83 protein-coding genes and 5 pseudogenes (1 of these 88 running past the window's edge) are annotated in these 115,343 nt (G+C 65.1%); 43 read left to right on the forward strand and 45 right to left on the reverse strand.

Annotation, left to right across the window (positions count from 1 at the left end; translation table 11 throughout):
- Nucleotides 1-227 precede the first annotated feature (227 nt).
- The 8 genes from casB to J2848_RS25960 all read left to right on the forward strand — a co-directional run bounded on the left by casB (nt 228) and on the right by J2848_RS25960 (nt 10,908).
- On the forward strand, nt 228-821 hold the full coding sequence (gene casB / locus J2848_RS25925) for a type I-E CRISPR-associated protein Cse2/CasB (protein WP_149233716.1): 594 nt from the start codon (nt 228-230) through the stop codon (nt 819-821).
- A gap of 42 nt (nt 822-863) precedes the next feature.
- Entirely contained in the window at nt 864-1,901 is a 1,038-nt protein-coding gene (gene cas7e, locus J2848_RS25930) for a type I-E CRISPR-associated protein Cas7/Cse4/CasC (protein ID WP_149233717.1), read from the forward strand.
- Between the two features lie 7 nt (nt 1,902-1,908).
- Nucleotides 1,909-2,808 (forward strand): type I-E CRISPR-associated protein Cas5/CasD, encoded by a 900-nt coding sequence (locus J2848_RS25935; protein ID WP_149233718.1) that lies wholly within the window; start codon nt 1,909-1,911, stop codon nt 2,806-2,808.
- Between the two features lie 2 nt (nt 2,809-2,810).
- A complete protein-coding gene (gene cas6e / locus J2848_RS25940; protein ID WP_149233719.1) occupies nt 2,811-3,479 on the forward strand; it encodes a type I-E CRISPR-associated protein Cas6/Cse3/CasE in 669 nt (222 codons plus the stop codon).
- Nucleotides 3,476-4,396 (forward strand): type I-E CRISPR-associated endonuclease Cas1e, encoded by a 921-nt coding sequence (gene cas1e / locus J2848_RS25945; protein WP_149233720.1) that lies wholly within the window; start codon nt 3,476-3,478, stop codon nt 4,394-4,396. The genes cas6e and cas1e overlap by 4 nt, the downstream gene beginning before the upstream one ends.
- Nucleotides 4,377-4,664, forward strand: a complete 288-nt coding sequence (gene cas2e / locus J2848_RS25950) for a type I-E CRISPR-associated endoribonuclease Cas2e (protein WP_149233721.1) — start codon at nt 4,377-4,379, stop codon at nt 4,662-4,664. The genes cas1e and cas2e overlap by 20 nt, the downstream gene beginning before the upstream one ends.
- 3,266 nt (nt 4,665-7,930) lie before the next feature.
- Nucleotides 7,931-9,091 carry a hypothetical protein gene (locus tag J2848_RS25955; protein WP_149233722.1) on the forward strand — a complete coding sequence of 387 codons (1,161 nt, stop codon included), beginning with the start codon at nt 7,931-7,933 and terminating at the stop codon, nt 9,089-9,091.
- Nucleotides 9,092-9,588: 497 nt separating this feature from the next.
- Nucleotides 9,589-10,908, forward strand: coding sequence for a glycoside hydrolase family 108 protein (locus tag J2848_RS25960; RefSeq protein WP_149233723.1), 1,320 nt, complete (start codon nt 9,589-9,591; stop codon nt 10,906-10,908).
- Between the two features lie 345 nt (nt 10,909-11,253).
- Here J2848_RS25960 and J2848_RS25970 read toward each other — a convergent pair whose 3' ends face one another.
- The 3 genes from J2848_RS25970 to J2848_RS25980 form a co-directional block, all read right to left on the reverse strand.
- On the reverse strand, nt 11,254-12,117 hold the full coding sequence (locus tag J2848_RS25970) for a hypothetical protein (RefSeq protein ID WP_149233724.1): 864 nt from the start codon (nt 12,115-12,117) through the stop codon (nt 11,254-11,256).
- A gap of 20 nt (nt 12,118-12,137) precedes the next feature.
- Entirely contained in the window at nt 12,138-13,319 is a 1,182-nt protein-coding gene (locus J2848_RS25975; RefSeq protein WP_149233725.1) for a hypothetical protein, read from the reverse strand.
- Nucleotides 13,320-13,602: 283 nt separating this feature from the next.
- Nucleotides 13,603-14,496, reverse strand: a complete 894-nt coding sequence (locus tag J2848_RS25980; protein ID WP_149233726.1) for a hypothetical protein — start codon at nt 14,494-14,496, stop codon at nt 13,603-13,605.
- Between the two features lie 149 nt (nt 14,497-14,645).
- On the opposite strand from J2848_RS25980, the gene J2848_RS25985 reads away from it, so the two are divergent.
- Nucleotides 14,646-15,506, forward strand: coding sequence for an MORN repeat-containing protein (locus J2848_RS25985; protein WP_149233727.1), 861 nt, complete (start codon nt 14,646-14,648; stop codon nt 15,504-15,506).
- A 570-nt stretch (nt 15,507-16,076) separates the two neighbouring features.
- Here the strand turns inward: J2848_RS25985 and J2848_RS25990 are convergent.
- The 4 genes from J2848_RS25990 to J2848_RS26005 form a co-directional block, all read right to left on the reverse strand.
- On the reverse strand, nt 16,077-17,075 hold the full coding sequence (locus J2848_RS25990; RefSeq protein ID WP_170307173.1) for a lipase family alpha/beta hydrolase: 999 nt from the start codon (nt 17,073-17,075) through the stop codon (nt 16,077-16,079).
- Between the two features lie 4 nt (nt 17,076-17,079).
- Entirely contained in the window at nt 17,080-18,441 is a 1,362-nt protein-coding gene (locus J2848_RS25995) for a hypothetical protein (protein WP_149233729.1), read from the reverse strand.
- A 680-nt stretch (nt 18,442-19,121) separates the two neighbouring features.
- Nucleotides 19,122-19,478: a hypothetical protein gene (locus J2848_RS26000; protein WP_149233730.1), complete on the reverse strand. Its 357-nt coding sequence runs from the start codon at nt 19,476-19,478 to the stop codon at nt 19,122-19,124.
- Between the two features lie 54 nt (nt 19,479-19,532).
- Nucleotides 19,533-20,243 carry an IS6 family transposase gene (locus J2848_RS26005; RefSeq protein WP_149233731.1) on the reverse strand — a complete coding sequence of 237 codons (711 nt, stop codon included), beginning with the start codon at nt 20,241-20,243 and terminating at the stop codon, nt 19,533-19,535.
- A 42-nt stretch (nt 20,244-20,285) separates the two neighbouring features.
- Here J2848_RS26005 and J2848_RS26010 point away from each other — a divergent pair.
- A pseudogene (locus J2848_RS26010) lies at nt 20,286-20,900 on the forward strand (transposase); the annotation flags it as partial.
- Nucleotides 20,901-21,536: 636 nt separating this feature from the next.
- Nucleotides 21,537-22,017: pseudogene (locus J2848_RS26015) on the forward strand (IS5 family transposase); the annotation flags it as partial.
- 290 nt (nt 22,018-22,307) lie between these two features.
- On the opposite strand, the gene J2848_RS26020 reads toward J2848_RS26015, so the two are convergent.
- Nucleotides 22,308-24,689: a hypothetical protein gene (locus J2848_RS26020; protein WP_170307174.1), complete on the reverse strand. Its 2,382-nt coding sequence runs from the start codon at nt 24,687-24,689 to the stop codon at nt 22,308-22,310.
- Nucleotides 24,690-24,734: 45 nt separating this feature from the next.
- Nucleotides 24,735-25,607 (reverse strand): MotA/TolQ/ExbB proton channel family protein, encoded by an 873-nt coding sequence (locus J2848_RS26025; RefSeq protein ID WP_170307175.1) that lies wholly within the window; start codon nt 25,605-25,607, stop codon nt 24,735-24,737.
- A gap of 292 nt (nt 25,608-25,899) precedes the next feature.
- Between J2848_RS26025 and J2848_RS26030 the strand changes: the two genes are divergently transcribed.
- Nucleotides 25,900-30,084, forward strand: a complete 4,185-nt coding sequence (locus J2848_RS26030; protein ID WP_149233735.1) for a HEAT repeat domain-containing protein — start codon at nt 25,900-25,902, stop codon at nt 30,082-30,084.
- Nucleotides 30,081-32,813, forward strand: a complete 2,733-nt coding sequence (locus J2848_RS26035) for an SEL1-like repeat protein (RefSeq protein ID WP_149233736.1) — start codon at nt 30,081-30,083, stop codon at nt 32,811-32,813. Before J2848_RS26030 ends, J2848_RS26035 begins: the two co-directional genes overlap by 4 nt.
- 44 nt (nt 32,814-32,857) lie before the next feature.
- Here the strand turns inward: J2848_RS26035 and J2848_RS26040 are convergent, their stop codons facing one another.
- Nucleotides 32,858-33,859, reverse strand: a complete 1,002-nt coding sequence (locus J2848_RS26040; protein ID WP_149233737.1) for a hypothetical protein — start codon at nt 33,857-33,859, stop codon at nt 32,858-32,860.
- 278 nt (nt 33,860-34,137) lie between these two features.
- On the opposite strand from J2848_RS26040, the pseudogene J2848_RS26045 reads away from it, so the two are divergent.
- Nucleotides 34,138-35,160, forward strand: a pseudogene (locus J2848_RS26045) (IS5 family transposase).
- A gap of 375 nt (nt 35,161-35,535) precedes the next feature.
- Here the strand turns inward: J2848_RS26045 and J2848_RS26050 are convergent.
- The 4 genes from J2848_RS26050 to J2848_RS26065 form a co-directional block, all read right to left on the reverse strand.
- Complete coding sequence (locus J2848_RS26050) at nt 35,536-36,942, reverse strand: tyrosine-type recombinase/integrase (protein ID WP_149233738.1); 1,407 nt, start codon at nt 36,940-36,942, stop codon at nt 35,536-35,538.
- A complete protein-coding gene (locus J2848_RS26055; RefSeq protein ID WP_170307176.1) occupies nt 36,939-39,113 on the reverse strand; it encodes a KAP family P-loop NTPase fold protein in 2,175 nt (724 codons plus the stop codon). The genes J2848_RS26050 and J2848_RS26055 overlap by 4 nt, the downstream gene beginning before the upstream one ends.
- A gap of 200 nt (nt 39,114-39,313) precedes the next feature.
- Entirely contained in the window at nt 39,314-41,434 is a 2,121-nt protein-coding gene (locus J2848_RS26060) for a KAP family P-loop NTPase fold protein (protein ID WP_170307177.1), read from the reverse strand.
- A gap of 237 nt (nt 41,435-41,671) precedes the next feature.
- A complete protein-coding gene (locus J2848_RS26065) occupies nt 41,672-41,893 on the reverse strand; it encodes a hypothetical protein (protein WP_211103263.1) in 222 nt (73 codons plus the stop codon).
- Between the two features lie 338 nt (nt 41,894-42,231).
- Between J2848_RS26065 and J2848_RS26070 the strand changes: the two genes are divergently transcribed.
- Both J2848_RS26070 and J2848_RS26075 read left to right on the forward strand, forming a co-directional pair.
- Nucleotides 42,232-42,888: a hypothetical protein gene (locus J2848_RS26070; protein ID WP_149233742.1), complete on the forward strand. Its 657-nt coding sequence runs from the start codon at nt 42,232-42,234 to the stop codon at nt 42,886-42,888.
- A 406-nt stretch (nt 42,889-43,294) separates the two neighbouring features.
- The gene (locus J2848_RS26075; RefSeq protein ID WP_170307178.1) at nt 43,295-43,615 is read left to right on the forward strand and encodes an MbcA/ParS/Xre antitoxin family protein; all 321 of its coding nucleotides are present in this window, start codon (nt 43,295-43,297) and stop codon (nt 43,613-43,615) included.
- A gap of 500 nt (nt 43,616-44,115) precedes the next feature.
- Here the strand turns inward: J2848_RS26075 and J2848_RS26080 are convergent, their stop codons facing one another.
- Both J2848_RS26080 and J2848_RS26085 read right to left on the reverse strand, forming a co-directional pair.
- Nucleotides 44,116-44,373, reverse strand: coding sequence for a CFI-box-CTERM domain-containing protein (locus tag J2848_RS26080; protein ID WP_149233744.1), 258 nt, complete (start codon nt 44,371-44,373; stop codon nt 44,116-44,118).
- 30 nt (nt 44,374-44,403) lie between these two features.
- Nucleotides 44,404-44,814, reverse strand: a complete 411-nt coding sequence (locus J2848_RS26085; RefSeq protein ID WP_149233745.1) for a cold-shock protein — start codon at nt 44,812-44,814, stop codon at nt 44,404-44,406.
- Between the two features lie 99 nt (nt 44,815-44,913).
- Here J2848_RS26085 and J2848_RS35985 point away from each other — a divergent pair, with 99 nt between their 5' ends.
- Nucleotides 44,914-45,174 carry a helix-turn-helix domain-containing protein gene (locus tag J2848_RS35985; protein WP_149233746.1) on the forward strand — a complete coding sequence of 87 codons (261 nt, stop codon included), beginning with the start codon at nt 44,914-44,916 and terminating at the stop codon, nt 45,172-45,174.
- 208 nt (nt 45,175-45,382) lie between these two features.
- On the opposite strand, the gene J2848_RS36180 is transcribed toward J2848_RS35985, so the two are convergent.
- The 6 genes and pseudogenes from J2848_RS36180 to J2848_RS26115 all read right to left on the reverse strand — a co-directional run.
- The gene (locus J2848_RS36180; RefSeq protein WP_149233747.1) at nt 45,383-46,180 is read right to left on the reverse strand and encodes a TniQ family protein; all 798 of its coding nucleotides are present in this window, start codon (nt 46,178-46,180) and stop codon (nt 45,383-45,385) included.
- Complete coding sequence (locus tag J2848_RS26095) at nt 46,177-47,349, reverse strand: TniB family NTP-binding protein (RefSeq protein WP_149233748.1); 1,173 nt, start codon at nt 47,347-47,349, stop codon at nt 46,177-46,179. The genes J2848_RS36180 and J2848_RS26095 overlap by 4 nt, the downstream gene beginning before the upstream one ends.
- Complete coding sequence (locus J2848_RS26100) at nt 47,328-49,523, reverse strand: TnsB C-terminal domain-containing protein (RefSeq protein WP_149233749.1); 2,196 nt, start codon at nt 49,521-49,523, stop codon at nt 47,328-47,330. The genes J2848_RS26095 and J2848_RS26100 overlap by 22 nt, the downstream gene beginning before the upstream one ends.
- Entirely contained in the window at nt 49,520-50,194 is a 675-nt protein-coding gene (locus J2848_RS26105) for a hypothetical protein (RefSeq protein ID WP_149233750.1), read from the reverse strand. The genes J2848_RS26100 and J2848_RS26105 overlap by 4 nt, the downstream gene beginning before the upstream one ends.
- A gap of 441 nt (nt 50,195-50,635) precedes the next feature.
- A complete protein-coding gene (gene cas7c / locus J2848_RS26110; RefSeq protein WP_149233751.1) occupies nt 50,636-51,661 on the reverse strand; it encodes a type I-C CRISPR-associated protein Cas7/Csd2 in 1,026 nt (341 codons plus the stop codon).
- A 4-nt stretch (nt 51,662-51,665) separates the two neighbouring features.
- Nucleotides 51,666-52,085: pseudogene (locus J2848_RS26115) on the reverse strand (type I-C CRISPR-associated protein Cas8c/Csd1); the annotation flags it as partial.
- Nucleotides 52,086-52,393: 308 nt separating this feature from the next.
- Here J2848_RS26115 and J2848_RS26120 point away from each other — a divergent pair.
- Both J2848_RS26120 and J2848_RS26125 read left to right on the forward strand, forming a co-directional pair.
- Nucleotides 52,394-53,293, forward strand: coding sequence for a LysR family transcriptional regulator (locus J2848_RS26120; RefSeq protein ID WP_149233753.1), 900 nt, complete (start codon nt 52,394-52,396; stop codon nt 53,291-53,293).
- 397 nt (nt 53,294-53,690) lie between these two features.
- Entirely contained in the window at nt 53,691-58,520 is a 4,830-nt protein-coding gene (locus J2848_RS26125; RefSeq protein ID WP_149233754.1) for an NAD-glutamate dehydrogenase, read from the forward strand.
- A gap of 233 nt (nt 58,521-58,753) precedes the next feature.
- Here J2848_RS26125 and J2848_RS26130 read toward each other — a convergent pair whose 3' ends face one another.
- The 4 genes from J2848_RS26130 to J2848_RS26145 form a co-directional block, all read right to left on the reverse strand.
- Entirely contained in the window at nt 58,754-59,779 is a 1,026-nt protein-coding gene (locus tag J2848_RS26130) for a hypothetical protein (RefSeq protein ID WP_149233755.1), read from the reverse strand.
- Nucleotides 59,776-60,909, reverse strand: a complete 1,134-nt coding sequence (locus tag J2848_RS26135) for a glycosyltransferase family 9 protein (RefSeq protein WP_149233756.1) — start codon at nt 60,907-60,909, stop codon at nt 59,776-59,778. The genes J2848_RS26130 and J2848_RS26135 overlap by 4 nt, the downstream gene beginning before the upstream one ends.
- Nucleotides 60,906-63,536 (reverse strand): O-linked N-acetylglucosamine transferase family protein, encoded by a 2,631-nt coding sequence (locus J2848_RS26140; RefSeq protein WP_246194147.1) that lies wholly within the window; start codon nt 63,534-63,536, stop codon nt 60,906-60,908. Before J2848_RS26140 ends, J2848_RS26135 begins: the two co-directional genes overlap by 4 nt.
- A 557-nt stretch (nt 63,537-64,093) precedes the next feature.
- Nucleotides 64,094-64,897 carry a MarR family transcriptional regulator gene (locus tag J2848_RS26145; protein WP_149233758.1) on the reverse strand — a complete coding sequence of 268 codons (804 nt, stop codon included), beginning with the start codon at nt 64,895-64,897 and terminating at the stop codon, nt 64,094-64,096.
- A 1,088-nt stretch (nt 64,898-65,985) separates the two neighbouring features.
- Between J2848_RS26145 and J2848_RS26150 the strand changes: the two genes are divergently transcribed.
- From J2848_RS26150 to J2848_RS26165, 4 genes are all read left to right on the forward strand, one after another.
- Nucleotides 65,986-66,933, forward strand: a complete 948-nt coding sequence (locus tag J2848_RS26150) for a replication initiator protein A (protein ID WP_149233759.1) — start codon at nt 65,986-65,988, stop codon at nt 66,931-66,933.
- A gap of 104 nt (nt 66,934-67,037) precedes the next feature.
- Nucleotides 67,038-68,060, forward strand: a complete 1,023-nt coding sequence (locus tag J2848_RS26155) for an AAA family ATPase (protein WP_149233760.1) — start codon at nt 67,038-67,040, stop codon at nt 68,058-68,060.
- Nucleotides 68,050-68,904, forward strand: coding sequence for a ParB/RepB/Spo0J family partition protein (locus tag J2848_RS26160; protein WP_149233761.1), 855 nt, complete (start codon nt 68,050-68,052; stop codon nt 68,902-68,904). The genes J2848_RS26155 and J2848_RS26160 overlap by 11 nt, the downstream gene beginning before the upstream one ends.
- Nucleotides 68,905-69,306: 402 nt before the next feature.
- Nucleotides 69,307-70,851, forward strand: coding sequence for an ABC transporter substrate-binding protein (locus J2848_RS26165; RefSeq protein WP_149233762.1), 1,545 nt, complete (start codon nt 69,307-69,309; stop codon nt 70,849-70,851).
- A gap of 99 nt (nt 70,852-70,950) precedes the next feature.
- On the opposite strand, the gene J2848_RS26170 is transcribed toward J2848_RS26165, so the two are convergent.
- Nucleotides 70,951-71,619: a UCP032817 domain-containing protein gene (locus J2848_RS26170; RefSeq protein WP_246194149.1), complete on the reverse strand. Its 669-nt coding sequence runs from the start codon at nt 71,617-71,619 to the stop codon at nt 70,951-70,953.
- Nucleotides 71,620-71,776: 157 nt separating this feature from the next.
- Nucleotides 71,777-73,735, reverse strand: coding sequence for a hybrid sensor histidine kinase/response regulator (locus tag J2848_RS26175; protein ID WP_149233763.1), 1,959 nt, complete (start codon nt 73,733-73,735; stop codon nt 71,777-71,779).
- A gap of 272 nt (nt 73,736-74,007) precedes the next feature.
- On the opposite strand from J2848_RS26175, the gene J2848_RS26180 reads away from it, so the two are divergent.
- Both J2848_RS26180 and J2848_RS26185 read left to right on the forward strand, forming a co-directional pair.
- Nucleotides 74,008-76,851: a hybrid sensor histidine kinase/response regulator gene (locus J2848_RS26180; RefSeq protein ID WP_246194151.1), complete on the forward strand. Its 2,844-nt coding sequence runs from the start codon at nt 74,008-74,010 to the stop codon at nt 76,849-76,851.
- 87 nt (nt 76,852-76,938) lie between these two features.
- Nucleotides 76,939-78,288, forward strand: coding sequence for an AlbA family DNA-binding domain-containing protein (locus J2848_RS26185; protein WP_149233765.1), 1,350 nt, complete (start codon nt 76,939-76,941; stop codon nt 78,286-78,288).
- An 85-nt stretch (nt 78,289-78,373) separates the two neighbouring features.
- On the opposite strand, the gene J2848_RS26190 is transcribed toward J2848_RS26185, so the two are convergent.
- Nucleotides 78,374-79,159, reverse strand: coding sequence for a hypothetical protein (locus J2848_RS26190; RefSeq protein WP_149233766.1), 786 nt, complete (start codon nt 79,157-79,159; stop codon nt 78,374-78,376).
- A 395-nt stretch (nt 79,160-79,554) separates the two neighbouring features.
- Between J2848_RS26190 and J2848_RS26195 the strand changes: the two genes are divergently transcribed.
- The 10 genes from J2848_RS26195 to J2848_RS26240 all read left to right on the forward strand — a co-directional run bounded on the left by J2848_RS26195 (nt 79,555) and on the right by J2848_RS26240 (nt 90,490).
- Nucleotides 79,555-80,265, forward strand: coding sequence for a hypothetical protein (locus tag J2848_RS26195; protein WP_149233767.1), 711 nt, complete (start codon nt 79,555-79,557; stop codon nt 80,263-80,265).
- A gap of 185 nt (nt 80,266-80,450) precedes the next feature.
- Complete coding sequence (locus J2848_RS26200; RefSeq protein WP_149233768.1) at nt 80,451-81,356, forward strand: SMP-30/gluconolactonase/LRE family protein; 906 nt, start codon at nt 80,451-80,453, stop codon at nt 81,354-81,356.
- A gap of 16 nt (nt 81,357-81,372) precedes the next feature.
- Nucleotides 81,373-82,323 (forward strand): LysR family transcriptional regulator, encoded by a 951-nt coding sequence (locus J2848_RS26205; RefSeq protein WP_149233769.1) that lies wholly within the window; start codon nt 81,373-81,375, stop codon nt 82,321-82,323.
- Nucleotides 82,324-82,505: 182 nt separating this feature from the next.
- The gene (locus tag J2848_RS26210) at nt 82,506-83,048 is read left to right on the forward strand and encodes a formate dehydrogenase subunit gamma (protein WP_149233770.1); all 543 of its coding nucleotides are present in this window, start codon (nt 82,506-82,508) and stop codon (nt 83,046-83,048) included.
- Complete coding sequence (locus J2848_RS26215; RefSeq protein ID WP_149233771.1) at nt 83,045-84,625, forward strand: formate dehydrogenase beta subunit; 1,581 nt, start codon at nt 83,045-83,047, stop codon at nt 84,623-84,625. Before J2848_RS26210 ends, J2848_RS26215 begins: the two co-directional genes overlap by 4 nt.
- 24 nt (nt 84,626-84,649) lie before the next feature.
- A complete protein-coding gene (gene fdhF, locus J2848_RS26220) occupies nt 84,650-87,505 on the forward strand; it encodes a formate dehydrogenase subunit alpha (RefSeq protein ID WP_149233772.1) in 2,856 nt (951 codons plus the stop codon).
- Nucleotides 87,506-87,525: 20 nt separating this feature from the next.
- Nucleotides 87,526-88,353 carry a formate dehydrogenase accessory sulfurtransferase FdhD gene (gene fdhD / locus J2848_RS26225; RefSeq protein WP_149233773.1) on the forward strand — a complete coding sequence of 276 codons (828 nt, stop codon included), beginning with the start codon at nt 87,526-87,528 and terminating at the stop codon, nt 88,351-88,353.
- Between the two features lie 24 nt (nt 88,354-88,377).
- Nucleotides 88,378-88,605: a formate dehydrogenase subunit delta gene (locus J2848_RS26230; RefSeq protein ID WP_109446480.1), complete on the forward strand. Its 228-nt coding sequence runs from the start codon at nt 88,378-88,380 to the stop codon at nt 88,603-88,605.
- 83 nt (nt 88,606-88,688) lie between these two features.
- Nucleotides 88,689-89,438, forward strand: coding sequence for an HAD-IA family hydrolase (locus J2848_RS26235; protein WP_149233774.1), 750 nt, complete (start codon nt 88,689-88,691; stop codon nt 89,436-89,438).
- Nucleotides 89,439-89,677: 239 nt separating this feature from the next.
- On the forward strand, nt 89,678-90,490 hold the full coding sequence (locus J2848_RS26240) for a tetratricopeptide repeat protein (protein WP_149233775.1): 813 nt from the start codon (nt 89,678-89,680) through the stop codon (nt 90,488-90,490).
- 13 nt (nt 90,491-90,503) lie between these two features.
- Here the strand turns inward: J2848_RS26240 and J2848_RS26245 are convergent, their stop codons facing one another.
- Both J2848_RS26245 and J2848_RS26250 read right to left on the reverse strand, forming a co-directional pair.
- The gene (locus J2848_RS26245; protein ID WP_246194155.1) at nt 90,504-91,346 is read right to left on the reverse strand and encodes a hypothetical protein; all 843 of its coding nucleotides are present in this window, start codon (nt 91,344-91,346) and stop codon (nt 90,504-90,506) included.
- Nucleotides 91,343-92,131, reverse strand: a complete 789-nt coding sequence (locus J2848_RS26250) for a cyclase family protein (RefSeq protein ID WP_149233776.1) — start codon at nt 92,129-92,131, stop codon at nt 91,343-91,345. The genes J2848_RS26245 and J2848_RS26250 overlap by 4 nt, the downstream gene beginning before the upstream one ends.
- Nucleotides 92,132-92,262: 131 nt before the next feature.
- Between J2848_RS26250 and J2848_RS26255 the strand changes: the two genes are divergently transcribed.
- Complete coding sequence (locus tag J2848_RS26255) at nt 92,263-93,177, forward strand: LysR family transcriptional regulator (protein ID WP_149233777.1); 915 nt, start codon at nt 92,263-92,265, stop codon at nt 93,175-93,177.
- 30 nt (nt 93,178-93,207) lie between these two features.
- Here J2848_RS26255 and J2848_RS26260 read toward each other — a convergent pair whose 3' ends face one another.
- From J2848_RS26260 to J2848_RS26320, 13 genes are all read right to left on the reverse strand, one after another.
- Complete coding sequence (locus J2848_RS26260; protein ID WP_149233778.1) at nt 93,208-93,726, reverse strand: cupin domain-containing protein; 519 nt, start codon at nt 93,724-93,726, stop codon at nt 93,208-93,210.
- 14 nt (nt 93,727-93,740) lie between these two features.
- Nucleotides 93,741-94,898 (reverse strand): alpha/beta hydrolase family protein, encoded by a 1,158-nt coding sequence (locus tag J2848_RS26265; RefSeq protein ID WP_149233779.1) that lies wholly within the window; start codon nt 94,896-94,898, stop codon nt 93,741-93,743.
- 37 nt (nt 94,899-94,935) lie between these two features.
- Nucleotides 94,936-95,892: an NAD-dependent epimerase/dehydratase family protein gene (locus tag J2848_RS26270; RefSeq protein WP_149233780.1), complete on the reverse strand. Its 957-nt coding sequence runs from the start codon at nt 95,890-95,892 to the stop codon at nt 94,936-94,938.
- Nucleotides 95,889-96,893: a fumarylacetoacetate hydrolase family protein gene (locus tag J2848_RS26275; protein WP_149233781.1), complete on the reverse strand. Its 1,005-nt coding sequence runs from the start codon at nt 96,891-96,893 to the stop codon at nt 95,889-95,891. The genes J2848_RS26270 and J2848_RS26275 overlap by 4 nt, the downstream gene beginning before the upstream one ends.
- Nucleotides 96,894-96,927: 34 nt before the next feature.
- A complete protein-coding gene (locus J2848_RS26280) occupies nt 96,928-98,049 on the reverse strand; it encodes an FAD-dependent oxidoreductase (protein ID WP_149233782.1) in 1,122 nt (373 codons plus the stop codon).
- A gap of 88 nt (nt 98,050-98,137) precedes the next feature.
- Nucleotides 98,138-99,109 carry a VOC family protein gene (locus J2848_RS26285; RefSeq protein ID WP_149233783.1) on the reverse strand — a complete coding sequence of 324 codons (972 nt, stop codon included), beginning with the start codon at nt 99,107-99,109 and terminating at the stop codon, nt 98,138-98,140.
- Between the two features lie 239 nt (nt 99,110-99,348).
- Complete coding sequence (locus J2848_RS26290; RefSeq protein ID WP_149233784.1) at nt 99,349-99,669, reverse strand: NIPSNAP family protein; 321 nt, start codon at nt 99,667-99,669, stop codon at nt 99,349-99,351.
- 26 nt (nt 99,670-99,695) lie between these two features.
- Nucleotides 99,696-100,490: an SDR family NAD(P)-dependent oxidoreductase gene (locus J2848_RS26295; RefSeq protein WP_149233785.1), complete on the reverse strand. Its 795-nt coding sequence runs from the start codon at nt 100,488-100,490 to the stop codon at nt 99,696-99,698.
- A 20-nt stretch (nt 100,491-100,510) separates the two neighbouring features.
- Nucleotides 100,511-101,353, reverse strand: a complete 843-nt coding sequence (locus J2848_RS26300; protein WP_170307179.1) for a SphA family protein — start codon at nt 101,351-101,353, stop codon at nt 100,511-100,513.
- 255 nt (nt 101,354-101,608) lie between these two features.
- On the reverse strand, nt 101,609-102,796 hold the full coding sequence (locus J2848_RS26305; RefSeq protein ID WP_149233787.1) for an MFS transporter: 1,188 nt from the start codon (nt 102,794-102,796) through the stop codon (nt 101,609-101,611).
- A 366-nt stretch (nt 102,797-103,162) separates the two neighbouring features.
- Complete coding sequence (locus J2848_RS26310) at nt 103,163-104,836, reverse strand: FAD-binding oxidoreductase (protein WP_149233788.1); 1,674 nt, start codon at nt 104,834-104,836, stop codon at nt 103,163-103,165.
- 17 nt (nt 104,837-104,853) lie between these two features.
- Entirely contained in the window at nt 104,854-106,167 is a 1,314-nt protein-coding gene (locus J2848_RS26315) for a (Fe-S)-binding protein (RefSeq protein WP_149233789.1), read from the reverse strand.
- Nucleotides 106,168-106,327: 160 nt separating this feature from the next.
- Nucleotides 106,328-107,803 carry an FAD-binding oxidoreductase gene (locus J2848_RS26320; protein WP_170307180.1) on the reverse strand — a complete coding sequence of 492 codons (1,476 nt, stop codon included), beginning with the start codon at nt 107,801-107,803 and terminating at the stop codon, nt 106,328-106,330.
- A gap of 128 nt (nt 107,804-107,931) precedes the next feature.
- On the opposite strand from J2848_RS26320, the gene J2848_RS26325 reads away from it, so the two are divergent.
- Entirely contained in the window at nt 107,932-108,870 is a 939-nt protein-coding gene (locus J2848_RS26325; protein WP_170307181.1) for an AraC family transcriptional regulator, read from the forward strand.
- Between the two features lie 101 nt (nt 108,871-108,971).
- On the opposite strand, the gene J2848_RS26330 is transcribed toward J2848_RS26325, so the two are convergent.
- Complete coding sequence (locus J2848_RS26330; RefSeq protein ID WP_170307182.1) at nt 108,972-109,892, reverse strand: LysR family transcriptional regulator; 921 nt, start codon at nt 109,890-109,892, stop codon at nt 108,972-108,974.
- Between the two features lie 153 nt (nt 109,893-110,045).
- Between J2848_RS26330 and J2848_RS26335 the strand changes: the two genes are divergently transcribed.
- From J2848_RS26335 to J2848_RS26360, 6 genes and pseudogenes are all read left to right on the forward strand, one after another.
- Nucleotides 110,046-111,122 (forward strand): amidohydrolase family protein, encoded by a 1,077-nt coding sequence (locus tag J2848_RS26335; RefSeq protein WP_246194156.1) that lies wholly within the window; start codon nt 110,046-110,048, stop codon nt 111,120-111,122.
- 112 nt (nt 111,123-111,234) lie between these two features.
- Nucleotides 111,235-112,350 carry an FAD-dependent monooxygenase gene (locus J2848_RS26340; protein WP_149233793.1) on the forward strand — a complete coding sequence of 372 codons (1,116 nt, stop codon included), beginning with the start codon at nt 111,235-111,237 and terminating at the stop codon, nt 112,348-112,350.
- Nucleotides 112,351-112,380: 30 nt separating this feature from the next.
- On the forward strand, nt 112,381-113,379 hold the full coding sequence (locus J2848_RS26345; RefSeq protein WP_149233794.1) for a VOC family protein: 999 nt from the start codon (nt 112,381-112,383) through the stop codon (nt 113,377-113,379).
- A gap of 110 nt (nt 113,380-113,489) precedes the next feature.
- Entirely contained in the window at nt 113,490-113,888 is a 399-nt protein-coding gene (locus J2848_RS26350; RefSeq protein WP_149233795.1) for a nuclear transport factor 2 family protein, read from the forward strand.
- 74 nt (nt 113,889-113,962) lie between these two features.
- Nucleotides 113,963-114,931, forward strand: a complete 969-nt coding sequence (locus J2848_RS26355) for a fumarylacetoacetate hydrolase family protein (protein ID WP_211103265.1) — start codon at nt 113,963-113,965, stop codon at nt 114,929-114,931.
- A 114-nt stretch (nt 114,932-115,045) separates the two neighbouring features.
- Nucleotides 115,046-115,343, forward strand: a pseudogene (locus J2848_RS26360) (transposase); its annotated part runs 56 nt beyond the window's last position; the annotation flags it as partial.

Below are 115,343 nucleotides of genomic sequence, written 5' to 3' on the forward strand. Positions count from 1 at the left end.
GGCATCGAGCACCCGCTCCAGGAGGCGTTCCTCGGCCCCCCCCCGGCCAGCAGCCGTCCGCGAAACTCGGTCAGGACGCTGTGATCGAAGCCGGCCCTGCTGGGGGCTGTTTACGGCGCTCCGGTGCGCCGTGCCTTCGGTCTGCCGGTCGAGGAAAAAAACGCCAAGGGAGCCGGGAAGAAGGCTGGTGCCGCTGGCAAGAAAAGCAAGAGCAAGGAGTAAGTGTCATGAACCTGCCATGGGACGACCAGTTCAATACCGGGGTGCTGCTCTGGCACCAGTGGCTGACCGGCAAGGCTCCGAAGATGCCGGAGGGCACGGAGTCGCCGCCGAAACCGGGTCTGCCAAAGGACAATGGCGCATGGCCTGCAATGGCCCGCTGCCGCACGGTGGCGGACGCTCTGCTGGCGCCTCCCTTCGCCCAATTCGTGCGCTATCTCCTACCGAACGAAGATCAGCGGAAAGCCTATGTGACAAGCGAGCGGAACCTCGCCGCTCTTGCTCGGGCGGCGATTGCCGTCGGCCAACTGGAAACTGCCGATCTCACCAGATCCTTCGCCGTCCAGATGGGGTCGGAGAAGGACAGTGGAAGCGGTCGGCCGCTGGTGTCCCGTGCTGTCGCGCACGGCCTGCTCAGCACTGCCAATCCGGACGAGGCGCTGTATCACGTCATCCAGGTCGTCGGCATCTTCGGCAAACAAGGCGGCAATGCCGTCGATCTCGCCCGCGCCATGATGACTTGGCCTTCTGCGCGCAGCGACTGGGCATACCGCTACAACGACGCGGTCCTCAGCCTGTCCAAGCCCTCCGCCGTCAAGTAATGGCCTCATCGACTCGCCAGCGAAATATCGGGAACGACAATCATGAACATCATCCAGATCAGCGCCATCACCCCCGTCGGCCCGGGCTGCGTCGTCCGTGACGATGCCGGGCGTCCTAAGTCGGCGGTCGTCAACAACGTCCAGCGCCTGCGCATTCCGAGCCAATCGCGCAAACGCGCTCTGCGCACGTCGACCGCCTTCTTCGAAGCCCTGGATGGCCAGATCGGCATCCGCACCCAGCGCGTCGGCGATCTGCTGATCAAGCGCCTGAAGGGCGAGTTCGGCGAGGAGCGGGCGACGGACGCGGTGATGAACATCGTCAGCGTGTTTGGCAAGGCAAAGTCCGACAAGGCCCAGACCGAGCAGTTGGCTTTCATCGCTCCGGAGGAACTGGACGCCGCCGAAGCTCTGGCGCGCCGCGTGCTGGGCGGCGAAAAAGTTGAGGACAAGGACTACGACGCCCTGATCCGCAACACCGTCCGCGCCGTCGACATCGCCCTGTTCGGCCGCATGTTCGCCGACCGTGGTGAGGCCCGCATCACCGCCGCCGTCTCGATGGCGCATTCCATCTCGGTTGGCCGGGCACCGACAGAAAACGACTTCTACGTCGCGATCGACGATAAAAAGCCGCCCGAAGAGGATGTCGGCGCCGGCTTCATGGGCCATCAGGGCTTCACGGCCGGTGTAGTGCTGGAATGGTCTGCCATCAACGTCGACCAACTGCTAAAGAACCTGGGCGGCGACGTCGATCTCGCCAAGCGTGCGGTCAGCGCCTACATCCGCGGCCTCGCCACCACCTTCCCCAGCGGCAAGGTCTCTTCCTTCGGCACTCATGCCCGACCGACCTGGATGATGGCCGAGATGGGCAACGCCGCTCCACGCAACTTGGTCGCCGCCATCTACAATCCGATCGATGAGGGCGACCAGATCGCCATCGCGGTGGAGCGCGTGACCAAGGTGGCCAAACAGTTCGACAAGATCTACGGCGAGAACCTGCAGCGCGTCTCCTTCAATGTGCTGACCGGCGAGGGGTCTCTGGACGAGGTGGTGTCGGTGGCCAGCACCTTCGTGGCCGGCTGAGGCGAGAATGAAGACGCTCTGCTTCCGGGCGTACGGTGCGCTCGCCGCCTGCGGTACGCAGAAGGCCGGCACCGTCAATCGTCCGACCGCCCGCCACTTTGGCCGCGGCGCTATTCTGGGCGTGATCGATGCCGCCCTTGGCATCGGTCGTGACGACGAGGACAACCGGCGGCGCATCGCTGCCGGTCTCCTGACCGCCGTCGCCGCCGAAGGGCCGCGACGGGTGCGCAATGAGTTCCGCACCGTGCAGACGGTCGAAGCCTCGAATCTGCCGCCCTTCGCTTCGCGCGGGGACGCCTTCAACACAGATGCCTTCAATCCGGTGATGAAGGAGGAAAACGGCAAGCGCCATGTCCGCTGGACGGCAAAGGAGGGTATCAACCCGAAGAAGCCGGGTTGGAAGCGCTTCCACACGATGGTGACCTATCGTGAGCATATCGAGGACGGCATCTGGCGCATCTTCCTGACCGTGCGGCCGGGATGGGAGGTCGATCTCGATACCATCGCCAAGGCACTGCGACGTCCAGCCTTCGAACTCTACCTCGGCCGGCGCGACATGCCACTCGGACTGCCACCCGATCCCAAGGTCGTTGACGGCGGCCTGCTGGAGGCGATCGATGCCTATCCGACGGTGCCGGACTTCGACTGCGGTGTTTTGAAGGCGTTCTCCCGCAGTCTGCGCCGGCGCCTCAACGGCGACGTGGACTTGGCCTGGGATCAGGGCTTTCCCGGCGCACCGGAAGCGGAAGAAACTCGCCTTGTCCAGGACGATCCGACCTCGCGTGTCTACTGGCGCTTCGGCATACGGCCAGAGATGCGCGCGACCATCAGTCGCCCTGCGCCGGCGGCGAAAGCTGCCAAAGTCGCGCGTGGCCAGTCCATCATCGATCAGTTCTGGAAGGACTGAGCATGAGCAGCATTCTGTTCTCCAAGGTCGAACTGCAGCCGGCCGCAGACGGCTCTTCCGGTGCTCTTGTGGCTTACTTGGCGCGCACGGCCCAGAGCCTGGGCCAAGTTCACCACTTGGTGTGGAGCCTGTTCGGTGACCGCGACAGCGACCGGCAGTTCCTCTACCGCATGACCGGTGCCGGTGTGCGCCAGCCCATCCTGCTCTATTCAGCCGAGCCGCCGAAGGATAATACCGGCCTGTGGAAGGTGGAGACCAAGAGCATGACCTTGCCGGAGGCCGCCGGCGAGCGGGTTGCCTGGTCGATCCGGGTCAACCCAGTGGTGTCGCGCGACGGAAAGAAGCATGACGTCGTGACCGACGCCCGTAGGTCGGCGCCGAAGCATGAACGCTGGGACGACACGGCCCGGCGTGTCATGCCCGGCTGGCTGGCGCCGCGGTTGGAGAAAATGGGGCTTCAGGTCTTGGAAGGCGACATCGTCGTCGAGGGATCGGCCAAGCACGAGTTCCCGCATGACCGCGGCGGCCGGCCGGTGACGGTCCGCACCGTCGATCTCTCGGGTACAGCCACGGTCACCGACCCGGCAGCGCTCGCGTCCGGCATCCTCAACGGCATCGGCAGCGCCAAGGTCTACGGCTGTGGCCTGCTGCTGCTGCGGAGGATCGCGTGACGCCTGGATTACCGCCTCCACGTCCGATCCCGATCAAGGACCGGTCCTCCTTCGTGTGGATCGGCCGTGGCCGGGTCGATGTGGAGGATGGTGCTTTTGTCGTCGTCGACGAACAGGGCGTGCGAATGCAGATCCCGTTCGGCGTATTGGCCGTGCTGTTCCTGGAGCCAGGAGCGGTGGTCACCCACGAGGCGGTAAAGTTGGCCGCTCGTGTCGGATGCCTGCTGGCCTGGATCGGTGAAGGTGGTGTTCGGCTCTACGCCGCCGGCCAACCTGGAGGGGCTAGATCGGAGCGCCTGCTTCATCAGGCCCGTCTGGCATTGGACGACGGGCTCCGTTTGAAGGTTGTGCGCAAGATGTACGCGTTGCGCTTCGGCGAGGAACCTCCGGAACGACGGAGCCTGGATCAACTCCGCGGTATTGAAGCCGCTCGTGTCAAGCGGATATATGAGTTGTTCGCCGAACAGCATAAGGTTCGTTGGAAGGGGCGCCGCTATGACCCAAAGTCTTTTGCCTCAGGCGACGTCCCCAACATCTGCCTGAGCGCTGCCAATGCCTGCCTTTACGGAGTGTGCGAGGCTGCGATCCTAGCCGCGGGCTATGCCCCGGCGATCGGGTTTCTGCATACCGGCAAGCCTCAGTCTTTCGTTTACGACATCGCCGACATCGTGAAGTTCGAGACCGTCGTGCCGGCGGCGTTTCGGGTTGCGGCTCTGAACCCGGCCAACCCTGAGCGGGAGATGCGTTTAGCTTGCCGCGATCTTTTCCTGAAATCGCGCCTGCTGAAGCGGATCGTGCCGTTGATCGAAGACGTGTTGACCATCGACGGGGTCCTGCCGCCGTCAGCGCCCCCGGAAGCGTTGCCCGTGGCAATAGACGACAGGGAGCAGAGCGGCGATGCTGGTCATCGTTCTTGAGGCAGCACCGCCCCGTCTTCGTGGGAGACTAGCTCTGTGGCTGCTGGAGGTTCGCGCCGGCGTCTACGTCGGTAGAGCTTCCCAGCGGTTGCGTGACCGGCTGTGGGACGAGATCCTGGTCAACATCGAGGATGGCAATGCGGTCCTGATCGAAGCCAACTCCAGTCTGGAAGGCGGCTTCACCTTCCGCACTGCCGGCAAGTCCAGGCGCTTGCCGGTCGATAGTGACGGCTTTCCATTGGTTGCCTTCCACCCCGAAGATGGGTGACAAGGGCAGGGTGCTTGGACATGGTGAAGACTGCATCAAATGCGAGAAGAAGTCGGTAGGCTTCCCGCAGAACGTTTCAGTGTTTTATTCCAATGGCTTTCAGCCATACCTTCCCCGCGCATGCGGGGCTGAACCGTTGGGCAGCCACACCACCGGCTTTGAAAAGCCCCCTACCCCGCGCATGCGGGGCTGAACCGCTTGGCGGCCGGGTCTGGAAGGCCGGTGTTGGCCCATCCCCGCGCATGCGGGGCTGAACCGACGACGGCGCAACTCGAGGAAATCGCGCACTCCCCTTCCCCGCGCATGCGGGAGTGAGCCGTTCCGCGCGTCGGCCAACGAAGAGCCCTACGACCCTTCCCCGCACTCGCTGGGGTGAACCGAACGGGGAGGTTTCGAAAGACGCCAGATCCTGCCCTTCCTCACTCGCGGGGGGTGAAGCGATCACGCAGTTGAAGTTGCCCATCTGGTCGATCTCTTCCTGGCACGCGCGGAGGTGAACCGGCCCAGTGCTCGTGCTGCGGTCCGGAGGCCTGCCATTCCCCGTGCATCCGGGGGTAAACCGACCGCCTAGTGGACGAAGGACCGGGCTACCGAGCCCTTCCCTGCGCATGCAGGGGTGAACCGTCCCACCCGGGAAACCTGGGCTTACTGTCGCACCCTTCCCCGCATATGCGGAGGTGAACCATTGAGAATGTAGCGGCAGGCGTCGCTGCTAGCCCCTTACTCATGCAGGCGAGGGTCAACCGATGAGCAAGCCGACAGCCGCGGCATACAAGGCATCTTTCCCCGCGTGCGCGGGGGTGAACCGACGCGCGGGCGCTCAAGCCGCACCTCGTCCATCCCCTCGCACGCAAGGGTATACCGTAGACCTCGCGGGCCGACGGGATGATCGCAAGCCCTACCCAGCCCGTGCGGGGGTGAACCGGTGCGGTAGCCGGGGCCAGGGTCGCGACCCTCCCCTTCCCCACGCATGCGGGGGTGAGCCGATGCAGAATGAGGAGCACGCGACCATCGGCGGCCCTTCCCTGCGTATGCGGGGCTGAACCGCAGTATTGAAAGGAATGAAAGAAACGCGACAACTCTTCCCCGCGCAGGTAGGGGTGAACCGATCACCTCCAAGGCCAAGGTAATGGGCATCAACCCTTCCCCGCACATCGGGAGTGAACCGGCCTACCGGGTCAGCGCCAGATAGTCCGGGCCCCATTTCCTGCGCATGCGGGGGTGAACCGCTGGTCAGCGTGGCGTGGTCGAACCAGACGCCCCTTCCCCGCACATGCGGGGCTGAACCGATGATGGAGGAGGCCTCCAACGCCTGGATGTGCCTTTCCCCGCGCGTCCGGAGGTGAACCGTGGCCGCTCTCCAGGGGGAAGACGTTCGGGGTCCCTTCCCCGCGCAGGCGGGGCTGAACCGTAGTATTGGATCGCGTCTTCCTGTGATCCGAACCCTTCCCCGCGCAGGCGGGGGTGAGCCGATGTGCATGTCCGACGAAAGCAGACAACGGGTCCCTTTCACGCACTGGCGGGGGTGAACCGGTGATGGGCTTTGATGGGGCGGCCGACAACATCCCTTCCCTGCCTATGCGGGGCTGAACCAGACTCGCACCACGCCATGGCCGTAGTGAGCGCCCCTTCCTCGCGGATGCGGGGGTGAACCGCTGGGCACCACCAATCGGATCGGCAACAACGCCCCATCCCCGCGCAGGCAGGGGTGAACCGGCTGATACCGCAACGTCGCGCGGACGCCTGCGCCCTTCCCCGCACATGCGGGGGTGAACCGTAGCCGGCGACCGGCGACACCGGGCGGACCGGCCCTTCCCCGCGCAAGCGGGAGTGAACCGCTGGACTTCGCCGTCGACATCGGCGTCATCAATCCTTCCCCGCATGCGCGGGGGTGAACCGCTGGACGGCGCCTTTCTCACCCGCACCGAGGCCCCTTCCCCGCGCATGCGGGGGTAAACCGAGCCAGAACCGGTCCCATGCGGTGATGGCCCACCCTTCCCCGCGCAGGCGGGGCTGAACCGTATTTCGGGCCGTCGCCTTCTATGAGCCGGCCCCCTTCCCCGCGCTTGCGGGGCTGAACCAACGCTCGCATGACATTCGGCCTGATCGCGTTCCTTTTCCCTGCCCGTGTGGGGGTGAACCGCTTTATCAGGCTCTCGGGGCAATACGTCGGCCCCCTTTCCCCGCCCATGCGGGGCTGACCCGCGCCCCACCCATCCGGCCAGGCTGCCGGAGACCCCTTCCCCGTGCAGATGGGAGGTAAGTCGTCCTCAGTCTTGCCCTCCATCAGATCGGCATCCTTTCTCTATATACGCGGGGTGAACCGGCGTGCATCAGGCAGGCAAGTGTGAGTGCGCCCGCCTTCCCCGCACATGCGAGGGTATAAACTGCTGTAGGCCACGCCGCGGCAGTACGCAGCGATCCCTTCCCTCCGCATGTGGGGCTGAACCGAAGGAGGTCGGGGAGTTCGCCACCGCCATGCACCCTTCCCCGCGCATGCGGAGGTGAACCGCGGCCAGACCGGATCTTGGTCGGTGAGGTATGCCTTTCCCCGCACGCGCGGGGGTGAACCGCAGTGATCGACGACGGCACGCAGATTGTCCGGCCCTTCCCGTGCATGCAGGGCTGAACCGTTGCCGCCGAAGGTTTGGATCACATCCGCAAGCCCTTCCTCGCCCATGCGGGGGTGAACCGATGTGCTGGCCCAGCAGATAGGTGAGGTCCGACCCTTCCCCGCAAAAACTGGGGTTAACCGTCGTTCGCGGCGTCGGCAGATGCACTTTCCCCACCCATGCCAAGCTCATCAAGCAGATGCTGATACTCATTGCGAAGCACTTTTGAAGGAGGCTTCTACCCGCATGGACCATCGCCCATTGCAAGGCAGGTATCAAATAGACAGATATGCGCCAATTCCGGGCAGTCATATGCATGCTACCCTTGGCGCATGAGGTAGTGAACCACAGAAGCTTCCTTTTATAATATTATCGATATATGATTATCCACTGTTTATGTCTGCTTCCCAATGTGCGCAGCCGTTGGCTGTGCAGATTTCAGAGGGGCCGTAATGGAGTGGTTCCAACGCTCCCAGGCTGTTAAAAAACAAAGGTAGATTGAGAGATTCCGTTCCGTGCCATTTCAACAGAATTAAATTTCGCTTTCCTAAGTACAACATTGCTTTGACCTATATCCTCGAGGATCCAAGATAAAATCAAAAAGGAAGCAACAATACCTATCCAGATTGGGACTTATCTACACAGGAGGAGGAAATGAACTGGGATAAGGCCGGTTGCATTTTGATGGCAGGTGTAGGGGGAACACTCCCAACACTTGCGAGGTTAGCTGGCTACTATTCTCAAAGCACTGCCGGACCCGCACCAGGTGCTGATATTTACATCGCGCTCGGATTATATTTCTTGCTTGGATCGATTGTCTGCATTGGGCTCCAGCAATTCAGTCTTAGAGAGGCAATGACTGTTGGAGTGAGTGCACCTGCAATCATTACAGGATTCATCAACGGCCAGAATCAGCCAATTGCTAAAAAGGATGACAGTTTTACTCCACCAAAAGAAATTGTTGTGCCGGCTAAAAGCAATCCAAACAGTACTGGTTGGTTAGAATTTTTTGCACCTTCAGCCTATGCTGCACAGACGTCACTCGAGCGCGCTGTGACCGAGACGCCTACCGCAAGCCCAACCGGCGTTCGATCTGTTATCTTTAAGATTCGGCAAGATGTGGGGCTTCCCCCAGTTTCGATTAGCTTGGGAGCTGCGAATTCCGGCGATAGTCAGTATAAGGTGAATGGCGCCATGCGTTTCCAAGGCATCGCGCGCCTAGATACCAACGCGATATCGCAACAATTCCTTCCATCAATGTTTGACCGTATTGTTGTCAGTGCGGGTGAGCGAACCAGCAATATCCTTGCCCTGCCTCGCGATACCGAAATAAGTAAGGTATGCGTATTTGTAGATCTACTTCCAGGCAACGATTTTACATGGGGACTGGGGGCACCTAGGCAGGGACGGATCCAAGACGCAATCTTAACCCTTGAGCCCATAGGCGAAGATCCCTGCCGTCTAAATGATCTGATTGAAGGCATTGATGGGAACGAGGCAGACGCGCGGAAGCGAGCGGTAGCGACGATTATTAGCGATTATAAAGACAGACCAGAGGTTGTAGAGCGCGCACTGCTTCTACTCAAACCTGAGCGTTTTGACCGCTTATCAGGGAACGGCAGAGTGAACCTTTATTACCTTCTGAGCCAACTTAGCGATACAGCATGGACAAAGGAGTTAATCCAAAAAGCTAGGGATGGACTTGCCTCTGTGGAAGACAGGGCCAAAAACGGGCCTGTTGCGATTGGTCCTCAGGCAGCACAAGGCATGGAAAACTTGAGAAAGCGTCTTGACATTATTGCTTCCTCAAAGTGACCATTTTCGATCCGATGATCAGCGGTTGGCAGCTTGCCTGAACGCATTCAGCGCAGGCGGACCAAGGGCTGACGGATGCCGCCGAAAACAGTCTGCGTCACCCGGCCCGGCCCCTTCGGCAATCCGTTCCCAGGCGATGTCGATCCGGCTGCCGCCGTTGATCGCTTTAGCCGCTGGTTGACTGGGGGATGTCTGGGCGGGGTTCGGAGACCACGCCACTCGAATCCATATCAACGGCTTCCATGATTGGAACGAGAGCCTCCGCCGGCTGCCGGAGCAACGCGCATAGAATCTCGCCTGCCTTACACAGCGCCACCTCCAGCACTTCTACGTCAGGGAAGAAAAGATTATCTGAAGAAGCACCAAAATGATGCCAGATACATACAGCAGTATTCGCAAGATTATCCTCCACTTTTCTCTTACGCTAATTTACAAGCACCAAGCAATGTAATATATATCGAGAACATTCTGAGCCTTCTAAAAAGGGGGACGCGTATATGGACTGGAAGGATGTAATAGAGAAAATTGCCCCGACACTTGCCACAGGACTTTTCGGCCCGCTTGGTGGCATCGTGGCCAGCATTGCCGCCAACATACTGTTACCAGCTGGGAGTCCGGAACAACAGAATGTGACCCCACAGATCATCATCGATCGAATATCGAAGATGACCGATCCTGCCGATTTCCAAAAACTCCGGCAGGTTGAGATCGACCTGCAAAAATTCGAAGCCGATAACAAGTTTCACTTTGCAGAGCTTGAGCAGAAGGGAATTCAGAACGCCCGCGAGGCGCATCTCGCCGCACTTGCTTCCGGCAACAAGACCGCCGACCAATTGAGCTGGGTGATCATTATCAGCTTCCTGCTGATCGCCTTCGTGGTTCTCGTCGGTTGTGGCATCGTCCTCAAGTACGGTTTGAGCATCACGAGTGAGAACGGGCAGATGTGGGTGGCGGTGTCGGGATTGGTTGGCGCCATCGTCGGCTATTTCTCGGCGAACGCACAGCAGGTCGTGAGCTTCTACTTCGGATCGTCCTCGGGTTCGGCGGCAAAGTCCGACCAGCTCGCCGCGGCGGCGCAGAACGCCGTCGCCGCCATCGGCCGCAGTGGTACCGCCGGACCGGCGGCACCGCCGACGGCCGTGCGCGTGCAGAACGCCGATGGTGTGACGACGACAGTAGGGACCGGGCAACCGGCAGCCGACGAAGTGGCGATGGGCGCAGCGCCCGCGGCAGCCACGCCACGGTCCAGCACCAGCGCTGCGGCCGTTCCGGTCAATGTCCGTTGGGACGCCTGCGTCAGCTATGTGCTTGAGCGGGAAGGCGGCTATTCGAACGATCCCGACGACCCGGGAGGCCCCACCAACCTCGGCATTACGCAGCGCGACCTTGCTGCGTGGCGGCGAACCGACGTCACACCCGAAGAAGTGAAGGCTCTCGGCCGAGACGAGGCGAAGTCTATCTATCGTGCCAAGTATTGGAACGTCGCGCGGTGCGACGCACTGCCCGCTGGCGTCGACTTGTCCGTGTTCGACGCCGCTGTCATGAGCGGCCCAGCCCAAGGCGTGCGTTTCCTGCAGCGGGCCGCCGGCCTACCCGAGCCGGACGTAGATGGCGTTGTTGGCCCCCAGACCCTAGGTGCCGTGGCCCGGACGCCGAGCGACAAGCTCATCGACAGAATTGCCGAGCAGCGCGCGGCCTTCTACACGGCCATCGTCGACAAGCGGCCGGCTTCAGCGAAGTTCATCAAGGGCTGGCTTGGCCGCACCGAGGCCACACGCGACCGGGCAAGGAGCATGCTCCGCCTCTACAGCTCCTAATGGCGCTCTCGAACGGCAAAGGGACCAATATCGAGCCGGGGTTTAAGGCGGGCCACGGCGCTGGTTGGTTGAGCAGGCCTGCGGATGGATAACCCGCTGGAGACGTCTGGTTCGAGACTATGAAGCCAGGATCGACGTCTCCGGCGGCATGATACCGGTCGCCATGGCGAGCCTGCTACTTCGACGAGTTTGCTTTCGAAGCGGTTGTCAAACAGACTCTAAGAACAGACACGACAGCGGGCAGTGCGCGTATTCGACGTGAGCATCCGACCAGTCGGAGCGCTAATTCTTGTATTATGCGCTAACTCGTCGGCAAAAATCCCTGGAATAGCTAGTAAAGGTCCTCTATTTAGTCAGCGTCGATGGAGAACGTCTGCTTGAAAGATGTGCGTTTTTCCTATGCGCAGATTTTTTGGCGCCAATATGTCGAAGAAATTCGGGTGAGACCGACTTAATTGTATGGGTGGTTTCCCCGTTTAGCCGGACCGCAACAATTAACTCCCTCGTACGGCGCCCTCGCATCGCTTCGTAAATCGCAGTTGCTCTCTTAGGGAGCAATCTGAATGCTTCAACTTTATATCCATCAACAACTCCTTCGGTCCGCTTTATAATCCACTGATTACCCACCTCATCAACGAAGGTATCGTAATCATGATCTCGACGCATACGAACACTAAAGCATAATTGCTTTGCCATGCGCCACGCATCATTTTTATTGGGCGTGAATTTTGCCTTAACATTCTTCGCCAGGGACGCCTTTACAAGATCTTTACGGATAATTGCCAGGGGTTGCCCACTCTCAATCCGGACCCCAGAATAATGGCCGATGTTAAAAGTTCTGGTACCGTGTTCCTCATCCGGTCGCATTCGAACTGTGGCCTTAAATTTGGCGTAACGCGAGCCGATAGCTCGCATTCGCTCAGAGGCGGTCTGAGTATCTGGGGTGTGCTGAGCAGACTCTGGTGAGGCGGTCACAGTCGCTTCAGGCATCGTGGCTTGAAAGGTAGTCACAATCCCTCGAATGCGCCGGACTGCTGCCAGAGCAGCCGGAAGACCATCAGCGACCTCCTGATACAAGTCGACGGTGCTCTTTGCCTCGGCCTCGGTCATGCTGTCGAAAGATTCCTCCGCGAGCGCCCGCTGGCGCTTGCCCAGCGGCAGGCGGTCGATGATCTCTCGAAGGCTGATCTTGCGATCGGCATCACGCATGATTTGCTCCCTCTCTCCGCTCACCCTACACCCCCAGCCCGTAAGACATCAATCGCGCCAAGGAGATCATCGATAAGCGTCCCTACGTCCCTTGAGAACGATTCGGTGGGCGTTTTGTGCCGGCTTGGGTCGGCACCCGCTTTCCAGGTTGCCAGCGCGTCCGTGAACACATCAGCGAGTGCGGCGACATCTGCCGCTGGGTGATCTGTCACCCTCGCGATCAAATCCTGCCGCTGGTGGATTGCTTCCAGCACAAAAGCCGACGATGTGCTGCCAAGATCGGTTAGTCGATCCTGATGCTCGTGCAGCATCAGAAAAATGGACAGTGATAGCGCACGTTTCAACGCTTTGACTGGCTTTTCATAACGGTACTTTCCGATTTCAGATCGAAGGAAGGCCACATAGGCTCGAATGCTGCTCGGTCGTGCAAGCAACCTCGGCATCCAGGGCATATCCGCACTGCTGCCCGGTATCATCTCCTGAAAGGGGAAGCTAAACTCTGCCGCGTAATCGTCTGGCGTGGAATCTGGCACCCAGAGCATCACGTTGGTAGCCTCGACAGGACCGATGGTGGCCTTCATCGCCAGAACGTCGATTTTCCCGGTTCCACCCTTTGTACATGGTCCGAGCAGTGCGTCGAGCTTTTCCGGCGCGATCACATCCGTCCATGGGCGATCCAAGCGACCGGCGCTGCCGAGTTTGATGGTGACGCACACAGGAGGAGCGCCCGTCCTAGTCGCGATCTCCGTCAGGCGGACAAGTGATGGGTCGTGCTCCGACAACGGAATGTACTCACAAAAATCGAGATCGCCCGCATAGTGGGGATTGCCCAGCAGGACGATGCTGCCACTGAGGCAGAGCGCAGACCCTGCTCCGACGCGCAGGTCCGCAGCGATTGCCCGGATGTCGTCGAGCAGTTCTCCAGAGGGCAGATCACCGATCAGGTGGAACGGGACCGCCATGGTACCGCCACCAACGGTCGAGATCAGAAAGCCGGGATGCTGGTCATCCACACTCCAGCGGTGCTCGGATGTCCCGCGTGATGCTCTGGCCGCCAAGCGGAACAACCTGGAAAGTAGACCAGTGATGGTCGGGTCGGCGTCCATAGCCTTAGCCTGCTCTGCGTCGGCCCCGGCAATCAACAGAATAAGCTCCTGTAGATCGCGCAACGGCATCCCTGTCTGATCCGAGGTGCTGTCCATTGGTCCTGTTGCCCGAACTCATCGAGGTTGGTGGCCGCTGGCCGCAAAGGTAACTCCCGGAGACTCTACCGCAACCGGGTGCTCCAATAGAATGCTGCCGTGCGGTACCATCGTGAGGTGATATGGTGGACGGCCCTTCCACCTTCTGGGATCGGTGGCAAGCTAATGCCGTCGAAGAGCCCGTGCGTAGAATTAAGGGGACCAATCCGGGCGGGTATAAATCGGTGCCCAACTGCAGGACCCGGAGAGGGCTGATCGGCCGGTCCGATTACAGAAGGTGCTCTCAGGGCAGCGGCAGACGGTCGATCAGGGCCTGCGCCTGCCGGACCACGGTCTGAAAGGTGGACTCCGTTACGGACCGCTGCGCGAAGCAGCGGCGGTAGGCCCTGTCGCCCTCCGCCTCCAGCCCGGTCGCCTTCTTAAAGAGCGTCTCGCGCCTCGCCTCGTCCTGGTTCGAGGCGGAAAAGACCTTCCAAGCGCGCCGAGCGGCCTCCTCGTGCTGCTTCCACACCGCATCGCAGGCCGGGATGGGTGCGATGGGCGCGGCGACGGGCTCGACCGCGACGAACACCCTGCCACCCTGGAGCACCGACAGGACGATCCGGTCCGGCACCCCCGGCCCGATGTCCTGCCGGGCGGCCGCCAGCATGGCGACGGCGAACCCCGCCCCTGGGGCTTTGACCGGCACGCTGGCGAAGCGGGCGACCGAGGCCTCGGTACTGATCGCCTGGGTGTAGAAATCCTCCTCCCCGAAGGCCGCCCTGGGGTCCTGCGGCATGCGGCCAAGCCCCGGCCACCAGTCACGATGCTCCTTCAGCCAACTCCGCAGCAGCTCCTCTGTGGTGGCGACGACGACCCGCTGGTTGTCCGCTTCGCCGTAAGCGATGCCGTCCAGCATGCCGAAGCCCAACTCCTTCAGCAGAGTCTGCAGGTTGATCCGGCCATCGGCGGGAAAGCCCCGGACGGTGACCGGCCCTACCATCGCCTTGAGCATCCCTTCCAGCTCGCGGCGGGCGTCCGCCTCCTTCCGGCTCACGCTGTCGACATCACCGGCCTCCGCCTCGCGGTTGAGGGCGGCGATGTGTCGGTCGCGCGCGGCCAGATACACATCGAGGGGCGCCGCCGCCTGCGCCGTCCCGACCGTCCACAGCAAAAAAGCGACCGCAAACGCTTTCATCTCCAAACTCCGCCGCACCGGAAGCGAGTGTAGCGCGGCCGTCGCCGGCCGATCGAGTACAGATTGAGAGCTTGACCACAGAGGGGGATGGAAGGGTGCGGCTACCCTATCCCCTCGTCACGGTTCGAGTGCGTCTGGAGTACCTGTTCATGCATGTCCGGCCAGTGATCTTCGGCTTCGCCATCTTGCTGGGGGCGATGGCGCCGAACCCGGCTCTCGCCATGGAAAGGCAGGCGTCGGACCTGACCGGCGGCTGCCGCGTCCGGGACCAGGATCCCGGCACCCGGAAACGCTTCCGCTGGGCGGGCAAGTGCCAGGACGGCTTTGCGCAGGGCAGCGGCGTGCTGGAATGGACGATCAACGGCCGGCTGGCAGGTTGGGCGGAGGGGACCCTGGTGGCTGGTCAGCTGGAAGGCGAAGCCCATATCGAATGGGAGGATGGACGGTCTTTCACCGGCACCTACCGGCACGGCCTCGCCTCCGGCCGCGGGACCCTGACCTTTCCGGGCGGCCATCGCTACGTCGGCTCCTTCGAGGGCGGGCGGCCGACCGGGGAGGGGGAGTTCATCTCCTCCGCGGGAACGCGCTACGCCGCCCGGCTCGACGAGGATGGCGAGGTGCAGCCCGGCGTGATGCTCGGACTGGGAGAGGCGGCTCCGGCGCTATCCGCCGGATGGCCGCTTCCGCCCGAACCCGGGAAAGACCCGTCCCCGGCCAAGCCTGGGCCGCGCCACAAGGCGCCAAGACCCGGCCGATCCTCCGAGAGGTCCCTTGTGAAGCCTGCTGAGAAGCCCATGCCCCGAACCGCGGAGCCGGGCTTGCCGCCACAGGCACCGGACGCCGTCCAATCCGCCGAAAGGCCTCCCGTCGCGGCAGCCCCACCGCCGGAGAGCCTGGAGGAGTGGCTGTGCCCCCCCCCGCCGGTGCCCCGGTCCGCGACGGATTTACGCCCTGCCGGAGCGGCGAGAACGGATTGGTCCGGCCGCTGTTGTGGCAGCTGTCTTAGGTAGTGTCTGGCGGACAGAGCCTGCAGAGTGACTGGCGGATCATGCCGAGCTTGATCCGGGCCAGGAGGTCGAGCGCAAGCTTGTCGGAACTTCCATGGCGCCCGAGGCTCCTTTCTGCGACAACCAGATTTGGACCGATTTTACCCGTTTTGACCTGAGATCAGGTAAAAACGCTCCTTTTCTGGACGAGCGCTTACGCGCCAAGTCAGGTCATTCGCAGTGCTCGCGGCAAAGAAGCTGGTCGGGCATTTTTTGTTGTGACGCGCGTCAAGGATCGCACGGACTCGACCTCCTGGCCATCTGGCAGAGCGCCGCGTGGCGACCGAACAGAGCCCGGAAGGCAGCCAGTCTCCCGCTCCATCGCCGGCCATAAGAAGATCGCCGATTCGGCTTTCGAGCACAACGGAAGGGTCGTTTCCACACGCTGCGTCCCGAAGTCGCCAGACGCGCTCCTCTCGGCTTGCCAAACGGCCTTCCGGCAGAACCCGACTACCTCACCGGTCAGCGCCGCCAGTCCGTAAAGGAGGTGAAGGCCCGAGTTCGCCAAAGCTGTCAACAGCCAATTGCAAGCATCTATCGAGTGAGCTGGATTTCGACCGGCGTGCGGAGGGTGAACGGATCGCGGGCAAGACACCCAAGGCTTAACGGTTTCCCTGAGATCAACCCGAGGCGGGCCGCGATAATGGTTCTCACAAGATCAATGATCGCGGGATTATGTTGCACTCTGTGATGACTCACCTCATCGCACTCGGGAATTCTTATGTGGGCATAGGTGTGGGTTCCAGCATCGCGGGGACAGGCATAGCTGTCCCATTTCTCGGTCATGCGGTCCAACGCTGTGAGGTTATTGCTCGCCTCCTCCACAATACCGTCGTGAGCTCGGCTCAAATGCAGCCAGCGTCCCTCTCCCAACAGGCTGGTCAGGGTAAGAGTTACTCCCGTGATACCGTCGGTACGGCTCCAGGCGGACCGATCCTTGTGATAGTAGCGGCCGGGAATGGAGACATAGTCGACATGGGCCGCGTTGCCCCACAAAGCTCGGTACTGATGGAATAGATCGGCCGCATGAGCCAGCTGCATGATCCCTGCCTTGCGGGGGAACACGGCCGCCGCAATCGGGCCGGTCCCATGAAGTAGCTGGGCCAACAGGGACACTTGGCTCACCCGGATGGCGCCGCCATTGGGCGTGCCTAGGAGAAAAAGAAGGCGCACGCATTCCAGCCGGGTCGCGAGAATGGCGCATCGCGCCACCAAGCCACCCATGCTGTGGGTCACCAGCACCACCTCATCATCCGCATGAAACGTCTCGCTCAGGGCCTTGGCCAGCCGCTCCCCGTTCGTCCATAGCGAGTCAAAATAGTCGTAATCGCAAATGTAGTGGCTGACGCCCGCTAGTTCCGGGGCGGCGACCAAACGCGCGTGCATGGTACCGAAAGCGTTGCCATGATCTGAGAAGATGCCGTGCAAATAGACGATTGCCCGTCGGGGGCCGGCATTGCCGAGCGGAGTCGCCGCATCGGCGGCTTCAGCGACGGTGGGTTCGGTCCATGGCGTGAAGTTGAAGTCGGGCATATCGTCAGCCATTCCCAAGGTGAACCAAAATGATCCGGGCGCTAAGAGATGCGGACCTTGCCAGGGCAGCGAGCGCTCCGTAGCAGTTCAACCGCAATGACAGACCGGCGCCCGGCTGTGCGGATCTGCGTTCTGCCACGCAAGCCGGCGCAATTACCACCGGCTCCGAGAGCTGTTCCCCTTCAAGCAACAATAGTGCGCTAAGGTCCTCCACTTGGCACGCAGCAGGCACCGGCCTAGCGGTCCCAGTCGGCCACAGATGCAGATGTATGAACTCATCGGCGTCCGACACCAGCCTAGCCACAGTCGACATGGGATCAACCATTGATCCCGGCCAACCGGTCACCGCGCCGCCAGGTGCGACAGGAAGCGGTGGCGAAACAAGCGCGATTTGCAGACCCGCCGCTAGTGGGGGCAGGTTGGGCGGTGGCACATTCGTCCACAGGGCGCCAGAAAGCACTAAGGGCAGACGCCGGCTGTCCCCGCCCAGCACCGGGCTGATGCAGAACGCAGAAGGCTCGGCCCAGGGGTCGTGGCTAGGGCTGAACTCATCGGTAAGAAAGGAATGCAGCGGGTCAGGTAGTTGGACCGGATTGCCCGGTCCGGTGACGGCGGTCAGGTAAGCGCGCAGTCCGGAAGCCGTCGCCACTTGGTGAAATTCTCTTGGTGTCCGGTGCCAAGCGATAGCCGCCAACACCAACCGAACTAGGCGATCACGCAAAGGAGCGTGCTCCTCCAAGCGCCGCCGCTGGATCCAATCGCTCCGCGCATCCGCAAACACGGCCTGCACCGCCGCCCAGCCAGACTGCGCACGAAGGGTGTCCAGATTGTCGGAAATCCCAGCTTCGGCCAGAGTCTGGAGAAAGAGCAAGGCGGAGAACACCTCCAGGTCCCGCCCCGCGCGGAACAGCGGGGATTGCAGGTACAAGGGTGTGCGGACATACCGAAAGTGGCGCTTACGGAGGTCTTCGAGTCCACCAGCGGGATCCGCAACAGATCCGAGAGGATCGTCCCCTATGCTCAACAGCCGGGCTGGGATGAGATTGCCCTGAGCCCAGTCTGCCTGCGCCGCTGCCTCGTCCTCCTTAGACCAGAGTTCCCACCGCACGCATTCGGCGCCGGGAACGCTGCCCTGGATGGCCTCCATAATCTGCCGTGTTTGTTTGGGTTGGCCGGAGTGAACGAGGTCGACGTCAGACAGAAAAGGCGTGAGCGAGAACAGGTCCGCCGGTCTGCCCCAAGCTGCGTTGTCCATCTGCATGACCAAGCGGGTGGCAACCCCGCCGCGGAGCCGGAAGCGCACCCCATGCGCCCGGCCAATCGCGGCGAGCGGTTGAAGCTGTGCGATGTCGTAGATCGTCGGCATGAGCTGGTCTCCGTTTCCTGGACAGGTTTACGGCTGGGATAAGCTCGGTTTAGTCTTGTGTTATGCCGTCAATCTGATCCGTTCTCGCTTGCAATCATTAACCGTAGCACATCTTGCCGCAGGCTGCTCGGGTCGCGCGAAAGTGTTGCCATGGGATTCGCGCAAACGCTAAGGATCGTCGTGGTGCGCTGCCCCTCGGTATCGTTCCACTGATAGATCCAACCTCGGAGAGCCGCGACTCCTGCACCGCCTCAGCCGCGGCAGACCTCCTAGGCTTTCAACTCAGCAAGGCGCTGCAAGACGGCTTCTTCCCGGACGCCCTCCGCTCGAGCATCAGTCCAGGCGTCCCCGCAGGCGCCGCACGTGGTGACAGGGACCTGCACATCGACGGTCGCCATTAGGACGCCCCCAGGTCCATAGGGGAAACGGACCGCCTGTGTTTCTACGCTGTGGACGAGGTTTGGGCTCCCGCACTTCGGGGAGAGCTTGTCGAGGGGTTCCCCGAAGTCCGTGTTCAACATCACTTTCTGTTTTTCCTTTACGGGTATCGAGCGCAGGCGGTCTCGGCGACGGCCCCGCCGGCCCATTATCGCCGGCCAAGCGAACTACTCCAAGCTCATGGAGAGGCTGTCGGCTTATTTCAGGCGGCAATGCCCTCCTATTGTGGATGATGTGCCTGGTCACTTCCCGCTCGTGTCCAGTTCCGCCAGCAAGTTGCGACCGGGCTGCGTGATTGTAACGAAATTATCCGGATCGTCTTCGAGCAACCCTTGATATTGGAATGCGCTGCCGCACTGCTTTTTGATGGCGACCAGCCCGCGCGAGCGCAGGCGATATATGGTGGCGACCACCTCCTCACCGGGAATGCCAGGTACAGTCACGGCGATCACCCGCGGCATATCGTTTCCTAGGGTGCGAAGCACGAGGATCTCACCTAGCGTGATGTCCTCGCCGATGCCGACAGCTACACGCTCCACCCCGCGCGCATCGGGCAGTTTCTGCGTCTTGAGGTACCCACCGAATTCCGGTGTTGTCAACTTGACCAACCAAGGGCGCAATTAGGACGAGCAGCCCCGCTGCTGGGTCGTTGGTCAGCTGACCTGGGCGAGGCCGGTCACCTCGCGCCAAGCGGCGAGGGCGCAATTGCGGGCGGTGCGGTACTCGGAAGCAGAGATCAGGTGGCGGCGCAGTTGGAAGTGAGTGTGGATCCGGCTGTGGATGGAGAGAAACCGCTGGGCCTGCCGGGAGGATTTGAACCGCTTCATCTGCTGCTCGCGCTGCCGGGTCGGCTGATGCGAGACTTCGCAGCGATTATTCAGGTATCGGCACTGCCTGTGTTCGCTGCCGAGCTTCATCTCCCTCTTCGCTGCCGCGTAGGATTTCAGCTTGTCGGTCACCAAGACACGCGGGGCATAGCGCAGCTCCTTCAGCAGCTTGCGGAAGAAACGCTTGGCCGCCTTCGTGTTGCGCCGGCTCTGGACCAGGATGTCCAGCACCACCCCGTTCTGGTCGATAGCGCGCCACAGGTAGTGCTGTTTGCCGCGGATGCGGATGAAAACCTCGTCCAGGAACCACTTGTCGCCCGGCTTGGGCCCGCGCCGCTTGAGGGTGTTGGCGAAGTCGCGCCCGAACCGGAGCCCCCATTCCCGGATGGTCTCATAACTGACCTCGATGCCGCGCGCCGCCAGCATCAGCTCGACTTCGCGCAGGCTCAGGCTGAAGCAGTGGTACCGCCACACCGCTTCGCTGATGATCTCGGCCGGAAAGCGGAAACCGCGATAGGGATTGGACGTCGTGCTCATGCTGGCCAACCTGCCATGCCAGAGCGGCCAACGCCAACCTGACAACGCCCCCAGGAGGGCTTCGGGCTTTATCCCGAGCGGCTCGCCGCCGACAGCGCCTACGGCTCGGCCGAGATGCTGGGCTGGCTGGTTCATGAGCGCGGGATCGAGCCGCACATCCCGGTCTTCGACAAATCCGAACGCCGCGACGGGACCTTCGAACGGGCCGATTTCACCTACGATCACGAGGCCGACGCCTATGTCTGCCCCACCGGCAAGGAGCTTCGACCGCGGCAGAAGACCTATCGGACGCCGCGCCCGCTTGCCGACACGGACGGTATGATTCGCTACCGCGCCAGCACGCTGGACTGCGCGCCCTGTCCGCTCAAGCCGCGCTGCTGTCCGAACACGCCGGCGCGCAAGGTTCCGCGCTCCATTCACGAAGGGGCCCGCGATCTGGCGCGCGCCATCGCCGCCACCGACGCCTACGCCACCTCGCGGCGCGAGCGGAAGAAGGTCGAGATGCTGTTCGCCCACCTCAAACGCATCCTGAGGCTGGATCGCCTGCGATTGAGGGGGCCGAACGGGGCGCGCGACGAATTCCACCTCGCGGCCGCCGCCCAGAACCTCCGCAAGCTCGCCAAGCTCATCCCGATGCCGGAACCCAAGCCGGCATGAGAGGAATTCCCCCGCTGACCCTTCGCCGGCACCCGACTTTTTCAACGATATCGACCCGAAGCGGACGTTCCAAGGCGAACGGTCGGAGCCGCTTTCGTTATAATCAGTGGGGGCGCGAACGCGCAGCCACGCTCAAGCTCGCGCCGCATTCTCGGATCCCTGACAATTTGCCCACTTTCGTGTAATGACCCCCTAACGTGATTTTTCGCCCATTCTACATCGTGACCCCAAGAGGCGATCTGACAGCCCGAGCGCAAGGATGCCCTGCCAACCCAAACCAGGATCCTCTCGAACTTGAGGTCGTTCCTCAAGTGGACTGGTCGCGGGTGGGGCACATTTCTATCTAGAGATGGTCGATCTGGATGTTAGACGTGATCCCTTTTGTCCGATCGTGGGTCGACGCGAGCGTGGCGACGCGCGTTGTCGCTTTCTCCTGATAATTTTCATTGAAAGATTTGAGCGTCAAATATCCCTGATCGCATAGCGCAAGAGGGACCGAGCCCTCTGCTAAAACCAATAAAAACAGCCGACTAGCTTCCAGGAAAGGTTTGAATTGCAAACTTCGTCGATCAAGGTTCACTAGGCCGTGTCGGCAAAGGGGTAGCGGGTTGAAGGAACGTTCCCCATTTGTGCTGGATGGGACGTTACGATCTGACTGATGCACAATGGGAGCGGCTGGAGCCGCACCTTCCTCCCGAAAAACCTCGCACTGGACGGTCGAACCACTCTCACCGGCGGATGATCAACGGCATGCTGTGGATCGCCCGCAGCGGAGCGCCATGGCGGGATTTGCCGGAGCGCTATGGGACGTTCGGCACGGTGTCGAGCCGGTTCTACCGCTGGCGCCGCGCCGGCCTCTGGCAGCGCATCCTGGAAGCCTTGCAGGCCCGTGCCGACCGCCAGGGCCGGGTGGACTGGAGCCTGCACTTCGTGGACAGCACCGTGGTCCGCGCTCATCAGCACGCGGCTGGCGCCCGGAAGGCCAGCGGCAAAAAAGGGGATCGACGGTGAGGCGCTGGGCCGCTCGCGCGGTGGCTTCTCGACCAAGCTCCACATCCGCGCCGAAGGTCTCGGCAAGCCGGTAACCTTCACTTTGACTGACGAAAGTCGGAGGAAGGGGGGCGGCGAGGTGTGCCATGGGGCACCTGTGGTGTTGTCGGACGTTGACCAGCCAACAACCTTTTGCAGGCGGTATTGCGACGTCCGCGCATGACAGGACAAGCGTCCCAAAATGCGCAAAGTCGAAGATCACTTTCGTGTAGTGACCCCTAAAGGGAGGTGGAGACGCTGCCTACCACAGCGATCCCATTCGTGCAACAGCCCGTCAAACTCTCGAACTCAGCGAGACCCTTCTATACCTGCATGGCTCCGACACCGCTACCTTCCGACGAATTATGCGTCAACGTCCTACCAGAGGTGAGATATCCAATACCAGAAGGCACGGCCCATGTACTCGCGCGGCGAACGGATCGTCACCTTGAGCGCAACCTCATCGATCATGATGTTGCCGTCTCTATCCCGAAGGCGGACCCGGAAGGTGAACGTTCCAGCCTTTTTCGGTTCGCCGCCGATGTTCCAGTAGGCGAGGCTGTCGTCGGGCGGCGCCTTCTTGAGGCCGTCCGGCAGGGCTCCGCCGACGACCTCCGCAAAACCGGGCATCTGGCCCAGAGTGTATTGCTTGTGCACTGCGCCACTGGGCAGCACGCAGAATTGTCCGCTCTCATGACATTGTGCGTAACCGCTGAAGTAAGCCTCGATATCGCGCCATGTCTTCAGCTCCCTCAACACGCCCGCAGTGCCGCGCGCAAGCGTTTCAGGGAGGATCATCACCTTGACCTCCTTGCTGTCCACGCGGTTGGTGTCGTCTGAAACGAACACGGTGAGAACATGCTCGCCGGGCGCCTCGGGCAGCCCCTCGAGCTCTCCCTCGCTGTTGATCGTTAGCCAGCTGGCGGCGCTGCGGTGAGCGAGGTCCCAGCGCAAGGTGCCGATGCCGCCGGTGGCGAACAGCTTTTCCCGGAACGCTGTGCCGGCCCGCTGAACAAAGGTGTCGGGCGATTTGATCTCCAGCGGTTCGGGCACCAGGAGCGGAATCCGCGTCGGCGCGCTCGGGTGGCCCTGGGAGTCCCGCGCCTGCACCTCGATGTCGAATGCGGCCGGCGCCGTGGGCGAGCCCTCAAGGGTGAGAATGCCGCCGTTCCGGACCTCCTTCAGCCAGTCGATGCTTTGCGGAATCCTCACGTCGTAGGCATAGGGCGGGTTGCCGCCGTACGCGGCCACGGACAGGCGTAGGGCGCCGCCCGTGCCGAAGTCGCCGGACGTGGAGGAGACGAGGCGGACCTCCGGAGGGACCACGCGGATCGTGAAATATTGAGTGTCCTCGTCCTCGTCCTCGCTCCTGGCGGTGACCCGGACGTTCGTCGTTCCCGGACGCAGGAGCCGGGGGTCGTCCTGGGGAAGGATCCGGTTGTCGACGCTCGTGAGACCGAGCGAATCGCCGGTGAACTCAACGGTCCACCCGATCTTGCCGCGCCCGCCGACCGCCGAGAAGACGATGTCTCGAAGGCCCTCGCCGATGATGAAAGGGGTATCGGCAATCGACTCGGGCTTTGTGGTGATCTTGACGGTTTCCCGATCCGGGCGTCCGGCTGAAATAAGGCTGAACGAGATCGACCGCCCGTCCGTCCGTCCACTGCGCCGGTCCTGGACGGCGATGGTGACGCGATAGTCCTCCTTATCCACTTTGCCCAGCACCTTGGGGCTGACATTGCCGCGGAGGACACCCGTCACCCCGTTGAAGACGATGCCCGGAGGCAGCTTCCCGTCCATGTGCCAGATCAGTGGCGCCTCCCCGCTGGCAGCGGATAGCGCGACCTCGTAATCAAGGCCGGCTACGATGTCCGGCAGCCGCTCGGTGATCACGGTGGGCGCCGCGTAGGGAACGGGGCGATCCTGGACCTGCACTTCGAACTGGGCCTGGGACAATCCTTGGTGATCCGTGACAAAGACCGTGAGGTGGAGCACACCCCTGTACCGCGGCCACCAACTCAGCTGCCCGTTCTCCTTGTCCATATCGAGGTCCGGGACGTCCGAGAAGGTTCCCGTCGCTTGGGCCAGCAGCGCCCCCTTGGCCTCCCAACGACGGCCTTTCACCGGGGCGATGTCGCCGAACTGGTATTCGAACCGCTCTCCCACATAGGCGGTCGGCAGCCGCTTGCCCTGGACCGTCGGCGCCGCGACGGTCAGAGGCGGCCACAGCTTGAGTGCCAGCGTCTGGCGGACGTGGATCCGGTTTCGCGGGGGCGGAGCGTCGGGAGCCGCCACGCCGATGCCAGCGCCGGATTCCGTCAATGTCTCGGTGCCGTCCAGGCTTTCGACTTCCACGTCGAAGCAGTAGTGGAGCGGCATTTCCAATCGGCCGCCGCCGGCGTCGAGCCTGAGTTGGGGCGTTCCCTCCAAATGCCCGTCAGCGCGCAACGCCAGTCCGGGGGGAAGGCCGGTGCGCGGCTTTCCCTCAGCGCATTTCGTCCGGTCGCGGGGATCGTCGACAAGTGTCCAACGGTAGCTGCCAGTGCCGCCCTGGGCGGCGAGGGGGAAGGAAACGGGCTGACCCAGGTGTATTGGCGGAAGATTGGCTGTTACGATCCTGAGCGGATAGTGGAGGATCAGTTCCTCCTGATCGCCGCGCTCAAACATGGTGAGCATGACGAAAAGCAGCGCGCCCAATGCGCACGCGAACATGTCGACAAATGACATGGTCACGCCGGAGGATCCGTGACTCAGCCGCATCGCCTGTTGTCCTCTGCTGTCCAGTCGGAGAATGCGGCTCTGCCGTCAACCCTGCTCCGGAGCTCCCGGATCGTTCTTCAGAACGCTGCGCGCAACGACCTCATGAAGAAGCCAGTTCTCCAGCAGCGCAAAGAGGCGGCCGGCCTTGTGTTCGACCAGCCCGTTGCCGAGTGTGACGAGGATGGTCGCCGACAGCGCCACAAAAGTCGCGTCGAAGGCGATGCCCAGTTGCCGGGTCGTCGGCGAGAGAAGAGTGAAGCCGGAACGCTCCGTGAAGGAGGCGATGCCGCTCGATATGCCCGACACGGTTCCCAAGAACCCGACCGACGGAATCACCCAAAATATGGTGCGCGGCCAGACCATCTGATGCTCCGCATGGTCCTTGAGACGCTGCATGAACTTTTCGATCTGTACGGTCACGTAGCCGTAATCGCCGGTCGAACGCAGGATGCCGACCAACTCATGCACCCTCATCCACAAGGTCTTGGTGGTAGCGTCCTGCGCCATCAGGGATTCGCGCGCAGCGATCGTTTCGACGGCACGGAGGAACACCGGATTTGACGCCGAGGCGCTCCGGCCGCCGACGGAGGGAGCGGCGGCGGGCTGCCGCGCGTCGCGTTCCAGTTCCCAGACATCCTCGGGAAAGGCCCGGAGCGTACGGGCGAACGATTCATGCTGCCGGTTGAGGCTGCCTAGGGCTGACAGTGACTGCCTGGTCGCAATGCCGAGCAGCAAAAGGCTCGCCAGATTAAACCACGGCCCTTCCATGTGGATGGACCAAGGAAGACCGAACCAGCGCTCGACCGAACGAAAGCTGATGGCCGCCCAAAGGATCGCAAGGGAGCCGAACAGCGCCACATCCAAGACGGTCCAGGCGATCCTGCCGAAGGCGCGGCGCAGACGATCGAGAACAGACATGCGGGTCACCTCCCTGGCGGGCCAGACGTACATGGGACTTCGCAGCGCCGTCGGCCCTCATCGCCGTTGGCGGACGAGAGACGTTGCCACGTCCGCATGACATCGGTACGATTTATAAATGATTTATGCAATCGATAATAAGATGCTCTGTTAAAGGCGACGCGAAAAATTGTATTATATATCATTTCTTCCTTGCTTCACGTGCAGCTGAGAGTGCCCGCCATAGGTGATCGCTCTTCCGCACGTCGAGCAGGGGGCATGCCGGCCCAAGCCGCCTGACGAGGAGGTCTCCATGGCATATCCGTTTCGCTTCGGGCGGCGCCGATCCAGTGCGTCCTTTACCCTGCGGGCGGCACTGGCGCTTGCGGTGATGGTGTACGCCGCCGTTCTGGCGGGACGAGGCGCGCGCGCTCAGGACGTCCCGGACGATTTCCAGACGCTGGAGACGCAGGACGCGGATGCGCGCCTCCTTTTTCTCGAACGGATGGAGCGGGCGGGGCAGCGGACTGAAAAGGCGGTCCCCACGCTGATCCGGTTGCTGATCGGGGAAATGAAGCCGGACGACCATCGTGTACGACGTCGGGCTGCCGACGAACTGATCGCCATCGGTGCTCCGGCCGTTCCGCCGCTGGTCGAACAGCTCGCGAAGAGCCAGGACAGCTATATCGTCCATGTGCTTGGCCAGATCCGGCCGGCGCCCGTCAAGGACATGCAGGTTCTGCTCCAGAACGGCGCCCACGACGTGCGGAGACGCGCTGCGAATGTCCTGACCGAGATCGGTGCGGACGCACAGGAAGCCGCGGCCCAACTGTCGCGCATCATCCGAGACGCCCAGATTCCGGTGGACGTGCGGACGGCATCGTTGTCCGCGCTCGCGCGCATGGGATCCGGGGCCAAAGGCGCTGCCGGGCATGTGGCGCTGCTGCTCGCCGACGATCCCAATGAGGAGATTCGCGTCTTTGCGGCGAACGCCCTGCGCACCATGGGAATCAATGTCAACAACGAATTGAGGGCGCTCCTTCGCGCGCTTGAGGATCCCAGCCCGCGTGTACGCGAGACGGTGTGCGGCACCTTGGAAAGCCTCGGTCTCAATGCCTGGACTGCCATCCCGGCCTTGAGCCGGCTGACTTTGGGTGATCCAGAGGCGTCTGTCCGGCGGGCTGCCGCCAGGGCCGTGGCAGGCATCGACGTGGTGACGGGGGCCGAAGCCCTGGCGGCGGCGATCAGGGAACCGAACCGCGACGCACGGCAGGAAGTCCTCTCGCGCATCAATCAAGCGAGCCATCGATCCAGGTTCCATTGGCCCCCCATTCTGATGGACGCCATCCTAGAGCAGGTGCGGGACGTGGACGCCACCGTGCGGGAAACGGCCATCAGGAACGTCGCCAATTTTCCCACCTCCCAGCGTTCGGTCGATGCACTGCTGGCGGCACTGGGGGATGAGAACCCGACGGTCCGTCTGGCGGCATCCGAAGGGTTGCTCGCCGCCTCGATCAAGACCGACCGGATCGTTGCAGCGCTGCTTGCCGCCGCTCGCGACCGCAACGAATCCGTACGCGCCGCCGCACTGAAGTCCCTCGCCAACACCGGACGCGCCGACCCCCGCACGGAAGCCGCCCTGGCCGCCGCCGTTCGGGACGACCCAAGCGACACCGTGCGGCAGGCAGCCCTCGAAGGCCTGAGCCAGATCCTGAGGTCGGTGCAATCCGCGGGGACGGCGGACCGGCCGCTCGGCGTGATCGTCGATGTCCTTAGGAACCCCAACGAGAGCGAAACGGTTCGCATCGCGGCCGCACAGGCGCTGAATTCCAGTTCCGTGTCTGTCGCTCAGGCGGTCCCGGCGCTGATCGAGGCGGCGAACGCCCGTTCCGGCGTGTCGACGAGGCTGGTCAGCACCGTGCTGAAAGCGTTGCAGACTCGCGCGCGCTCGGACGACCGAATCCCGCCGGTGGCATCCGGTCTGATTAAGCATCCAGATCCCGAAGTGGCCGAGGCGGCCATCGGCGTCATGCAATCGGTGCCAGAGAGCGCCCTCAGACGAGAGTTGCCGAACATCGCCGCAGCACTGACGGCGTCCAATCCGCGCGTCCGCGATGCCGCGGCGCGGGTCTTGGCCGGAAAGTCGGCGGGGTTCCTCGAGGATTTTCACACCCTGAGCGCGGCCCTCACCGACATCGCGCGCGATCCCCAGCCGGAGGTCCGCCGGGTGGCGTTCCGGATCCTTGCGTCCAAGCCCCCGTCCGCATCCAACGCCGACCTTCTGGCGGGTGCTTTGGCCGATCCGGAACCCCAACTTCAAGACAGCCTCAGGAATTGGCTTTCGGCGTGGCTGGCCACCCCACCGCCGCTTTCGGCCGAAGCGGCGGAAGCGCTCTCCCGCCGGCTCTCCGACGCCTCGCCCGACGTGCGGCTTGCCGCTGCAATCATCCTGGCCGCGCAGGGGACGCTCGGCGCCGCCTCCTACGAGGTCCTGAACGCCGCCATCGGCCGTGGGACACAGGAGTATGCCGCCTTGGCCGTCAAGGCCGCGGCGACCGCGGCGGCCAATGGCGTCGGGGAGGGGCTTGGCCTGCTGATCGAGGGGCTCAAAAGTGAGGAGCCCAAACTCCGGACCGAGGCCATCGCCGCCCTGCGGCGGCACCTGCCCAAATATCGGCAGCTGTACCAGATCACGATCCCGGCCACTCTGGTCTTTGACGCGCTCCGCAACGTCGACCCGCAGGAGGCGAAACGCCTGCGGGGCGAACTCCTCCAACGCGGGCAGCATGGCAGGGCGCTGGAGCACCAGATCAAGCTCCTGCTTCAGACGGGAGATCCGGCGGCGCGACGCGAGATGCTGGAGATCTATTTTCAGCAGCAGCCCAATCCGGCCTCCGTCGCCGCCGATCTTTTCACCGTGTTGCGGGACGATCAGGAGGATGTCCGGCTTATCGTGCTCCAGCGCCTCAGGGGGCTGGCCATTGACGAGACCCGGATGGAGGAGATCGCGGTGCAGGCCATGGGCGACAGTTCGCCCAAGGTGCGGCAGCAGGCGGCGCAGGTGCTGGGGCAGCTGCGCTGGGGAAGCGGAAGGACTCTGGAAGCCCTTGCCAGGGGTCTGGCGGATGAGAACCCCCAAGTGGTCAAGGCCGCTGCTTCCGCCATTGGGAGGCTATCCCCGGCATTGAACCGGGTCGAACGGCCCCTCTTGGCCGCGTGGGCGAAGAGACACGACGACGCTGCGGCGGCACTCTATCAGACGTTCGTCACGATTGGCGCCGGGGCGGACCTCCTTTTGAACATCGGGCATGACGGGCTCGGTGCGGGCAATGCGGAACTGCGTAGCGCCATCATCGGCCAACTCCAGCACCTTCCGCAGCTCCCCGACGCCTTGCTGCCCGACTTGGTCAAGGCGCTCGACGATCCATCACCAGACATCCGGGCCTCCGCTGCCGCGGCGGTTGGGCGATTCGGCGTACGGGCACAAGGCGCCCGCCCGAGTCTGGAACGACTGTTGGCCGATCCGGTCCCGGCGGTTCAGACAGCCGCCATCGGCGCCGTCGCCGCCGTCACGGCCGAGAGCGGGACGGCCGTCCGCTTCCTGTTGCCGTTCCTCGAAGCGAAGGAGGGGCGTCTGCGGATGGCCGCTCTGACCGCCCTGCTGCCGCACGCCGCCGCCGTCCCCGATGCCGAGCGCAGGCTCGTCCCGCTGCTGCAGACGTTCGCCGATCCGGCTTGGCTTCCCGCGGCGCGGCTGGCGCTGCGCGCCGGCATAGACCCGTCGATGGTGGGCGATGCCGCGGTTCACGCGTTGCGCCAGGGCACCGCCACCGTCCGAAACAGCGCCATGGCGGTGCTGGGGGAAATGGGTGGCGTGCCTTCGGAGGCCGTGGACGCCTTGCGGGAGCTGCTGGCCCACAATTCCGTCGATCAGCGGCGGCGGGCCCTCGCCACCCTGGAACTGATCGCCGCCCGCGCCGCGTCGGCCGGCGACGCGTCCCTGGCGGATCGGCTCGAATCCGCGCTCGCCGAGGTGGGCCGGGTTCCCGTGCCCGGCGGCGGTCAAATGTTCGATGACCCCGGCGCCTTGCGGGCGCTCGTCGACGCCCTGCGCCGGTCCGACTGGCGCAACGCTCTGGCCGACCAGATAAGGGTCGAGGTCGAGCGGCACTTCTGGATCGTCGCCGGAGTCCTGCTCTACTTGGCCATGCTGGCAGTCTGCGTGTTTCTGGCCCTGCTCTACCCGCGCGCCTATGTCTGGCTGGGCTCCGCGGGCCGTGCGCTGCGCGATGTCCGCATCCGCTTCGGCCGGGACGGCCGGGAACTGCGCATCCCGATCCGCAGCATGGCGGGCCTCGGCTTCTTCGACTGGCACGACCGGACGGCGCGCGCCTGGACCATCCGCTATTATCGGTCGATCCAGTTCCACCAACCAGCGAAGGAATGGCTCTGGGTCATCGATCTCCCGATCCACCGTCGGCGGGATGAGGGCACATGAACCGTCCGGCCCCGCTCGCGCCGAACGCGCCGCGTTCCCGCCCCTCGTGGGCGCGGGCGGCGTTCGGCCTGCTGGTCGCGGCCGTCCTCGCGCCCGCGGCTGTTCTGCTGTTCGCAGGGTGGCCGGAGCCGCCGCTGATGGATTTCATGGAGAGCCCCGACGACGAGTTCCCCGCGCCGTTCCCCGCAGATGCCGTGACCGCCGCCGGACCGCCTGGGATGGACGAGTGCGACCGGCTGGCGGCGCCGCCCGGCACCGAATGGGGCGGCGGCGTCGTGCTGGAGCGCATCGACGCACCCGCCGCCATGGCCGCGTGCGAGGGCGCGGTTCGGCGTCACCCGGAGACCATGCGGTTCAAGGCGTGGCTGGGACGGGCCTATGTGCGGACGGAGCGGTTCGGCGACGCCGCCGGCGCACTCCATGAGGCCGCCGACAGGGGCGTCCTCGACGCGAAGTACGAGCTTGGGAGGCTGGCCGAAGCCGGCCGCATGGAGGGCAAGGACGAAACCGTCGCCGCCTTGCTCTACGAGGAGGCGGCCGACAGCGGATATCCGCCGGCAGAGGTGGCGCTGGCCCGCCTTTATGAGACCGGGCGCGGGAGACCCTATGATCCCGCCGCCGCGTTGCGGTTGTACCGAAGTGCGGCAATCAAGGGACACCCGGTCGGACAGTTCAGGTTGGGCGCGTATCTTGCGGACGAGGCGCGGACCAGCACCGATTTCCTCCGGGCCGGGCGCTTGTTCGTGGCCGCCGAGAAGGCCGGGAACCCGGACGGCACCTTCGGCTTGGCCATCATGCGATGGCAGGGCCACGACGGCGCCGAACCGGATCGGAAACAGGCGCTTGCGCTGCTGCACAAGGCGGCCGACGCTGGAAGTGCTCGCGCCCATGATATGTTGGGCGCCATTCTGATTGACGACGAAGGCGCGCCGAGGGATCCCGAAGGGGCAGCCGAACAGTATCGCAAGGCCGCCGAGCTGGGGTATCCTCCTGCCCAGCGAAAGCTGGCGGTGATGTTGCAAAGAGGTCTTGGCGTGCCGCAGGACCACCGGGCCGCGGCCGAATGGTACCGAAAGGCGGCTGACCACTACGATCTCTCCGCGCAGCTTGCGCTCGCCGAAATGTACGGACGCGGCCAGGGGGTCGAGAAGAACCCGGAAAAGGCGTTTCTCTGGTGTGAAAGGGCGGCCAATGCCGGCCTGGTCGACGCGTGGTATTACCTGGGCGAGATGCACAGGCTGGGCATCGGCACGCCGGTCGACAAGGAACAGGGCATCGATTGGCTGCGCCGCGCCGCAGCCAGGAAGCACAGCCGCGCGCAGGCCATGCTCGGGGTCCTTTATGCGAATGGTGACGGCGTCGAGCAGGACGACGAGGAGGCGCTCGCCTGGTTCCAAAAGGCCGCCATGCAGGACGATGTTGTCGGGCAACGCAATCTGGGCATGCTCCTCGAATTGGGCAGGGGCACTGCCCAGGACCTGGAGGAGGCGCTCCACTGGTACCGCAAGGGGGCGGAGCAAGGTGAAGCGCTGACCCAGTTCTTTCTCGGCCGCCTTCTGATGAGGTACGCGGCAGTCCGGGACGTGCCGGAGGGACGCCGCTGGATCGAAAGGGCGGCAGAGCACGGCGAACCGGAAGCGCAGTACCTCCTGTCCAAGCTGCATTACGCAGGGATAGGCGTCGAACGCGACCATCAGCAGATGGTCGCCTGGTTGGTTAGGGCCGCGGAGAAGGACCACCCGGAGGCGCAGCTTGCGCTGGCCGATGCTCTGTCGATGGGAGACGGCGTGGAACGGGACGACGCGGCGGCCAGGCGCTGGCACCGGAGGGCTGCGGAAGGAGGCTACGCGCAAGCGCAACTGTCGCTGGGACTCCTCCTTCTGTTCGGAGAAGGCGGCAATCGTGACCCGGTTGAGGCCGTGTCATGGCTTGAGCGCGCCGCGTTGCAGGACGACCGCCAGGCTCAGTGGATACTCGGCATGCTGTTCGCCGAGGGCCGTCATGTCGAACGCGATGACGCGCAGGCGATCAGGTGGTATTCGATGGCAGCCGACCAAGCCGATGACCGGGCCCGCCACGCCCTGGGAAACATGTACCGCACGGGGCGGGGAGTGGCGCCCGACATGGACCGCGCCCTGGCGCTGTACACCGAAGCGGCGAATCAGCTGTATCCCCCTTCGCTGAACGCGATCGGCATCGCCCTTGCGACCGGCGATGGAATCCCGATGAATCGTCGTTTGGCCTTGTGGTACTTCGAGGCGGCCGCAGACGGGGGGTTCGCGCCTGCGCACGCCAACATGGGGATCATGCATCTCTACGGCTATGCCGGCGCCCGCGACAGCCGCTTGGCGCTTCAGCACTTCCAGAAGGCGGCCGACGAGTGGGATATGGTCGCGCAGAGAACCCTCGGGCAGCTCTACCTGACGGGAGAAGGAAAGGCACGGAATGTCCGGGCCGCTGTTGAATTGCTCTCAAAGGCCGCCAGACAGGGCGATGCACGGTCCCTTTACCTGCTCGGCTTGGTCGAAGAACACGGGCTATTGGGGGCCAGGAACGATGCCGCGGCGGCGGGTTGGTACCGGGCCGCCGCCGACGCGGGGGACGGCGCGGCCACTCAGCGGCTCCAAGCGCTCGAGGATCCGGCACGGCGCGTGCCATCACGCCGCACGGCGCGGACGCTCCCCCCCGGTCTTGTGATCGGGCACCCGCTCCCGTTCCGTTATGATTAAGGTGGCCCGAAGGCGTTGAACGCCGGCAGGTCCTGCGCATCCCGTCATCGGTGCAGCTTCAGCACCTCGCAGGTCGTTTTGGTCATCCTCAACGCGATGGAGATCGCGATGGCAAAGTACGACAGCAGTTTCAGCGAGGACGGGACGGTGAAGGACGGCTGCTCCGCGAGACGTTGCCGCTCCCTTGCCTTCTCCGCGATCTTGCCCATGCCGTCGATGTCGATGGCCTGGGCAAGCGTCTGGTTGCCGCGGACCGGCTTGAACCGATGGGGCAACGTGGTCACGAAGCTGTAGCGCCCTCCGGCACGCCTGACTTCGGCCAGCGTCTCCGCCTGCTCCAACTCCCGCATGATGCTGGCGACCTCGTCGCAGTCGGCCTGTGTGGGCCGGTTCGCGAAGCCACTCTCCGGCGGACGCCCCGTGTTCCAGGCTGTCTCGCAGTTCGCCTTGCGCCAGGGAATGACCTCATCCTCGGTAAAGCGCAGATAGAGCCGCCGCAGCTCATAGGCCGTGTCGCGCTCGATGGCCGCGATGTCCTTGTCGAGCAACGCCTGCTGCTCCTGGAACAAGGCTCCCGACGTTTCGACGATCGCGAGCAAGCTGCCGGCGGCCATCAGGACAGACACATAGTCGGTCATCTTCACGGCGGCAGCGGTCGTCCGGTCCCGCAAGGCAAAGGCGCCAGCATGGAAATAGGCGAAGCTCAGAAGGAATGTCACCGCTGCGAACGGCAGTGCATACGCCGGGCCCTGTCGCGGAGCCAAGTGGAACAGCAGCGATACCGACGCGACGTAGCACGGGAAGGCCGCAAGAACGATGGTGGTGAGTGTCGGGCGTGCACATCCGCCGCGCGACAGGAACATGCCTGCTCCCTGCAGGACGATCAGGTTTGTCAGCATCGACAGCGCGACCAGGACGAACACTCCCCGCACGGACGCCGAAGTGCCGCTCTGAAGTCCGATCAACGTTGCAAGGATGATCGTGCCCCCGGCCAGGATCCCACAGGCCGTGCGCAGCGATGTTTTTCTTACACCAGCGAAATTCATAAGCGATTCTCGATGCGGTACGCGCATTTGTTGACCGGATACCCGGCGGGCCCCCTCCGACCACGCGACAGGGGCGATCTCGCTCCCATGGAACTGCGCTCCGCCAGCACCCATTGCGGCCAATTAAAAACGTCGGCGGCTTGAGATTCAACCCAGTCGCATGCCCCGCGTCGATGCAAAACGCCGGCGCCGACCAAGCCGGCTAGACGCCTCGAAAAACTGTGGCGTGTTCGGCGTTCTGGTGATTCCCTTGTTTTTGAAAGCGGGGGGGCGGAAGTATGGCCGGTCAAGCAGGGCTGTTCGATCTTCAGGATCGCTATGCAGAGTTGAGCAAGAGCGGCAATCCGCTGGAGCGTCTTTTGTCGGTGGTGGACTTCGAGGTTTTCCGTCCGACGCTGGACGCGGTGATGATGTTCAAGATCATGGTACTCCAGGCGCTGTACGGTCTGTCGGACGAGCAGGCGGAGTATCAGGTACGCGACCGGCTGTCGTTCATGCGGTTCCTCGGGCTGGGATTGGGCGACCGTGTTCCGGACCGCACGACGATCTGGCTGTTCCGCGAGGCGCTGGTGACGGCGGGGGCGATGGAGGGGCTGTTCGCCCGCTTCGACGCGGAGCTGAAGGAGCGCGGCTACTTCGCGCTGGGCGGCCAGATCGTCGACGCCTCCATCGTGGAAGCGCCCAGGCAGCGGCTGACCCGGGAGGAGAAGCAGCAAATTCGTGACGGTGAAGACCCGCCCTGGCCACCGGCCAAGGCGCGCCAGAAGGACACGTAGGCACGCCGGACGGTGAAGCGGGGGCGGGTCAAGGCGAAGCCGGGACCGGCGCTCGACGGTTCCGAGGCGCGCATGGTGGAGGGGCTTCTGATCCCGGCGTTCGGCTACAAGTCGCACATCAACATCGACCGCCGGTTCCGCCTGATCCGGCGTTTTGCCGCTACCGACGCCGCGCGGCCCGACGGTGCGCAGTTGCCGGGCCTGCTCAACCCGGACGCCTTAGACAGCCGGGTGTGGGCGGACAGCGCCTATCGCTCGAAAGCCAATGAAGCGGCCATCGCAGCGGCGGGCCGCCGCAGCATGGTGCATTTCCGCAAGCCGAAGGGACGGCCGATGCCGGAGCCGCACCAGCGCGCCAACCGCGCCCGTTCGATGGTGCGATCCGCCGTCGAGCATGTGTTCGCCGACCAGAAGCAGCGCATGGCGCTGTTCATCCACACCATCGGCCTGGGGCGCGCCACGGTGAAGATCGGCATCGCCAACCTCGCCTACAATTTCCGACGCCTGGTCTGGCTCGAGGGGTAAACTGCGCCCGTATAGCGCCAAAATCGCCGCATACTTCCACCTTTTTGCACAAAACTGGGGCTTCTATCCTGAAAATTGCCGGATTTCCGCCGGTCAAACCCCCTTTCATCGCCTTAACCTGCCAGAAAAACCGGTTTATCGAGGCACTCGATTGGGCTTCGACGTATGCTCGTTATGAAACATGCCGTCGTCAAGTGAGTGAAGTTGAGGGTGCCGCCCGAATCGACACCGGCTTCTGATCAAGACCGGACGACGTCTTGGGGCACTCGTCCTGGAATTCAAGGATGCACAAGAGAAAGCAGCGGACAAAGTATCCGTCCGGACTCTATTCCCCGTAATAGAGCCGACCCGGCAGGCTCCATCTTGGATGGGCAATCAGGTGTCAGCCAATCCTCGCGCTCTGCGGACCCGTGCCACCGCTCCCCTTGTTGCCCGTAAGCGCTCGGTGTAGCGGGCCGGCATCGCTGGCGACGTCCACCGCCCTGCCTGCATGAGCCCCGGCAGGTCGACGCCGGCGGCCAGCAGGTCCTGCGCGGCGCCGACCCGCAGGCTGTGGCCGCTGAAACCGACGGCGCACGGGTTGGCCTCGCCGGTGCGCCGCTCCACCACGCGGCGCACCGCCGCCGGGCTCATCCGTTCGCCGGCGCCGCTGCGCGACAGGTGGCAGAACAGGAAAGCCCCGTCCCGGGTGTGCGGCCTCTCCCCGTCCGCGTCGGCCGGCCACCGCGGCGCCACCGCCCGCCAAGCGGCGAGCGCCGCCACCGCCTCGGCCGACAGCCAGGCCTCGGCGCCCTGCCCCTCCTGGTCGGTCTTGGACCGGCGGATCCGGATGGTCGCCTCGCCCGGATGCGCATCCGGGTTCAAGGCAGGATCGACCGGGCGCAAGTCGGCCCAGCGCAGCGCCACCAGCTCGTCGGCACGGGCCAGGGTGTCGCGGCCGACCAGCAGCAGCGCCCGGTCGCGCAGGTCGATCGGGCGGAGTGGCTTGCGCCGGTCCGGCTGCTCCGGATCGAGGTCGTCGAGGATCGGCGCCAGCACGGCGTCGGTCAGCGCCGCCGCCTGCCGCCGTTCGGAGCCCACCGCGCGCGCGTGCCCGCGCCGTTCCAGCGTCACGCTCCAGTGCCGGCAGGGGTCGGTGTGCCCGGCGGCGCGGTGGATCAGGCTGATCGAGGCGAGGTAGCGCGCCACGGTCGCCGGCTTGCGGGAGCCGCCGAACTCCCGGATGTAGCGTCCGACGGTCGCCGGCTCGGCCGGCAGCCAGGACAGCCCCCGCTGCCGGCACCATCCGGCGAACAGCCGGACATCGGCCTCGGTGGCGCGCAGGGTTGCCTTGGCATAGCCGCGCTGGGCAACCTCCATGAACGTGCGCAATGCGGCCATGGCGGCGTCGGTCAGGTCGGGCTCGAGCACCAGCACCGCCACGGCCGACCCGGCGCACGGGTTGGCAAAGCCGCCGGCAGCGTGCCACCAAGCGAGCGAGCTACGGTAGCGCCGCAGGGTCGCGGGCGACCGGCCGTCGGCCGCCGCGGCTGCCAGAAAGGCCGTGACCGTCTCCCGGCTGGCCGGCATTGCTTGGCGCTTGGTCTGGCCGCACCAAGTCACGAACAGTCGGCCGTCGCCAAGCAACGCGCGGCGGGTCGACGGCGCCATCGCGCGTTCGGCGAAGGCCGTACGCAGGCGCTCTACGTCTACAACGGATAACGTCGGGACGAATGCAAAAGGTATGGCTAACCCCGCCAGGGGCGTAGCCGATCCCGTACATTGGTCACTTATGCTGTTCATGATCCTGCCGTTGCAGAGGAACGCTGGTGCTGCTCGACCGCGCGATGCGCCTTCTCCATAGCGGTTTTCACCACTGGATCGTTGAAGAGGGTGTCTTCTGCATACCTGAATTCCGCCAAGCGGCGACACAGAACGCTGGTATCAAGCATTCCATCAAGCCCCTCTAGGGAAGGCTCAGGCACATCGGTCCAGAGTTGTACGAAAGACAGGAAGGCGATTTGGTCGGCGGCAACCGATTGTGATAGCGATGCGCAGCACCCCTCGTTCCAAGCGCCCATCCGGATGCCGAAGATAATGGGTATCAATGTGCGAAGCGATTGCAGCAGCGTTCCGCCAGTCTGGGCGGACTGAATCGCGGTGCGAAATTTGTCCCGGAGTCGCTCGATGTCCTCACGTCGCGTTCGTGGCCAGCTTCCGAACGCACGCCCGAACATGCCTACTTTCGCGTGAAAGGTATCGAACCCGTGATCCTCACTTTCCATTTCCAGGAAGCGAGCCACAAGTTCGAATTTGCCGTCGGAAAGCATCCTCTCGACAGCGGTGACGACAGCTGGAGCCAAAGACGGCTTCAACTGGATGGAGCGGTGGACAAAACGGTGAAACGTATGAGCCTGATCCTCCAATTGGTGGAGCGGCACCCGATGCTCTGGTGAGATTGGAGCCAATCCGAAGAACAGCAAGATCGTCCCGACCGGATCGGGATCGTCGAAGTCGGGATATGCGTGCAAGAGCCCATGCAGAAACTGACCGATAGTGCCGTCATCGATGCGGCGCTGTACGTCTCGTTGCTTTCTCTCAGCGTCTAACCCCACAAATGTTCCAAAATCTTCGTGCGCGATCACCCCCGGCACGAGCCCCAGGCGTAGCACGGTGTTCAACCCTTCCAAGGTGCGCAGCATTCTGCTTGGAGGGGGCTCATCCGCAGCCTCCTTTTCGGCAAAGCACGGGAAGAGAAAGGCTAAGAGCTTGGCCTCCGGCGCGTCCGATGTGAGGTTGAAATCCTTCAGACGCTCCTCAGACGTCCGTTCATTCCCTCCCGCGAAGCGGTACCAGTTGGGAGTGAGGAAATCGATGGTGAAGGCTTCCGGCCGGCGCTGGATCGCATCGACCACCCGGGGCATTTTGGCCAAAAGCACGCTGTAGCCAAGCAGATCGACCCAGTCGATCTCGCGTCTCAGCATCCCAACCAGAACGGCAAACATCCCAGTGGCCCGCCGCAGATCGCGCGGCGTCGGGAGCACACTAGGCACGAGCACGTGACGGAGGGTCACGAAGCGTGTGTCCGCGCTCCATTGCGCCGGCAGCACGCCCAGGTCAGCAAGGCGCTGGAGTGCCTCGTCAAGTAGCTTACCAATCTCCTCGGACAGGCTGCTGGGAACGCGAACCTCCAACTGGACGATCTTCTCCAGATAGGCGGCGCCCCGGTCCACGTTTTTGTCGCCGAGCGCCTCGACGACACGAACACGATCATAGGCCAGAAGGTAGGAGATGCCAGGAAAGTCGGCGACAGCGCGGACCAACTGCGCCACCGTGCGTACTTCGGCGTCCTCGACCCGATCCAACTCGTCGATCAGGACGATGATCGGCACCGGGACGCCGGCAAGGCATTTCCTCACAGTCTCGCGCTGGGCGTCCAGAGTCGTCACCCGCCCCGTCAGGGCGGCGATGAACTGGAAAAGACCCGACATAAAAGTTCCGCCAAGGGGCACGTTGCCGAACAGAAGCCATCCGACCCCCGCCGATAGATCCTTGCCGTACACGGCGAGCCGGTTGGCTAGTTCCAGCAAAGTCGCTTTGATTTCCGGATGGGCTGTCCCAACCTTGCGGATTTCCGCGTTCAGCTCTTTTATGAAACGGCTGACCAGATCGTCGCGCCCACTCACCAGCCAGGGGTCGAAGCGCACCACCACAGGCGCGGGTCGGTTCTCCCGCTTTGCCGCAGCCCCGCATTCCTCGGCCAGCAGGTTGAGGATCGACGACTTGCCGCTACCCCAAGGCCCGTTCAGCCCGATAACCACGCCGCTGGCTCGGCCGGTCGGCGTCACCAGGGCGCGGGCGAGGCGAGCGACGAACTCACTGCGGCCGAGCCGGTCCTCGGTGGCGGTGGCGATCGGCCGGTCGGGGTGCTGCTCCGGGACCATCATCTCCGGTGTGCTTTGACGGTCGCTCATAGGAAAGGCCATCCTTGCGATGTGACCTGGAGTTGGTCTGTGCGCGCCATATCACGACTTGGTAGCTGTTGCCGCGCAGCGCCCGCCGAGTGGACGGCGCCATTGCCCGGGCGGCAAGAGTTGGGCACAGGCGCGTGACATCCTCATCCGGCAGCGCTGGAAACGGTGGACGGAATGGCGATTTGGCCAACGTCCCAACCTTACGCCGAAAGAGCGATCATCGCTTGGGCGCGCGCGGCCACCGCAGCACGACCGCTCCACCCAGCGCTCTGCGGCGTGAGGCCGTCAAGCCCCCGCCGAAAGGCCGCCGGGTCGAGATACCGGTTCAACCCCTCCTCGTCGATTGTTCCACAGCTGTAAAAGATCAAAGTCATGGACAGCAGCACAGCCTCATCGTTTTCAACGCGGCGGCTCAAACTTGCATGCGCCTCGCTGGTCCAATTCCCGCTAGTCACGGCGAGCATCAGGGGAAAGGGAGAGGTCAGCACAGCGTCGATTGGGCCATCTCGGAGCGCCTCCGCGACCCTGCCGCTCAAGTCCGTTGTCAGCTCCCGCACCACCTCTTCGGGCATACACCAACGCGCCCGCCGCTGAGGCCCAGGGTAGAAGCCGCGCCCCTGAGCCTCCGGAAGAAGGAAAGCGGCCGCCGCGTCGTATTGCCCAGCCGTGATGAGACCCTGCAAAGCGTTGGCAATCGTCGAAGCCGCCGATCCGCTTTGTCGGGCGATGAACGTCGCGTACCGTTCAAACCATACGCTCAACAGAATGGCTTGGTTTGGCTCGTGCGCAAACACGCGCTGGGGAAGACGTCCCAGAGCAATTAGAAGCGCCTCGGGATCGTGGGCCGACACTTCTGGGAAGATCGAACACAGGCGATCATAGAAGATTATGAGACGCCCTTCCGTTTGAAGCGTCTTCAGCCGCTCCGCCATGGTGTTTCGATCCGCTTCGAGGATCGTCACGATCTCCTTGCGGGTCACCCCGCCGGGGACAAGGTCCAGGCGTAGCGCCGTCATCAAGGCCCGATAGAAGCGCACGCCGTCGGGCGGGACCCGCGCCTCCCAGGGCGCCAGATTTACCTTGCGAAGAGCGGGGAAAAGGATTTCGAGCAAATGGGCAATGGGGCCGTCGGAGGTCACGTCCAATGCCTTCAGGCGATCGTCCGACGTCGGTTGGCCCTCCTTCCCAAAGAACCGGCCCCAATCGAAGTTGACCGTAGCGTCGGGTGGTGGATCGTTGGTGACGAGATCCGGCCGCAGACTGATCCGCTCAATCACCTCGGGCGCCTTTGTCTGCAAGGTCGCGTAGCCGAGCAGATCAATCCAATCAACTTCATCCACCGTCATTGACCGTAGGACAGCGTAGCATCCGCACACCCGTCGAACATCGCGCGGCGTCGTCAGGAGCTGAGTCTGCATAACGCCCAACATGCGAACAAAGCGGGCGTCCTGGCGCCAACCCTGTGGCAGTGCGGCGACCTCAGCGAGGCGCTCGAACTCCGAGAGGAAGAGGTCTTGCCCCTCCCGTGCCAAGGTTACGGGAATCCGAACCTCCAGCTGGACGATCTTCTCCAGATAGGCGGCGCCGCGCTCCTTGTCCTTGCCACCCAGCGCCTCGACCACGCGGGATCGGTCGTAAGCCAGCAGGTAGGAGATCCCCGGGAAGTCGGCGACGGCACGGACCAGCTGCGCGACGGCACGGACCTCCGCGTCCTCGACGCGGTCGAGCTCGTCGACCAGCACGACGATCGGGACGGCGACGCCACCGAGCATCTCGGTCAGCTCGCGTTTCTGCTTGGAGAGGGAGACGTCACGCTGGGTCAGCCGCTCCCCTGCCTTGAACCCCGCTGCAGCCGCCTTGCCATAGCCCGGCAGGGCCAAGTCGAAGACCGGACCGAGTTCCTTGGCGTAGCCGAACAGCTTGTTGGCGAGATCCAGAAGGGCATCGCCGTTGCGCCCGGCTTTGGTGCCGACCTCTTTGATGGTGGCGAGCAGCTCGGCGAAGAACTGGCTGATGACGTCATCACGCCCGCTGACCAGCCAAGGGTCGAAGCGCACCACCACCGGTGCGGGCCGGCCATCCCGCTGGGCCGCGGCCTTAAGTTCCTCGGCCAGCAGGTTGAGGATCGACGACTTGCCGCTGCCCCACGGCCCGGTCAGCCCGACGACGACGCCGCTGGCCCGGCCGTCGCGGACCATGGCGCGGGCGAGGCGGCGGACGAAGCTGTCGCGCCCGAGCGTGTCCTGACCGGCGGTGGCGATCGGCCGGTCGGGTCGATGCTCGGGAAGCAGCGCGTCCACGGTATCTTGACGGTCGCTCATCGCGGGCGCATCCTTGCGGCGTGGGGGAGGACCGCCCACCGGTCTGCGCCGGCGCGACGGGTGGACCAAGTACGGTTCCAGTGAAGGCCCCGCCCCGCCGGGAGGGAGGGGAAACGGCCAAGTTCGGGTGCCAGGATGGCGCCTTTTTTTTATGTCCGTCAATGATAACGCCCTGATAACTGTCATTATCGAGTAGTTATCGTTCCGAGGATTTCCGAGTTTGCGATGTCGATGCAGCTACCTACATTCACTGCAATCGACTGAGCTCTCATGGAACTTTCGGTGCCGAGGATGATGATCCTCTCTCTCCTCCCTGCCCTGCTCGCCGCCGAACGCGCGCTCGGCCGCCTCGATCAGGCGCTCGCCGAGCCGGCGCGGCGCCGGCGCCTCGCCGCCGATGCCGCCCGCCGCTCGGCCGTTGCCGTGATCCGCCTCGACGGCCACCGCCTCGACGCCCATGACTTCCAGCGCGCCTTGGCCGCCCCGGAGCATGCCCGGGGCGAGGCCGCCCGCGCCGCCTTGCTGGTGCCGCTGTTCGCCCAGTTGCCGGCCAGCCTGACCACCACTTTGCCGCCGGAGTGTGGAACCGTCCAGCCTAAGGTGCTTCCATCCGCAGAGGAGGCCCCGACCGATGTCGTGGCCGCGGTACGCGCCTCGATCGCTGCCCTGGAGGCGGTCGACCTCGGAGACGGCAAAGACCTGGAGAACGTGGAACGCAACGAGGCCGATGCCGTATCGCCGCCGCTGACGCCCTGGACCCACCCCTGGCTGGACGAACTGCACCGGCGCTGGAGGCGGTGGCCGAGGCTCTGGATGCCGCGCCCGGCCTGCTCGGTGCGGCAGCGGCAATCCGGACCCTGGCGCTGCGCCCTGACCCAGGAGCGCCGGACCGCCGCGGTCCGGACGAGGATGCCGAGAGCGCCGCCTTGCGGGCTGCGGTTGCGGCGGAGCGGCCGCCGACCTCCTGGTGGAGCGTGGTGGTCTGGCTCGCCGCCCCCGAGCTGATCCGCAGTGCCTGTCACCTGTACCATGCTTGGCCACCATTGACGGCGGCCCTCGCCCGCGACGTCACCGGCTATCGGCTTGCCCTGGCCGGGACCGAGAGCGCCTGGACGCGCTGGGTCCTCGACAGCATTCCCGATCTGGTGGCGCACGAACTGGAGCGGTTGCACCACCTCGATCTGCTGCAAGAGCACTGGGAGGCGCGGCTGGCCGCCACGCCGCGGCGCAGCAGTTCGCGCCTGCCCGACGTGCTGGACTGGCTGTACGACCGACCGGCCTTCACCATCAGCCGGGTGGCGGGCGAGCTGAAGGGGCGCTGCGGCCTATCGCTGCGTGGGGTGCATCTGCTGGTGGAGCAACTCGCCAAGGCGGGCGTGGTGCGCGACATCGCCGACCGCGGCGGCGAGCGGGTCTGGGCCTGCGACCTCAGCTTCCTCCCGCCCGGCCGCTGAGCCATGGCGCCGTCGCACTTCATAAGAGCCATCTAAGCCCACTTCACTGTCGGAAACGAACCGAGCGTGTCGAGATGCTGTCTGCTATCCTCTGCTTGCGCTGGTCACACTGCCACCAGCTACCTATGGCATTCCCGGCGATTGGGGTAATGCGGGACTAAACCAGAAGCTAACACTTTAGCCATCCTGCGGATCTAAAAGCCCAACAGTGACCACAACCGGTACTTCGAGAATGACAAGAAATCGGGAAGAGCAAGATCCCTTTACATCTTTCCTGGACCAAGCGGCCGCAGGTACCAAGGGTCAGACTCCCGCGGAACCTGGTGCGCTTGGTGGCGACCTGGAAGTAGGCTATCTGGTTGCCATCCCTGATGACCTGCTATGGGCTGTGGAGAGTGGCTTCCGTATGGAGGCGATCAATGCCCTTCACGCGTCGGGCCTACGCCCGTCGGAAACCGAAAGGTTCATTGCTCCACTGCGTGTCCTACATAGCCGGCATCTGGAGGAACGCCTGTCGCGCGGGGAGTCTGATGCTGTTCTGCGAGTTGCGCGCATTCTCATCCAGGCGGAGATAACGCTCGGCGCGCGTGAGCGCGCATTGGCTTGGTTGCGGCGGTCCAACCGAAACTTCGGCGATGCTGCACCAATGACCCTTCTCGCCACTGAAGCAGGCGGTCGGCGAGTCGAAGACCTGCTGTTGCGGGCCGACCTCGGCCAGATGGCCTGAGGAATGGTCATGCCAGCCGACGCCTGGACTCAGGAATGGAGCTGGCTGCCCAGCGCTTTCCACCGAACACGGATTGGAAAGCCGATCCAGCTACTTGCCCTTTGAGCGCTCTGTTTCTGCCTAAAGAACCAAACCTGACAGTTCATCAAGCATCATGAGAGTATGCTGCCCTCCAATGAATGACATTCCATACTCAGCCATAGTTTCTCCTAATGCGCTGAACATTATCGTGTGTGGAGTCTGGTTGTTGTTTTCGTCGTTTTCGATAAGGCACTTAAGGCGATGTTTTGTTTTCCGGACCTGCTGACGGTATTCATCATAATTCAGTTTTGTCACTTCGTAACCCATCGGTTGGAAAGAGGGAGGGCTCCAGCGCGCAGATACAGGGGCTGATGAGCCATGAACCGGGCAGAGTGGTACCGTCCCACTACAGCTACGACTGGAGTCCGGGGATCCTGATCTGCGGCACAACCCCAAGCACTGCCATTCAATTGGCGATATCAGGATGGGTGCTTTTCCATGAACATCCCGTCGATAAGCCGGTCGAGAGCGTGGCGGACGTGCGTTGCCAATCTCGGGTTCTGCGTAAGTGCCGCCGCAATTGGCGGCGATACTCGGTAATACAACTGGATGAATGCACGTCCGGGGGCACTCCGCATGAGGCGATGGTCGCGCACATAGCGCAGTGCTTCGACCTCTGGCGCGGCGGGGCTGCCGTAAACCGCACTGGCTATGAAGCAACCCCAGCGGAAATCCATGTGCTGATTTCCACAGAAGGGGCAAATGGATCATTCTGGTTCGCCACGGTGGAAGATCACTCGAGGCACCATCGCCTTTCCGCAGCTCTGGCAGCAAACCCGCCCCGGCCCTGGTTCCTTCGCGACGCGCGCGACCACTTCAACACCGACCGCACGGGGTCCCTTGCGAGATGATTCATGGTCGAACTCGACAAAATCTCCATTGGACGGCAAGTCAACGCCACGGATGTCACGCACTGCGAAGTAGCGGTCGACATCGTCGTCACCGACAATGAACCCGTAACCTTTATCACGAGAAAACCATTTAACTCTGCCTTCCAGCCGCGTGGCACTCCGTTCTTGGTTAGGCATTGCTTTCTTTCGAGTCACAGCTAATCGCATACCTTGGACAGCTTTCCACCACGAGGCCATCATGGCGATGCGGCTGAGAGACCGCAGCATCGAAATCGTCTTTCATCATGAAAGTGGCAGCCGGGCAGAACAACGGACTTAAGGTATATCTTATGGCGATCTGCTCGGCAACGCCGTGCATTCCTGCGGATGGACGATATCGCCACCCAGTTCGGCGCCATTCTGCGGAGATTGCGGACGGCTCAAGGCCTGTCGCAGGAGGAACTTGCGTTCCGTGCGGGAATGAGCGTGCCTTATCTCAGCGATCTGGAGCGGGGACGTTCCAGTCCGTCCCTGGCCATGGTGGTCGACTTGGCCCGCGGTCTGGCAACTCATCCATCCCTAATGCTAGCCGATCTGATCATTGCGGATATCGGAAAACCACCGAGACGCAAAAGGCCGAAGGATTAGGACTCAAAATTGGCGCAACGACCGGATGGATGGTGGCGGAAATATCGAAATCGATCTGCAAATACTCACGCTTTGTGATTCTCACGGTCTTCAGAATCCTTCCAATAAGAGCTTACTTATGCTACCCTTCTCACATAATTTTTTTGATAATTAACTCGATTTGCCATTATATTTACATATCTTTGGAGCAATCATATTGATTAAAGGATCATGGCTGCGCCTCCCGAAACCCAATTGACGCTATCTTTGCTTGTAACGCTGGTTGATTGAAGCGCCTATTGAAACGTATCTCCCTGGCTCCGAACATGACAGCCTGCCCGATCTGCAACATTGCGCGAGCGGCGTCGTGTAAAGGCATGCGATCGAACAGCGGATGCGTTGAGGTTCCGCCCCCTTTAAGCCGCCCTATCAAGTAGCGATCTGCCGTAAGATCGGCATCGTCGAGTGATGGGGTGGTCGATCCGGCAAGATCGTGGCCACACTTGCAATACCGTGGCGAGGCCGGAAGGCGCGAAGGACAGTTGCCGCAGTTGGGGCAAACGTGAAGGAGTAACACGCCATGACATGGACAACTTACCACGCCAGCCAAGTCCCACCAGACACGTCGATGGGGACGACAAGCGATTGGTCCATCCCGCGTCTCAAGGTCGGCCCACAGACAATGCGGGCACACACGTCCAGCACCACTAATGGCCAAGTGATTTGCCGTGATACTGACCCGCTCTGAACCAATCCGGAGGACCCCTTTTCGATCGGTGATCATCGTAGCGGTAACGAGTGCTGTTTCGGCTACTTTGGTCAGCAATGCGAGTTCAGTCACTCGACGACCACACTCAAGGTCATGTACGAAGTCAGCAATGCCAAAGCTCATTTCCGCGACAAAGGCTCGGCTGGTGGAATAGCCATGACGGACAGCCAGACGCCCAAGAAGCCCGTAGGCCGGCTCGAACTGAGCCGGCCTTACCCGCAGGGGTAAGGGCTGAAGGTGAGGGGATGGCCTTTTCATGAGCGGGTGAATGGCGTATAGGGGTCACGCCCCGTCGCCTTGAGCTTGGTGACGCGCGAGCCGTCCGCACCAACACGGACAGAAGCAAGGAGCGCGTCACGGTCAGCCTGGAGCTTGTTCCATAGACCCTTCAACTGTGAATCATCGCAAAGGAATGGATTGTCGATGCCTCGACCAGCCGAGGCCTTTTCAATCAAATCAGCGTCATCAAGGAGGGCGTCAAAGTCCAGGATCTGTTCAGGCGCATAGCTCCGATGCCAGCTGTCATGGATCTCAGCCATCAGCCCCTTATCGATAGAGCGGAGATTCTCAGCCTTCACACGGGATAAGGCTTCACTGAGGTAATTCGATACAATGCCAATCTCACCACCTGTGGCGACATAAATGCGTCGGGCAAAATCATGCTTTGTCAAGCCGGAGGGCTCCGGTAGATAGAGCAACTTTTCAAAGTTACTAAGAATGAGCAGAAAATTACGGCGTCCAGTGCGCGTTCCCCAATGATAGGGGGTGAGAATAACCGAAGGTTGCAAGCGGCGATGGAGCTGCTGATAGCGGGTAATCTGAAGAAGAGTTGGTGATCCTGCAATGACGACCTGACGCTTTGTCCGATTGAGTAATGACTTGATAAACTCGGCTACATCCTCAGTTTGCTCAGGATTTGTGCCGCTTACCAAATGATGCCCCTCATCGATGAAGATCATTTCGGTATGCATTTGGTCCGCATAGAACTCAATCTTCGTAATGATATCGCTGGTGTTCCAGTGGTCAGACGCCCTATAGCCGAACGCACCCAGCAGTGTAGCAACGAGCGCACGCTGAGTGGTTCCTTTAGCGGCTTCGACATAGATGATGCGGCGTTCGTCGGCGTCCTGCAGAGCCGCGTCCGAGACGATCGCGGTGCCGCTGATCGTGTTCCCCAAACTGCGATCCGGACACCCGCTGCGGTAGTCTTCCAAAGCGGTCGTCTTTCCAGCTCCCGTTCCGCCGACAATCAGCAAAGCCCGGGCTTTTAATGACCTGCTCTCTGCTGGTTGAAAGCGACTGTGCAATCGAGCAATGGCAGCCTTCGCTTCACTGAGACTGGGATGGGGCATCACCGTCGTTTCCAAGGAAACGATGGGATCGATCTCTTTGAGGTGGACAGCATTCATCGCATGTTCTTGAACCATAACTCGCTAATCCTTTCAACCTCATCCTCCAAATCGGAGTGGATGGATGATGGAGAGGGCGGCGTCGGAAGTGATGGAAGCGGAACAGGGACTGGAGCGGCTGGCATTTCAGTTTGAACAGAGGCACTAACGGGCGATGGGAGTACTGCTGTTGCCAGCGAGAAAGGCTTATGGTTGGCTGTCAGTGAACCACCGGCCAGAGGTGTGAAGGTCTCACCATTTGAATCGTAGCGGGCTGCCCGTGCTGCCGTCTTGGTGCGAGTCTCGTGTTCGAACCGGATGCGAACGCTCTCCTCTGCCATAGCTTTTGCCTTTCTCAGATGCTCAACCGTGATTGGCATGCCTGCGGCAAGGTTGCGCTTGGCCATCAACTTATGAACACGATGCTGGTACTTGCTGACATGACGGGAAATATCTTGATCTGTACACGGCAACACGTGCCACTGGCCAGTTTCGTCATCAAGGATCGCAATTTCTCCGAAATCGTACGGGTCTATCCGCAACGTCCACTTCTTATCTAATCTTCCACGTCGTGCCCTAAGATCTTCTAATACCTTCTTATCTGCATAGAGAAGACCTTCGTAGTGAACGCCGACGTTTTGAATGGAACGAGTGATTAGCTCACCAGTCATGCGTATAATTTGGTCGAAGCTGGGAACAGGCCGGACTGGGTAGAGCGTGGTTAGCTGGAGCCATTTCTCAAGAGGTGCAACGCCAAGCGCAGGATGTTCCGTGATGTGATAATCATCCACAATCCATTTCAACAATATTCTGCTGATCTCGAACAGAGAACGGCGAGCTCGTTCCACTGGGTTATAGAAATCCTTCGTGCGAGAGAGAACAGTACCCTCCTGGTGACTGAAGACTTGGACCCCAATCGAGCCGAACAGCCGCTCGACTGCCCCTTTGAGCCAAGGTGACTTGACCGGCAGATTGACAACACCGAAATCCAGCATCGCTTCGCTCAGACGCAGACTGTCGGAGCGCAGCTCCCGGCCATTATCGGTGAAAATCCATTCGGGGATCCCGTGGCACGGCCAGTCATGCTCAAGCCCCTCAATCCCGGACAGGTCCTTTTTCCAAAAAGCGTGAGCCAACGCGCGCTGCAGGGATGCGTAAGAGGGAACCTCAAAACTCAGGTGAACGCCCAGGATGACGCGGGTGACACGATCGAGAAGCGCTGTCAGCCACGGTCTGCCAAGGGGACGGCCGGTGATTGGGTGCGTTACGATCAAATCGATCAGGCAATGATCGAGCTCGACCTCCTCCAATGGTCGTTGCGGAAGCTCGGTGCGCTCAAAGATCCCAAACTTCTTGTAGGCTGCGCGTCGCCCATACCGCCTTTGGTACTCTTCGTAATCGGTATAGCTGCGCTCAATGAACAAGCGGAACGTTCGATAGCTAGCCGGATGCAGTTGGACCGCCCTACAGGCGTCCTCATATTTTCGATAAGCATAGGTCTTCCGCTTGCGTGGCATGCTGAGGTAGTGCTTTTCGACGGCCTCTTTCATCAGCACATAATGGTCAGCTGCGCCGGGAACATGCGGAATCCCCGGCCGACGTTTACCACGGCGATGTTGCTGAGAGATCAACATACGGATGTCGCGGCCGTTTTGGTTCCACCGCTGGTACCATCTCCGAAGGGTCAGCGGGTGCGGCTTACGAACGGGAGACGAAGCGTCCAGTTCGACGCTGCCCCAGGTTGATTTTCGACGGCGCCCGCGGGCCTCGCCAGCGCGCTTGGCCATAAGCTCGCGATCTTCTGCCGTCCATCTGTCGCGATAAGCGGAATAAACGGCCTCAGCCGCAGCTTTGAAGGCGTCCAGCCATGTCGAGTGTGAGGAGCGGAGGGTTTCCGCCATCGTCACATAGACCAGACGACGTTGAGCCTCTTGCCGGATTTCTTCTGGCCAGTACTCCCAGGTCTTATCGAGAACCTCGGTAAGACTTTTCGGCAGGCCTGCGAGATTGCAGGGATAAAGTATTAGCCGACGGGTGCCATAGGCATCATCAAGCTCGTCATCCGACCACGTCCGTGGGTCACAACCATCCTGCGGCTTGAGCAGGTAACCGCCACGTTTGCGTTCAACCACCAGCCAGAGGACCGTCCCGCCAGTTCCATCACGAATAGTCAGGCTATCTCCCGGTTGGAACCTAAGCGGTACGGCGCTCATGCGGTCCTCACAGGATGCAGTTCGGTATCCGGTCCGATAGCGGCATTAAGGTCGAGCTTAAGCTCGCCAATAGCAACGAGGCCAAGCAATGCGCCAACGAATTCCGGATTCGGGCCGAGTGCGGTCTGCAGACTGCCAAGGCTGACCGGGCGGTCGGCCACAAGCCGAGTTCGGACGACAGAAAGATTGGTCGGCGTTAGAAAAGCCACGGCAGCCCTGATACGGCTACAATTTGCCAGCCGTGGCTGTTTGCGGATGTCCGTTTCGGTCCAGATCTCGAAGCTGCTTCCCCGCGCCGCGCAGGCATCGGTGATCCGCAACCGGCGTCCCTTTAGGCTGGGATCGGCGTCGAATTTCCGCTGGGACATGGCTTCGCGATAGACGACCCGACCGTTCCGACTGATCACCTGAAAATCGGGCGTATAGCGTTGCTCTCGTCCATTATCCACCCAAACCAAAGTTTCGGGTTTGAGGGCGAAGGCACTGACCTCCTGGTCAATGTCTTGAAGCACCATTAGATCGCGTTCGAGCAAGCTCTCGAATGGCAATTGGACTCCACACTTGATTGACTGATACCAACCAGAACACGAGCGGTAGGAGAGTCGAATAGAGGCTTGAGTGCGAACTTTCGCAACTTCCCAGCGGAATACGATCTCGTCCATCGATTTCATGGCTTAAAGCCCTCAATTGGATGGGAGATTAAACTGTCGGCGCTTTCCGTGTGATAGGATCGGAATGTGCATTTGCACCACGCCCAGTTTGACCAGGGGCATCGAAAACAGAGGGATCCCAGCATGACGTTTTCAAGGCGCCCCCTGTACGCAACTTGAACGATGCGGTGATGAGGCCCGCCTCAAAGATATGCAGATTTCAATCCGCGCACCCACAGAGGGTGCAATTGCTTGGCCATAACTCCTTGTTCCAACAACTGTATTCGTACCGAATCTGCGAACCATCTAATGAGGAGTCGGCGGCTGGGAATCAAATCGCTTCACGACATCCCTTACCACACAGATGTTCAGCGCTTTCGACCAGTTACGAACCTTCCGATATTCGGCTGTACGCTTCAGGTTCGCGCGGAACAAGGACAAGCGGCCAAACCACCTTCTTCGTCAAAGCCGGACGATCGTTTCTACACCGGCCGGCATGTGGGTGAGATCGAGGTCAATCTCGTAATCCTCGAACCTGCGGGCCGGCGGTAGAGTATCCAGTTCGGAGCTGGCAAGGTCATACGTCGCCCCCTGTACCCGGCGCCGAACCGTGACACGCCGAAATAGGCTGGCAGGAGATGCATTGCCGAGGGCGCTATCGTGACGGAAGACGATCAACCGCCGGCTGGCCATTTCCCCACGCGCAGCCGAGTGGTCATGGTCGAACATCCGCTCCAACGCCGCCCACAGCAGTTCGAGGTCACTCTCATCGAAACTGATGCCCTCTGCTTGTTTGGCCGAGATATAGCCATGGACACGATAAAGGGCATAAGGCACTCGGTACTTGCGTCCCATTGTCCGGTTTTCAATGCGCTCGTCGTCAGAAGCCGCCTCTCCTTCCTGCAGCGGCATGAGACTATCCAAGTTGGTCCTTAGGTCCTGACCGGGCCGCTTTGCTCTCCGCGTCTTCCGGTTCCGCTCTTCCGGTTCTGCGGTGGCTGCCATGCGGGTGATCGTGATCTCTTGCGGCAGGATCGGCTCGACCGATTCGGCGAAGCCCAGCTGTACCGGGCCGAGAACCTGACCGCAGTTCACCCCAAAGCCCATCACCGCGCCAAAGGTGCGCACGTCGAAGAAATGATCGCACATAAACCGACGCAGAGCTGCCGCCTCATCATCATCCCGCGGCGACAGCCGGGCGGCCGTTGCCACCGCTGCTTCGCCAGGACGTACCGCCCGATAGGCGTCACGGTGCGTCCGATTGAGAATGGCACCATCGCGCAGGTAGATGCCGAAGCGAGGATCATCGCCATGAAACAGGGTGACGTAATTGCGGATTTTACGCTTCAGACAGACATCGGTCACCAGCCCATGACCGGTTTCCGGATCGAGGCGAGGCTGGTTGCCAAGGTCGGGGTCGCCGTTGGGGTTGCCGTTCTTCACCTCGAAAAACAGGACGCACTCGTAGCGGTTTGAGACAGCAGGCATGGGCTCATTCCTCCGGTTGGGCAACCGTATCGGCAACCTCTGAATCAGGTTTGCGAGCGTGGCGTTGGTGGTAATAGCCGACAGCGAAGCGGCCCTGTGCCATCGGCTGCAGTTGGCGCGGAAGATTCATGTCCAGATCGCGCATGATCTCGTCGATCTCCCGCTCGAACCAGACAGCGAGGCCACGGGTCACGCGCTCCCTGTGCAGCACCTTCAAATGATGGGGGGTGGTGCGCAGCAGCAGAGGAAAGACGCTGGCCGGCGTGGCCGAGGCCGCACCGTAATAGCGATCACGGACGCTGGCGTTGAGCCGCCCCAAGGCGGCGCACTGGACATTCTCAAGAATAGCGAACAGCCGTCCGAGCCGGTAGGCCTGGTCGAACTCCGTACGATCAAGGCTCACTGGCACCTCCGTGGTCGGATCAGTGTGTGGATTGGCGCTGCCACGCCGGTGCCTGTGGGCAACTTCATTTTTTCAAATACAATACGCTTCACCCACGCGATCGTTAGAGCATAGGTGAGCCAAGGTTCGGGCAACCAGAGGCCACACGCCAGACGAGGATGGCAGCAGGGTTTGTACAAGATGACTATGTTAGAGGCTTTTATTCCACGTCGCTCTGTCGGCTCCGGCAGCCATTTTCAAACACGGTTGTGGCGAACTATTTTATGGTTCCAGCGAGTGCGTTATATGGGTGCTCTCGTAAGGTTTTATGGTTCCATCCAGAAAAGACCATGCGCTTCGACCTGACCGACCTGCGGCTGTTCCTGCACATCGTGGAAACCGGCAGCATTACCGCCGGAGCGGAGCGCAGCGCCATGGCGCTCGCATCGGCCAGCGCGCGGGTGCGGGGGATGGAGGATGCGCTGGGCGTCCCGCTGCTGGAGCGCTTCCGCCGCGGCGTCCGCCCCACCCCGGCCGGCCGCGCCGTGGTGCATCACGCCCGCCTCGTCCTCCACCAGCTGGAGCGGATGCGCGGCGAGCTGGCGGAATATGCCAAGGGGCTGAAGGGCCATGTCCGGCTGCTGTCCAACACCGCGGCGATCAACGAATTCCTGCCCGATGCGCTCGCCGGCTTCCTGGCCGACAACCCCAGCATCGACATCGACCTGGAGGAGCGGCCGAGCCATGCCATCGTCGAGGCGGTGGCCGCCGGGCTGGCCGACCTGGGCGTGGTCGCCGACATGGTCGACCTCGGCGGGCTGGAAACGCGGCCCTTCCGCAGCGACCGGCTGGTCGCCGTCCTGCCGCTGTCCCACCGGCTGGCCGGCCGCGACCAAATATCATTCGCCGATCTGCTGGACGAACCCTTCGTCGGCCTCAGCGCCGGCAGCGCCTTGCAGGACTATCTCAACGGCCACGCCACCCGCGCCGGGCGCAGCCTGTCCTACCGCGTGCGGGTGCGCGGGCCGGTGGCGCTGTGCCGGCTGGTCGAGCGTGGGGTCGGCGTCGGCATCGTGCCGGAAACGGCGGCACTGCGGGCACTCGACAGCGGAGCCCTGCGCGTCATGCCGCTGAGCGACCCGTGGGCGCCCCGTCTGCTGGTGCTGTGCGCCCGCAATTTTGCCGATCTTTCCGCCCACGCCCGCCGGCTGGTCGATAGCTTGTCCGAAAACGCCCCGGCACCGCTCTGAAACGCCATTCGGTCAGCATAGCTTACCTTTTTCCGCCGCGCTTTTCCTGATTTTCCGCCGGCTTGGCGGCACTGCGGTCCTCCCGCCGAATCGAGTCGGCCTGCCCCCGCTCCACCCCTTCGATCGACCACCGCCAACCACCACCGGGTGCGGCGGATGGGCGCTGTGCGCCTTTGCCGCGGCATCGGCGATGGAGCGGCCATGGAGCAAATGTGAATGCGCTATGGATAAATTCGGCGGACATGTCACTGGATTGTCCGAATCTTTGGAGAAATACCCCCAAAGGGGCGCAAATCGCCGCTTGGTCAGAAATCCTGCCGTTTATTTGCCGTCGAAAAGTCACCGGGGGGGTGGTACTACCAATCCAAAGAAAACCCGAGAGGAGACATCAACCATCATGCGTACGGCGACGAAGGATCTGGCAGGCGACTTGCGGCAACAGCTGGCCGAGCTGGTGCGCAGCCGGGTTCCGAACGCGCGGGCGGAGCGCTTCGTGAAGCGCTTCTATGCCAACGTGCCCCCCGACGACCTGCTGCGCGGTACGCCGGAACAGCTTTACGGTGCCGCCCTTGCCATGTGGCAGTGGGGTCAGCAGCGCGAGGCTGGAAAGCCCAAGGTGCGCGTCTACGCGCCGCGGCTGGATGAGCATGGCTGGCAGGCCGAACGCTCGGTGGTGGAGATCGTCAATGACGACATGCCCTTCCTGGTCGATTCCGTCACGGCGGAGCTGAACCGGCAGGGCGTCACCGTCCACCTCATCATCCATCCCGTCACCCGCGTCGTCCGCGACGCCGAGGGGCGCATCGTCGAGCTGCTGGAACCGGGTGAAGAGAAGGACGGCGCCCACGACGAATCCTTCATGCACTGCTCGATCGACCCGCTGTCGGACCCGGCCGCCCAGGCCCGTCTGCGCGAGGGCATCGAGCATGTGCTGGCCGACGTCCGCGCCGCGGTGGAGGACTGGACGCCGATGCGCGAGCGCGTGCGTGCCGCCCGCACCGACATCGCCCACGCCCCCGATGCCGAGGAGTCCAAGGAGGCCGCCGACTTCCTGACCTGGGTCGACGACGGCAACATGACCCTGCTGGGCAGCCGCCTCTACACCGCCACCATCGGCGGCGCCGGCCAGGAGCCCTGGCTGGAACTGGTCGAGGGCAGCGGCCTCGGCGTGCTGCGCGACCCGGAAATCACCGTCTTCGACGAGCACGGCCATGCCGCCGTCCTGCCGGAGGAAATCCGCGCCTTCCTGCACCAGCCGCGGGCCCTTCTGGTGACCAAGGGCACCCGGCAGGCCACCGTGCACCGCTCGGTCCCGCTCGACGCCATCCTGGTCAAGCGCTTCGACGAGCAGGGCAAGGTGGTCGGCGTCACGCTGGCGGTCGGCCTGTTCACCTCCGTCGCCTACAACCGCAGCCCGCGCGAGATCCCGTTCCTGCGCCGCAAGGTTGCCCGCGTCATGGGCCGCGCCGGCTTCGACCCGTCGGGCCATGACGGCAAGGCGCTGCTGAACATCCTGGAGACCTATCCGCGCGACGAGCTGTTCCAGACCCCGTCGGACGAGCTGTTCGAGACGGCGGTCGGCATCCTCTATCTGCAGGAACGCCAGCGCCTCGCCCTGTTCGTCCGCCGCGACCCGTTCGAGCGCTTCGTCTCCGCCCTGGTCTTCGTGCCGCGCGACCGCTACGACACAGCACTGCGCCGCAAGATCCAGTCGGTGCTGGAATCCGCCTTCCACGGCACCTGCACCTCCTACTTCACCCAGCTGTCGGACAGCGCGCTCGCCCGCCTGCACCTGATGGTGAAGACGGAACCGGGCAAGCTTCCCCCCGTCGACATCAGCGAGATCGAGGCGCGGCTGGTCCAGGTCTCCCGCAGCTGGGCCGACCGCATCCGCGACGCGCTGGTCGAGGCGCTGGGCGAGGAGGCCGGCAACGCCCGCCTGCGCCGCTACGCCGACGCCTTCCCGGCCGGCTACCGCGAGACCTTCACGGCGGAAGCCGCCGTCCACGACATCGACCGCATCGAACGGGTGCTGGCCGAACAGCGGCTGGGCATCGTGCTGTTCCACCCGCTGGAGGCCGACAGCGACGAGCTGCACGTCAAGATCTACCACCAGGGCCGGCCGGTGCCGCTGTCCGACGTGCTGCCGATGCTGGAGCACATGGACCTGAAGGTGATCACCGAACAGCCCTACGAGGTCCGCCCCGCCGGCGGACTGCCGTCGGTCTGGATCCACGACTTCGCCGCCCGCACCCAGAACGGTCTGCCGGTCGACTGCGTCAAGGTCAAGCAGACCTTCCAGGACGCCTTCGCCGACATCTGGGACGGCCGGATGGAGGATGACGGCTTCAACCGTCTGGTGCTGCGCGCCGGTCTGGCCGGCCGCGAGGTCACGGTGCTGCGCGCCTATGCCAAGTACCTGAAGCAGGCCCGCTTCGCCTACGCCCAGGACACCATCGAGACGACGCTGGCCGCCCATCCGCAGACGGCGCGCCTGCTGTCCCGCCTCTTCGCCGCCCGCTTCGACCCGAAGGCCCAGGCGGATGAGGCGCCGATCCTGGAGCAGATCGAGGACGCGCTGGACGCCGTCACCAACCTGGACGACGACCGCATCCTGCGCCGCTTCGTCAACCTGATCCGCGCCACCCTGCGCACCAACGCCTACCAGACCGGCCCGAACGGCACGCCGAAGCCGCATCTGTCCTTCAAGCTCGACAGCGGCTCGATCGAGGAACTGCCGCTGCCGCGTCCGTGGGTGGAGGTCTTCGTCTACAGCCCGCGCATGGAAGGCGTCCATCTGCGCGGCGGCAAGGTGGCGCGCGGCGGCATCCGCTGGTCCGACCGCCGCGAGGATTTCCGCACCGAGATCCTCGGCCTGATGAAGGCGCAGATGGTGAAGAACACCGTCATCGTGCCCGTGGGCTCCAAGGGCGGCTTCGTCGTCAAGCGTCCCCCGCCCGTGAGCGCCGGCCGCGAGGCGGCGCTCGCCGAAGGCATCGAGTGCTACAAGACGCTGATGCGCGGCCTCTTGGACATCACCGATAACCTCGCCGCCGACGGCTCGGTGATTCCGGCCAAGGATGTCGTGCGTCACGACGCCGACGACCCCTATCTGGTGGTCGCCGCCGACAAGGGCACGGCCACCTTCTCCGACATCGCCAACGGCGTGTCGATCGATCACGGCTTCTGGCTGGGCGACGCCTTCGCCTCCGGCGGTTCGGCCGGCTACGACCACAAGGTGATGGGCATCACCGCCCGCGGCGCCTGGGAATCGGTGAAGCGCCATTTCCGCGAGATGGGCACCGACATCCAGACCACCGACTTCACCGTGGTCGGCGTCGGCGACATGTCGGGCGACGTGTTCGGCAATGGCATGCTGCTGTCGAAGCACATCCGCCTGCTGGCCGCCTTCGACCACCGCCACATCTTCCTCGACCCCGATCCCGACCCCGCGACCAGCTGGGAGGAGCGCAACCGGCTGTTCGCCCTGCCCCGCTCCTCCTGGGCCGACTATGACCGCTCCAGGCTGTCCACCGGCGCCATGATCGTCGAGCGCAGCGCCAAGACGGTGGAGCTGACGGCGGAGGTCCGCGCCCGCTTCGGCATCGAACAGGCCCACCTCTCCCCGGTCGAGCTGATGCGCCGCCTGCTGACGGCCGAGGTCGACCTGCTGTGGTTCGGCGGCATCGGCACCTACATCAAGGCGGCGACCGAAACCAACGCCGAGGCCGGTGACAAGGCCAACGACGCGCTGCGCATCGACGGCGGCCAGATCCGCGCCAAGGTGATCGGCGAGGGCGCCAACCTGGGCGTCACCCAGCGCGGCCGCATCGAAGCCGCCCAGAAGGGCCGCGACGGCAAGGGCGTGCGCCTGAACACCGACGCCATCGACAATTCGGCCGGCGTCGACACCTCCGACCATGAGGTGAACATCAAGATCCTGCTGGGCGACGTCATGGCGCGCGGCGACATGACGCTGAAGCAGCGCGACACCCTGCTGTCCGCCATGACCGACGAGGTGGCGGGGCTGGTGCTGGCCGACAATTACCGCCAGACCCAGGCCCTGACCATCGCCGAGGCGCAAGGGGCAGCATTGCTGGAGGCCCAGCTGCGCTTCATGCGCAACCTGGAGCGCAACGGCCGGCTGAACCGCGCCATCGAGTATCTGCCGACCGACGAGGAGCTGGCCCAGCGCATGGCCGAGCGCCGCGGCCTGACCCGGCCGGAGCTGGCGGTGCTGCTGGCCTATGCCAAGATCACGCTGTACGACGACCTGCTGGCCTCGGAACTGCCGGACGATCCGGCGACGGTTGACGACCTGCTGCGCTATTTCCCGCAACCGCTGCGCGAGGGCCAGCGCGAGGCGATCTTCCGCCACCGCCTGCGCCGCGAGATCATCGCCACCGCCGTCACCAACAGCCTGGTCAACCGCGTCGGCCCCACCTTCGTCCGCGACATGGTGGAAAAGACCGGCCTCGGCCCGGCGGATGTCGCCCGCGCCTATGCCATCGCCCGCGACGTGTTCCAGCTGCGCCCGCTGTGGGACGCCATCGACGCCCTCGACACGGTCGTTCCGGCGGCCTTGCAGACGGCGCTGATGCTGGAGACCATCCAGCTGCTGGACCGCGCGGTGGCGTGGTTCCTGGCCCACAGCCCGCACCCGCTGGATCTCGGCCGCGAATCCGCCGCCTTCCGTCCGGGGGTGGAGGCGTTGGCCGCCGGACTGGACCGCTTCCTCGACCCCGAGGAATCCTCGCGCCTCGCCACCCGCATCGCCGATGCGATGGCCCAGGGCGTGCCGGAGGATCTGGCCCGCCGCATCGCCGCCTTGCCGGTTCTGGCCGCCGCCCCCGATCTGGTGCGGATCGCCGAGCGCACCGGCCGGGCGGTGGAAGGCGTCGCCTCGGTCTATTTCGGGCTCGGCCGCCGCTTCGGCCTGGAATGGCTGCGCGATCGCGCCAGCGGCGCCAAGGTCGACAACCACTGGCAGCGTCAGGCGGTCGCCGCGATCATCGACGACCTGTTCGCCCACCAGAGCGCCTTGACCGTGCGCGTGCTGGAAAGCGAAGGCGACGAGGCTGCGGCGGTCGATGGCTGGATCGCCAGCCGCAGTCTGGTGGTGGAGCGGGTCGAACAGCTTCTGGCCGAACTGCGCGCCCAGCCGGCGGTCGACCTCGCCATGCTGGCTGTCGCAAATCGGCAGCTGCGCGGCCTGATCGCCGGGTAATCGGGGACTGATGGTGTCACAGGAATAGGAGACGCTCGGTTCGGACGGCTTGGCTGCACTGTCCTGCGCAGCCGGGCCTCCGGAGTGCCGGTGCCTTTACAGGCACGTTCGGGCATCGGCTTTCAGTCTCCTCGCCTCGGGCGGATCCACGGACCTCGTGGATCCGCCCATTTTCTTCTCACCGGCTTTCCAACTCGAAAGCAACTTCCGCGATCTATCGCCGCACAGCCGGCTCAACCGTCGATACGGCCGGCATGGTCGCTGTCCAGCAGTGCCTCCACATGATCGCAGAGGGGACCGAGCAGCGCCGGCCAGTCATTGTCGGTGCGCTCCAGAAACGCCCTGCGCACGCGGTCGCGTTCGGCGGCCACACCGGTCGGTCCCAGCTCATGGAAGATGTGGCGCAGGCTGGCCCGGTTCGCCTCCTGCGCCGCCGGGTCGTAGGACCAGCCGAAGCGCGGGTTCCCCGCCCCGTCCCACCAGTCGTCATGGCCGTAGATGGCGAAGCCCGACAGCAGATACTCGATCATATTGATCGGCCCGGTCTCCGAGTAGGAGGTGTTGCCGACGATCAGGAAATTCTGGCGCAGGAAGGCCATCAGGTCGGTGCGGTCCTTCGGCACATGGGCGGCGACGCTGAAGTCGCTGTTCTCCTGCAAGCCGATGTCGCGCAGGGCTTGGATCAGCTCCGCCGAGTTCTTCCGCGCGCCGGCATGGTAGACCAGCATCCGCACCTTCGGCGGCAGCGGAACGCCGCTGGCGAGGCGGGAGAATTCCACCTTGTCGATCGGGTGCGGATGGACCGACAGGTGCCGGACCAGCGACGCCATATGGTCGTAACAGGCCGCCACCTGCGGATCGCGGGAGGCGACGCGACGGATGGCGACGTCGTTGCTCAGCACCAGTGCCGCATAGTGGCCGCGCATCCACTCTCCCGTCTCGCGCACGGAATCCACCGGCGCGTTCAGGCCGAAGCGGCGGAAGGCGGCGAAGCGCCACTTGTCGACGTCGAAGTTGGAGTTCTCGATCAGGACCGAGCGTTTCCAGTCCTTCAGCGCCGGATGCGGCAGGAAGGACACCAGAACGTCGCGTCCCGCCGGTTCCAGCGGTGCGTTCCAGGGGGAGAAGCGCACCCGCACACCGAAGCGGCCTTGCAGCGCCTCGACCACATGGCGGCTGAGCTGGGCATGCCAATGCAGCGTCTTCGGATAGGCATCCGGCGGCTGCGGGAAGCTGACATGGATGATGGGGCCGGTCATCCCTGCCCTCCCGTGTTGGCGGCCCCCAGGGCCAGGATGCGCCGGGCGGCGTCGGCCGGATCGATGGCGGCGATGCAATGGGCGTCGGCCGCCATGCAGGATTTGGTGCAGGGCGGACTCGCCGCGGCCGGACGCAGGACCAGCGCCCGCTCCTCCCGGCCGCCGGTCCAGGGCCGGAAACGCTCCGGCGCATGGAAATGGTTGGGATCGCCGCCCAGGGGATGGCAGGAGAACACCGCCACCGGCACCCCGGCCGCCGCGGCCAGATGGGCAGGGGCGGAATCCATGGTGATCGCCAGCGCCGCCTCCGCCATCACCGCGGCGGCGACCCGCAACGGGGTGGCGCCGGTCAGGTCGATGGCCCGTCCCGGCAACGCCGCCGCCAGCAGATTGGCCGCCGGCCGCTCCGCCATGGTGCCCAGCACGGCGACCCGCGCGTCGAGCGTGCCGGCGACGGCCGAGACCGCCGCGGCCAGCCGGCCGGCGGGATATTCGCGGCGCGGGCTGGCCGCCCCCGGCGCCACCACGATCAGCGGCCGGCCGTCACGGCCCCCGAGAAGCCGGCGCGCTTCCTCCCGGTCCTCCGCCGTCAGCGTCAGTTCCAGCGGCCCCAGATCCGGGGCGGCGCCGAGCGCCTCCAGCAGCGCGGCATTCTGCTCCACCTCGTGCCGCCCCGGCGGCGGATCCAGCGCCAGCCCATAGGCGCGGTCGAAGCCCTGGTTGCCCTCCACCTTCCACGGCGTAACCCGCTCGGAAAAGCCGGCGACCAGCTTTGCCCGGCTGTTGGCGGCGAGTGTCGTCGCGCCATGCCGGTCGAAGTCGTAGCGCGGCACCAGCGCCAGATCGAAGCCGGCGCGGTAGCATTCGGCGAACAGCTTCAGCCCGCCGGGGGTGATGCCGCGGAAATCGATGCCGCCGCCCTCCTTGGGCCGCGGCGCCACCACCCCGTCGACCCAGCGGCAGGTCAGCGCCAGATCCGCCACCGCCTCGCGCACCGCCAGCAGGATGCGCGCCTGCGGGGCGGCGGCGCGCAAGGCCCGCAGGAAGGGGGTGGCCATCACGAAGTCGCCGGCCTCGTCCAGCTTGACGACCAGGATGCTGCGGACGGTCGCCAGATCACAGACGCTCATGCCCGCCCCTCCCCTTCCGCCACATCAAAGGCAACCGGCGGCAGCCCGGCGCACCGGCGGCGCCATGCGGTGCGATAGCCGGCCTCCACCGCGCGGGCATAGGCGGCCTCGTCCATCAGCGCCGACCGCCGCATCCGCTCCCGCAAGCCGTTGCGTTGCGCGTCGAGGAACGCACGGTCGGTCGCCAGCCGGATGCCCTGCGCCAGATAGGCGTCATCGTCGCCCGTCACCAGCTCCGCCATCCCGACGGCGGGGAGCAGGGTCGCCCCCCAATGGCCGATCTTGGTCGGCCCGGTCTGGTTCAGCACCGGCACGCCCATCCACAGCGCGTCGCAGATCGTCGTCCCGCCATTGGCGAAGACGGGGTCCAGCGCCACGTCGATGGTGACGTAATCCTGATAGGGATCCGGGGTGATGCCGCGCAGCTCCAGCCGCTCCGCCCCGATGCCGTGCCGGGCGAAGGCGGCCAGCAGGCGCCGGTCGGCACCGCCGCCGCTGCCCAGTCCCCGCCATTTCAGCACCAGCTTCGCCGTCGGCACCGCCGCCAGCAGCCGCGCCCACAGGGCGATGGTGGCGGCGTTCACCTTGGTGATGTTGTTGAAGGACCCGAAGGTGATGTGGCCGTTGCGCTCCACCGGCGGCAGCGAAGCCGGCATGAAGGCGGAGTCTGCAGGGCGGTAGCACAGCACGCAGCCCGGCAGCCGGATCAGCTTCTCCACATGCAGCGCGTCCGCCCCCGGCGGCGCCAGACGCGGATCGGCGATCTGGTAATCGACGGCGCCGAGACCGGTCGTGTTGGGATAGAGCGGCAGGCTGACCTGCACCGGTGCCGGGCGGCGCGCCATCAGCGGCATGCGGTTGCGCGACATGTGGCCGCCGGCATCGACCAGGATGTCGATGCGGTCCTCCCGGATCCGGCGGTCGAGGTCCTCGTCCGACAGGGCCGCCACGTCACGCCAGCGGTCGGCCGCCGCCTGGAAGCGGTCGGTGGTGGCGTCACGGCTGCGGTCGTTGTGATAGCAGGTGACCTCCACCGCCCCGCGGTCGTGCCCCTCGATCAGCGGCAGCAGGAAATGGTAGCCCGGCCCCGGATAGCGCTGGAAATCCGGCGACAGATAGCCGACGCGCAAACGCCGTTCCGGATCGCGGCTCTCCACCGTATGCGGAGCGGCCGGGACCGCCGGCAGATGGCGTTCGAAGGCGCGATGCTCGCGGAAGACCTCCACCGGATCGGCGCGGTCGTCGAAGCACAGGCAGAACAGCATGTTGGAGCGGATCGCCGCATCCTCCGGCGCCCGGTCGAGCGCGGTGCGGAAGGCCGCCACCGCCTGCCCGTGCAGCCCCAGCGCCATCCAGGCGACCCCCAGATTGGAGCTGGCGAGCGCCATCTGTCCCGGATCGCCGAGCCGCCTTGCGCGCTCCAGCGGCGGGATCGCCTCCTCCGCCGCGTTGGCGTCCAGCCGTAGCGTGCCGATGTTGACCCAGGCCGCCGCATCGCCGGGCATCAGCGCCAGCGCCCGCCGGTGCCAGGACAGCGCCGCCTCCGGCTGCAAGGCCAGTTGGAAGGCGGATCCGGCATTGCCGGCCAGCGCCGCGTCGCCGGGGGCGACCCGCAGCGCGCGCAGGCTCCACCGCGTCGCCCCCTCCACCCCCAGCGTCGCCCGCGCCAGTCCCAATCCCGACAGCGCCAGTCCCGAGGCCGGCGCCAGCGCCAGCGCGTGGCGGTAAGCCCGCTCCGCCAGGGCCGTCCGCCGGCCATAGAGCCGCCCGGCCAGCGCCAGCACCAGCTCTTCCGCCAGCGGCTCCAGCCTGACCAGCCGCGCCAGCCAGACCGGATCCTGCGTCGTCCCGCTCTCCAGGCTGCCCAGCGTCCGCAGCGCCGCCGGATGGCCGGGAACCAGCATCAGCAGCCGGCAGGCCGCCCCTCTCCCACCGCCCAGCTGCATATATTGCTCCAGCGGCTCCACCATCTGCGGCGCCAGCTCGGCCAGCGCGCGGAAGGCCGCCGCCGCCGCCTCCATCCGGCCGGCATCGCGCAGCGCCGCCCCCCGGTTGAAGGCCGCCAGCACCCGCTGCGGCTCCAGCCTCGAAGCCCGCCCGTACCAGTCTGCGGCCGGCAGGAAGCGCCCGCCATCGTACAGCGCGTCGCCCAGGCTCCCGGCGCTCTCTGCATCCGCAGGCTCCAGCGCCATCGCGCGCTGAAGCGCCTGCGCCGCCGGCCCCTGCTGTCCCGCCCGCGTCAGCACCGCCGCCAGCAGCCGCGGCAGCGACGGGTCGAGCGGCGCCAGACGGGCGGCGGCCTGGAAGGCCGTCGCCGCCTCCGGCCAGCGCTCCGCCGCCTCCATCAGCCGGCCCAGGTTGGCATGGAAGAGCGGCTGCTTCGGGTCGGCCTTCACCGCCTGCCGGATCCGCTCGATCCCGTCGGCCAGCGCGCCGGTCTGCGCCTTGATCAGGCCGGACAGGTGCAGCGCGTCCGCCTGCTTCGGCAGCCGCTTCAGCACCTGTTCGTAGAGCGTCGCCGCCTCGGCAAGCTGCCCGTTCTGATGATGGGTGACGGCCCGGGTCAGCAGCGCCTGTGCGTCGGCGGTGCCCGCCGGGCGATGCGTCGGGCGATGGTTCGGTTTCATCCGCGTTCGGCACTCTCTGGTGGTCCGGCGGATAATGCTGGTCGGCCGGTCCCCCGACAAGCAACAGTTCAAGCGCCAGTTCGGGCAACAGCCGGCGCTGCCGTTCGGCCAGGGCCGCTTCCCGGGCCCGCGCGCGGCGGCGCTGGTCCTCGGTGCGGGCGCGCAGCCGCTGTTCCTGGCGCAGCCGGGTGGCCAGCCGCCGCAGATCGTCGGCGACGCGGCTTTCCACCGCCGGCGGCAGGGCGCCCAGCGCCTCGCGGAAGTCGCCCAGCGTCGGAAAGCGGCTCCAGCCGCTGCGAAAAGCCGCCCACACCGCCTCGAAGGCAGCCATCCAGCGGTCGGCCGGCCATGCCGCCATCGCCCGCACGTCGGCCTCCAGCAGATCGGCGTCCGGCAGTTCCAGCGCGAAGCGGTCGGCCAGCTTCTCCAGCCCGATCAGCACATTCTCGATGCCGACCGGCGGCGTCAGCGTGCCGATCGCCTGCTCCACCCGCTCGGCCAGCGCGCCGATCTCGTCGGGCGTCAGGTCCTGCGTCTCGAACCGCAGATCCGCGACCTCAAGCCTGGCCAGCGAGGCGAAGGCGCAGGGCAGCGAGGGTTTCACGGTTGCGGCCGGCGGCATCGGGTGCGGCCCGCAGGGAACCGGAGCGGAGATCGGGGCGGCGGTCATGGCGGAACTCCCGGCGGAACTGGGGGGCGGAAGACTGGATGGACGGCTGGGCAGCCGGTGCGGCCGGCTGTTCGGTAGGCTGTTCGGCCGGGGCCACCAGCTCCCGGGCGATCCAGCGGCGCCAGGCGGCCCCCGGATCCGGCGGGCGGTAGCCGTTGCGGTGGTGGGCCCTGCGGCACCAGGACACGAACTTCGCCGTCACCCGGCCGGCGTCGACCTCCGGCCGCACCAAAGCCGCCCAGGCCAGATCGGCGGCATCCGGCTGCCAGTCCGCCGGCAACGCCTCATCCCGGCCAGCCATCCCCCCGTCCGAGGGGGAGGAGGATTCAGGATTCCGAGAATCCAAGGAAAAGCCGGCCGGCGAACCGCTGCTGTCAGCCGGCTGACAGGAGATGCCGGCGGTGAAACCCTCCATCCCCGCCAGCTGATAGGCGAACCCGCGCAGGCCCCGCCGCGGCTTGGCGCAGACCAGCGCCGCCGATTCCGGCAGGGTCTTCTCTTGCAGCCCCTTCAGCACGGCGTTGAACCAGGCACGGCTTTGCCCAAGCTCCTCGGCCAGCTCCCCTTGCGTGGCGGTGCAGACACCGTCGCGGTCGGCATGGGCGTAGAGCGCGGACAACACCGCAATGTCGGCGGCCTGGATGCCGGGCACGGCAATCCAGCGCCTGTACATGTCGATGTATGGCTTCATTGCTTTACCCGTCTGTCGGTCGGTCCGTGGACGGGTGGAGACAAGGAAAGAGCGTCAACGGACTCGCACTGAATCCGCTTGGCTTTGCGGGCCTGCCCTGCCATCATGGAGTCGCCAAACAGCCAGATGTGGGGTGCCCGGGGTTCCCTCGGTCTCCTCCGTCCGACACGAAGGGCCCGGAGCAATCCGGGCCTTTTGTGTTTGCGGAGGTTGTTCCTCCATCAACTCATGCTCTTCACTCCTTCACAGAACACGGGGCTGCAAGAACCCGTGGCGCCGGCCAGCCTCTGGCATGGGCGCATGTCGATGGCGTAAGGGCGGTTTTCGCCCGTTTTTTGAAATGTGTACGTCCCGTTGCGTGTCTGTCCACGGTCTTGGAAAAATCGTCCGCAGACGGCATTTCGCGGACACCCGCTTGGATTCTTGCGGAGGAATCAAGCACTTGCTCCGCCGCTGTCCCGGCTGCCCATCGTCAAGTGTCGCCGTTGTGCCGAAAGATTCGGGTCCAAACGTCGTCGTTGTGCCGAAAGATTCTTGGGAGCCAGCGGCTTGCGGCGACGGGAGGACCGCTTTGAACGTCGTCGTTCTGCCGAATGATCGAGCGGATCCCGCCCCTCTCCCCCCCTCTCCGGGATGGAATCGGCGGAGAATCGGGTGGGAATCGGCCCTTCGCCGGATCGTCCGAACGTCGCCGTTCTGCCAGTCGATGGGCTCCAAAGGGGGGTTCAGGCCGGATTCGGAGACTGCGCAGAGGACAATAACATAATGAAATCAATGGACTGGCCTGAAAGTCCCCTACTCCGCCCCTCTCCGGCACGGCAGAACGCAGACGTTGGCGCCGCCGCCGGCCGGCCGGAGCCGGTCCGCCCCGGCTCCCGCCTCCGTCCGGACTCCCTCCGAGCGCCCCCCGCCGCCGCCGGCCGGAAAAACTGGCAGAACGGCGACGTTCGGACGGTCAATCGACGCCGTCCCCGGGAATCTTTCGGCAGAACGGCGACGTTTGAGCCGATGCTGTGGAACAGGGCGGCGGGCTTGTGGATTATGGGTCAGACCCTTTTGAAGCCGCACAGGACCCGCGGAGAGATCGCATGACCCAGACCACCAACGCCGAGCTGCTCGACCGGCCGCTGCAATTGGCTCTGCGGCTCGATTCCCCGCTGACCGGCGACGTCCAGAACGACCGCCACATGATGGTCTACAGCCTGTTCGGCCTGTCGAAGGACAAGGCGGAATCGCTGCCGACCTATGATGACGGCAAGGTGCGGATCGAGGTGCGGGCGCCGAAGAATGTCGGTGTCGCGACGATCTGGGACAAGGCGGTGCTGCTCTACGCCATCTCGCTGCTGCGCGAGAAGATGGAATCCGGCAAGGGCCCGTCCAAGCTGGGCGAACTGCATTTCACCACCAGCGACCTCCAGCGCATCGTCGGCAAGACCGCCGGCGGCAGCGCCTACGACAAGATCGAAGGCGCGCTGGAGCGGCTTCAGGGCACGCAGATCAAGACCAACCTGGAAACCGGCGGCGAGGGCGAAAGCGGCGCCTTCTCCTGGATTTCCGACTACAAGCTGCTGTACCAGCGCAAGAAGGACGGCGAACGGGCGGTGCGCGGGCTGAAGCTGACGCTGTCGGGCTGGGTCACCCGCGCGGCGCTGGGCCATAATCTGCTGAGCTATGACGACCAGTATTTCGCGCTGAAGCCGGTGGAAAAGCGGCTCTACGAGATCGCGCGCGCCCACCTCGCCCGCGGCCATGCCTTCTGGATGGCGCTGGAGCCCCTGCGCAAGCGCGTCGGCTCCGACAACGATCTGCGCAAGTTCAAGAACGCGCTGGGTCCCGTGCTGGCCGCCGACCGCATTCCCGGCTATGGCGTCCGCATCGTCGAGACGGCGGAATACAAGGAGACGATGAAGGCCCGTGGCGCCGTGCTCGGCCGCGTGCTGAACGCCGACCTGCCGGTGCTGTTCTGGAAGAAGGACCAGGGCCAGCCGGAAAACTGGATCGACGTTCCCAAGGTCGAATACGACGAAACGGTCTGATTTCCTGACCGTCCGGCCACCTCCGTTCGGTAGACACCCGTTGCCGGAGTCGCGACGACTTGGTAGTCTCCCTGCCGACCGGTGCCGGGGCAGGAGGACGGGGCGTGACAGGGGAACAGTTGAAGGCGTTGCGGGAACGGCGCGGCCTGACCCAGACGCAGATGGCGGCGTTCGTCAATGAGTTGACCGGCCGCAAATATGACAAGCAGCGGCTCAGCAAATGGGAAACCGGCAAGGAGGCCCTGCCCCGCGACGTGCTGGGCCGGCTTCTGCTGCTGGATCTCGAACGGCCGGAAAGCGCCCTGCCCCGCCGCGGCACCACCGTCGCCGTCGGCTTGCAGAAGGGCGGCACCGCCAAGACCGCCACCTCCATCAACCTCGCTTTCATCCTGGCGCGGGCCGGCAACCGCGTCCTGCTGGTCGACGCCGATCCGCAGGGCAATGCCACCGTCCATGTCGGCGTGCCGCAGGCCGACATCGTCGCGCTGACGGAGGCCGGGAAGGTCCTCTACCACGCGCTGATGGGGAAGACGCCGCTCGACGCGGTGATCCGCCCGACCAGCGTCGAGGGGCTGGACGTCGTCCCCTCCAGCATCGCGCTGGCCAGCGCCGATACCGAACTGCCCGGCAACCTGACCAACGCCCAGACGGCGCTGGCCGAGATGCTCGACGGCGTGCGGGAACGTTACGACGTGATCGTCATCGACTGCGCCCCCAACCTGGGTGCGGTGACGATCAACGCCCTGACCGCCGCCGATTACGTCCTGGTGCCCTGCCAGGCGGAACCGCACGCCATCCTCGGCGTCAGCGCCTTCCTCGACACCGTCGCCAAGATCCAGCGCCGCCTGAACCCGCGGCTGGAGCTGCTGGGCATCCTGCCGACCATGGTGAACCCGCGCCAGACCCAGGACCGCTCGTCGCTCGACGACATCCAGCGGCTGTGGGGCGACAGCCGCCGCGTGTTCCCGCCGGTGCCGCGCGCCACCATCTACGCCCAGGCGGCCGGCGCCAACGTCATCACGCTGGATGCCGACATCGGCGCGCCGGGGGTGGAGAGCTATGCTGCCATCGCCGCCGCGCTGCTGACCGCCATGGGCCGTTTGCAGGAGACCGTCGATGCCGCCTAAGAAGCTGACCCGTCAGACCGCCGCCACCGTGCTCCAGGCCAAGGAGGCCGGCTTCGCCGCCGAGACCGACCGCCTGTTCGGGCTCAGCGGCGTGCTGCCCCGGTTGGTCGAGGTCGATCTGGCCGCCGTCGAGACCAACCCCGGCCAGCCGCGCACGGTGTTCGACGACGAGTCCCTGCGCTCGCTGGCGGAGTCCATCGCCCGCCACGGGTTGCAGCAACCCGTCCTCGTCCAGGAAGCGGCGGAGAAGGGCCGTTACCGGCTGGTGGCCGGCGAACGGCGGCTGCGCGCCCACCGGCTGCTCGGCCGCGGCACCATCGCCGCCATCATCACCAAGGGCCGGCCGGAAGAGATCGCGCTGATCGAGAATGTCCAGCGCGTGGACCTCGACGCCATCGACCTCGCCCGCGGCCTCTCCCAACTGATCGAGGCGCACGGCTACACCCAGGCGGAGGTGGCGGCGGCCGTCGGCTGTTCGGAGGCCGAGGTGTCGAAGCGCCTGAAGGTGCTGCGTCTGCCCGACGACATCCTGGCCGATTACCGCGCCAATCCCGACGCCGTGTCGCGCTCCGCCCTGGTCGAACTGGCCTTCGTCGAGGACGAGGCGGAGCTGCGCCGGCTGTGGCAGACGGCACGGACCGGCGGGCTGACCGTCGGTGCGGTGCGCGCCGCCCGTCCGGCGGCCTCCAGCTCGGCGGAACCGCTGCGGGTGCTGGGCAAGGCGATCAACCGGATGGACAAGGATCTGGCGGCCATCGACACCGTCGCCCAGGCCCTGCAGCGCGAGCACCGCGAACGCTTGCAGGCCCTGCGCGACCGCATCGACGCCCTGCTGAACGCGTGAAGGTGCGGCTCCCGCAGAAAAGCGCATCTCCCTCTCCCGCCTCTCGCACAAACTTCGTTTGTGCTGACGGCGTCAGGCGGATCGAAGATCCGCTGAGAGCCCCGGGGAGAGGGTCGGGGTGAGGGGGATGCACTGCGTGCCTTCGACAAAAGTCCCTCCCCCCTACCCTAACCTTCTCCCCGGGGGAAGGCTTCAACCTGATATCTGTGCACCTCGCACCATCATCATTGTAATGATGACCGAAGCTTTCGAACGCGAAAGCTCTTTCCGGTTGTGCTGCCAGCACATCGCATCCTAAAGCTGCTTTCGATTACGAAAGCCTCTGGCGCTCGGCCAGGGTGACCGCCTGCCCTGCCCCGTGTTAAGGATTGCCTGGAAAATCATCAAGGTCACGGATCAGCAATGCCGGTGGTGCAGAGACGACATTTCCTTGGTCTGCTCGGGGGCCTTCTCGGGGCAGCCGGTGCGCTCCCGGGGCGGGGACTGGCCGCGTCCGGCACCCTGCGGATCGGGCTGAAGTCCCTGCCCGGCGGGCTCAACCCGCTGACCGTCAACGATCTGGTCGCGCGTCAGGTCCTCGGCTCCATGTATGAAAGCCTGACCACGGTCGACTCCAAGGGCCGCATCCTGCCCGGCCTCGCCACCCGCTGGGAGGCGTCGGACGATGCGCGGCGCTGGCGGCTGACCATCCGCGACGGTGTCACCTTCCACACCGGCCGGCCCCTGACCGCCCTGGACGTCAAGCGCAGCTTCGAGGCCGCACTCGGCGGCGACGGCGCCAACTTCGCCTTGCTGGCGCTGTCCAAGGTGCGGGGCTTCCGCGAGCTGCGGGCCAAGACCGCCGGCGACCTGTCCGGCATCACCGTGGTCGACGACCGGACGCTGGAGGTGGCCTGTGACGAGCCCTGCGCCGTCTTCCCCTTCGCCCGCCTGAACATCGTCGATGTGGAGGCGGTCGGGCAGGCCGGGCCCGAATGGTTCCGCACCCTGTCGGCAGGGACCGGACCCTACCGGCTGGTGCGGTCGAGCGACGGCATCCGCATGGATGTGGAGGCCAACCCCAACTGGCGCGGCGGTTCGGTGCCGTTCGAACGGGTGTCCTTCCTCGCCACCGGCATCGGCAATGACGGCATCACGCTGTTCAACGACAGCCAGATCGACTTCACCTTCGTCGATACCGACGCGCTGCGCGGGGTAATGGACGACCCCGGCTTCAAACGCTCGCTGTCGAGCGTGCCGCGCATGCAGATGCGGGTGGTGGCGCTGGATCCGCGGCGGGTGAAGGCCTTCGGCGATCTGCGGGTGCGCCGGGCCATGTCGCTGCTGATCGACCGTGCTGCGATGGCGGAGCGCTTCTTCCGTGGGGTGGCTGCCGTGCACAACGGCATCGTTCCGCCGGCCCTGCTGTCCAACGAGCGGCTGGAGCCGCTGGCCTATGACCCGATGCTGGCGAAGCGTCTGCTGGAGGAGGCCGGCTATCCGGAGGGGCGCGGGATCGAGCCGTTCCAGGTGACCGTCGTCCCGGAATACCGGCGGGAGTTCGTCTATTACGTCTCGCAATGGAACAATGCCGGCATCCCGGCGAAGCTGGTGATGGCGCCGCGGCAGGAGTTCATCTCCCGCTCCCGCCGGCGCGAGTATGATGCCTTCCTGTTCGGCTGGACCGCCACCTATCCCGACCCGATGAACTTCCTCGACGAGCTGTTCAGCAGCGGCAGCCGCTTCAACCCCGTCGGCTGGACCAGCGCGCAGTTCGACCGCCTGATCGAGCAGGCGATGGCGATCCCCGATCCGGACCGCCGGGCCGAGGTCTACAAGGACGCCGAGGCTCTGGTGATGCGGGACCTGCCGGTGATCCCGCTGGTGGTGCCGGACTATGTGGCGCTGCGCGGCAACGTGCTGAGCGACAATTTCATCACGCCGTTCGGCGGCCTGAACTTCGGCTGACCATTTTGGCCGATACAGGGCAGGGCAGGGTGCCCGCATGAAAAAAGCCCCCGTCCGCTCGCGGACAGGGGCTTTTTCGTCGCTACAGGGACTGAGACGTCAGGCGGCGCCCTGCGGCCGTGCTTCGCGCAGGCAATCGGCCTTGGCAGTCTCGCGCAGGCAGTCGGCCGGCTTGGCCTCCCGCAGACAATCCGCACCCTTCGCCTCGCGGAGACAGTCGGCCGGCTTCGCTTCGCGCAGACAATCCGCACCCTTCGCTTCGCGGAGACAATCAGCCTGCGCGGCCTCCCGCAGGCAATCGGCGCCTTTCGCCTCGCGCAGGCAGTCAGCCCCCACGGCCTCGCGCAGGCAATCCGCCGCCTTCGCTTCGCGCAGGCAGTCAGCCTTGGCAGTCTCGCGCAGGCAGTCGGCACCGGCGAACAGGCGGGCGCTGTCGTTGCGGGCGGCGGCCATGCGCTCGGCCGGGACGGTCACGCCGTTGTGGTGGAGATACTCGCCATAGACCGCCTCGCAGAAGCGGAAATAGGCGCGGGTGTCGGCGACGATGAACTCGTGCCACAGGTCGTCGCAGGCGGCCGATTGCGGAACGATGTCGCGGTCCGGATGCTCGGCGCAGGCCAGCAGGAACGCCTTCAGCTGGGTCAGCGCGATCTCGGACGTGCTGCGGGTCATGCCTGCGGCGACGGCGCGGTCGACGACATAGCCAAAGTCGAAACCGGCGATGATGTCACGGGCACGGGTGATGTCGGTCGTGGTGGCGCCGCGCATGGGGTCCTCCAAAGTTACTTCTTGTCTGCTTTCGGACGGGGGTCACGATCGTCCGGGAATGCTGTCCGATCGTTCTGAGCCCCCACTGTTGTGACATAACATAGCCGAATATGTGAGATCATTTTTGGTCCTAAGCATCGGGGCCGGGCCACTGACCTCAAATTGTCTGAGTCTTATGCGGAGCGGCGACGTCCAGCGCCACCGCGGCCGGCCGGGCCGCCGTCATCTCTTCCACCAGCGCCGACAGGCGGTCGGGCATGATCGGCTTGGCGGCGACGATGACGCCCATCTCCGCCGCGCGCGCGGTCACGGCACTGTCGAGCCGGCCGGAGATCAGCACCGCCGGGATGCGCAGCCCGAGCCGGTGCCAGACGCCGTCGATGAAATCCAGGCCGTTTTCGGTGGCGGAGAGGTGGTAGTCGGCGATCACCGCGTCGGGCCGGATGTCGCCGCCCTCCACCGCCCGCAGGCCCTGCGTCACCGTGGAGGCACCGACGACACGATGCCCGGCCGTGTTGAGGAACATCGAGATGGCGGACAGCACGAACTGGTCGTCGTCGATCACCAGGATCGCGATCTCGCCGCTCTTCGCCGGTGCGTCCGCCAGCGTCGCCAGACTGGCGACAGGAGCGGGGGCAGGGGGCAATTCCGCCGGGCGCGGCGGCACCGATGCCGGCGCCGGCACGGGCTCGACCGCCGCCATCTCCGGCCCCATGGGGTCGATGGCCTGCTCCACCGGCGCCAGCGGCAGGGTGACCGAGAAGACGGAGCCCTTGCCCGGCGTCGAGCGCACCTTGACCGGGTGGTCCAGCACGCCGGCCAGCCGCCGCACGATCGACAGGCCGAGCCCGATGCCGTTGTCGCGGTTGCGCTCCGGGTTGCCGATCTGGTGGAACTCCTCCCAGATGGCGTCCAGCCGGTCCTCGGGGATGCCGATGCCGGTGTCGCGCACCTCGACGATCAGGCTGCCGCCGGATTCCAGGCAGGCGACCTGCACCTGTCCCGCTTGCGTGTAGCGGATGGCGTTGTCGATCAGGTTGCCCAGCAGCCGCAGCAGCAGCACCCGGTCGGTCAGCACCGGCGCCCGGTACTGCGGCACGGAGAAGGCCAGCCCCTTGTTGCGGGCGACCGGGCCATATTGCGAATCCAGCGCGTCGAACAGGTCGGCGACCTCGTGCACCGCCTTGTTGGCGGTGACGCCGCCGGCATCCAGCCGCGACACCTCCAGCAGCTCGTCCAGCAGCTGCTTCAGCGTCATCACCACCTGTTCGATCTTGCGCGCCGATTCCGCCACCTTCGGGTTGGGGGCGGTGGCGCGCAGCATGGCGGTCAGCATCAGCAGCGACTGGGCCGGCTGGCGCAGGTCGTGGCTGGCGGCGGCCATGAACTTCGCCTTCGACGCCACCGCCTGCTCGGCCCGCTCCTTGGCGACGCGCAGGTCGATGGCGTTCTGGCGGAAGGTGTCGAGCGCCTTGGCCATGCGGCCGATCTCGTCGTCGCGATGGCGCACCGGCACCGTCACCGTCACGTCGCCAGCCGCCAGATCGGCCATGGCGCGGGTCATGCCGGCGATCGGCAGGGTCATGCCGCGCGTCGCCCAGATCACCCCCAGCACCACCAGCAGGAGCGTGACAGCACCGATCCCGCCCAGCACCAGCACATGGTGGCGGATCGCCGCGTCGGTTGGCCCGGTGTCGAGCCGGACCAGCAGCGTGCCGATGGTGCGCGCCCCGCCGCTGCGGTCCTGGCGCGTCAGCGGCACGGTGGCTGCCGTGGCGGCCTCCTCCCCGACGATGGTGCCGCCCGGCTTGCGGAAGGTGGCGAAGCGTTCGCCATGGGTGCCCAGGATCACCGCCTCGGCGAAGCTGTCGATCGACCGCAGCGGGCCCAGCGCCGTCAGCGCCTCTTCCGGGTCGAGGTCCCACAGGGCGCTGGTCACGTCGTCCAGCACGATGCGGGTCGCCATCTCCGCCCGGATCGCCAGCTCGGCCCGCGTGTTGCGCACGTCGGCCTGGATCAGCACGACCATCGGCACGGCGACCAGCACCGACACCAGCACCACCGCCGATGCCGTCGTCCGGGCAACCAGGCTCCGTGAGAAGATCTTCAAGAACATGCCGAAGCCACCGAGAACAGCCAGCTAGAACACGACGAACACGAACGATACGCGGCGTCATCCTAGCCGAATCGGTGGCCAAACACGACAGCGACGTAAAAGCCATCGCCCATGCGGCTGCCATCCGTAGTCGTAGGAAAAAAGGCGGTATGACTGTTTCGAATCGTTTCTTCTTCTTGTTCAATTGCCTGTGTAAAAATCCCCGTCGGGTTTCGACGCATATGGCTTGGGAGCGGGGTAGCCGTTGGCGTAGTCGCTTGGGGGGCGGAGCAATGGGAACGGGCATCATCATCGCCCTTGCATATGGCGCCGGCCTGCTGGCGCTGGTTCTGCTTGCCTACCGGCAGATCCTGCGGCGGTTCGGCACCCGGCGCATCGCCTTCGCGGCGCTCTCCGCCCTGCTGGCCTGTGCCGCCGCCCTTTCCCTGCTGGCCGTCCTGCTGCTGCCCGATCGCGACCTCGTCCTGCGGGCGGTGCAGGAGCAGGCGCTGCCGCTGGCCGCCGTCACCACGCTTGGCCTTGGCCTGTTCGCCGTCCTGCTGGCGCGCGAGCACCGGCGCTTCGCCGCTGAGGCCACGCTGGCCGAGAACGCCGCCCTGTTCCGCGCCGTCTTCGACAGCTCCGCCGACCTCCACGTCGTCGTCCGCGTCGGTGCCGGCGGCGTCCTCACCCTGCATTGCGCCAACGACGCCGCCGTCCGCGCGATGGGCGAGCGGGTGACCCAGGCCCGCGGCAGGCCGATCGACGCCCTGCTGCCGCCCGACCTCGCCGCCAAGGTGATGGCGGACCTGCAATCCTGCATCGACGCCGGCGCCCCCACCCGCTTCGAGGAGCAGCACACCCACGACGGCGTCACCCGCTGGTGGGAGGTGTCGCAGGTGCCGATCCGCGACGCGAGCGGCGCCATCGTCATGCTGTCGGTCGGCGCCCGCGACATCACCCGCCGCCACGAGGCGGAGCGGGCGATCCGCGCCAGCGAGGCGCGCTACCGCCTGCTGGCGCGCAGCGTCACCGACATCATCGGCCGCATCGGCCTGGACGGCGTGCGCCGTTTCTGTTCGGAGGCGACGCGCGACAGCCTGGGCTGCGCCCCCGCCGATCTGGTCGGCCGCCCGCTGGTGGAGCGGGTGCACCCCGACGACCGCGACGCGCTCGCCGCCGGTCTGGCCCGCCTGACCCCGGACCGCCCGACCCTGAAGACCACCTACCGGCTGCGCCATGCCGACGGCCGCTGGGTGTGGATCGAGGCGGCGGTGCGGCTGGTCACCGACGACTGGGGCTCGCCGCAGGATTACGTCAGCGTCGAGCGCGACGTCACCGCCCGCAAGATCATGGAGGCGGAGCTTCAGGACGCCCGCCACGCGGCGGAGGCGGCCAGCCGCAGCAAGTCCGAATTCCTGGCGAGCCTGAGCCACGAGCTGCGCACGCCGATGAACGCCGTCATCGGCTTCGCCGACCTGATCGCGCGCGAGGCCGAGGGGCCGGTCGGCACCGCCCATTACCGCGACTTCGCCGTCAACATCCGTGACAGCGGCCAGCATCTGCTGGAGCTGATCAACGAGATCCTCGACCATGTCCGCGCCGAATCCGGCCAGCTGGTTCTCGACGACGAGCCGGTCGATCTCGACGCCGCCGCCACCTTCGCCGTCCGCCTGCTGACCCCGCGCGCCGCCCGCGCCGGCATCGCCCTCGACGCGACGGTCGACCCCGCCGCCCGCCATTTGCGCGGCGACGAGCGCCGCATCCGCCAGATCCTGCTGAACCTGCTGTCCAACGCGGTGAAATACACCCCGTCCGGCGGTTCGGTGTCGCTGACCGCCACCCCGGCGCCCGACGGCGGCCTGCTGCTGGAGGTGCGCGACAACGGCGTCGGCATCCCCGAACAGGATCTGGACCGCGTGCTGCTGGCCTATGCCCGCGTCGCGACCCCGGAGAACCGCCAGACCGAGGGCGCCGGCCTGGGCCTGCCGCTGACCCGCCGGCTGGTGGAGCTGCATGGCGGCACGCTGACCCTGGCGAGCCGGGTGGGGCAGGGCACCACCGTCACCATCCATTTCCCGCCCGAGCGGGTCGCCGATATGGCCGACGAGACGGGAGACGGGGTCGGCCGTCCCGCCCGGCCGCCGGCAAGCCAATCGTTGAGCGGCCGGCGCAGCCTGTCGATCCTGATGGTGGATGACGACCACAACATCCGCGAGAACGGCTGCGCCCTGCTGCGCAGCTGGGGCCACCGGGTGATCGCAGCATCGGGCGCCGGCGAGGCCCTGGTGGTTCTGCGCGGGTCCGAGCCGCTGGACCTGCTGTTCAGCGACATCGTGATGCCGCCGGGCATGAACGGGGCCGAGCTGGCGCGCGAGGCGCGGCGCCTGCGCCCCGACCTGCCGGTCCTGCTGGCGTCCGGCTTCGCCGCCCATGCGGTGGTGGCCGACGACGTGGCGATGGGCGGCTACGACCTGATCGCCAAGCCCTATGACCCGGCCGAACTGCGCGAGCATCTCGACCGCCTGCGCCCCTCCCCCCCGCCGCAGCCGGCAGCGGCGGAGCCTGTCCCGCCCCCCGCCGTCGGGCCCCTGGCCTCTCTCCCGCCGCCTTCCTCGCCGCCTTCCTCGCCATCGGCCGCGGCCGAACCGTCACCGCCTCCGGCGCCCGCCACGGCCCCCGCTGCGGCGCCCCCTGCGACACCACCCGCGAAGCCGGCGGCGGACTCCTTGCGTGTGCTGGTGGTGGAGGATGTGGAGATGAACCGCCTGCTGGCGGTCACGCTGCTGAAGCAGGCCGGCCACCGCGTGGTGGCGGTGGAGGACGGCGCCAAGGCGGTGGAGGCGGTGGCGCAGACAGCGGCGGGCGAGCCATTCGACGCCATCCTGATGGACATCAACATGCCGGTGATGGACGGGCTGGAGGCGACGCGCGCCATCCGCGCCATGCCGGGTCCGGAGTCCCGCGTCGCCATCGTCGCCCTGACCGCCAACACCTTTCCGGACGACATCGCCCGCTGTTACGAGGCCGGCATGGACTGCCACGTGCCGAAGCCGATCGACCGCACCCAGATGCTGGGCGAGATTGCGCGGTGCGTTGCTTCGCGGCGGGCGGTGGAGACGATGGGGGAGGGGTAGGGGGAGATGACGCCGTAAGAGAGTACACGGTTGTTGCAGAGTCTCCCAAGAGGTGCATAAACTGGTTACCAATTCGCGGGATTGAATATGGCTGAGATTGCTACGGAACTCCAAGCGCTGGTTGATAGACCCCGAGAAAGCTTGAATATCGAGGTCAAGCGCTGGATCGACCTTGGTGATAAGGCTGGTGCTGCAACGATCGCGAAGGCGGCCATTGCGCTTGCCAATCACGGGGGTGGGTTTATCCTGCTCGGTTTCGAGGAGTTGAGTGACGGATCATTCCAAGTGGGTCAGCCGGTACCTTCATTTTTGGACGCTTATAGTCAGGATGTCATTGCGCGAGTTGTTGCCAGCTATGCAGAACCGGCCTTCCAAGTTCAGGTGACGCATATCCGGCGGAGTGGTGCTGACGGTACAGTTCACCCAGTTGTCATTGTTCCGGGCAGCCACCGTGTGCCGATACAGGCGAAGAAGGGTAGTCCCGATCAGAAGACCCTGATTGCAGGACGCGTCTATATCCGTCGTCCGACGCCAGAGAGTGCCGAGCCGGCAACGGCTGGGGATTGGCGCGATCTTTTTGATCGCTGTATCCGTGCTGGCCGCGACGATCTTTTGGACGCGATCCGGGGGATATTGGATGGCAGGAGTGTGGCTACGGAGGAATTGCCTCCTTCCAAGCTGGAACAGTTGAGGGCGTGGCGTGATAAAGGGTTGATGCGATGGCGTGAGCTTGTGGCGGAGGGGGCCGATCCTAAACCTGCAGAGGCTCTCGGTTATTACACGGTTGCCTATCAGATTGATGCCTCCTTGCCGGCCCGCCCGCTGGCAGAGGTTCTTGATCTTCTGGATCGCGCTACGGTGCGGCATACAGGATGGTCCCCTTGGTGGGTGCCGACACGAGGCGCTATCCGTCCTTATGTTCATGACAATTCTGTCGAATGCTATCTTGGTGATGAGCCTGGGCACTGGTTGGCTGACCCGGCCCATACTGACTTCTGGCGAGTGACAGCAGAAGGGCAGGCGCTGCTTGTGCGTGGATTCGATGAAGATTCTATTCCTGATCGTCTGCCACAGGGCAAAGGGTTCGATATTACTATGCCAGTTTGGCGAGTTGCCGAATGTTTTCTTCAGGCTGCGTCCTTTGCCAAACAGTTGTCGTCGACACCCGTGCCGCTGACCATCATGGTTGCATGGACAGGATTACAAGGACGCGAACTCGTGCATATTGAAAGACGCCGATTAGTATATCCCGAGCAGATTGCACGCCAAAATAATTTTGAGCGTAGTTTGAGCGTTATAAGCGACAAGATTGAGGATCAACTTCCTGAGTTTCTTTTCGAGTTTCTTCAACCACTTTATGCGCTGTTTGATTTCTTTAAATTACCAAAGCAACTTGTCGACGAAGAGGTGCGGAGATTGCGGTCAAATCAATTCTGAAAATTGTGTTTTCCAAATAATGAATTATGATTTTGGAACTACAGTTTCTATCCAGCTACTGTTGTCTTCAGTGAGCATTCAGAGTTTAGGCAAGAAGTCCCCTTTTCTTTTTCATGAATTCGTCAATTTTTCCAGATTCAAGGAGAAAAAATACCGTCTTCTTTGCTTCCAATGAAGAGGTAAACCTCTGCTTTCCGTCAATTTCATTGATCCTAATCATAAACTTTTGTCTGACATTAACAATAGATATTTCGTAATTTTTCTGCTTTATGCTCTCAATGCCCTCTTCGAGTATAGTCCACCGCGACGATGAAATGAATCTTCTCTGCCGATCATTAAATCGGCGAAGGGATTCCATGTGGGTGCCGGCTTCATCAGAGCAGGTTAAATTGTCACAACAAACTTCTCCAACTTCCATAGTCGGCCATTTGTTGTGCTGAATCATGAAAACGTGGCGAATTGCAGTCCCGCATAGCTGGCAGGTCCCATCCAAATCCCCCAAGTCATCATACCCGATCAAGGACCAGCCAAAATTCGGCATGATCTTTCCGTGCTCTGCGGCATGGCAGCCACGGCAGAGCGTCTCGCAAAGTTCATAGGGGTATTCCCATGGTTTATGATTGAGAAGATACGCCTTGTGGTGGACCTGCAAAATAACACCGTCCGAGAGACCTCTTCGGCAACGACAACACACCCCGCCGTCAAGCCGGATGACTTCGTTGCAAAATTCCTTCCATGATTTGCTTCTGTACGGATCCATCGCGGGATAAAGATTATGTTCGGAAATGGGCCGATTGCGGTAGAAACTATACAGGAATTTCCCGAAAATAGACAAGATTAAAGGAGTAGTCCCGCTTTTCGAATTCCCCATCGAAGGAATCTCGCTTGCCTACGCACTGATAGCATCTTGGTATGATAGGCGCGAACCGCCTCTTTCGCGTTTTCTGGCGTTAAAGCAGACAGCAAGGCCAATCCGGCTTTCAACAAGTATGACTATGTTGATAGTTGCTTGGCGCCAGTTCAGCGAGATAAGGCGCTAAGAGTGCCGATCAAAACCTCTTGTATCCTAAGCGAAATTAATGGTTTGGAACAACTAAAGCGAAGTCTTGATCCGCGCTCTAAGGACCGAGCAGCTCATCAAACCCATTGTCCGCATTGGGTCAAGCATTGCCTCTCCGCCCATCCCCATTTTCACGAAACTTCCCCAAAACAGGATGAAAATCCTATACCCTCTCCGCAATGCCCCCTCATTCGCGGAGCCACCCCATGCCCCTCGACCCCCGCAGCTTCAACAACGACAACTTCCCTCGCTGGGCCGAAGAGCCGCCGACCCCGTCGGAAGGCTCGCTGGTCCCCGGTTCGCAGTTCCATGAGGAACAGTGGATCATGGCCGCCGGCATGCTGGCCCGCGGCAACAGCTTCCTTCAGGTCTCCCGCGCCATGGGGTGCAGCCGCACCACGCTGTGGCGGGCCTATTACGGCTCCCAGGATTTTCGTCACAGGGTGTGGTGGGAGAGGCAGGCGTTGAACCGCGAGGCCGAACTGCGTCTGTCCTCGCTGCGCATCCTGGTCGCCGAGCAGATCGAGCGGCTGGTCACCTCCGGCGATCCCGCCACCGTGCGCTGGCTGGCCGAGCGGCTCGGCCTGTTCGCCGGCCTCGACCTCCCGGCGGGCAAGCGGCAAGCCTCCCAGCCTGACCGGCAGCCCGACGATCCGCCGGCCCCCAGGCCGGCCCCGAAACCGGAAGACCCGCCCGCCGTCACCGTCCCCGAACTCGATGACGACGACATCCCCGGCGCCATTCGCGAACGCAGGATGCCCAACCCCGCCATGGTCGCCGCCGTCCTGGCCGAGCCGGAGGCGGAGGGGCCGAAGGGCGTCTTCCCCTATACCCTCAACCAGTATGAGGAGTACCCCAACCTCAATCCCGGCCCGGTGAGCCGCCGCGCAGCCGGTCCCTTCTCCTGGCGCCGGTAGGGGCCCCGGACGCCCGCCCGCCGGGCGCCGGCCGGAGGATGGAACAGCCGCCGAAACCTGTTCCACGCCGTTCCATCCCGCCGCCGGACGCGGCCACCGCGGCCGGACCCAGCCCACCAGCGGGCTTGATCGCGCGGCCGAACTGTCCGACCCTGCGGGTCCGTTCGACTACCGAGGATCACGCGATGACCGCCGGCCCTACCTTCACCCCAGCCTTCACCTGCGTGCTCGATGCCCGTGCCAAGCTGGGGGAGGGGCCGGTCTGGTCGGTGGACGAGCAGGCGCTCTATTGGGTCGACATCAAGGGCAAGGCGCTGAACCGCTTCGATCCCGCCACCGGCGCCAACCGGGTGATGGCTCTGCCGGAGGAGATCGGCTGCGTCGCCCCGCGCAAGGGCGGCGGCTTCATCGCCGGCCTGCGCTCCGGCCTGTGGGAACTGGACGGGGAGGGGAGGCCGGTGACCTGCCTCGCCACCAATCCGGAGGACCAGGGCGCCAGCCGGTTCAACGACGGCAAGACCGATCCCGCCGGCCGCTATCTGGCCGGCACGCTGGACGAGCCGAAGGCCGGCGGCAAGGCGCATCTCTACCGCTATGACCGGCGCGGGCTGGCGGTGCTGGCCGGCGGGCTGCTGACCTCCAACGGGCTGGCCTTCAGCCCGGACGGGCGGACGCTCTATCACGCCGACACCCCGACCTTCACCGTGCGCCGCTACCGCTACGACCCGGCGACCGGCGACCTCTCGGACGGCGAGATCTTCGTCCGGCTGGAGCCCAAGGACGGCGACCGCGGCCGGCCGGACGGCGCGGCGGTGGATGGGGAGGGCTGCTACTGGTCGGCGCTGTATGAGGGCGGGCGGGTCGCGCGCTTCTCGCCGGACGGGGACCTGCTGTCGGAACATCCGCTGCCGGCGCGCTGCCCGACCATGGTGGCCTTCGGCGGCCCCGACCTGCGCACGCTCTACGTCACCACCGCCAGCGCCGGCCGCCCGGCCGAGGAGCTGGAGCGGTTGCCGCAGTCCGGCGGCCTGTTCGCCATGACGGTCGAGGTACCGGGCCTGCCGGTCCCGCTCTTCGACCCGGACGCTTGACGAGCAGGGAGGGGCGATGTTCCGGAAGTTCGTCTATCTGCTGGCACTGGCGCGCGAGAAGCATTTCGGCCGCGCGGCGGAGAGCTGCCACGTCTCGCAGCCGACCCTCTCCAACGCCATCCGCCAGCTGGAGGAGGAGCTTCAGGTCCCCATCGTCGAGCGCGGCCAGAAGTTCGAAGGCTTCACGCCGGAAGGGCTGAAGGTGCTGGAATATGCCCGCCGCATCGTCGGCGAGCGCGACAACCTGCGCCACGAGCTGCTGGCGCTGGCCCAGGGCGTCACCGGCCATCTGCGGATCGGCGCCATCCCCACCGCCCTGCCGGTGGTGCCGCATGTGCTGACGCCCTTCACCAGCCGTTTCCCGCACATCCGCTCCAGCGTCGTGTCGCTCAGTTCGCGCGAGATCCAGCGCGGCCTCGACGAGTTCGAACTCGACGCCGCCATCACCTATCTCGACAACGAGCCGCTGAACAACGTCCGCACCCTGCCGCTCTACACCGAGCGCTACCACCTGCTGGCCCGCCGCGACGAGCTGCCGGAGGAGCTGATCGCCCAGGGGGCGGTGCCGTGGGAGACGGCGGCGAGCTTGCGGCTCTGCCTGCTCACCCCGGACATGCAGAACCGCCGCATCGCCGACACCGCCTTCCGCATGACCGGGCGGACGGTGGAGCCGGCGATGGAGACCAACTCCATCGTCACCCTCTACACCATCGTCCGCGCCGGCAACTGCGCCAGCATCGTCCCCGGCCAGCTTCTGACCTTCGTTCCGCCGCATCCGGACATCGTCGCCCTGCCGCTGGTCGACCCCGAGCTGAGCCACGTCGTCGGCCTCGCCTATGCCGACCGCGACCCGCCGCCGCCGCTCGCCAAGGCGCTGGCGGTGGCAGCATCCGATGCCGATATCGCCCAGCGCGTGGCGATCGGCGTCGCCGACGCGATGATCCCCTGGCGCGTGGCGATCCGCTGACGGCCTGCTCTTGATAGCCAAAAGCTATTACGCAATCGGAAAATACAATTTGCTGGCATACCGTATCCTCCGCCACTCTGATGGTGCCGGGCGCTGAGAGACGTTCGGAAAAACCCAGCAGTGCCAAGCCAGAACGACGCCGACCTCAAGAGCGGCGCGGACGATCGCAAGGAGGGACACCCGTGAACGCAAGCCATCCGTGGAGCGCTGAGCGCGCCATGACGATTGTCGAAGACAATCGGCATCTGCGCGGCGCCCTGCTGCCGATCCTCCACGCGCTGCAGGAAGAGTTCGGCTACATCGACGAACAGGCCATCCCCCTGCTGGCGACGGAGCTGAACCTCTCGCGCGCCGACGTGCATGGCGTGGTGTCCTTCTATCACGAATTCCGCCGCGAAAAGCCCGGCCGCCACATCATCAAGGTCTGCCGGGCCGAGGCCTGCCAGTCGATGGGTGCCAACGCCCTGGTCGACCACGTCAAGAAGCGGCTCCAGGTCGATTTCCACGGCACCACCGCCGACGGCGCCTTCACGCTGGAACCGGTCTTCTGCCTGGGCAACTGCGCCCTGTCCCCCGCCGTCATGATCGACGAGAACCTGCACGGCCGGGTCTCGCCCGACCGCTTCGACGCGCTGGCGGCCGAGACGCGGGCCAACCCGACGGCCCACCAGCAAATCCCCCGCGCCCTCAGCCACAAGGACAGCCACAAGGGTCACGCGCAATGAGCGGCCATCTGATCACCGTCTTCGTCCCGCGCGACTCCGCCGCCCTGTCGGTCGGCGCCGATGCCGTGGCCGCCGCCATCCGGGCCGAGGCCGCCAGGCGCGACCTGCCGCTGCGCATCGTCCGCAACGGCTCGCGCGGCATGCTCTATCTGGAACCGCTGGTCGAGGTGGAAACCGCTGACGGACGCGTCGCCTACGGCCCGGTCACCCCGGCGGATGTCCCCGGCCTGTTCGACGCCGGCTTCCTGACCGGCGGCGATCATGCGCTGGGCCACGGCCTGACCGAGGAAATCCCCTACTTCAAGAAGCAGGAACGCCTGACCTTCGCCCGCTGCGGCATCATCGATCCGCTGTCGGTCGAGGACTACCGCGCCCATGGCGGCTTCCGCGGCCTGGAGAACGCGCTGGCGATGTCCCAGGCGGAGATCGTCAAAGCGGTGACCGACAGCGGCCTGCGCGGCCGCGGCGGTGCCGGCTTCCCCACCGGCATCAAGTGGAACACGGTGATGCAGGCGAAGGCGGACGAGAAGTTCGTCTGCTGCAACGCCGACGAGGGCGACAGCGGCACCTTCGCCGACCGCATGATCATCGAGGGCGACCCCTTCTGCCTGATCGAGGGCATGACCATCGCCGCCATCGCGGTGGGGGCGACCTCCGGCTACGTCTACATGCGCTCGGAATACCCGCACGCCACGGCGACCCTGCGCCATGCCATCAAGCTCGCCTATGACGAGGGCTGGCTCGGCGACAACATCCACGGCACCAACCGCACCTTCCACCTCGACGTCCGCGTCGGCGCCGGCGCCTACATCTGCGGCGAAGAGACGGCGATGCTGGAAAGCCTGGAGGGCAAGCGCGGCATGGTGCGCGCCAAGCCGCCGCTGCCGGCGCTGGAAGGCCTGTTCGGCAAGCCGACGGTGGTCAACAACGTGCTGTCGCTCTGCTCGGTGCCGATCATCCTCGACAAGGGCGGCGACTATTACCGCGACTTCGGCGTCGGCCGGTCACGCGGCACGCTGCCCTTCCAGCTCGCCGGCAACATCAGGAATGGCGGCATCGTCGAGAAGGCCTTCGGTATCACCCTGCATGAGCTGCTCTACGACTTCGGCGGCGGCACCATCACCGGCCGGCCGATCCGCGCGGTGCAGGTCGGCGGTCCCCTCGGCGCCTATCTGCCGCCCTCGCAGTTCGACCTGCCCAAGGATTACGAGGCCTTCGCGGCGCAGGAGGCGATGGTCGGCCATGGCGGCATCGTCGTCTTCGACGACAGCGTCGACATGGCCCAGCAGGCCCGCTTCGCCATGGAGTTCTGCGTCGCCGAATCCTGCGGCAAATGCACCCCCTGCCGCATCGGCTCGACCCGCGGCATGGAGACGCTGGACAAGATCATCGCCGGCAAGAACGTCGATGCGAACCTCGAACTGCTCGCCGACCTCTGCGACGTGATGGTGGACGGCTCGCTCTGTGCCATGGGCGGCATGACGCCCTATCCGGTGCGCAGCGCGGTGAAGCACTTCCCGGAAGACTTCCGCAAGAAGCAGCACGCCGTCCGCGTCACCCACATCGCCGCCGAATAACGAGCGACCCCAGGAGCACCCGAGATGACCCTCATCCACGAGACCGACTACGGCACTCCCGCCCGCGTCTCCGAGACCCTGGTGACGCTGGAGATCGACGGCCGCAGCATCACCGTTCCCGAAGGCACCTCCGTGATGCGCGCCGCGATGGACGCCGGCATCACCGTGCCGAAGCTGTGCGCCACCGACAGCCTGGAGCCCTTCGGTTCCTGCCGCCTCTGCGCGGTGGAGATCGAGGGGCGCCGCGGCACCCCGGCCTCCTGCACCACCCCCGTCGCCCCCGGCATGAAGGTTCACACCCAGACCGACAAGCTGGCGAAGCTGCGCCGCGGCGTGATGGAGCTGTACATCTCCGACCATCCGCTCGACTGCCTGACCTGCGCCGCCAACGGTGACTGCGAGTTGCAGGACATGGCCGGCGCCGTCGGCCTGCGCAACGTGCGGTACGGTTTCGACGGCGAAAACCATCGCGCCGCCGCCAAGGACGAGAGCAACCCCTACTTCACCTTCGACGCCTCCAAGTGCATCGTCTGCTCGCGCTGCGTCCGCGCCTGCCAGGAGACCCAGGGCACCTTCGCGCTGACCATCGACGGCCGCGGCTTCGCCTCCTCGGTGTCGCCGGGCGCCAAGGAAAGCTTCATGGATAGCGAGTGCGTGTCCTGCGGCGCCTGCGTCCAGGCCTGCCCGACCGCGACCCTGACCGAGAAGTCGATCATCGAGCACGGCCAGCCGGAACACAGCGTCATCACCACCTGCGCCTATTGCGGTGTCGGCTGCTCCTTCAAGGCCGAGCTGCAGGGCACCACGGTGGTCCGCATGACCCCGTGGAAGGACGGCGGCGCCAACGAGGGCCATTCTTGCGTCAAGGGCCGCTTCGCCTGGGGCTACGCCACCCACAAGGACCGCATCATGAAGCCCATGGTGCGCGAGAAGATCACCGACCCGTGGCGTGAAGTGTCGTGGGAGGAGGCGGTCGCCTACGCCGCCGAGCGGCTGAAGGCGGTGCAGGCCAAGTATGGCCGGGGCTCGATCGGCGGCATCACCTCGTCACGCTGCACCAACGAGGAGGTCTATGTCGTCCAGAAGATGATCCGGGCCGCCTTCGGCACCAACAACATCGACACCTGCGCCCGCGTCTGCCATTCGCCGACCGGCTATGGCCTGTCGCAGACCTTCGGCACTTCGGCCGGCACCCAGGATTTCAAGAGCGTCGACAAGTCCGACGTCATCCTGGTCATCGGCGCCAACCCGACCGACGGCCACCCGGTGTTCGGCTCGCGCATGAAGAAGCGCCTGCGCGCCGGCGCCAAGCTGATCGTCATCGACCCGCGCCGCATTGATCTGGTGCGCAGCCCGCATGTCCAGGCCGAATACCACCTCCAGCTCCAGCCCGGCACCAACGTCGCCGTGGTCAACGCCATCGCCCATACCATTGTCACCGAAGGACTGGTGAACCGGTCCTTCGTCGAGGAGCGCTGCGATCCCAAGGAGTTCGCGAAGTGGGAGGCGTTCATCGCCGAGCACCGCAACTCACCGGAATATCTGGAATCGCGCACCGGCGTCCCTGCCGATCAGGTCCGCGCCGCCGCCCGCCTCTACGCCACCGGCGGCAATGCCGCGATCTATTACGGCCTGGGCGTGACCGAACACAGCCAGGGCTCCAGCACGGTGATGGCGATCGCCAACCTCGCGATGGCGACCGGCAACATCGGCCGCGAGGGCGTCGGGGTGAACCCGCTGCGCGGCCAGAACAACGTGCAGGGCTCCTGCGACATGGGCTCCTTCCCGCACGAGCTGCCGGGTTACCGTCACGTGTCGGACGACGCCGTCCGTCACGAGTTCGAGGCTGCCTGGGGCGTCACGCTGGATCCGGAACCCGGCCTGCGTATCCCCAACATGTTCGACAGCGCGCATGACGGCAGCTTCCGCGGCCTGTTCGTGCAGGGCGAGGACATCGTCCAGTCCGACCCGAACACCAACCACGTCACCTCGGCGCTGGAATCGCTGGACATCGTCATCGTCCAGGACCTGTTCCTGAACGAGACGGCGGCCTTCGCCCACGTCTTCTTCCCCGGCACCTCCTTCCTGGAGAAGGACGGTACCTTCACCAATGCCGAGCGCCGCATCAACCGCGTCCGCAAGGCGATGCCGTCGAAGGTCGGCAAGGACGAGCATTGGGTCGCCTGCGCGCTGGCGACGGCGATGGGCTATCCGATGCACTACGAGACCACCGCGCAGATCATGGACGAGATCGCCCGGCTGACCCCGACCTTCCGCGGCGTCAGCTTCGAGAAGCTTGACCGCGTCGGCAGCGTCCAGTGGCCCTGCACCGGCTTCGAGGACGACGACACCGGCATGGCGATCATGCATGGGGAGAGCTTCGCCCGCGGTCTCGGCCGTTTCGTGATCACCGAATATGTCCCGACCGACGAGCGGACCACGCGGATGTATCCGCTGGTGCTGACCACCGGCCGCATCCTCGCCCATTACAATGTCGGCGCCCAGACCCGCCGCACCGCCAACGTGGCCTGGCATCCGGAGGACGTGCTGGAGATCAACGCGGTGGACGCCGAGATCCGCGGCGTCAAGGACGGCGACATGGTGTCGCTCGCCAGCCGCATGGGGGCCACGACGTTGCGCGCCGTGATCTCCGACCGCATGCCGGCCGGCGTCGTCTACACCACCTTCCACCATCCGGTGACCGGTGCCAACGTCATCACCACCGAGAATTCGGACTGGGCGACCAACTGCCCCGAATACAAGGTGACGGCGGTGCAGGTCGCCCGCAGCAACCAACCCTCGGATTGGCAGGTTGACTATGCGAAGAACGACGTCGAGCGCAAGCGCATCGCCGCCGCCAACGTGATCGCCGCCGAGTGACGGCCTGAGGAGTGGGAAGCATGACCGCGATGCCTTCTGGGTCCATCCGTCCCGACGATAATTCCATGTGCTCCATCGCCGTCACCGGCACCGGCTTTTCCGCCGGTGTCGGGGTGGAGGAGGGCGCGGACGTTGAATGGCAGGTGCCGGAGGAGACCGCGGTCGCTTTCGAATACAACGGCCGCTCCCACGCCGTGATGATGGCGACCCCTGCCGATCTGGAAGACTTCGCGCTGGGCTTCAGTCTGGCCGAGGAGATCGTCGGGTCCGCCGCCGACATCGAGAACATCGCCGTGCGGGAAACCCCGCTGGGCTTCGTCGTCAACCTGACGGTCGATCCCCTGCGGCTCCTGCGCGGAAGTCTGCGCAGCCGCTCCATGGAGGGGCGGAGCGGCTGTGGCCTGTGCGGCGTGGACAGTCTTGTCCACGCCGTTCGGGAGCCCCGCAAGATAGAAACCTCGCTGGAGGTCGACCCGGCCGCCGTGGCCGCCGCCTTCCGCGCCCTGCCGGATCACCAGCCGATGAACCGGGCCAACCGTTCGGTCCACGCAGCCGCGTGGTGCGCGCCCGACGGCACCATCCGTCTGGCGCGTGAGGATGTCGGCCGCCACAACGCGCTGGACAAGCTGATCGGCGCTGTCGTCCGCTCAGGCGCCGACCCGGCCACCGGCTTCGTGGTGATGACCAGCCGTTGCAGCTTCGAACTGGTGCAGAAGACCGCCGCGGTCGGCATCCCGCTGCTGGCGACCATCTCGGCGCCGACGGCGCTGGCGCTCGAACTGGCGCGCAACGCCAACCTGACCCTGGGTGCGCTGTCGCGCCGCGACACCGTCATCCTGTTCCGCTGACACCAACCCCTTCCGGAGACACCGATGAGCCACACGAACCACGCCAAGGATCTGGTCCGGATGGCGAACCAGATCGCCGTCCATTTCGCCACCTACCCGCATGAGGAAGCGGTGACGGAGACCGCGACCCATATCCGCAAATTCTGGGATCCGCGCATGCGCGCCGGCCTGTTCGCTCATGTCCAGTCCGGTGGCGAAGCCGACCTGCACGAGGTGGCGCGCGGGGCGGTCGGGGTGCTCCAGGCCCGCTGAAGCCGGTATCCTTTTCCGACTACCCATATCCCGCAAGCGGTGATAGGGATGCCGACCGGGCCAACCAGGACGGGCATGATCGGATGCGGACGACCGACGCCATTCTCTTCGACGCCGTTCTTTTCGACATGGACGGGACGGTCCTGAACTCGATCAAGGCGGCGGAGCGCATCTGGACCACCTGGGCGCTGCGCCACGGCATCGACGTCGAAGCCTTCCTGCCGACCATCCATGGCGTTCGGGCGGTCGAGACCATTCGTCGGCTCGGCCTGCCCGGCGTCGATCCGGAGGTGGAGGCCGGGGCGATCACCCAGGCCGAGATTGAGGATGTCGATGGGATCGAGGAAATCGCCGGCGCTGCCGGGTTCCTCGCGGCATTGCCCCCGGACCGCTGGGCAGTCGTTACGTCGGCGCCGCGCACGCTTGCCTTGCGCAGGATCGCCGCGGCTGGCTTGCCCACACCGCCGCTTCTGGTCGGTGCCGAGGATGTCGAGCGGGGCAAGCCGGCTCCCGACTGCTTCCAGTTGGCGGCCGAAAGGCTCGGCACAACGGCGGACCGCTGCCTTGTGGTGGAGGATTCCCCGGCCGGGATCGCGGCGGCGGTGAGTGCTGGCGCATCGGTGCTGGTGATCACGGCGACCCACCATGCTGCGGCGGGTGCCACGGCCGTGGATGCAGGACATGCCGCCATCCGGGACTATCGTGATCTTGCTATAAGCCGGCTGGCGGACGGGTCGCTTTCCATTCGCGCCGCCCAGGGAGGCGGTCTGCCGTCCAACGCCTCCCCGGTCAGGCTCTCCTATGGATTGCGGGCGTCGTCGGAGAGGGGCTGACCGGTGCCGCCCGTGGCGCTGCATTTTCGACTTGGCCCTTCCGGTAGCATGGCGAAGCGGGAGATGAAGCCGGGCCGGCGGGCGCTGGCATAGGCTGGACAGATCATGGCGCCGAAGTGCTCCTGCCAGAACGCAACGCACCCTGACTCCCAAAATTTGTATGGCGCGCTCTTCTGCCTGTACCTATGACTGCGGCATCGGCAGTCTCTCGTAGCGGCAACGACAAAGGCGGGCGAGGCATGCGGGTCGCGACGACCGAAGATCAGGTGCGGCAAATCGTGACTGATTTCAATGCCGGACGCTTCGAGCAGGCAATATCCCTGTGCGAGGTTGGCCTGCGGCGGAGCCGGAATGATCCGATCCTCAATCACCTTTTCGCGGCGGTCCTGTTTGCCAAGGGGGACGTGGCAAGGGCGGGCATCCATATCCAGGCAAGTCTGGCGGCAAAGGCCGACAACGCACCCGGCCAGTTGCTTGCTGGCCGCATCGCGCGATCCTGCGGTGAGTTCGACCGGGCCATCTTTCACCTCGGACGCGCCGCTACAATTTCCCCCAGTTTCGAAATCCTTCTTGAACAGGCCCGTACGTTCGATGCCGCAGGCGATCGGAACCGGGCAGTCGATGCCTGGAGGGCAGCGAACCATGCCAATCCTGCGTCGCCGGAGGCCGCCGCGCGTCTTGGCCGACTGCTTTTTGAAGATGGGTTGCTTCGCGATGCGGCCGCCGTGCTGGAAGCCGTCCCGGCGAGCGGCCGGACGGCCTGCCTCTGGTTCGATCTTGGTCTGGTGAAACAGGATTTGCACGATCTGACGGGCGCGGCCGACGCCTATCGCAAAGTGCTCGAACAGCAGCCCGGCAACGCCGAGGCGGCGGTCAATCTGGGTATCGTGCTTCAGGACATGCGCGACATCGACGGTGCCGTCGCGGCTTATCGAACAGCCTACGGCGTGCAGCCCGAAACATTCGGCGTGATCGCGATGTCTTTGACCTCCGCACCGCAGGGGCAGCTGTGGCTCGACCGCGAAGCATTGAAGCGCATGCTCAAATCCTGACTCCGGTTTGCGGTCAGACGGCGTGCGCCGGTGTGTGGCGGCGCTTCGCGCGGAAGCGTTTCCGGTAGACGCCGGGCTCGGCGAGCACCTCGGTGACCGTTTTCTCGTAGGCCGCCTTGTGCGCCTCGTCGAATCTTTCGAAGACCAGATCGGGTGCTGCCCGCGGCACCGGAAAGCACTGCGCAATCGGCATGCCCTTCGGCAGGACACCGGAGAAATCGGGATCGGACCAGATCGCCGGGAAATTGATCCCCGCGTCGGTAAAGCGATCGGAATCCACGACGCCGGTCACCAGCCGGAAGGGAAGCTCGTGGCGGTTGACCGGGTGCGTGGCGAACAGCGACCAGCCTTCCTCCAGCTCGATCGTCCAGAAGCTGTTGAACTTCACCGCCGCCAGCCCGTTGGAAAAGGGCGCGCCGGCAAGCTGCTCCGCAACGTGGAAGCTGAGCGGTGACCGTGGATGACCTTCGGTCGAAGGCGCCGGGATGGCCCAATCCCAGGAGAAGGCACCATTGCGAACGGTCATGTCGCATGGCAGCAGGATCATGAAGCCGTGGGACATGGCATCGACGAAGGGAGGGCACTGTTTGACCGTGCGGATTTCCCGACCGTGAATCTCCGAATGCGCCTTCGCGGGCATGGACCGCAGCCAATCGGGCAGAATGGCGCGGGCCGGGACAGGGCGGGGCAAATGGTCGGCAAGCGCGGGATCACAGCGGAAAACGATACGCATCGGATGGCCTGCAGACGGTGACGACGCCGTTTCCCGCAAAAGCCGGAAACCTCGATCCCAGCAGAGCCCAGAACGGCCGGTGATGCAAGGGGACGGCGCCTCCTCCTCCGTGACGCTGCTCACTCCCCGATGATGGCGACCGCGCGGGTCCAGCCGGCCGACGCGCCGCGGATCTTGTGGGGAAAGCAGGAGATCATGAAGCCGGCTGGCGGCAGGGCTTCGAGATTGTGCAGCTTTTCCAGATGGCAATAACCGATGTCGCGCCCGGCCTTGTGCCCCTCCCAGATCAGGCTCTTGTCACCGGTCTCGACATATTTCTTCGCGGTGTAGGAGAAGGGAGCATCCCAGCTCCAGCCATCGGTGCCGGTCACCCGCACACCGCGTTCGAGAAGATACATCGTCGCTTCATAACCCATGCCGCAGCCGGCGTTGATGAAGTCGTCATGGCCATAGCGCGAGCCGGCGCGGGTGTTGACCAGCACGATCTCCAGCGGTTGCAGCGTATGGCCGATGCGGGCCAGCTCGGCCTCCACCTCCGCCGCGGTGACGACATGGCCGTCGGGCAGGTGGCGGAAATCCAGCTTCACCCCGGGTTGGAAACACCAGTCCAGCGGCACCTCGTCGATGGTGATGGAACGGCGCGCCTCGCCCAGCTTGGCGTCCATCGTCGGATGGAAGTGGTAGGGCGCGTCGAGATGCGTACCGTTGTGGGTGGTCAGCCTCACCCATTCCGCCGCCGCCGCCTTGCCGTCCGGCAGATCCTCCCCCTTCAGGCCGGGGATCAGCCGCTCGAAGGTCGCGACGGACTCGTCGTGGGTCTCATACTCGATCGTCGGACGCAGACCCGGAGGATCGGAGAAGACATCGTTTTCAAGATAAATGGAAAGATCGATCAGACGTCGAGCCATGGCTGCTCCTCCCCACGGGTGGTGTGCTGAGTGTTAACCACCCGATTCCATTTGAGAAATCGATTGTCACGATCATGACAATCGGCGATACAGATGATCTGTTTCCTATCGATAGCGCCGGCAGTGACCGCATGCATTTCAACCGTCTGGACCTGAATCTGCTGGTTGCCCTCGACGCCCTGCTGGAGGAACAGAGCATCACGCGTGCCGGCGAACGGCTGCATCTCAGCCAGTCGGCGATGAGCGGTGCGCTTGCCCGGCTGCGTGACTATTTCGGCGACGAACTGCTGGTGTCGGTCCGCCGCAAGATGGTGCCGACACCGCTGGCGGAGCTGCTGCGCCCCCGCATCCGGACCATCCTGCTGGATATCCAGGCGACGCTGGAAACCCGGCTGGACTTCGATCCCGCCACCGCCAAACGCCATTTCCGCATCATCGCCTCGGACTATGTGCTGGCGGTTCTGGGCGTTCCCGCCGTCACGCAGCTGTCGAAGCTCGCCCCCGGCATCACCTGCGAGTTCCTGTCGCAATATGCCCAGCCGACCGATCTGCTGGAACGTGGCGAGGCTGATTTCCTGATCATGCCGCACCCCTATCTGTCGCCGGAGCATCCCTCCCGCCAGCTGTTCGAGGATGATTACGTCTGCGTCGTCTGGGCGGACAACGAACTGGTTGGCGACAGCCTGACCGAGGCGGAGTATCTGGCGCTCGGCCACATCACCACCCGGTTCGGCAACACCAAGCGCATGCCCTCCTTCGAGGAGTGGTTCGTCTCCAACGGCGGCCGTGCCCGCCGGCTGGAGGTGGTGACCTACGACTTCAATTCCGCGATCCAGCTGGTGATCGGCACCCAGCGGGTGGTCACCGCCCACCGCCGCTTGGCCGAACGGCAGGCCCATTTCCTGCCGATCCGCCTCGTGCCGCTGCCGCTGCCGCTGCCCAGGCTGGCCGAGCATCTGCAATGGCACCAGTATCAGGACAGGGATCCGGCCAACCGCTGGATGCGCGACCTGCTCGCCTCCTGCGCCGAGCGGCCGGACGGCTGATCGGGCCTGTTCATTCAGGACTTTTTTCGCTCAGGGCATCAGATGCAGATCGGGCAGCTTTGCCCGCAGTTCCTCGCTGAACTCGCCGTGCAGCAGCACGAAGGCCATGCGGGCGATGTGGTCGGAGCGGTTCTCCCATGCATGGTCGGTGCCGCGCTGGACCACCACGTCGCCGGCCTTCAGCGCGACCTCGCTGTCGGTCAGGATCAGCACCATCTCGCCCTCCAGCACGATGCCGTAATCGACGGTGCTGGTGCGGTGCATCGGGCTGCGCACCCCGCCGCGACCGGCGGGGAGGAAGTCGATGATGCGGATGGCGCTGCCGCCCCCCCTGGGGTGGATGGCCGGCCGGGCGCTGGTTGGCTCCTCCGCCGGCAGGGAGGTGATCGGTGCCGGGCTGCGGTCGGTACCCCAGATCTCGTAGAAGCGGGCGCCCGGCAGAGTCCGGCTGTGCGGCGGCGCTTCCGCCGCCAGCAGGACGGAGGCGCCGGCAGCATCATGGCCGGTGACGATGCGGCGGCCCTGATAGGCTGTGTCTTCCTGGCTCATGGCGAGCTCCCGGTTCAGGCAATGCGGCCGCCGAGGGTCTCGGCGACCCAGTCGGCGATGTAGTTGGCGGCGTTGTCGCTGTTGTCGAAGCTGCTGTGCTGGATGCCGCCCTCGCGCGGGGTGAAGATCTTCAGTTCGCGCTTCGGGCTGTTGACCAGCTGCTCATAGCTGCGGTGGGCGTATTCCAGCGGGATCTGCTTGTCGGCCTCGCCATGGGTGACGAGGAAGGGCACGCGGATGCGGTCGAGCACACCGTCCAGCGTCACCTTCTCGGCGATCGCCATGAATTCGTCCATGTCGTGGGCGCCCCAGACCCAGCGGACATGGTCCCAGTAATGCGGCACCGGGCGTTCGCCCTCGCGGGCCAGACGGCGCTTCTGCACCTCGCCCCAATTGTGATTGGCGCCCCACACCACGCCCATGGCGAAGCGCGGCTCGAAGGCGACGGCGCGCGGGCAGTAATAGCCGCCGAGCGACACGCCCTCCAGCCCGATGCGCTTGGGATCGACGTCGGCCCTGCCCTCCAGCCAGTCGACCACCCGGCTCGCCCAGACTTCGCTGTCGTAGCGGGCGGTCATACCGTGCAGGCGCAGCGCCTCGCCGGTGCCGGGCTGGTCGATGATGAGGGAGGCGATGCCGCGTTTGGCCAGCATGCGCGGCAGGCCGACGCGGTACTTCATCTCTTTGGTGCTGTCGAGGCCGTTGACCTGCACCAGGATCGGCGCCGGCCCCGAAACTCCCTCGGCGCGGACATAGAGGCCGGCGATGCGGGCGTCGCCATAGGGGATCTCGACCCGCTCGCAATTCTCCTTCGCCAGCCGGACGCCCTTGCGGAACACCTCCTGGAAGCGGGCGTAGAGGGTGGCGCGGCCGTCACTGCCATGGGCCTGCATCCGCTCCGCTGTGATCAGGTAGGTGGCGGCGCGGTTCAGCTTGTCGCCGGCCGACAGCAGCCGGCCCTGCGCCTCGTCCTCCGCCGCCAGCCCGCACAGCTTGTCGGCCATGGCGACCCAGGACTGCATGAACAGGCGGGTGCCGGCGTCATCGCCCTGCTTCGACACCTCCAGCAGCGGCGCGCACATCTCCTCGATCTCGCCGATCTTGGCGCCCATCTCCAGCGCCAGATCGACCGACAGGTTCCAGACATAGTTGGTCGGGAAGTAACGGAACATACCCCATCCCCTTTGTTCGTTTGAACGCCGGCCCGCCTCAGGCCGCCAGCGCGTTGCGGATCAGCGCGTCGGCCGACCCGTCATGGCGAAATCCCAGCCGTTCCGCCGCTGTCGCCAGCAGCGGCGGGAAGCTGCCGAAGATGGCCTCCAGCCCGGCGTCGGGGTCGTAGGCGATGCGATCGCGGCAGCCGGCGCCGAAGCGGCGGGCCAGCGCTTCCACCACCTCCGCGGCGGTCAGGCGCAGGACCGGCAGCGGCCAGATCCGCTGTGCGTCCAGTGCGTCACGGTCGAGCCTCGCGGCATGCAGCAGATTGTCGACGCAGCAGTCCGCCGACATCCACCAGGCGACGGCCTGGGGCGACACCGGGCAGACATAGGGTTCTCCCGCGGCGGCGGCCCATATCAGCTCGCTCATGAAGGCGGAGCGCATGCCGGCGGCGGCGCGCGGCCGGGCGACGATGCCGGGCAGCCGCAGCCCCCGTCCGTCGAGCCGGCCGATACGGCTGAGATCCTGCAAAACCAGCTCCGCCGCTAGCTTGTGGGTGCCATAACTCAGCACCGGGCGCGGCAGGGTCCGGTCATCCACCGGCGAGGGCAGCGGCGCGCCATAGACTGCGATGCTGCTGGCGAAGACGACGACCGGAGGGGCGGAGCGGCGGCCCAGCCGGTCGAACAGAGCCAGCGTCGCGTCGAGATTGACCCGCCGTCCAGCCTCGTAATCAGCCTCCGCCGCTCCGCCGGCCAGACTGGCGAGGTGGAAGACCACATCCCCGCCGCCATTCCCTTCGGCGTCGGCGAGTGCCGCCTCCAGCGTTTCCCCATCGCCGAAGCTGCCGTGATGGCGGCGCAGCCGGGCATCCTCCGGCAGCCCGTCGAAGTGAAGGTCGATCAGGTCGATCCGCTCGACCGGAGCGCCCAGGGCGCCATCCGCAAGCAGCTTGGCGACCAGCCGCCGCCCGACGAAACCGCCGGCGCCGGTGACCAGGATCCTCATCGTGCCGCACCCTGCCGCGCAGCCTCGGCGGCAACCACGCGCTGATCGATCGCACCGAACAGCGGGGCTCCGTCGTCGCTTCTCGCTTCCATCCGCACGCGGTCGCCGAAGCGCATGAAGGGGGTGCGCGGCGCGCCATGCTCGATGGTCTCGATGGCGCGGCGTTCGGCGATGCAGGCCGATCCGGCACCGGGCTCGGCGCTCGACACCGTGCCGGAGCCGACGATGGTTCCGGCATGCAGCCGGCGGGTGCGGGCGGCATGGGCAATCAGTTCGAAGAAGCTGAAATTCATCCCGCCGCCGTTGGGGTGGCCGAACCAGTCGCCGTTCCAATCGACCCGCAGCGGCAGATGGACCCGTCCGTCGCTCCAGGCCCGGCCAAGCTCGTCCGGCGTCACCGCCACCGGCGCGAAGGAGGTCGACGGCTTGGTCTGGAGGAAGCCGAAGCCGGTCTTCATCTCGCGCGGGCCGAGGGCGCGCAGGCTGACGTCGTTCAGTTGCAGGACCAGCTTCACATGGCCGGCGGCCTCGGCGGCGGTGCAGCCCATCGGCACATCCTCCGTCATCACCGCGAATTCGCCCTCGAAGTCGATCCCCAGCGCCTCGTCGGGCAGCGGCAGGTCGTCATGGGGGCCGAGGAAATCGTCGGAGGCTCCCTGATACATCAGGGGGATGGTGTCGGCATCCTCGATCGGCGGCAGATTGTAGGCCCGTTGCATCAGCCGGCCGTGGTTGAGGAAGGCCGATCCATCGACCCATTGGTAGCCGCGCGGCAGCGGCGCATGGGCCTGAGCCGGGTCGAAGGGGAAGGCGCCGTCCGCCGTTCCGGCCTCCAGCGCGGCGGCCTGCGTGCGCAGTTGCTCCTCGCACTCTGCCCAGCGTTCGATGGCGTCCTGCAGGGTGGCGGCGACAGGGCCGGCATCGACGGCGCGGGTCAGGTCGCGGGACACCACGACCAGCCGGCCGTCGCGCCGCCCGTTCTTCAAGCTGGCGAGTTTCATGACATCCGGCCTCCTGCCGGTCGGAAAGGGAGGATCAGATCGGCTGGGCGGTCAGTTCCAGCATCTGCCGGACGATGGGGGAGCGGTCGATGTCGACCCTGTTCATCTCCCACTCGCCGATCTGGATGGAGGTCTCGGCGATGTATTTGCAGCGCGGCAGGCGGCGCTCCATGTACGCGGCGAAGACCCGCTCCAGCGGCCCGCCGCGCTCCAGCTCCTCGGCCAGCACCAGCACATCCTCGATCGCCATGCCGGCGCCCTGGCCCAGATGCGGGGTGGTGGCGTGGGCGGCGTCGCCGATCAGCACGACACGGCCGCGATGCCAGGGCGCCGGGGTGAAGACCACCTCCAGCGGCTTGTAGACGACGCCCTCGGGGTCGGTGATCTCCTCGCGCAGGTCGCCGATCAGGCCGCCGAAGCCCGCCAGCCGCTCCCGCATCAGAGTGGGCAGCTGCGCGATCTCCATGCGCGGATTGCCCGGCTCGGTCGAGGTCACATACATGTACATCAGGTCGTCGGCCAGCGGCACCAGCCCGGCATTGGCGTCCGGTCCGGTGAAGGACATCAGATGGTCGACCTCCGGCCGGCGGCGGAAATTGTAGCGCCAGACCGACTGGCCAGTGAACCGCGGCTGGACCGCATCGCCCCACAGCAGGCCGCGCACCTTGGAGAACAGACCGTCGGCGCCGATCACCAGCCCGTAGCGCTCGCGCTGGCCGTCGGTGAACAGGACATCCACCCCGTCGCCGTCGTCCTCCAGAGTTTCGACGGTGACGCCGAGACGCAGCGAGGCGCCGAGTTCTGCCGCCGACGCTACCAGCACGTTGTGCAGGGCGCGGCGTGACACGCCGACATTAGCCGGATAATCGGGGCCGGCCAGCCGGTGCCCCGGAATGGTGGCGATGCGCCCGCCATCGGTGCGGTAGATGCTGACGTTGTCGAAGCTGAAGGCGGCATCGAGGAAGTGGTCGAGGATGCCGAGCTGGGCGATGGCCCGCACCACGTTGCATTGTACGATGATGCCGACGCCATAGACCGTCCAGTCCGGCTTCACCTCCACCAGATCGACGGCGAAGCCGCGGCGGCGCAGCGCGATGGCGGCACCAAGTCCGCCGATGCCGCCGCCCACCACCAGGATCTTTTCGACAGGTTTCATGCTGCTCGTTCCCTCCGGAGGCCGGCGGATTTGCCGCCGGTCCTTCCCAGCCCGTGTTTTCCCGGTTTTTGCTTCGCCTTTTGCCGCGTCATTTCCGCGGCGGCAGGAATTCCTTGTAGAACTCGACGTCCCACGGCACCTCTTCCTGCATGAAATGCGGCAGGGAGTGCATCCAGGTCGCGGTGCCGAAGCGGAACTCCCACTCCCGCGGGATCCAGTTGTCGTCGAGATAGTCGCTGTCGGCGCCGTATTCGGCCTCGCCGCCCGCCGGGCACAGCAGGTAGCAGAACAGGGCCGAGGCGATGCGGTGGCGGCCGGTGCCGAGGAAGCCGTGCTTCCAACCCTGGCGGGTCATGTAGTTGGAGCCGACCATCACCTCGTCGATGTCCTCGACACCGAAATTGCAGTGATGGAAGGCCGGGTGGCCCGGCATGCCCGGCAGCTTGCAATCGGCCAGGAACATGTTGTGGTGATCGTTGGCGCCGTCGCAGCGCGTGTAGATGCCGACCTGCTTTTGGTGGTCGGACAGGCGGAAGTGCAGCCGGTCGCGGAAGAAGGCGAAGCTCTTCCAGTAATCCTCCACCGCGAAGACGACGTGGTTCAGGGTTTTCGGCCTCGCGCGCCGCTTCCATTTGCGGTGCTGGTTCAGGCGGCCGACATGACCCGGCGCATTCAGCGGATCGGGGGCGTAGACGACCTTCTTGCGGTTGAAGACCCGCAGGCCGACCGGCAGGCCGCAGTCGGTGCGGAAGCGGGCAGCCCCGTCCGGCCCGACCGTCACCTCGCGGTCGCTGCCGATGTCGCGGACCAACCGGTCGAAGCTCTCCCGGTTGTCGACGCCCCAGATGGTCTCCTTGACGCCATAGCCCTGGTAGGTTCCCTTCGGAACGCTGGGATGGCCGTAGGGGCGCAGCAGGACGGTTGAGCCTTCATCGAGGCGGAAGACGCTTTCCTCCGCGCTGCGCGACAGCAGCGGAAGGCCGAAATCCTCGAAGAAGCGGGTGCTGAGATCGAGATCCTCGACCCCGTAGAGGACGGTGTCGATGCCGACGATGGCCATGATGGAAGCCTCTTGATCAGATGGCGTGCGACCATGCGGGGTCCGGGACCGGGGCCCCGTCCGGGCAAGCCGGAGGTGTGGCGCGCGGTGACGCGCGGATCCGCAGGGATGAATTCGGGAAGCGGCGGTCGGAACGGCCGGTGACGATCGTTCGTTGGCCGGACTGTTATTTCATACTGCACATTGGCCGGACCGCTGACCAATGGTCTGTCGCGATGTCTTGCATCGGTCCGGCAGCATCAAAGTGGCGGCAGGCCGGGCACGGCGGCGAGCAGCTGCACCTCGACGCCACGGATGGCGCCGAGGTCGAAGCCGTCCATGTCGGCGCGGAAGGCGTCGCTCTGCATGTAGGCGGCGTTCACCGCCGCGATGTCGGCCCCCGGCGCGAAGGAGACCAGGGCGAAGACACGGGCCGGCGCCTCGGGATCGACCGACCGCCAGACGCCATGGACGGTGATGCCGAAGGTGGGCAGGCTGTCCAGATGGCGCGGCCAATGGACGGACAGATAGCGGTCCGCCGCCTCGGCGCTGGCGAGCGTGTAGGTGCGCAGTTGGAACATGGCTGGTCCTTTGCAATGAATCTGGGTCAGTCGGCGATCAGCGTACCGCCGTCGACGACGAGGGTCTGCCCGGTGACGAACGCGCCCGCCGGGCTGGCGAGGAAGAGGACGGCACCGGCCACCTCCTCCGGCCGTCCCATGCGGCCGAGCGGCGTGCGGTCGAGCCGGCGGCGCAACGCCTCGGGTTTCTCCTTCAGCGGCCCGGCGAAGGCGGTGTCGATCAGGCCGGGGGCCACCGCGTTGGCGCGGATGTTCGCCGCCCCCCATTCGACCGCCAGATTGCGGGCGAGCTGCGCGTTGGCCGCCTTGGTCAGCGCATAGACGCCGAGATTGCGGTTGCCGCGCAGCCCGGCGAGGCTGGACATGACAATGATGGAGCCGCCGCCGTGCTCGGCCATGACCGGGGCGGCAAGGGTGCAGAGCCGGACGGTGGCGTCGAGATTGATCGTCATCATCGTCCGGTAGGCCTCGTCCGGCACCCGGGCGCTCGGTCCCTCCTCCAGCGTGACGCCGGCATTGGCGACCAAGCTGTCGAGGCGGCCGAACCGGTCGAGCGTGGCCGACAGCAGGGCGGACAGCTGGTCCGGCCGGCGGACGTCGCAGGCGACGGCCAGAGCCGTCAGGCCCCGGCCGCGCAGCCGGGCCGCCACAGTTTCGCAGGCCGCCGCATCCTCGCTGGACAGCACGACCGCCGCTCCGGCGAGTGCCGCCTGCTCGGCAACCGCCAGCCCGATGCCCCGGCTGGAGCCGGTGACGACCATCACCTGACCGTCCAGGCGGAACAGCGGGCTTCCGCCGGCTCCATCATGCTGCGATGCCATGGCCGTCTCTCCTGCGGCGGTCAGAGCTTGACGCCGAAATTGACCCATAGGGAATTGCCCTGGGTCCGATGCTCCGCCACCAGTTCGCGCTGCCAGGACCCGCTGACATGCAGTGCGGGGGTGAAGCTGTAGGTTAGCGACGGACCGATGGCGAAGGCCTTGCCCCGATTGCCGTCGGAGCCGACGCCCCGCCCCTTGTCGTCGGTGAACTGCTGATAGGCGTAACCGACCAGACCGACCTTTGTCGGACCGAAATTCCAGCCGACCGCGTAGTCGACATACAGCTCGTTGCCGGAGGTGTAATCGGTTGCCGTGTTCTTGGTGTTGAAGACCAGCCGGGGCACGACGGAGAGTTCGAATCCCTCCGGATCGAAATATTTGTAGCCGAGCGTCGGCTGGAGTGACCAGTGGTTGGTGCCGATGTTGAGCGCGTTCTCTTTCTTGTAGCGGCCGGTGGGGCCGGTGAAATCCAGGCCGACAACCACATTGTGAGGGCCGAAATGCCAGGTGAGTCCCAGGGTGCCTGTCAAATCGGCGACCGAGGTCTGGGTGTCTCCGTGGCCCATGACGCTAAGATTGCCGTGAACCAGCGGCACCACCAGCTGGGTCACGACATCCGCGCCCGCCAGTTTGAGGTTGGTGATATGCAGGATGCGGATGGTTTCCGAATAGGTCTTGATCGAGAAATCGATGGGAATCTTGTTGCCGTTGCCGTCATTGAGGCGATTTGCGCTGTAATAGTTGGACTGCGACAGCATGTAGGTGCCGGGGATCGGCGGGAAACCTGCTCCATAGAACTGCGAGGAGCCCCCTGGGTAGGACGAGGTTCCACCTTCGGTCGCCCAGGCGGATGCGGCCGACAAGGCTAGAACTCCGGACAATGCCGCGGCGGCAACGGCTTTGACCCGACGGCCGATCTGCGAACCAAAAAAATCTCTCATCGCTTCCTTCCTGTATCTTCTATTCGTTATTTTTGGATTTTCCTTTCCCCTCCCATCTGGGTAGACGGTTTGGGGGTCCGGGAGCCCCGACGGGCCTCCCGTCTGACACCGCGCACCGGAACCGGTGCGTCGTCCGTAGGAACGGTCCGGCAGAGGGGTGCAACGACCGGCGGCCGCTCAATCGTCGGTTCGCGTCTCGCGCAGGCTCACGGCAGCCGCGATGGCCAGCAGGAGGGACAAGACGGCGAAGACCTTGATGGCAGGCACCAAACCGCCGAGGACGCCGTCGATGGCGGCCACGCTGAGCGGACTGAGAAACTGGCCGATGAACACGGCGCCCATGAAAACACCGGTCCCGCGACCGCGCAGATCGAAGGGCAGCCCGGCCATCGCCATTGTCAGCAGCAGCGGCAGAGCGATGCCCCAGCCGAACCCATGCAGGACGGCACCGGCGACCACTCCCGCAAAATCCCGGGCCAGAACCATCGTCAGCAGTCCCACCCCCATGCAGGCGAAGGTGGCGGCAGCCGGCATCGTCCCCTTGCGCGACAGCCGGCGAAAAATCATCGAGCCGGCGAGAATGGCGAGGCTGCCGGTGGCGGTCGCCAACCCGATCTTCTGGGGTGAGGTGATGCCCTGCATCGCCAGGAGAAAGCCGATCTGGATCGGCATGATGTAGAACAGCAGGCTTGCGGCCAGGGCGAGCAGACCAATGATGGCGAAGCGTCGCCGCGGGAAACCGGCAATGCCGCCGGCCGGGCTGTCGGCCTCCCTGGGCGCTTCCTCCACCAGCAGCAGGACCGCCGGGACGATGAGAACCGCCAGACCATAGATGGCAAAAGGTGTCCGCCAGTTCTGTTCGCCCAACAGCCCGCCGATCACAATCAGCGGGATCGAGGACAGGGAGGCCATCACGGACTGCATCGCCAGCCAGCGTGCGCGTTCGCGGCCCTGGTTGTGATCGCAGATCAGCGCGGTCGAACAGGTCATCACCGCTGCTTCGCAGATCCCCAGCAGCGCCCGGCTCAGGATGATCACCGGCAGATGGTCGAGCCAGATCGGCGCTACGCCGCACACCGCATAGACCAGCAGGGCGGCGACCAGCAGGCGCTTGCGCCCGAACCGGTCGGCCAGCCATCCGGCCAGTGGCGAGAACAGGGCCAGCATCAGTGCCGGAATGGTGATGGCGACCGGAACCAGCAGCCCGGCGTTCGGGTCGGCGGCGAAGGCCCGAGTGATGTCGGGAATGACCGGAGCGACGAGAACCGCCGCCATCACCGGCAGGATGACCGGCAGAATCAGGGACACGGATTGCGCGGTGGCGGCACGCGACGGCACCACCCGCACCACGGCATCGGACATCATGCACCCTCCCAAGGACGCGGTCCCGCATGGCCGGCAGTGGCGGCCATGGCGGTCGAACTCAATTGTTGTTGGCAAGCGGCGGATACGCCGATCTTCGAGTTCTGCGGCCGTCTTGTTGTGCGACCGTCATATCGTCAGCCTACAAAGCTATTCGTCAGGCGTGAAATCTTTCCTGCCGATGGCTCCTATCGCCTGAACGGATAAACAGCCGGTCGCGCTCCTGCGGTTCGTTCGGATTGGGGGCTTCGCCCCGCCGACTCAGGCTGTCGGCGATGCGGCTGGACGATGCGTCCGGATCCGTGAACGGAAAGCTGCGCCCGCCTGTCACCAGGGCGCCATAAACCGCCGCCGCCCCGAGCCACGCGGTCACATGCCCTTGGTGCCGACCACGCGGGACATCAGCCCGAGCACCGGGCGGGACAGGATCACCGGCTTCAGCATCGGCAGCGCGGCCGCCACCGGCTTCGGTACGACGGGAAGGACATATTCGTTGGAGCGCGACGCATTGCCGGGGTCGAGCCGGTTCTTCACCTGACGGATGTAGCGTTGCGGCGCGCCGATCTGCTCCCCCTGCAACTCCATCACCGGCCCGAGACCGAGCGCCATCACGCCGACCGGGTTCTTCCAGCTGATCGCAAAATGATCGAGCAGCGCGCGGGCGGCGGCGATACGCGCCGGCTTGCTCGCTGGGTCGAAGTTGATGATGTTCTCCGTCCAGAGATAGCGACCCTCATGCGGCCAGGACCAATGCTCCTCGCGTCCGCCTTCGACGAGCTTGCCGCCGGGCAGGTTTTCTCCGGCAAGGCACTCCTGCCCCGCCTCCATCGCCCGCGGCAGGAAATGGAAGGAGTCGAGCACGCCGAAGGAGGTCGTGATGCCGCCCGAGGGCCTGAGAACGCGGGGAACGAACTGCGAGGTGAACAGATTGCGGAACAGCACTTCGGCATGCTCGTCGGTCAGTTCCAGGATGCGGCCGCCGGTGCGCCGGACAATCTCCTTCACTACGCCCAGGCGCCAGGCGTGTTCTGCCGGCGAGCGCGAGAGTGTCAGCAGCGTCCAGTTCCTGTCGCTGGCCGGCTGTGCCACCTCCGGCAATGCACCGCGCTTCACCTGGTCGACATAGTCGGCGTTGCTTCCCGTCACCGTCCATCCGATATGGTCGGGTGGCATGCGCAGCATGGCAAAGCAGAGGTTCTCGTCGAGCAATTCGAAGGTCGCGGCGCGGTGGCTGTCCCAATCCGGCCATACCGCGTGGAGGAAACCGGCATTGTCCGGAATGCGCATGCCCAGCTGCGGAAGGCGACCGGTGGGCTCCTGCGGCCCCGTCACCGGTACGGGGTACAGCTTGTAGCCGATCCTGGTGAAGACCCCCAGTCCGCCGGCCGCCCCGCAGAAGCCCCGGATCATGCCGCGCACGCCAGGGCCGGGCCCCTCGCCGGCGAACCAGCCGCAACCGGAACCGGCGGTGCCGCCGCGTACGATGTCGCCCTGGGGCGTGACCCATTCCCATGACAGAAGGTTGCGGGCGTTCATGCTGGTGCCCTGCGAGGTGACGCCCACCCCCAGCAGCGATGTGGCGGAGGCCAGCGGCGAATGGGCGGGACCGGCCCCGACGATGTGGCAGGTCAGGCCATGCTTCAGCGCTTCGGCCTGGAGCGCCCCGGCGGTGGCGTAGGGACCGATGATCGCCATGCGGTTCTTCGCATCGATTTCCAGCCTGTTCATCCGCCGCAGGTCGATCACGACCGTCTCGGGAGAGCAGGCGTTGCTCATCGATCCGTAGCCGGTGGAATGGGCCTTGAAGTGCAGCTTGTGGCGCGCGCAGCATTTGACCACCGCCGCGACCTCCTCCGTGCTCTCCGGCAGGACCACGGCCACCGGCCAGATGCCGGCGAATTTCTCCGCGCCCGGCACCTTGCCGACGCCGGTGTTCCAGGCGTGGGCCGACAGCATCGCCGGGTCGGTGCTGATATGGCGGGCGCCGACGATCCGCTCCAGTTCACTGCGGACCTGTGGCGGAAGTTCGATCTTTCTGCTCATCGGGAAAGCTCCTGGGTTCAACCGGCCAGCGCCGGGACAGGCCGAAGCGCCTGTGCGAGCAGGCCAAGCAAATCCTGTATCTGGACGGCCCGCCCGACGCTGCCGGCATGCTCGGCCAGATGCCCGGTGCAACCGGCGCAGGCGCTGACCAGAATCGACGCCGTGCTGTCCTGCAATTCCGCAAGCCGGTTGCGCGCGGCGAGCGCCGCTGCCTCCGGCACCGTTTCCCTAACCCCTCCGCAGGCCCCGCAGCAGTAGCTGGAGGCATGGTGGCGCTCCAGCTCCACCAGATCCACGCCCATGGCGCGCAGAAGCGCGCGGGGCGCCTCGTAACAGCCGCCATTGCCGAAGCGCAGAGCCGAGGGTGTCCGCGACACCAGGATGCCGGACATCCGGTTGTCGAGACCGGAATCCTGTGTTTGCCTCGGCTCGCTCAACCGTCCAAGCTTGCACGGATCGTGGTAGGCGACCGGTCGGCCCTTCAGGTCGGGCAAGGGGGCCAGGGACAGGCGGCCCTGCTCCACCAACTCCCACAGATATTCGGTGATGTGCAGGACGCGCATCGGCCCGAAGGACAGTCCGAAGCGCGGATGTACGGACCGGAAGGCCGACAATGCGGCGGCGGAGAAGGTCACCAGCGTCCCGGCCCCCGACTGCCGGGCCTGCTCGATCAGTCCCTGCGCCAGCATCCGGGCCTCATCGACATAACCGAGGTCGAAGGCGAGACTGCCCGACGACCCTTCCTCGTTCCCCAGATGGGTCATGGCGATGCCGGAGCGATGAAGCGTGGCGACCACGCCGCGCAACCCCGGCCAGCCCGCCGGTTCATAGGCGAGGCCGCTGCCGACGTGCAGCAGAACCTCCGCTTTCCCCATTCCGTCGAACGCCAGTCCATCGGCCCAGCGGGCCCGCTCCGCCCGCGGCTGGCCGCAGGAGTTTCCCGACCGGCGCAGTCTCTCCATCATTTTCCGGTGCGGAGCCGGCGAATGCCCGTCATGCACCAGCTGTGCGCGCAGGGCATACAGGGAGTCGAGCGGCTCGACCGTTTCGCCGAAGTTGATCTTGCAAGAGACGTCACAATTGCCGCACATCGTGCAACTGGCGACGGCGCCGGCCATCTCGGCGGAATGCGGCACGGCGCCGTCGAGCAGGCCGTAGGCCATGATAAGCTGGCCACCGCCGCTGTAGGCATGGAACTGGCCATAATCGATGCTCGGGCAGGCCGAGGCGTGCCGCTGGCTCCTGGGCGCGGCGACGAACTTGCATTGGGAACAGCGGGTACACCGCGCCAGGAAGTCGCGGCGGTCCTCAAGTGTTTGGGGGGAGTGCATCCTGCGGCCTCTCACGGTTTTCCCATCGGCCGGGCTGGCTCCCGGCCGGGAGATGCTGGTGTCGGTTGTCGCGAATTTTCGGCAGGGCCAAGTCAAGACAGCGGTCGGCGGTGCATCGGCTGTGGCACCGGAAGGAAACCGCCGCGTCCGGCGCGGTCGTTCAGGAATAGGGCAGGCGGTTGGGGTTCATCACCCCGGCAGGATCGAGGATCGATTTGGTCAACGCCATCATCGACCGGATACCGTCGTCATGCCGGTAGGCCAGATCGGACCATGCGCCATAGGGCCGGCTGAAGAAGGCGCCGGCATCGGCGCAACGCTCCGCCGCAGCCTGCCACGCAGCGGCAGAACGTTGCGCATCGTCCGCCTTGTCCGGATCGTAGGGAAGCGTGAATTCGATGTGGCCGTACACGCCCTGGGCCATCGGCTGGATGTAGACACCAAGCGGCAGATGCCCGAGACCGGCCTTCGTCAGCCCGTCCCGCACCAGCGGCACGAAGCCTGCGGCACGGTCGAGCTGCTGCAGGAAGAACAGCTCCCGGTGTGCGCCCGATACACGGTCGCGGAACGAGACCGGTTCGGCCACGCGCAGTCTTTGGCCCAGCGCCGTCGCCGTATGGCCGGCCAGGGATTCGGCCAACCCCACGCCATGCCGCTCCCCGCCGGCGCGGAGGTCGGCCTGCTGCCAAGCCATCTTCTCCTCCGGTGCCTGCCGTCCCGCCGACAGGCCGACGAACAGTGTCCAGGCCGGAAGTGCGCCGCACAGGGCGTTGAATGCCGCCGCGTCCCTCGCCAGCAGCAAGGCGAGCTGCACGCGGTCGACGATGAACAGGGCGTTGCCGATGCGGTGGTGAAGCAACTCCCTGGCCAGATCGATCACCGGTTCCAGGGCGTCGGCGCTGGCGAACCAGCCCCGCTCCATCGTGGGAATGCGTTCGCAGTACAGCGCCGCCCAGGCCATGAGTCCCAGGCTGCCCTGCGCGCCCTGCAACACACGAAGCAGGTCGAGGTTGGTCGGACCGATCGGCATCATCTGCCGATGCCCCCGCGCCAGCTGTTCAGCCAGCGTGCCTTCTATGGCGGCGCCGCCGGTGGGGGCGCAATGCCCGTTGCCGAGCACCAGAAGGGTTCCGCCAAAGGGATCGGCCACATCCCAATGGTCGTTGGCATTGATCGGGGGCTCACGCTCCAGAAAGCTGGCGAGGACGGATTTGCCGGCCCGCGGCGACAGCGGCCGCAGGGCGCGCAGACCATGAGGCTGCAGCAGGTCGTCGACGGTGCCGAAATCGACACCTGCTTCCAAAATGGCGATCTTGTCACGGGCATCGGCATGAAGAAGCCGGTTCATGCCCGAGAGATCGGCGATCACCACATTGTCCCGTGCGGGAACCGTATCGCCGCGACGCCGGCGACCGGTGGACGAAACCGGCACGACACCGGTTCCGCTGTCGTTCGCCCAGCGTATCAGGCTTAGGATTTCGTCCGTGCTCCGCGGTTTCAGGACGGCGCGGGGCACATGCCCCTGCGGCGTGTCGCCGTCGGATGCGAAGGACCGGAGCTCCGCCCCGTCGATGCTGCATGCGATGCCTGCGGGTGCATGGAGACGGCTGGCGTTTTCAGTGAATGCGATACCCACGTTCCTCTCCTCTGGAGCCGCCGGTTCGAAGCCGATACCAATCGTGCCGCGATGTCGGTATCGTTATATGCGCCCCTCCGATCAACTGTCAGCCGGGCCTACAGTTCGAATTGCCGCCGGTATCGTTCATGGACGCGCTCAGCGAGATTCTGAAATCGATCAAACTGCACCACAGCGCGGTGGGATCGCTGCGGCTGGGTGCGCCGTGGGGATTGTACAATGACGATTTCGACTCACCGACCGCCTATGGCCTCGTCGATGGTCCGCCCTGCTGGCTTTGCCTGCCTGGGCAGCAGCCCGTGCGGCTGGAGCAGGGCGATATCGTGCTGTTCGCAATGGGCCGCTATTCCATCTCGTCGTCGGCCGACGGACCATGCACGCATTTCTCCGAAGCCTGGAAGGCGAACGGATTGCCGGATTTCGAGCCCGACCAGGAGCCGGAATCGCCGCTCCTGCTGGAATGGGGCGGCGGTGGGGCGGTCACGCGACTGCTGGGCCTGGCGTTCGGACTGCCGGGTTGGCACCGCAATCCGCTGTTGGCCGCATTGCCGGAGATGATCGTGGTCCGCAACGGGCAGTCCGGCGCGTTTCCGTGGGTGGCCTTGGCGGTCGAGTTCCTCTCGGCCCGCGATGCCAACGCACCCGGCTTCGCCGCCACGGCCCGCGTGCTGGCCGAACTGATGTTCCTGAGCACGCTCAGAACCCATCTGCTGAACGGAAGCCGTGCCATCCGAGGCTGGCTGCGCGGCCTGACCGACCCCGGCATTGCATGCGCGCTGAAGGCGATCCATGCGAAGCCGGGAGAGAAATGGACGGTCGCCTCGCTGGCGCAGACAGCCGGATTGTCGCGAACGATCTTCGCCACGCGCTTCGCCGAACTCGTCGAAGTCTCGCCGATCGAATATCTGTCGCAATGGCGGATGCATCTGGCCGCAGAGAGCATCCTGCAGTCGCGGCCCAATCTGACCCGGCTGGCTTTCGATCTCGGCTATGCCTCCGATGCGGCTTTTCGCGACGCCTTCAAGCGCCGCTACGGCGTGCCGCCGTCACGCTATGCCGGACACTGAGCCGGCATGGCGGACCGCCCCTCCGGCGCAAAAGGGAAATCCGTGACGGGTGGCCGGGAAGGCAGCCGACTTCGCCGGTTCGCCGCCATTCCGGAAGGGGCTCACGGGGCGGCTGCCGTATGCCGGTGCACACCCTCGACAATCCTGTCCTTGAGCCACTGAACCCCTGCGTCGCTCCGGCGCTTCGAATGCCACTGCACATTCTCACGGATGCGAGGTGCGGGCATCGGCAGCGGGTAGACGGCAAGCGGGTACAGCCGGCTGAAATGGAAGGCATGGAGACGATTGAGCAGCGCGATACGATCGGTTTCGATGACCGAGGCGACCACCGAGTTGAAATTGTCGACCCTGACTTCGACGTTCACCTTGAGGTCGGTGCCGCCGATCAGTCGCTGGACGAAGGCAGGGGCGCGCCCCGGGCCGAAGCAGATGTCCACACAGGGGCGTTCGAGAAACTCCTGCATCGTCAGAGTGCCGTCGCGCGCCGGTGCCCCGTTCCATGCGATCACCGCAAGCTGGTCTTCGAACAGGAAGCGGGCCGGGTGATCGTCGAACAGATAGTCGTCGATCGTGATGAACAGGTCGACTTCACCACGCTGGAAGCACTCCGCGTGGTGGGCGGTCGGCGTGGCGAGATCGAATGTCAGCCTCGGCGCGACCTTCCTCATGTTCCGCAGAATTTCAGCCAGCATCACGTCGTACACATAGTCTGAAGCCACGATGCGAAACTGCCGTTCCACCGTCGCGGGGGTGAACCCGATCGGTGTGGTGATCGTCGCGCGGACCAGGGTCAGAACCTCGCGCACCCGGCCGGCCAGTTCGAGGCCGGTCTCGGTGGGCATCATTTTGTTGCCCACTTGCATCAGCAGGTCGTCGCCGAAGAACTGACGAAGGCGTGCCAGCGAACCACTCATGGCCGATTGACTCATGTTCAGTCGCCTTGCGGCTCCGGAAACCGAGCTTTCCTCGATCAGGGCGTCGAACACAGCAAGGAGATTGAGGTCAAGCCCGTCGAAACGCACGTCTTTCCCCTGCGATGGCCGCGAACCGTTCGAGTTGACCAATTGATCATGGAAAAAGCAATCAGTCTCACCGATAGGTTCTATCCGAAGAAACGCGTTCCTGCCGCGGCGGGCGGCGGCTAGCCTCAGCGGACCGCAACCAGACCGCCGGGGATGGCCATGACAGGCAGCTTTCACCGCTGTGACCGCTGTGCCCACGAGAACGACCATCCGATCGTGCGTCGGAACGGCCAGTCGCTGGTCGTCGACATTCACTGCCATCTTGCCGTCCGGCGGGCTGACGCGCGTCTGCGGGAAGTTCTTCCCGATGCCCCGGCGGCGATGCCGTTCACGTCTCCCGCTTCGCAGGCGGTGAACGGCAGCATGTTCGCCGCCATCGCTTCCCGGCTGCATGGCACGGAGGAGCGGCTGGCCGACATGGACCGGCTGGGCATCGATGTCCAGGCGATCAGCCCCTCGCCGGGCCAGTACTTCTATTTCACGCCGCCGGAACTGGGCCGCGAACTCAGCCGGATGGTCAATGACGGCTTGGCGGAGGCCGTGTCATCGCACCCGGACCGGTTTGTGGCGCTCGGCACTGTGCCTTTGCAGAACACCGGGATGGCGATTGCCGAAATGCGCCGTTGCGTGACGGAGCTCGGCTTTCGCGGGGTGGAGATCAATTCGAACGTGAACGGACGGGAACTCGCCGATGCGGAATTCCGCCCCTTCTTCGCGGCGGCCGAGGAGCTGGGCATTCTCGTGTTCCTGCATCCGCTCGGCTTCACGCATGGCGAGAGGCTGACGGACCACTACCTCAACAACATCATCGGCAATCCGCTGGAAGCGACCATCGCGCTTTCCCACCTGATTTTCGGCGGCGTGCTCGACAGCCATCCCGGCCTCAAGCTTTGCGTGGCCCATGGCGGCGGATACCTCCCGAGCTATTGGGGACGGATGGATCACGCCTGGCGGGTGCGGCCGGAATGCCGGGCTCACATCGCGCACGAGCCGTCGCATTATCTCCGCCAGGTCTGGCTGGATACCCTGGTGTTCGACCGGAGCCAGCTCGACGCGCTGCTGCGCGTGCATGGGCCGGAACGGCTGTGCCTGGGCACGGATTATCCCTTCGACATGGCCGAGCCCGACCCGCTGGCCTTCCATGCCGGCCTGGAGCCGGAGGTCCGGGACCGCATCCTCGGGCTCAACGCCGCCCGGCTGCTGGGGCTGCAAACGGACCGGAGCGCCTGAAACCCGGTGGGTTCCGACGGGCGAAGCCGATCGCCAGACGAAGAGCCGAAGCCTCCGGTGATCGATCGCAGGCGCCCGACGCTTTGGGGAAAATTTAACGGGAGAAACGTCATTGAGCTCGGTACTCATCATCGGCGGCGGTATTGGCGGGATGGCGACGGCCATTCGTCTCCGCCAGCTTGGCCATACCGTCAAATTGATCGACATCGACCCCCACTGGCGGGTCTACGGCGCCGGCATCACCGTCACGGCCCCCACATTCCGCGCCTTTCGCCGGCTTGGCCTGTTCGACAGGATCATGGAGCAGGGCGCCTGCGTGATCGGGCATGAACTCTTTCATTACAGCGGTGCGCCGATCCATCGGTTCGACGATCCCGAACTCGAGCCGGGGCTGCCGGCGGCGGGCGGGATCATGAGGCCGGTGCTTCACAGGATCATGTCCAGCGAGGTCCGCCGACTGGGCGTCGATGTCGCGCTGGGTGTCGGCGCGGAGCGGATCGTCAACCGGCCCGACCGGGTTGACGTGACCTTCACCGACGGAACGATGCAGTCCTTCGATCTGGCGGTAGCGGCGGACGGGATTTATTCGAAGACCCGGTCCATGCTGTTCGCCAATGCGGTGACGCCGACGCCGAACGGGCAGGGCAGCTGGCGCATCGTGGCCAGGCGGCCGGAAGGGTTCACCCGCACGCAGTTCTATGTCGGGCATGAGAATCTGGTCGGCATCAATGCGGTGTCCAGGGACGAGGTCTACCTGTTCATCCTCAACCCCGACCCCGACCGCCGATGGGTCGAACCGACCGAACAGCCGGCCATGGTCCGCAAGCTGCTGGCCGATTTCGGCGGCGCCGTCGCCGCCATCCGCGATGCCGTGAGCATGTCCTGCTCGATCGTCTATCGCCCGTTGGAGGCCGCGCTTCAGCCGCCCCCCTGGCACAGCGGGCGCGTGGTGCTGATCGGCGACGCCGCCCACGCCACCACGCCGCACCTCGCCTCCGGCGCCGGATCGGCGGTGGAGGACGCGATGGTGCTGGGCGAGGAGCTGGAACGCTCCGGGAGCGATGTCCCGGCCGCACTCTCGGCCTTTACCGGGCGCCGTTACGAGCGCTGCCGGATTGTGGTGGAGAGCAGCCTGGCCATCGGAGCCCACCAGCTGGCACGCGGACCGGCCGCCCGGCTCGGCGAGCTGATGGGCGCGGCCAGCCGTGCCTTGTCCGCGGACTATTGAAGCGATCGGCAGACCTTCGGGAGAGGCGAATTGTCTGGCATCAACGGGATCGAGACGATCATCTACGGTGTGGAGGACGTACCACTCTGCACCCGTTATTTCACCGACTTCGGCCTGCCTCTGGTGAGCGCCGACGGCAAGGCCGCCCTGTTCGAACTGGAGGAGGGGTCAAGCGTCGTCATCCGGCCGTTGGCGGATGCGGTGACCGAGGGGCAGCGGCTTGTCGGCTATGGTGTCCAGAAAGTGATCTGGGGCGTTCCCGATCAGAAGCACCATGACCGGATCGTCGCCCGCCTGCGTGCGGTGACCGAGGTTTCGATCGATGGCGAGGGCACGGCGCATTTCCTGGACTGCGATGGAATTCCGGCCGGGATCCGCGTCTATCCGAAACGGACGGTGTTCGGCGCGCCCGATCCGGTGAACAGCCTGGGATCGATCCATCGCCTCAACCAGCTGCGCAAGTGGAAGCTGAAAGCCAGTCCGAAAACGATCCAGCACGTCGTTTACCAGGTGCCGGATCCCCAGGCCAGCTGGCAGTGGTATCACGACGTGCTGCAGTTCCGCCTGTCCGACATCCAGCGGGGATTCGGGATCTTCGCCCGGGCTCCCGGCACGAAGGATCACCACTCGATCTATTGGCTGAAATCCGACCTGCCGTTTCCCGGCCTGGACGGGAAGATACGCTTCAATCATGCCAACTTCGGCGTCGAGGACATCGACGAGGTGATGGTCGGCGCCAACGTCATGGAGCGCCGGGGTTGGCAGAAATCGACCTGGGGCCTCGGGCGTCATCGCATCGCCAGCGCCATCTTCCTCTATCTTCCATGTCCTGCCGGGGGCGAGGCGGAATATGGCTGCGACAGCGACATGCTTGACGACAGCTGGGTCCCGCGCAGCTGGGATGCCGCTTTCGGCACCATGACCTTCATGCACAACCTGCAGCCCTGGATTTTCGACGAGGCGCCGTGGGACGTGGGCTATGTCGACGGCGTCACGCCGGCGCGCAAGGACCATAAGGGGCATCGCTGAAGCCGGCGGCCGACGCGGCTTTTCGCAGCGGCAGGCGGCTCTCCCACAAGACACGATCGAACGAACGATGGCGGTCCGCCGTCCGAGGGCGGGCACTGAAAGGACAGCGAATGGCAGTGACCGAACAGGCGCGGCGCGCGATCGAGGCGGCGGTTCTGAAGCAGGAGGCGCGCCGTTGTGCGGCGCTCGTTGCAGACGACATCGCCACGCTCGCCGATCTGATGGCGGATGATCTGGTGCATGTCCACACCACCGGGATCGTCCATGGAAAGGAGCAACTGCTTGAGCACGCCGGTCGCGTCCTGCGCTTCTACGGCGTGCGGCGGGGCGATTTGCTGGTCCGTGTTCCGACCGAGACCGTCGCGATCGTCACCGGCCCCATGACCAATCTGGTCGGGCGGCGCGACACCAACGAGAAGGTCGAGGTCAACAGCTTCGTCACCCAGGTTTGGGCGTTGGAAAACGGTGCGTGGCGGGCGGTGAGCTTCCAGGCGGTGAAGCAAGCCTGAGCAGGAGCTGCCCAGGGGCATCGCCGCCGGCTCGGCAGACCATAACCTCACAGGGTTCAGAGCGGAGATCAATCGTGTCACACCACCACGCCATCGGTACGGCGACACACCGCGGGCGCAGTTTCGCCTGCGTGATTCAGGATGATCGGGTCTGGAACGTCGCGAGCCTTCCCGGCCTTGCCGGATTTGGCAACACCCTCGCCATCTTCGAGGCGTGGGATGAGGTGGATGGGAAACTGTCGGCGATCATGGCGGCGCCACCCGCGGCCGGAGCGGTCGATCTCGCCGACGTCCGGCTCGAAGCGCCGCTCCGGCCGCGCCAGATCTTCTGCAGCGGGGCGAATTACCGCAGGCATGTGGCGGAACTCAGCGCGAAGCAGCCCGATCCCGCCGCGGAAGGGCTGACGTCCGAAGAACGCCTGGCACGGGCGATGGCCATGATGGACGAACGGTCCCGAACCGGCACCCCCTATGCGTTCGTCAAGCTGCCGTCGGCGGTGACCGGTCCCTATGACCGTATCATTCTGCCGAAGGGGGCGGCGGAGCCCGACTGGGAATTGGAACTGGGCGTCGTCATCGGCCGACCCGCGCGCAACGTCCCACGAACCGATGCTCTGTCGGTCGTCGCGGGTTATGTGGTGACGAACGACATCACCGTTCGGGACCGCGTCTACCGGCCGGACCTCAAGGCGATCGGCACCGATTGGTTGTCATCGAAATGCGCGGAGACATTCCTTCCCACCGGACCGTGGATCGTGCCCGCGCGCTTCGTTCCCGACCCGCAGGCTCTGCGGATCACGCTCACGCTCAATGGGCAGGTCATGCAGGACGACAGCACCGCCGACATGATCTTCGATGTGGCGCGGCAGATCGAGTATGTCTCGTCCCGGGTGCGGTTGCTGCCGGGCGACATCCTCTGCACCGGATCGCCGGCAGGCAACGGCACGCACCATCAGCGATTCCTCCAGCCGGGTGACGTGGTGGAGGGAACGATCACCGGGCTTGGCACGCAGACGCTGACATGCGTCGCCGAGAGCGACTGAATGGGCTGAAGTGAGGTGACGCGGTGAACGGTCATCGCAAGAGCCGCTTCCGCGGCACCAGTGAACCGTACCGGGTGTCCTGGAGGCCTCATCTTCTGAGCGACTGGGGTCGACATGACGAAACAGGCATCACCCAAATACGCCCCTGACGTCCGTGAGCGCGCGGTTCGGATGGTGTTCGAACACGAAAGCGAGCACACCTCGCAATGGGCGGCGATCAGCTCGATCGCGACGAAGATCGGCTGTACTCCGGAGACGCTGCGGGGCTGAGTCCGGCAGGCCGAACGCGACCAGGGCAAGCGACCAGGGCAAGCGGCCGGGGCCGAGCAGGGACGAACAGGAGCAGATCAAGACGCTGGAGCGCGAGAACCGGGAATTGCGCCAGGCGAACGAGATCCTACGCAAGGCATCG

Origin of the sequence: Azospirillum lipoferum, from assembly GCF_024170005.1 — a bacterium.
Lineage (GTDB): Bacteria > Pseudomonadota > Alphaproteobacteria > Azospirillales > Azospirillaceae > Azospirillum > Azospirillum lipoferum.

Coding starts and splice junctions, on each gene's coding strand:
- casB (WP_149233716.1), top strand. CDS start 228: ATGAACCTGCCATGGGACGACCAGTTCAATACCGGGGTGCTGCTCTGG.
- cas7e (WP_149233717.1), top strand. CDS start 864: ATGAACATCATCCAGATCAGCGCCATCACCCCCGTCGGCCCGGGCTGC.
- J2848_RS25935 (WP_149233718.1), top strand. CDS start 1,909: ATGAAGACGCTCTGCTTCCGGGCGTACGGTGCGCTCGCCGCCTGCGGT.
- cas6e (WP_149233719.1), top strand. CDS start 2,811: ATGAGCAGCATTCTGTTCTCCAAGGTCGAACTGCAGCCGGCCGCAGAC.
- cas2e (WP_149233721.1), top strand. CDS start 4,377: ATGCTGGTCATCGTTCTTGAGGCAGCACCGCCCCGTCTTCGTGGGAGA.
- J2848_RS25955 (WP_149233722.1), top strand. CDS start 7,931: ATGAACTGGGATAAGGCCGGTTGCATTTTGATGGCAGGTGTAGGGGGA.
- J2848_RS25960 (WP_149233723.1), top strand. CDS start 9,589: ATGGACTGGAAGGATGTAATAGAGAAAATTGCCCCGACACTTGCCACA.
- J2848_RS25970 (WP_149233724.1), bottom strand. CDS start 12,117: ATGCGTGATGCCGATCGCAAGATCAGCCTTCGAGAGATCATCGACCGC.
- J2848_RS25975 (WP_149233725.1), bottom strand. CDS start 13,319: ATGGACAGCACCTCGGATCAGACAGGGATGCCGTTGCGCGATCTACAG.
- J2848_RS25980 (WP_149233726.1), bottom strand. CDS start 14,496: ATGAAAGCGTTTGCGGTCGCTTTTTTGCTGTGGACGGTCGGGACGGCG.
- J2848_RS25985 (WP_149233727.1), top strand. CDS start 14,646: ATGCATGTCCGGCCAGTGATCTTCGGCTTCGCCATCTTGCTGGGGGCG.
- J2848_RS25990 (WP_170307173.1), bottom strand. CDS start 17,075: ATGCCCGACTTCAACTTCACGCCATGGACCGAACCCACCGTCGCTGAA.
- J2848_RS25995 (WP_149233729.1), bottom strand. CDS start 18,441: ATGCCGACGATCTACGACATCGCACAGCTTCAACCGCTCGCCGCGATT.
- J2848_RS26005 (WP_149233731.1), bottom strand. CDS start 20,243: ATGAGCACGACGTCCAATCCCTATCGCGGTTTCCGCTTTCCGGCCGAG.
- J2848_RS26020 (WP_170307174.1), bottom strand. CDS start 24,689: ATGCGGCTGAGTCACGGATCCTCCGGCGTGACCATGTCATTTGTCGAC.
- J2848_RS26025 (WP_170307175.1), bottom strand. CDS start 25,607: ATGTCTGTTCTCGATCGTCTGCGCCGCGCCTTCGGCAGGATCGCCTGG.
- J2848_RS26030 (WP_149233735.1), top strand. CDS start 25,900: ATGGCATATCCGTTTCGCTTCGGGCGGCGCCGATCCAGTGCGTCCTTT.
- J2848_RS26035 (WP_149233736.1), top strand. CDS start 30,081: ATGAACCGTCCGGCCCCGCTCGCGCCGAACGCGCCGCGTTCCCGCCCC.
- J2848_RS26040 (WP_149233737.1), bottom strand. CDS start 33,859: ATGAATTTCGCTGGTGTAAGAAAAACATCGCTGCGCACGGCCTGTGGG.
- J2848_RS26050 (WP_149233738.1), bottom strand. CDS start 36,942: ATGAACAGCATAAGTGACCAATGTACGGGATCGGCTACGCCCCTGGCG.
- J2848_RS26055 (WP_170307176.1), bottom strand. CDS start 39,113: ATGAGCGACCGTCAAAGCACACCGGAGATGATGGTCCCGGAGCAGCAC.
- J2848_RS26060 (WP_170307177.1), bottom strand. CDS start 41,434: ATGAGCGACCGTCAAGATACCGTGGACGCGCTGCTTCCCGAGCATCGA.
- J2848_RS26065 (WP_211103263.1), bottom strand. CDS start 41,893: ATGGGCGTCGAGGCGGTGGCCGTCGAGGCGGATCACGGCAACGGCCGA.
- J2848_RS26075 (WP_170307178.1), top strand. CDS start 43,295: ATGGAGGCGATCAATGCCCTTCACGCGTCGGGCCTACGCCCGTCGGAA.
- J2848_RS26080 (WP_149233744.1), bottom strand. CDS start 44,373: ATGGATTTCCGCTGGGGTTGCTTCATAGCCAGTGCGGTTTACGGCAGC.
- J2848_RS26085 (WP_149233745.1), bottom strand. CDS start 44,814: ATGCTGCGGTCTCTCAGCCGCATCGCCATGATGGCCTCGTGGTGGAAA.
- J2848_RS35985 (WP_149233746.1), top strand. CDS start 44,914: ATGGACGATATCGCCACCCAGTTCGGCGCCATTCTGCGGAGATTGCGG.
- J2848_RS36180 (WP_149233747.1), bottom strand. CDS start 46,180: ATGAAAAGGCCATCCCCTCACCTTCAGCCCTTACCCCTGCGGGTAAGG.
- J2848_RS26095 (WP_149233748.1), bottom strand. CDS start 47,349: ATGGTTCAAGAACATGCGATGAATGCTGTCCACCTCAAAGAGATCGAT.
- J2848_RS26100 (WP_149233749.1), bottom strand. CDS start 49,523: ATGAGCGCCGTACCGCTTAGGTTCCAACCGGGAGATAGCCTGACTATT.
- J2848_RS26105 (WP_149233750.1), bottom strand. CDS start 50,194: ATGAAATCGATGGACGAGATCGTATTCCGCTGGGAAGTTGCGAAAGTT.
- cas7c (WP_149233751.1), bottom strand. CDS start 51,661: ATGCCTGCTGTCTCAAACCGCTACGAGTGCGTCCTGTTTTTCGAGGTG.
- J2848_RS26120 (WP_149233753.1), top strand. CDS start 52,394: ATGCGCTTCGACCTGACCGACCTGCGGCTGTTCCTGCACATCGTGGAA.
- J2848_RS26125 (WP_149233754.1), top strand. CDS start 53,691: ATGCGTACGGCGACGAAGGATCTGGCAGGCGACTTGCGGCAACAGCTG.
- J2848_RS26130 (WP_149233755.1), bottom strand. CDS start 59,779: ATGACCGGCCCCATCATCCATGTCAGCTTCCCGCAGCCGCCGGATGCC.
- J2848_RS26135 (WP_149233756.1), bottom strand. CDS start 60,909: ATGAGCGTCTGTGATCTGGCGACCGTCCGCAGCATCCTGGTCGTCAAG.
- J2848_RS26140 (WP_246194147.1), bottom strand. CDS start 63,536: ATGAAACCGAACCATCGCCCGACGCATCGCCCGGCGGGCACCGCCGAC.
- J2848_RS26145 (WP_149233758.1), bottom strand. CDS start 64,897: ATGAAGCCATACATCGACATGTACAGGCGCTGGATTGCCGTGCCCGGC.
- J2848_RS26150 (WP_149233759.1), top strand. CDS start 65,986: ATGACCCAGACCACCAACGCCGAGCTGCTCGACCGGCCGCTGCAATTG.
- J2848_RS26160 (WP_149233761.1), top strand. CDS start 68,050: ATGCCGCCTAAGAAGCTGACCCGTCAGACCGCCGCCACCGTGCTCCAG.
- J2848_RS26165 (WP_149233762.1), top strand. CDS start 69,307: ATGCCGGTGGTGCAGAGACGACATTTCCTTGGTCTGCTCGGGGGCCTT.
- J2848_RS26170 (WP_246194149.1), bottom strand. CDS start 71,619: ATGCGCGGCGCCACCACGACCGACATCACCCGTGCCCGTGACATCATC.
- J2848_RS26175 (WP_149233763.1), bottom strand. CDS start 73,735: ATGTTCTTGAAGATCTTCTCACGGAGCCTGGTTGCCCGGACGACGGCA.
- J2848_RS26180 (WP_246194151.1), top strand. CDS start 74,008: ATGGGAACGGGCATCATCATCGCCCTTGCATATGGCGCCGGCCTGCTG.
- J2848_RS26185 (WP_149233765.1), top strand. CDS start 76,939: ATGGCTGAGATTGCTACGGAACTCCAAGCGCTGGTTGATAGACCCCGA.
- J2848_RS26190 (WP_149233766.1), bottom strand. CDS start 79,159: ATGGGGAATTCGAAAAGCGGGACTACTCCTTTAATCTTGTCTATTTTC.
- J2848_RS26195 (WP_149233767.1), top strand. CDS start 79,555: ATGCCCCTCGACCCCCGCAGCTTCAACAACGACAACTTCCCTCGCTGG.
- J2848_RS26200 (WP_149233768.1), top strand. CDS start 80,451: ATGACCGCCGGCCCTACCTTCACCCCAGCCTTCACCTGCGTGCTCGAT.
- J2848_RS26205 (WP_149233769.1), top strand. CDS start 81,373: ATGTTCCGGAAGTTCGTCTATCTGCTGGCACTGGCGCGCGAGAAGCAT.
- J2848_RS26215 (WP_149233771.1), top strand. CDS start 83,045: ATGAGCGGCCATCTGATCACCGTCTTCGTCCCGCGCGACTCCGCCGCC.
- fdhF (WP_149233772.1), top strand. CDS start 84,650: ATGACCCTCATCCACGAGACCGACTACGGCACTCCCGCCCGCGTCTCC.
- fdhD (WP_149233773.1), top strand. CDS start 87,526: ATGACCGCGATGCCTTCTGGGTCCATCCGTCCCGACGATAATTCCATG.
- J2848_RS26230 (WP_109446480.1), top strand. CDS start 88,378: ATGAGCCACACGAACCACGCCAAGGATCTGGTCCGGATGGCGAACCAG.
- J2848_RS26235 (WP_149233774.1), top strand. CDS start 88,689: ATGCGGACGACCGACGCCATTCTCTTCGACGCCGTTCTTTTCGACATG.
- J2848_RS26240 (WP_149233775.1), top strand. CDS start 89,678: ATGCGGGTCGCGACGACCGAAGATCAGGTGCGGCAAATCGTGACTGAT.
- J2848_RS26250 (WP_149233776.1), bottom strand. CDS start 92,131: ATGGCTCGACGTCTGATCGATCTTTCCATTTATCTTGAAAACGATGTC.
- J2848_RS26255 (WP_149233777.1), top strand. CDS start 92,263: ATGCATTTCAACCGTCTGGACCTGAATCTGCTGGTTGCCCTCGACGCC.
- J2848_RS26260 (WP_149233778.1), bottom strand. CDS start 93,726: ATGAGCCAGGAAGACACAGCCTATCAGGGCCGCCGCATCGTCACCGGC.
- J2848_RS26265 (WP_149233779.1), bottom strand. CDS start 94,898: ATGTTCCGTTACTTCCCGACCAACTATGTCTGGAACCTGTCGGTCGAT.
- J2848_RS26270 (WP_149233780.1), bottom strand. CDS start 95,892: ATGAGGATCCTGGTCACCGGCGCCGGCGGTTTCGTCGGGCGGCGGCTG.
- J2848_RS26275 (WP_149233781.1), bottom strand. CDS start 96,893: ATGAAACTCGCCAGCTTGAAGAACGGGCGGCGCGACGGCCGGCTGGTC.
- J2848_RS26280 (WP_149233782.1), bottom strand. CDS start 98,049: ATGAAACCTGTCGAAAAGATCCTGGTGGTGGGCGGCGGCATCGGCGGA.
- J2848_RS26285 (WP_149233783.1), bottom strand. CDS start 99,109: ATGGCCATCGTCGGCATCGACACCGTCCTCTACGGGGTCGAGGATCTC.
- J2848_RS26290 (WP_149233784.1), bottom strand. CDS start 99,669: ATGTTCCAACTGCGCACCTACACGCTCGCCAGCGCCGAGGCGGCGGAC.
- J2848_RS26295 (WP_149233785.1), bottom strand. CDS start 100,490: ATGGCATCGCAGCATGATGGAGCCGGCGGAAGCCCGCTGTTCCGCCTG.
- J2848_RS26305 (WP_149233787.1), bottom strand. CDS start 102,796: ATGATGTCCGATGCCGTGGTGCGGGTGGTGCCGTCGCGTGCCGCCACC.
- J2848_RS26310 (WP_149233788.1), bottom strand. CDS start 104,836: ATGAGCAGAAAGATCGAACTTCCGCCACAGGTCCGCAGTGAACTGGAG.
- J2848_RS26315 (WP_149233789.1), bottom strand. CDS start 106,167: ATGCACTCCCCCCAAACACTTGAGGACCGCCGCGACTTCCTGGCGCGG.
- J2848_RS26325 (WP_170307181.1), top strand. CDS start 107,932: ATGGACGCGCTCAGCGAGATTCTGAAATCGATCAAACTGCACCACAGC.
- J2848_RS26335 (WP_246194156.1), top strand. CDS start 110,046: ATGGCCATGACAGGCAGCTTTCACCGCTGTGACCGCTGTGCCCACGAG.
- J2848_RS26350 (WP_149233795.1), top strand. CDS start 113,490: ATGGCAGTGACCGAACAGGCGCGGCGCGCGATCGAGGCGGCGGTTCTG.